Source organism: Lysobacter sp. P5_B12, from assembly GCF_056400425.1.
Window position 1 is genome coordinate 1 of the sequence record NZ_JBFULG010000006.1, and the last position, 110,356, is coordinate 110,356.

At 65.9% G+C, this 110,356-nt stretch carries 114 protein-coding genes (1 of these 114 cut by a window edge); 56 read left to right on the forward strand and 58 right to left on the reverse strand.

All coding sequences use genetic code 11. From position 1 onward, the window contains the following. On the reverse strand, nt 1-246 hold a 246-nt coding region (locus AC1DOM_RS10570), incomplete at its 3' end, for an MCP four helix bundle domain-containing protein (RefSeq protein WP_498963021.1). A gap of 21 nt (nt 247-267) precedes the next feature. Then, nucleotides 268-1,359: an OprO/OprP family phosphate-selective porin gene (locus AC1DOM_RS10575; protein ID WP_498963023.1), complete on the reverse strand. Its 1,092-nt coding sequence runs from the start codon at nt 1,357-1,359 to the stop codon at nt 268-270. 477 nt (nt 1,360-1,836) lie between these two features. Between AC1DOM_RS10575 and AC1DOM_RS10580 the strand changes: the two genes are divergently transcribed. From AC1DOM_RS10580 to AC1DOM_RS10595, 4 genes are all read left to right on the forward strand, one after another. After that, a complete protein-coding gene (locus tag AC1DOM_RS10580; RefSeq protein WP_498963025.1) occupies nt 1,837-2,205 on the forward strand; it encodes a DUF3658 domain-containing protein in 369 nt (122 codons plus the stop codon). Between the two features lie 608 nt (nt 2,206-2,813). Continuing rightward, nucleotides 2,814-3,188 carry a hypothetical protein gene (locus AC1DOM_RS10585; protein ID WP_498963027.1) on the forward strand — a complete coding sequence of 125 codons (375 nt, stop codon included), beginning with the start codon at nt 2,814-2,816 and terminating at the stop codon, nt 3,186-3,188. A 23-nt stretch (nt 3,189-3,211) separates the two neighbouring features. Next, entirely contained in the window at nt 3,212-3,760 is a 549-nt protein-coding gene (locus AC1DOM_RS10590) for a hypothetical protein (RefSeq protein WP_498963029.1), read from the forward strand. Between the two features lie 182 nt (nt 3,761-3,942). Further along, nucleotides 3,943-6,036 (forward strand): tetratricopeptide repeat protein, encoded by a 2,094-nt coding sequence (locus AC1DOM_RS10595; RefSeq protein ID WP_498963031.1) that lies wholly within the window; start codon nt 3,943-3,945, stop codon nt 6,034-6,036. Between the two features lie 10 nt (nt 6,037-6,046). Here AC1DOM_RS10595 and AC1DOM_RS10600 read toward each other — a convergent pair whose 3' ends face one another. From AC1DOM_RS10600 to AC1DOM_RS10625, 6 genes are all read right to left on the reverse strand, one after another. Continuing rightward, nucleotides 6,047-6,514: a hypothetical protein gene (locus AC1DOM_RS10600; protein WP_498963033.1), complete on the reverse strand. Its 468-nt coding sequence runs from the start codon at nt 6,512-6,514 to the stop codon at nt 6,047-6,049. 92 nt (nt 6,515-6,606) lie between these two features. After that, nucleotides 6,607-7,245 (reverse strand): SCO family protein, encoded by a 639-nt coding sequence (locus AC1DOM_RS10605; RefSeq protein WP_498963035.1) that lies wholly within the window; start codon nt 7,243-7,245, stop codon nt 6,607-6,609. Then, the gene (locus AC1DOM_RS10610) at nt 7,242-7,718 is read right to left on the reverse strand and encodes a c-type cytochrome (RefSeq protein ID WP_498963037.1); all 477 of its coding nucleotides are present in this window, start codon (nt 7,716-7,718) and stop codon (nt 7,242-7,244) included. Before AC1DOM_RS10610 ends, AC1DOM_RS10605 begins: the two co-directional genes overlap by 4 nt. Then, nucleotides 7,697-7,906, reverse strand: a complete 210-nt coding sequence (locus AC1DOM_RS10615; protein WP_498963039.1) for a hypothetical protein — start codon at nt 7,904-7,906, stop codon at nt 7,697-7,699. The genes AC1DOM_RS10610 and AC1DOM_RS10615 overlap by 22 nt, the downstream gene beginning before the upstream one ends. Next, entirely contained in the window at nt 7,906-8,562 is a 657-nt protein-coding gene (locus tag AC1DOM_RS10620; protein ID WP_498963041.1) for a cbb3-type cytochrome c oxidase subunit II, read from the reverse strand. Before AC1DOM_RS10620 ends, AC1DOM_RS10615 begins: the two co-directional genes overlap by 1 nt. 1 nt (nt 8,563) lies before the next feature. Next, nucleotides 8,564-10,165, reverse strand: coding sequence for a cbb3-type cytochrome c oxidase subunit I (locus tag AC1DOM_RS10625; protein WP_498963043.1), 1,602 nt, complete (start codon nt 10,163-10,165; stop codon nt 8,564-8,566). 112 nt (nt 10,166-10,277) lie between these two features. Here AC1DOM_RS10625 and AC1DOM_RS10630 point away from each other — a divergent pair, with 112 nt between their 5' ends. Next, nucleotides 10,278-11,702 carry an aminotransferase-like domain-containing protein gene (locus AC1DOM_RS10630; RefSeq protein WP_498963045.1) on the forward strand — a complete coding sequence of 475 codons (1,425 nt, stop codon included), beginning with the start codon at nt 10,278-10,280 and terminating at the stop codon, nt 11,700-11,702. Between the two features lie 89 nt (nt 11,703-11,791). Next, nucleotides 11,792-12,166, forward strand: a complete 375-nt coding sequence (locus tag AC1DOM_RS10635) for a SnoaL-like domain-containing protein (RefSeq protein ID WP_498963047.1) — start codon at nt 11,792-11,794, stop codon at nt 12,164-12,166. A 12-nt stretch (nt 12,167-12,178) separates the two neighbouring features. Here AC1DOM_RS10635 and AC1DOM_RS10640 read toward each other — a convergent pair whose 3' ends face one another. Next, nucleotides 12,179-12,913 carry a hypothetical protein gene (locus tag AC1DOM_RS10640; RefSeq protein ID WP_498963049.1) on the reverse strand — a complete coding sequence of 245 codons (735 nt, stop codon included), beginning with the start codon at nt 12,911-12,913 and terminating at the stop codon, nt 12,179-12,181. A 255-nt stretch (nt 12,914-13,168) separates the two neighbouring features. Here AC1DOM_RS10640 and AC1DOM_RS10645 point away from each other — a divergent pair, with 255 nt between their 5' ends. The 8 genes from AC1DOM_RS10645 (at nt 13,169) to AC1DOM_RS10680 (ending at nt 16,565) form a co-directional block, all read left to right on the forward strand. Then, a complete protein-coding gene (locus AC1DOM_RS10645) occupies nt 13,169-13,555 on the forward strand; it encodes an HvfA family oxazolone/thioamide-modified RiPP metallophore (RefSeq protein ID WP_498963051.1) in 387 nt (128 codons plus the stop codon). Nucleotides 13,556-13,667: 112 nt separating this feature from the next. After that, nucleotides 13,668-13,979 carry a hypothetical protein gene (locus tag AC1DOM_RS10650; protein WP_498963053.1) on the forward strand — a complete coding sequence of 104 codons (312 nt, stop codon included), beginning with the start codon at nt 13,668-13,670 and terminating at the stop codon, nt 13,977-13,979. A 4-nt stretch (nt 13,980-13,983) separates the two neighbouring features. Continuing rightward, complete coding sequence (locus tag AC1DOM_RS10655; RefSeq protein ID WP_498963055.1) at nt 13,984-14,541, forward strand: hypothetical protein; 558 nt, start codon at nt 13,984-13,986, stop codon at nt 14,539-14,541. Nucleotides 14,542-14,554: 13 nt separating this feature from the next. Then, nucleotides 14,555-14,800, forward strand: a complete 246-nt coding sequence (locus AC1DOM_RS10660; protein WP_498963057.1) for a hypothetical protein — start codon at nt 14,555-14,557, stop codon at nt 14,798-14,800. Nucleotides 14,801-14,848: 48 nt separating this feature from the next. Further along, nucleotides 14,849-15,241: a hypothetical protein gene (locus AC1DOM_RS10665; protein WP_498963059.1), complete on the forward strand. Its 393-nt coding sequence runs from the start codon at nt 14,849-14,851 to the stop codon at nt 15,239-15,241. A 125-nt stretch (nt 15,242-15,366) separates the two neighbouring features. Beyond that, complete coding sequence (locus tag AC1DOM_RS10670) at nt 15,367-15,750, forward strand: lysozyme inhibitor LprI family protein (protein WP_498963472.1); 384 nt, start codon at nt 15,367-15,369, stop codon at nt 15,748-15,750. Continuing rightward, on the forward strand, nt 15,750-16,169 hold the full coding sequence (locus AC1DOM_RS10675) for a YfbO family protein (protein ID WP_498963061.1): 420 nt from the start codon (nt 15,750-15,752) through the stop codon (nt 16,167-16,169). Before AC1DOM_RS10670 ends, AC1DOM_RS10675 begins: the two co-directional genes overlap by 1 nt. A 129-nt stretch (nt 16,170-16,298) precedes the next feature. Then, a complete protein-coding gene (locus AC1DOM_RS10680; protein WP_498963063.1) occupies nt 16,299-16,565 on the forward strand; it encodes a hypothetical protein in 267 nt (88 codons plus the stop codon). Between the two features lie 139 nt (nt 16,566-16,704). Here AC1DOM_RS10680 and AC1DOM_RS10685 read toward each other — a convergent pair whose 3' ends face one another. Then, on the reverse strand, nt 16,705-16,950 hold the full coding sequence (locus tag AC1DOM_RS10685; protein ID WP_498963065.1) for a hypothetical protein: 246 nt from the start codon (nt 16,948-16,950) through the stop codon (nt 16,705-16,707). A gap of 75 nt (nt 16,951-17,025) precedes the next feature. Next, the gene (locus AC1DOM_RS10690; RefSeq protein ID WP_498963067.1) at nt 17,026-18,189 is read right to left on the reverse strand and encodes an alpha/beta hydrolase; all 1,164 of its coding nucleotides are present in this window, start codon (nt 18,187-18,189) and stop codon (nt 17,026-17,028) included. Nucleotides 18,190-18,309: 120 nt separating this feature from the next. On the opposite strand from AC1DOM_RS10690, the gene AC1DOM_RS10695 reads away from it, so the two are divergent. The 5 genes from AC1DOM_RS10695 to AC1DOM_RS10715 all read left to right on the forward strand — a co-directional run bounded on the left by AC1DOM_RS10695 (nt 18,310) and on the right by AC1DOM_RS10715 (nt 21,167). Next, nucleotides 18,310-18,648, forward strand: a complete 339-nt coding sequence (locus AC1DOM_RS10695) for a low molecular weight protein tyrosine phosphatase family protein (RefSeq protein WP_498963069.1) — start codon at nt 18,310-18,312, stop codon at nt 18,646-18,648. Between the two features lie 71 nt (nt 18,649-18,719). Continuing rightward, on the forward strand, nt 18,720-19,019 hold the full coding sequence (locus tag AC1DOM_RS10700; protein ID WP_498963071.1) for a hypothetical protein: 300 nt from the start codon (nt 18,720-18,722) through the stop codon (nt 19,017-19,019). Between the two features lie 157 nt (nt 19,020-19,176). After that, on the forward strand, nt 19,177-20,406 hold the full coding sequence (locus AC1DOM_RS10705) for an epoxide hydrolase family protein (RefSeq protein WP_498963073.1): 1,230 nt from the start codon (nt 19,177-19,179) through the stop codon (nt 20,404-20,406). A gap of 25 nt (nt 20,407-20,431) precedes the next feature. Continuing rightward, complete coding sequence (locus AC1DOM_RS10710; protein WP_498963075.1) at nt 20,432-20,635, forward strand: GDCCVxC domain-containing (seleno)protein; 204 nt, start codon at nt 20,432-20,434, stop codon at nt 20,633-20,635. Nucleotides 20,636-20,699: 64 nt separating this feature from the next. Next, nucleotides 20,700-21,167, forward strand: a complete 468-nt coding sequence (locus AC1DOM_RS10715; RefSeq protein ID WP_498963077.1) for a Pycsar system effector family protein — start codon at nt 20,700-20,702, stop codon at nt 21,165-21,167. Nucleotides 21,168-21,174: 7 nt separating this feature from the next. On the opposite strand, the gene AC1DOM_RS10720 is transcribed toward AC1DOM_RS10715, so the two are convergent. Next, nucleotides 21,175-21,786, reverse strand: coding sequence for a cysteine hydrolase family protein (locus tag AC1DOM_RS10720; protein ID WP_498963079.1), 612 nt, complete (start codon nt 21,784-21,786; stop codon nt 21,175-21,177). A 145-nt stretch (nt 21,787-21,931) separates the two neighbouring features. Between AC1DOM_RS10720 and AC1DOM_RS10725 the strand changes: the two genes are divergently transcribed. Next, on the forward strand, nt 21,932-22,474 hold the full coding sequence (locus AC1DOM_RS10725; protein WP_498963081.1) for a DUF4136 domain-containing protein: 543 nt from the start codon (nt 21,932-21,934) through the stop codon (nt 22,472-22,474). Between the two features lie 2 nt (nt 22,475-22,476). Here AC1DOM_RS10725 and AC1DOM_RS10730 read toward each other — a convergent pair whose 3' ends face one another. The 10 genes from AC1DOM_RS10730 to AC1DOM_RS10775 all read right to left on the reverse strand — a co-directional run bounded on the left by AC1DOM_RS10730 (nt 22,477) and on the right by AC1DOM_RS10775 (nt 35,894). Further along, entirely contained in the window at nt 22,477-22,908 is a 432-nt protein-coding gene (locus AC1DOM_RS10730; protein WP_498963083.1) for a hypothetical protein, read from the reverse strand. Beyond that, the gene (locus tag AC1DOM_RS10735; RefSeq protein WP_498963085.1) at nt 22,905-24,095 is read right to left on the reverse strand and encodes a hypothetical protein; all 1,191 of its coding nucleotides are present in this window, start codon (nt 24,093-24,095) and stop codon (nt 22,905-22,907) included. Before AC1DOM_RS10735 ends, AC1DOM_RS10730 begins: the two co-directional genes overlap by 4 nt. A gap of 32 nt (nt 24,096-24,127) precedes the next feature. After that, nucleotides 24,128-25,591 carry a M15 family metallopeptidase gene (locus AC1DOM_RS10740; RefSeq protein WP_498963087.1) on the reverse strand — a complete coding sequence of 488 codons (1,464 nt, stop codon included), beginning with the start codon at nt 25,589-25,591 and terminating at the stop codon, nt 24,128-24,130. A 10-nt stretch (nt 25,592-25,601) separates the two neighbouring features. After that, on the reverse strand, nt 25,602-28,796 hold the full coding sequence (locus AC1DOM_RS10745; protein ID WP_498963089.1) for a hypothetical protein: 3,195 nt from the start codon (nt 28,794-28,796) through the stop codon (nt 25,602-25,604). Nucleotides 28,797-28,964: 168 nt separating this feature from the next. Then, nucleotides 28,965-30,575, reverse strand: coding sequence for an amidohydrolase family protein (locus AC1DOM_RS10750; protein WP_498963091.1), 1,611 nt, complete (start codon nt 30,573-30,575; stop codon nt 28,965-28,967). Nucleotides 30,576-30,579: 4 nt separating this feature from the next. Next, nucleotides 30,580-31,356, reverse strand: a complete 777-nt coding sequence (locus AC1DOM_RS10755; protein ID WP_498963093.1) for a uracil-DNA glycosylase family protein — start codon at nt 31,354-31,356, stop codon at nt 30,580-30,582. A gap of 9 nt (nt 31,357-31,365) precedes the next feature. Beyond that, the gene (locus tag AC1DOM_RS10760) at nt 31,366-34,014 is read right to left on the reverse strand and encodes a S8 family serine peptidase (RefSeq protein ID WP_498963095.1); all 2,649 of its coding nucleotides are present in this window, start codon (nt 34,012-34,014) and stop codon (nt 31,366-31,368) included. Between the two features lie 195 nt (nt 34,015-34,209). Then, nucleotides 34,210-34,488: a hypothetical protein gene (locus AC1DOM_RS10765; protein WP_498963097.1), complete on the reverse strand. Its 279-nt coding sequence runs from the start codon at nt 34,486-34,488 to the stop codon at nt 34,210-34,212. 73 nt (nt 34,489-34,561) lie between these two features. Next, on the reverse strand, nt 34,562-35,377 hold the full coding sequence (locus AC1DOM_RS10770; RefSeq protein WP_498963099.1) for an MEDS domain-containing protein: 816 nt from the start codon (nt 35,375-35,377) through the stop codon (nt 34,562-34,564). A 31-nt stretch (nt 35,378-35,408) separates the two neighbouring features. Then, nucleotides 35,409-35,894 (reverse strand): VOC family protein, encoded by a 486-nt coding sequence (locus AC1DOM_RS10775; protein WP_498963101.1) that lies wholly within the window; start codon nt 35,892-35,894, stop codon nt 35,409-35,411. A 176-nt stretch (nt 35,895-36,070) separates the two neighbouring features. Here AC1DOM_RS10775 and AC1DOM_RS10780 point away from each other — a divergent pair, with 176 nt between their 5' ends. The 4 genes from AC1DOM_RS10780 (at nt 36,071) to AC1DOM_RS10795 (ending at nt 37,875) form a co-directional block, all read left to right on the forward strand. Then, the gene (locus AC1DOM_RS10780; protein WP_498963103.1) at nt 36,071-36,409 is read left to right on the forward strand and encodes an ArsR/SmtB family transcription factor; all 339 of its coding nucleotides are present in this window, start codon (nt 36,071-36,073) and stop codon (nt 36,407-36,409) included. After that, nucleotides 36,406-36,789, forward strand: coding sequence for an arsenate reductase ArsC (locus tag AC1DOM_RS10785; RefSeq protein WP_498963105.1), 384 nt, complete (start codon nt 36,406-36,408; stop codon nt 36,787-36,789). The genes AC1DOM_RS10780 and AC1DOM_RS10785 overlap by 4 nt, the downstream gene beginning before the upstream one ends. Further along, nucleotides 36,786-37,460 carry an aquaporin gene (locus AC1DOM_RS10790; RefSeq protein WP_498963107.1) on the forward strand — a complete coding sequence of 225 codons (675 nt, stop codon included), beginning with the start codon at nt 36,786-36,788 and terminating at the stop codon, nt 37,458-37,460. Before AC1DOM_RS10785 ends, AC1DOM_RS10790 begins: the two co-directional genes overlap by 4 nt. Nucleotides 37,461-37,527: 67 nt before the next feature. Then, nucleotides 37,528-37,875, forward strand: a complete 348-nt coding sequence (locus AC1DOM_RS10795) for a GFA family protein (RefSeq protein ID WP_498963109.1) — start codon at nt 37,528-37,530, stop codon at nt 37,873-37,875. A gap of 3 nt (nt 37,876-37,878) precedes the next feature. Here the strand turns inward: AC1DOM_RS10795 and AC1DOM_RS10800 are convergent, their stop codons facing one another. The 7 genes from AC1DOM_RS10800 to AC1DOM_RS10830 are packed head-to-tail and all read right to left on the reverse strand — an operon-like array spanning nt 37,879 to nt 42,165. Next, nucleotides 37,879-38,130 (reverse strand): FAD assembly factor SdhE, encoded by a 252-nt coding sequence (locus AC1DOM_RS10800; protein WP_498963111.1) that lies wholly within the window; start codon nt 38,128-38,130, stop codon nt 37,879-37,881. Beyond that, nucleotides 38,127-38,546, reverse strand: coding sequence for an MAPEG family protein (locus AC1DOM_RS10805; RefSeq protein WP_498963113.1), 420 nt, complete (start codon nt 38,544-38,546; stop codon nt 38,127-38,129). Before AC1DOM_RS10805 ends, AC1DOM_RS10800 begins: the two co-directional genes overlap by 4 nt. Nucleotides 38,547-38,550: 4 nt before the next feature. Further along, a complete protein-coding gene (locus AC1DOM_RS10810; RefSeq protein WP_498963115.1) occupies nt 38,551-39,333 on the reverse strand; it encodes a succinate dehydrogenase iron-sulfur subunit in 783 nt (260 codons plus the stop codon). 18 nt (nt 39,334-39,351) lie between these two features. Further along, a complete protein-coding gene (gene sdhA / locus AC1DOM_RS10815; protein ID WP_498963118.1) occupies nt 39,352-41,139 on the reverse strand; it encodes a succinate dehydrogenase flavoprotein subunit in 1,788 nt (595 codons plus the stop codon). Between the two features lie 6 nt (nt 41,140-41,145). After that, complete coding sequence (sdhD, locus tag AC1DOM_RS10820) at nt 41,146-41,529, reverse strand: succinate dehydrogenase, hydrophobic membrane anchor protein (RefSeq protein WP_498963120.1); 384 nt, start codon at nt 41,527-41,529, stop codon at nt 41,146-41,148. 3 nt (nt 41,530-41,532) lie between these two features. Then, nucleotides 41,533-41,916, reverse strand: a complete 384-nt coding sequence (gene sdhC, locus AC1DOM_RS10825; protein WP_498963122.1) for a succinate dehydrogenase, cytochrome b556 subunit — start codon at nt 41,914-41,916, stop codon at nt 41,533-41,535. 39 nt (nt 41,917-41,955) lie between these two features. Beyond that, a complete protein-coding gene (locus tag AC1DOM_RS10830) occupies nt 41,956-42,165 on the reverse strand; it encodes a DUF1674 domain-containing protein (protein ID WP_498963124.1) in 210 nt (69 codons plus the stop codon). A gap of 84 nt (nt 42,166-42,249) precedes the next feature. Here AC1DOM_RS10830 and ygfZ point away from each other — a divergent pair, with 84 nt between their 5' ends. Further along, nucleotides 42,250-43,065, forward strand: coding sequence for a CAF17-like 4Fe-4S cluster assembly/insertion protein YgfZ (gene ygfZ, locus AC1DOM_RS10835; RefSeq protein WP_498963126.1), 816 nt, complete (start codon nt 42,250-42,252; stop codon nt 43,063-43,065). Between the two features lie 4 nt (nt 43,066-43,069). On the opposite strand, the gene AC1DOM_RS10840 is transcribed toward ygfZ, so the two are convergent. The 6 genes from AC1DOM_RS10840 to AC1DOM_RS10865 all read right to left on the reverse strand — a co-directional run bounded on the left by AC1DOM_RS10840 (nt 43,070) and on the right by AC1DOM_RS10865 (nt 50,675). After that, nucleotides 43,070-45,340, reverse strand: a complete 2,271-nt coding sequence (locus tag AC1DOM_RS10840; protein WP_498963128.1) for a thiamine pyrophosphate-dependent enzyme — start codon at nt 45,338-45,340, stop codon at nt 43,070-43,072. Further along, a complete protein-coding gene (locus AC1DOM_RS10845) occupies nt 45,337-47,430 on the reverse strand; it encodes a DUF3857 domain-containing protein (RefSeq protein ID WP_498963130.1) in 2,094 nt (697 codons plus the stop codon). The genes AC1DOM_RS10840 and AC1DOM_RS10845 overlap by 4 nt, the downstream gene beginning before the upstream one ends. After that, nucleotides 47,430-48,077, reverse strand: a complete 648-nt coding sequence (locus AC1DOM_RS10850) for a glutathione S-transferase family protein (protein ID WP_498963132.1) — start codon at nt 48,075-48,077, stop codon at nt 47,430-47,432. The genes AC1DOM_RS10845 and AC1DOM_RS10850 overlap by 1 nt, the downstream gene beginning before the upstream one ends. Continuing rightward, a complete protein-coding gene (locus AC1DOM_RS10855; protein ID WP_498963135.1) occupies nt 48,077-48,619 on the reverse strand; it encodes a GNAT family N-acetyltransferase in 543 nt (180 codons plus the stop codon). The genes AC1DOM_RS10850 and AC1DOM_RS10855 overlap by 1 nt, the downstream gene beginning before the upstream one ends. A 5-nt stretch (nt 48,620-48,624) precedes the next feature. Next, entirely contained in the window at nt 48,625-49,788 is a 1,164-nt protein-coding gene (locus AC1DOM_RS10860; protein WP_498963137.1) for an acyl-CoA dehydrogenase family protein, read from the reverse strand. 98 nt (nt 49,789-49,886) lie between these two features. Next, entirely contained in the window at nt 49,887-50,675 is a 789-nt protein-coding gene (locus AC1DOM_RS10865) for a glycine zipper 2TM domain-containing protein (protein WP_498963474.1), read from the reverse strand. A gap of 237 nt (nt 50,676-50,912) precedes the next feature. On the opposite strand from AC1DOM_RS10865, the gene AC1DOM_RS10870 reads away from it, so the two are divergent. After that, entirely contained in the window at nt 50,913-51,128 is a 216-nt protein-coding gene (locus tag AC1DOM_RS10870) for a DUF6116 family protein (protein ID WP_498963139.1), read from the forward strand. Continuing rightward, complete coding sequence (locus AC1DOM_RS10875) at nt 51,128-51,895, forward strand: TatD family hydrolase (protein ID WP_498963141.1); 768 nt, start codon at nt 51,128-51,130, stop codon at nt 51,893-51,895. The genes AC1DOM_RS10870 and AC1DOM_RS10875 overlap by 1 nt, the downstream gene beginning before the upstream one ends. Nucleotides 51,896-51,924: 29 nt before the next feature. On the opposite strand, the gene AC1DOM_RS10880 is transcribed toward AC1DOM_RS10875, so the two are convergent. Continuing rightward, nucleotides 51,925-52,740 carry a tRNA threonylcarbamoyladenosine dehydratase gene (locus tag AC1DOM_RS10880; protein WP_498963143.1) on the reverse strand — a complete coding sequence of 272 codons (816 nt, stop codon included), beginning with the start codon at nt 52,738-52,740 and terminating at the stop codon, nt 51,925-51,927. A gap of 83 nt (nt 52,741-52,823) precedes the next feature. On the opposite strand from AC1DOM_RS10880, the gene AC1DOM_RS10885 reads away from it, so the two are divergent. The 6 genes from AC1DOM_RS10885 (at nt 52,824) to AC1DOM_RS10910 (ending at nt 58,448) form a co-directional block, all read left to right on the forward strand. Further along, entirely contained in the window at nt 52,824-53,240 is a 417-nt protein-coding gene (locus AC1DOM_RS10885; RefSeq protein ID WP_498963145.1) for a hypothetical protein, read from the forward strand. A 156-nt stretch (nt 53,241-53,396) separates the two neighbouring features. Next, on the forward strand, nt 53,397-53,858 hold the full coding sequence (locus AC1DOM_RS10890; RefSeq protein WP_498963147.1) for a glycine zipper 2TM domain-containing protein: 462 nt from the start codon (nt 53,397-53,399) through the stop codon (nt 53,856-53,858). A gap of 208 nt (nt 53,859-54,066) precedes the next feature. Continuing rightward, nucleotides 54,067-55,182, forward strand: a complete 1,116-nt coding sequence (locus AC1DOM_RS10895) for a M35 family metalloendopeptidase (RefSeq protein ID WP_498963149.1) — start codon at nt 54,067-54,069, stop codon at nt 55,180-55,182. 64 nt (nt 55,183-55,246) lie between these two features. Further along, nucleotides 55,247-55,735 (forward strand): DUF456 domain-containing protein, encoded by a 489-nt coding sequence (locus AC1DOM_RS10900; protein WP_498963151.1) that lies wholly within the window; start codon nt 55,247-55,249, stop codon nt 55,733-55,735. Between the two features lie 109 nt (nt 55,736-55,844). Next, nucleotides 55,845-57,110, forward strand: a complete 1,266-nt coding sequence (locus AC1DOM_RS10905; protein ID WP_498963476.1) for a phospholipase D-like domain-containing protein — start codon at nt 55,845-55,847, stop codon at nt 57,108-57,110. Between the two features lie 36 nt (nt 57,111-57,146). After that, on the forward strand, nt 57,147-58,448 hold the full coding sequence (locus AC1DOM_RS10910; protein WP_498963153.1) for a mechanosensitive ion channel domain-containing protein: 1,302 nt from the start codon (nt 57,147-57,149) through the stop codon (nt 58,446-58,448). Between the two features lie 4 nt (nt 58,449-58,452). Here AC1DOM_RS10910 and AC1DOM_RS10915 read toward each other — a convergent pair whose 3' ends face one another. After that, nucleotides 58,453-58,860, reverse strand: a complete 408-nt coding sequence (locus AC1DOM_RS10915; protein WP_498963155.1) for a hypothetical protein — start codon at nt 58,858-58,860, stop codon at nt 58,453-58,455. Continuing rightward, a complete protein-coding gene (locus tag AC1DOM_RS10920; RefSeq protein WP_498963157.1) occupies nt 58,857-60,410 on the reverse strand; it encodes a fumarate hydratase in 1,554 nt (517 codons plus the stop codon). Before AC1DOM_RS10920 ends, AC1DOM_RS10915 begins: the two co-directional genes overlap by 4 nt. Before the next feature lie 111 nt (nt 60,411-60,521). On the opposite strand from AC1DOM_RS10920, the gene AC1DOM_RS10925 reads away from it, so the two are divergent. The 6 genes from AC1DOM_RS10925 to AC1DOM_RS10950 all read left to right on the forward strand — a co-directional run bounded on the left by AC1DOM_RS10925 (nt 60,522) and on the right by AC1DOM_RS10950 (nt 66,164). After that, complete coding sequence (locus tag AC1DOM_RS10925; RefSeq protein ID WP_498963159.1) at nt 60,522-61,133, forward strand: RNA polymerase sigma factor; 612 nt, start codon at nt 60,522-60,524, stop codon at nt 61,131-61,133. Beyond that, nucleotides 61,123-61,656, forward strand: coding sequence for a hypothetical protein (locus AC1DOM_RS10930; protein ID WP_498963161.1), 534 nt, complete (start codon nt 61,123-61,125; stop codon nt 61,654-61,656). The genes AC1DOM_RS10925 and AC1DOM_RS10930 overlap by 11 nt, the downstream gene beginning before the upstream one ends. A gap of 31 nt (nt 61,657-61,687) precedes the next feature. Beyond that, the gene (locus AC1DOM_RS10935; protein ID WP_498963163.1) at nt 61,688-62,593 is read left to right on the forward strand and encodes a DUF4097 family beta strand repeat-containing protein; all 906 of its coding nucleotides are present in this window, start codon (nt 61,688-61,690) and stop codon (nt 62,591-62,593) included. A gap of 120 nt (nt 62,594-62,713) precedes the next feature. Next, on the forward strand, nt 62,714-64,555 hold the full coding sequence (locus tag AC1DOM_RS10940) for an ABC transporter ATP-binding protein (protein ID WP_498963165.1): 1,842 nt from the start codon (nt 62,714-62,716) through the stop codon (nt 64,553-64,555). 29 nt (nt 64,556-64,584) lie between these two features. Next, a complete protein-coding gene (locus AC1DOM_RS10945) occupies nt 64,585-65,742 on the forward strand; it encodes a PQQ-dependent sugar dehydrogenase (protein ID WP_498963167.1) in 1,158 nt (385 codons plus the stop codon). Then, a complete protein-coding gene (locus tag AC1DOM_RS10950) occupies nt 65,739-66,164 on the forward strand; it encodes a GFA family protein (RefSeq protein WP_498963169.1) in 426 nt (141 codons plus the stop codon). Before AC1DOM_RS10945 ends, AC1DOM_RS10950 begins: the two co-directional genes overlap by 4 nt. On the opposite strand, the gene AC1DOM_RS10955 is transcribed toward AC1DOM_RS10950, so the two are convergent. After that, the gene (locus tag AC1DOM_RS10955; protein WP_498963171.1) at nt 66,161-67,216 is read right to left on the reverse strand and encodes a LysR family transcriptional regulator; all 1,056 of its coding nucleotides are present in this window, start codon (nt 67,214-67,216) and stop codon (nt 66,161-66,163) included. The genes AC1DOM_RS10950 and AC1DOM_RS10955 overlap by 4 nt on opposite strands. A gap of 142 nt (nt 67,217-67,358) precedes the next feature. Here AC1DOM_RS10955 and AC1DOM_RS10960 point away from each other — a divergent pair, with 142 nt between their 5' ends. The 7 genes from AC1DOM_RS10960 (at nt 67,359) to AC1DOM_RS10990 (ending at nt 76,082) form a co-directional block, all read left to right on the forward strand. Next, nucleotides 67,359-67,628 carry a hypothetical protein gene (locus AC1DOM_RS10960; RefSeq protein ID WP_498963173.1) on the forward strand — a complete coding sequence of 90 codons (270 nt, stop codon included), beginning with the start codon at nt 67,359-67,361 and terminating at the stop codon, nt 67,626-67,628. Continuing rightward, nucleotides 67,625-68,518: an SDR family NAD(P)-dependent oxidoreductase gene (locus AC1DOM_RS10965; protein WP_498963175.1), complete on the forward strand. Its 894-nt coding sequence runs from the start codon at nt 67,625-67,627 to the stop codon at nt 68,516-68,518. Before AC1DOM_RS10960 ends, AC1DOM_RS10965 begins: the two co-directional genes overlap by 4 nt. Further along, nucleotides 68,496-69,689: an efflux RND transporter periplasmic adaptor subunit gene (locus tag AC1DOM_RS10970; protein ID WP_498963177.1), complete on the forward strand. Its 1,194-nt coding sequence runs from the start codon at nt 68,496-68,498 to the stop codon at nt 69,687-69,689. Before AC1DOM_RS10965 ends, AC1DOM_RS10970 begins: the two co-directional genes overlap by 23 nt. A gap of 121 nt (nt 69,690-69,810) precedes the next feature. Beyond that, nucleotides 69,811-72,972: an efflux RND transporter permease subunit gene (locus tag AC1DOM_RS10975; protein ID WP_498963179.1), complete on the forward strand. Its 3,162-nt coding sequence runs from the start codon at nt 69,811-69,813 to the stop codon at nt 72,970-72,972. A 31-nt stretch (nt 72,973-73,003) separates the two neighbouring features. Beyond that, a complete protein-coding gene (locus AC1DOM_RS10980) occupies nt 73,004-73,756 on the forward strand; it encodes an SDR family oxidoreductase (protein WP_498963180.1) in 753 nt (250 codons plus the stop codon). Continuing rightward, nucleotides 73,750-75,189 carry an efflux transporter outer membrane subunit gene (locus tag AC1DOM_RS10985; RefSeq protein WP_498963182.1) on the forward strand — a complete coding sequence of 480 codons (1,440 nt, stop codon included), beginning with the start codon at nt 73,750-73,752 and terminating at the stop codon, nt 75,187-75,189. Before AC1DOM_RS10980 ends, AC1DOM_RS10985 begins: the two co-directional genes overlap by 7 nt. Nucleotides 75,190-75,488: 299 nt before the next feature. Next, on the forward strand, nt 75,489-76,082 hold the full coding sequence (locus tag AC1DOM_RS10990) for a DUF938 domain-containing protein (protein WP_498963184.1): 594 nt from the start codon (nt 75,489-75,491) through the stop codon (nt 76,080-76,082). A 245-nt stretch (nt 76,083-76,327) separates the two neighbouring features. Here AC1DOM_RS10990 and AC1DOM_RS10995 read toward each other — a convergent pair whose 3' ends face one another. Beyond that, entirely contained in the window at nt 76,328-76,654 is a 327-nt protein-coding gene (locus AC1DOM_RS10995; RefSeq protein ID WP_498963186.1) for a hypothetical protein, read from the reverse strand. 612 nt (nt 76,655-77,266) lie between these two features. On the opposite strand from AC1DOM_RS10995, the gene AC1DOM_RS11000 reads away from it, so the two are divergent. Further along, nucleotides 77,267-79,246: a hypothetical protein gene (locus AC1DOM_RS11000; protein WP_498963188.1), complete on the forward strand. Its 1,980-nt coding sequence runs from the start codon at nt 77,267-77,269 to the stop codon at nt 79,244-79,246. Between the two features lie 779 nt (nt 79,247-80,025). Here the strand turns inward: AC1DOM_RS11000 and AC1DOM_RS11005 are convergent. Beyond that, on the reverse strand, nt 80,026-80,967 hold the full coding sequence (locus tag AC1DOM_RS11005) for an FG-GAP repeat domain-containing protein (RefSeq protein ID WP_498963190.1): 942 nt from the start codon (nt 80,965-80,967) through the stop codon (nt 80,026-80,028). 187 nt (nt 80,968-81,154) lie between these two features. Further along, nucleotides 81,155-81,646 (reverse strand): DUF488 domain-containing protein, encoded by a 492-nt coding sequence (locus tag AC1DOM_RS11010; RefSeq protein ID WP_498963192.1) that lies wholly within the window; start codon nt 81,644-81,646, stop codon nt 81,155-81,157. A 120-nt stretch (nt 81,647-81,766) separates the two neighbouring features. On the opposite strand from AC1DOM_RS11010, the gene AC1DOM_RS11015 reads away from it, so the two are divergent. Next, nucleotides 81,767-83,452 (forward strand): ABC1 kinase family protein, encoded by a 1,686-nt coding sequence (locus tag AC1DOM_RS11015; RefSeq protein WP_498963194.1) that lies wholly within the window; start codon nt 81,767-81,769, stop codon nt 83,450-83,452. 42 nt (nt 83,453-83,494) lie between these two features. Continuing rightward, a complete protein-coding gene (locus tag AC1DOM_RS11020; RefSeq protein ID WP_498963197.1) occupies nt 83,495-84,304 on the forward strand; it encodes a ferredoxin--NADP reductase in 810 nt (269 codons plus the stop codon). Nucleotides 84,305-84,310: 6 nt separating this feature from the next. On the opposite strand, the gene AC1DOM_RS11025 is transcribed toward AC1DOM_RS11020, so the two are convergent. After that, nucleotides 84,311-84,718, reverse strand: coding sequence for a hypothetical protein (locus AC1DOM_RS11025; protein ID WP_498963199.1), 408 nt, complete (start codon nt 84,716-84,718; stop codon nt 84,311-84,313). Then, a complete protein-coding gene (locus AC1DOM_RS11030; RefSeq protein WP_498963201.1) occupies nt 84,715-85,353 on the reverse strand; it encodes a putative toxin in 639 nt (212 codons plus the stop codon). The genes AC1DOM_RS11025 and AC1DOM_RS11030 overlap by 4 nt, the downstream gene beginning before the upstream one ends. 152 nt (nt 85,354-85,505) lie before the next feature. Here AC1DOM_RS11030 and AC1DOM_RS11035 point away from each other — a divergent pair, with 152 nt between their 5' ends. Then, the gene (locus AC1DOM_RS11035) at nt 85,506-86,654 is read left to right on the forward strand and encodes a GGDEF domain-containing protein (RefSeq protein ID WP_498963203.1); all 1,149 of its coding nucleotides are present in this window, start codon (nt 85,506-85,508) and stop codon (nt 86,652-86,654) included. Here AC1DOM_RS11035 and AC1DOM_RS11040 read toward each other — a convergent pair. After that, nucleotides 86,651-87,511: a LytTR family DNA-binding domain-containing protein gene (locus AC1DOM_RS11040; protein WP_498963205.1), complete on the reverse strand. Its 861-nt coding sequence runs from the start codon at nt 87,509-87,511 to the stop codon at nt 86,651-86,653. The two genes, AC1DOM_RS11035 and AC1DOM_RS11040, sit on opposite strands and share 4 nt — an antisense overlap. Nucleotides 87,512-87,685: 174 nt before the next feature. On the opposite strand from AC1DOM_RS11040, the gene AC1DOM_RS11045 reads away from it, so the two are divergent. Beyond that, nucleotides 87,686-88,873 carry an acyltransferase family protein gene (locus AC1DOM_RS11045; RefSeq protein ID WP_498963207.1) on the forward strand — a complete coding sequence of 396 codons (1,188 nt, stop codon included), beginning with the start codon at nt 87,686-87,688 and terminating at the stop codon, nt 88,871-88,873. On the opposite strand, the gene AC1DOM_RS11050 is transcribed toward AC1DOM_RS11045, so the two are convergent. Beyond that, on the reverse strand, nt 88,813-89,295 hold the full coding sequence (locus tag AC1DOM_RS11050; protein ID WP_498963209.1) for a glutathione peroxidase: 483 nt from the start codon (nt 89,293-89,295) through the stop codon (nt 88,813-88,815). The genes AC1DOM_RS11045 and AC1DOM_RS11050 overlap by 61 nt on opposite strands. A 43-nt stretch (nt 89,296-89,338) precedes the next feature. Further along, complete coding sequence (locus AC1DOM_RS11055) at nt 89,339-89,770, reverse strand: CBS domain-containing protein (RefSeq protein WP_498963211.1); 432 nt, start codon at nt 89,768-89,770, stop codon at nt 89,339-89,341. Nucleotides 89,771-89,946: 176 nt separating this feature from the next. Here AC1DOM_RS11055 and AC1DOM_RS11060 point away from each other — a divergent pair, with 176 nt between their 5' ends. After that, entirely contained in the window at nt 89,947-92,181 is a 2,235-nt protein-coding gene (locus AC1DOM_RS11060; RefSeq protein WP_498963213.1) for a M3 family metallopeptidase, read from the forward strand. A 77-nt stretch (nt 92,182-92,258) separates the two neighbouring features. Here the strand turns inward: AC1DOM_RS11060 and AC1DOM_RS11065 are convergent, their stop codons facing one another. Further along, the gene (locus AC1DOM_RS11065; protein ID WP_498963215.1) at nt 92,259-92,537 is read right to left on the reverse strand and encodes a hypothetical protein; all 279 of its coding nucleotides are present in this window, start codon (nt 92,535-92,537) and stop codon (nt 92,259-92,261) included. Nucleotides 92,538-92,707: 170 nt separating this feature from the next. Here AC1DOM_RS11065 and AC1DOM_RS11070 point away from each other — a divergent pair, with 170 nt between their 5' ends. Beyond that, nucleotides 92,708-94,987 carry an FdhF/YdeP family oxidoreductase gene (locus AC1DOM_RS11070; RefSeq protein ID WP_498963217.1) on the forward strand — a complete coding sequence of 760 codons (2,280 nt, stop codon included), beginning with the start codon at nt 92,708-92,710 and terminating at the stop codon, nt 94,985-94,987. A 4-nt stretch (nt 94,988-94,991) separates the two neighbouring features. Here the strand turns inward: AC1DOM_RS11070 and AC1DOM_RS11075 are convergent, their stop codons facing one another. The 3 genes from AC1DOM_RS11075 to AC1DOM_RS11085 form a co-directional block, all read right to left on the reverse strand. Next, complete coding sequence (locus AC1DOM_RS11075) at nt 94,992-99,323, reverse strand: DEAD/DEAH box helicase (RefSeq protein ID WP_498963219.1); 4,332 nt, start codon at nt 99,321-99,323, stop codon at nt 94,992-94,994. Between the two features lie 90 nt (nt 99,324-99,413). Next, a complete protein-coding gene (cfa, locus tag AC1DOM_RS11080) occupies nt 99,414-100,559 on the reverse strand; it encodes a cyclopropane fatty acyl phospholipid synthase (RefSeq protein WP_498963221.1) in 1,146 nt (381 codons plus the stop codon). A 26-nt stretch (nt 100,560-100,585) separates the two neighbouring features. Further along, entirely contained in the window at nt 100,586-101,416 is an 831-nt protein-coding gene (locus tag AC1DOM_RS11085) for a DUF3298 and DUF4163 domain-containing protein (RefSeq protein ID WP_498963223.1), read from the reverse strand. A gap of 137 nt (nt 101,417-101,553) precedes the next feature. Between AC1DOM_RS11085 and AC1DOM_RS11090 the strand changes: the two genes are divergently transcribed. Beyond that, entirely contained in the window at nt 101,554-103,674 is a 2,121-nt protein-coding gene (locus tag AC1DOM_RS11090) for a tetratricopeptide repeat protein (RefSeq protein ID WP_498963224.1), read from the forward strand. Nucleotides 103,675-103,760: 86 nt separating this feature from the next. Here AC1DOM_RS11090 and AC1DOM_RS11095 read toward each other — a convergent pair whose 3' ends face one another. The 6 genes from AC1DOM_RS11095 to AC1DOM_RS11120 all read right to left on the reverse strand — a co-directional run bounded on the left by AC1DOM_RS11095 (nt 103,761) and on the right by AC1DOM_RS11120 (nt 107,339). Next, the gene (locus tag AC1DOM_RS11095; RefSeq protein WP_036164817.1) at nt 103,761-103,970 is read right to left on the reverse strand and encodes a cold-shock protein; all 210 of its coding nucleotides are present in this window, start codon (nt 103,968-103,970) and stop codon (nt 103,761-103,763) included. A 251-nt stretch (nt 103,971-104,221) separates the two neighbouring features. Beyond that, on the reverse strand, nt 104,222-104,938 hold the full coding sequence (locus AC1DOM_RS11100; protein WP_498963227.1) for a pseudouridine synthase: 717 nt from the start codon (nt 104,936-104,938) through the stop codon (nt 104,222-104,224). A 20-nt stretch (nt 104,939-104,958) separates the two neighbouring features. Further along, entirely contained in the window at nt 104,959-105,276 is a 318-nt protein-coding gene (locus tag AC1DOM_RS11105; RefSeq protein WP_498963229.1) for a GNAT family N-acetyltransferase, read from the reverse strand. A gap of 16 nt (nt 105,277-105,292) precedes the next feature. After that, nucleotides 105,293-105,997 (reverse strand): hypothetical protein, encoded by a 705-nt coding sequence (locus AC1DOM_RS11110; RefSeq protein ID WP_498963231.1) that lies wholly within the window; start codon nt 105,995-105,997, stop codon nt 105,293-105,295. Nucleotides 105,998-106,061: 64 nt separating this feature from the next. Next, nucleotides 106,062-106,679 carry a rhomboid family intramembrane serine protease gene (locus tag AC1DOM_RS11115; RefSeq protein WP_498963233.1) on the reverse strand — a complete coding sequence of 206 codons (618 nt, stop codon included), beginning with the start codon at nt 106,677-106,679 and terminating at the stop codon, nt 106,062-106,064. Nucleotides 106,680-106,682: 3 nt separating this feature from the next. Next, a complete protein-coding gene (locus AC1DOM_RS11120) occupies nt 106,683-107,339 on the reverse strand; it encodes a glutathione S-transferase family protein (protein ID WP_498963235.1) in 657 nt (218 codons plus the stop codon). Between the two features lie 83 nt (nt 107,340-107,422). On the opposite strand from AC1DOM_RS11120, the gene AC1DOM_RS11125 reads away from it, so the two are divergent. Both AC1DOM_RS11125 and AC1DOM_RS11130 read left to right on the forward strand, forming a co-directional pair. Next, nucleotides 107,423-109,186, forward strand: a complete 1,764-nt coding sequence (locus AC1DOM_RS11125; protein WP_498963237.1) for a M14 family metallopeptidase — start codon at nt 107,423-107,425, stop codon at nt 109,184-109,186. A gap of 18 nt (nt 109,187-109,204) precedes the next feature. Beyond that, the gene (locus AC1DOM_RS11130; protein WP_498963238.1) at nt 109,205-110,242 is read left to right on the forward strand and encodes a YbaY family lipoprotein; all 1,038 of its coding nucleotides are present in this window, start codon (nt 109,205-109,207) and stop codon (nt 110,240-110,242) included. Between the two features lie 7 nt (nt 110,243-110,249). Here AC1DOM_RS11130 and AC1DOM_RS11135 read toward each other — a convergent pair whose 3' ends face one another. After that, a protein-coding gene (locus AC1DOM_RS11135) for a YdeI/OmpD-associated family protein (RefSeq protein ID WP_498963240.1) crosses the window boundary here: on the reverse strand, nt 110,250-110,356 show its 3' portion. It continues 490 nt past the right edge of the window; 107 of the gene's 597 nt are visible here — the last part of the coding sequence; its start codon lies off the right edge, out of view; the stop codon is at nt 110,250-110,252.

Below are 110,356 nucleotides of genomic sequence, written 5' to 3' on the forward strand. Positions count from 1 at the left end.
GGCCGCCTTCGCGGCGTCTTCGTAACTGGCGACGAGGCCGCGTTCGCTGACGCGATACTCGGCGAGCAGGGTCGCGACCTGGCCGAGGTTGCGGATCGACGGCACGGATTCCTGCGTCACGGCGCGCACCATCTGCTGGGCCGCCCCCATGCGCTGCGCCGCGAACGCGCCCATCACGAGGATCAGCAATGCGAGGGCGCCGAAGCCGAACGCCAGTCGCTTGCCGATGTTGAGATTCTGCAACATGTCGTTTTCCGGAAAGTGGCGTTAGTAGGTGAGCTGCAGGCGCGCGCCGACAACCAGGGGGTCGTCGTGCACACCGCGGCGCGCGGCATCGACGCGAAGCACGTTTGCCATCAGTCGCACGTGCGAATTGAGGGACACGCTGGTTGCGAGCCCGACGCTTTCGGCATGGCCGCCCGCCACGGCGCCGTCGTCCAGATCTATGGCGCTCCAGCGCAGCGCCACTTCCCACGCGGGGCCGTCGTCGGCCGAGGGTGCGTTCGTCACGCCGCGTTTGTAGGTGCGTGCATTGCCGGTCGGCGACCAGGTGAACAACACGCTGCTGGCATTGCCATGGAAATCGGCGAAGCCATCGCGCCGCGCAACGATCTGGGCCGCCTCGCCCTGCAGCGACCATGCGCCGCGCACCCACAGGCCTTCGACGGCGCCACGATCGATGCGATCCACTGCGCGCAGCGAGCCGGTCGATGCGGCCTTCAGCGTGGTGAGGATGGTGCCGGGTGTGGCGCTGAAGGACCCCTTTTCGCTGCGCGGCGAATCGCTCGCGACGCTGAAACCGACATGCGCCGCGCCGGTGCTGTCCTTGTGCAGCAGCCAAGTGCCGCGGGCGCTTGCACCCGGCGAGTCGTTGGTGCCGTCCAGGCGCTGGCCGAACACGGCGACGTTGAAGGTGCCGTGCGCGCCGAAGCGTGCATATTCGGCCCCTTCTCGGCGGCTGATCGCGAAAGCGCCGACGAACGATTGTTCGAGGAAGGCCGCCTGCTTGTCGCTGATGGCGTCTTCCAGCGTGAAGGGCTGCTTGTACTGGCCGATGCGGTAGGCATCGCCCTCGCGTGGCGTGAGTTCCAGGTACGCATCTGCCGGCGTGCGATCGGCGAAGTCGTGTTCGGCGACGAACTGCCAGCGCTTGCCGGGATCCTTGACGCGGAAGCCGAGGCGCGCGCGACGGAAGCCGTCCTCGTTTTCCGTCGTGGCGTGGTCGGAATCCACCTGCGCCCAGTCGTACTGCACGTTCGCGGTGGGGGAAAGGTCGAAGGGCAGCGAGGCCGCGGCAGCGGCGGTCGGCGCGCACGCGCAGGCCACGAGGCATGCGGTGCGAAGCGAGGTGGAAGGCATTCGGAAGTCCGGGGAAGTGGGGAGCATTCGGCCCACCGCGTTTGCGGTGTGCCGCGAGGGCTACATCGACCGGGCGCCGCATTTCTTGAACACCGGCGCACGTTGATCGGTGAATCGTTCAGTCTTGTGGACTCCACCTCCCCTCCGGGGAGGTCAAAAAGAAGGCCGCCGCAAGGCGGGTTTCTTTTTGGGTGGGGTGTGCTGGGAAGGCCCGCTCGAAACCGATTGGCGCGCCGCCCGAACGTGTGAAGTTCCAAATTTTTTTTGGGAAAAAAATTTGAAACTCCCCACGCTGGGGCATCACCTTGCGGGTCGCTTCGATCGGGGGCTTTCGCGCGAGCCGTCATCGGGGGCTGCAAAGCAAGCTTTGCAGGAGCCGATCGTTTTTTCGGGGCAGCGAGCGGCGTCCGGTTTCGACCCAAAGCGGGCTTGGATTCGCGAGTTGCCCGCCTTGTTTCATTCGCCTAGCCTGAGAACATGACAGCCTGGATCTACAGGTCACTGCCCAATGGGCGCATCAGGACTTCGGACTGTATGGAGACTCGTGATCCAGAGTTTGGCGCTGAAGACCGGATAGCGATCTCTGCGCTCACGCCGTTGGATGTAGAAGCGATCGATCAGGCGATCCTGTCCCACTGCGAGGCCCAATGGCGAAAGGTGGCCTATGTCGTCGTCATGGCGATGAACGCACACCCCGACACGTATCTCGACATTCCGGACGCCTACTACGCCACGCGCGTCCGCGAGTTGGTTGCCGAGGGCTTGATTGAGGCCCAGGGAGACCTTCGGAGAATCCGTTTCAGTGAAGTGCGCCTCGGCACGGAGACTCAACGGGACCCGATATGATCGATTTGGGCAGGCGGTGCGTTGATTGCGCCAAGCCACTGACGGTGGAACTCGCAACGCTGGCAACCGGCCCGTCCAAGTCGCGGTGCCAGTTCCCCTGTCATTCTTGCGGTCGTTTGTATTCGGCCCCAACCTCGGTCACGGTCGTAGCGCGGGTCTGTTGGATGGTTCTTGCCCTGTCGTTGCTCGTCGGGTTGGATCTGGATCGATTCGACACATTCTTGCCACTCACGATGGCAGTCGGACTGCTTCTGGCATTTCCAATCACGGCCTTGATTCACTACGGGTACTTCCGTGCCCAAGAATGCGAGTGACCGCTTTCGATCATTGCGCACTGTCGTGGCAAGGTGCGGGAACCATGGAGTGGGCGCAAATGAAATTGGAGCAAGTCAGCGCCGCCCTGAAACGGTTGGAACGCGACGGCGAGGAATGATCGATTCGACCGCCTGGCCGATGCGCGAGGGCTTGCGGCGTCTATGTGAACGATAGTGGCATTGCCTGCTTTCGGCAGCGTGCCCGCTCGCTTGGGAGTCAGTGGTTGTCGTTGAACATCGGTGCGCAATGTTCGGTAACGTAAGCGCAAGTCGCTTCTCGCCTGGAGATCCATGATGATCCGCTCGATGATTCTCGCCACGGCGCTGGCCGTTGTCTTGCCTGTTTCTGCCCAAACCACGACAGGCTTCGATCAAGCCAACACGCGTGCCGAAGCCCAGAAGACCCATCAGTTCGATGCCACGTCGGCGTACGCGGAGGCGTGGGCGAATTTCAACAATGAGCACGGCCTGGACGAGCGCGATGGCTGCTATTTCAAGGCCGAAGGCGAGCTCACCCAAATTCTGGAGATCGATGCCTCGGGCAAGGTGGTCGGCTATTTCGCAGACAAGGACAATGGCCGAGCCCGCTGCTGGGAGCGGACCTACCTGGGCGTTGAATTTCCCAAGCCGCCCTTTGCGCCGTACTGGCACAAGTTGGTCATGCATTGAGGATGGGCACGGTGAGGACCCAAATGCGACTTCTCGCAGGCGCTCTACTCGTTCTTCTCGCATTCCCGGCGGGCGCGGCGATCGAAAAGGTTGCGGCCACGACGGAGTCCGGCATCCGCTTCATGTGGTGGCCGAAGGTCGACCCGCCGAAAGGTTGGCATTTCGACGAGGGGTCCTCGCACCACTTTGCGTTCAACGCCGTTGCGCCGGACGGCTCGACCTTTTCGAAGGCCGAGACCGTCATGTACGCGCGAGCGGACTACAAGCCTCGTACCCCCGAGGCAACGAGTCTTCAGTCGTACGTTTCCAACGACATCGAAGGGTTCAAGCGCTCCGAAGCGGGGTTGACCGTTTCACGAGAGCGCCCGATCCGCACCAAGGGCGCGATCGAATTCCAGGTCGTCGCCTACACGCCCGGTGCAGGCCGCTCCGGAAACTTCGAGCGCGTCGCTTACGGAGAGGATGGCGAGTACTACCTTACGTTCGTCGTCAGCTCTCGCACGAAAGCGGGGCTCGCGGGCGCAATGCCTGCGTTCAATGCGTTCGTCGCGGGCTATCGGACCGGGCCCTAACCCCCAGGCGCCTTGCAGCAAAAAGACCGCTGGGCGGGCCTGTCCATCAAGTCGTCGGTAAAGACCCTCCGCACTCACGGGTGTAACCGCCTGTCACTTACCGGCGAACGTTGAACCACGCACCGCGCCCGCTCCGGTATGGTGGGCCCCGGGCTCAGGGGCTCGCCTAACCGGGCATCGGCATGACAGGGACGCTGTTCGCCGAGTTGAAGCGACGCAAGGTCGTCAAGGTGGGCGCGGCCTACCTGGTCGTGGCGTGGGTGGCGGTACAGGCCGCCAGCATCGGCCTTCCTGCGTTCGATGCGCCGCCATGGGCACTGCGCCTGGTCATTCTCCTGTTCGCGCTCGGCCTTCCGCTCACTCTATTGCTGACGTGGGCGCTCGACGTGACGCCCGACGGCATCAGGCTCGCAACCGGATCGGTCGGCAACAAGCGGATCGTCGGCATCAGCCTCGCGTTGGTCGCGCTTGCCCTGGCGTGGTATTTCCACGGGCAACCCGCGCTACGCAACGGGGACACGGAGCGATCGGTCGCCGTGCTGCCCTTCGTCAACATGGGCGGAGATCCTTCGACCGAGTATTTCTCCGACGGCCTGGCCGAGACCACGCTCGACATGCTCGCGCAGGTGCCGGACCTGAAGGTGATCGCGCGCACCTCGTCGTTCACGTTCAAGGGCAAGCCCACCGACGTGCGCGAAATCGGCCGGCAATTGGGTGCGGCGCATCTGCTCCAGGGCAGCGTGCAACGAGTGGGCAGCAAGGTCCGCATCACGGTGCAATTGATCCGCGCGAAAGACAACGCGCAGATCTGGTCCAGGCGATACAACCGTCAGCTCACCGACGTTTTCCAGATCCAGGATGAGATCGCGGCCTCGGTGGTCGACGCGTTGTCGGTCCAACTGCCGGCATCGACTCAGAAGCGACTGCTACGCAAGCGCACCGACAGTCTGGAAGCCTACGACGCGTACCTCAAAGGCAACGCGCTGCTGCGGCGGCGCGACGTCCCGGAGATGCGGCGCGCCCTGGTGCATTTCGAACACGCGATCGGCGTCGACCCGACGTTTGCGCGCGCTTACGTCGGCGCGCACGACGCCCTGCTCCTGCTCGAGATCTACGGCAGCATTACGGAGGCAGAGTATCGCGCGCGGCAGGCCTATCTCGAGCGCGCGCTGCAACTCGCGCCGGACCTGGGCGAAGCGCACATTGCGCGCGGCGCTGAGCTGGAATCGGATGACGATCTCGAGGGCGCCGAAGCAGCCTATCGGCGCGGCCTTGCGTTGGCGCCGGGCTACGCGACGGGCTGGCAACGGTTCGCCGAGTTGTTGTCGTATCGCATGGGGCGCTACGACGAGGCCATGCAGTACTTCGACCAGGCGCGCGCGCTGGATCCACTCTCCCCGATCATCCGCAGCACGCATGCGTTTGCATTGGCCCAGACCGGGCGCCTGGAAGAAGCACTCGCCGAGATCAACCGAGTGATCGCCGACGATCCGGGGATGGCGCGCAGCTACGGCAATCGCAGCGCCATCCATTCCGCGCGCGGCGATCTGGTTTCGGCATTGCGCGATTTCCAGCGACTGGATCAGGTTGCGCCCGACGCGTTCGGCCTGCGTGTGAGGCGGTGCTTCCTGCTCATGGACTTCGGCGCCCTCGATGCGGCCGCGGCCTGTCTCGAACCATTGGCGGCCCGTGTTCCCGACCACCCGGGGGTGCGGAGCGCGGAGTTGCGGCTTTCGGCCCTTCGCGGGGATTGGGTGAAGGCGCATGCGCTCGTCGCGCGGCTGCCGGACGCCGCCGCGGATGAGGATGCGGCAACGATTGCGATGCGAACCGGGGACCACGCAACGCTCCTCGCGCTTCAGCGCAAGCAGCATCCGCGCTGGTTCGGCACACCACCAAGGGCCGTGTATGCGCCCGACGCCGACGCCGCGCTCGAGGCGGGACATGCGCTCCTCATGGGCGGCGACCGCGCGCGCGGCGAAGCCTTGGTCCGTGCTGCGATGTCGGCGGTCGCCGACCGCCCCTACGCGGCCTTCAACGGGGGGCGCGCATGGATCCAGATGGAAGGCAACGAATATCTGGGCGACCGCGAGGCAGCCTTGCGCGCCCTGCAGCAAGGCGTCGACGCTGGATACTTCCAGGGCCTTGCCGACCTCGACACCGATCCCCTGCTCGCCTCCCTGCGCAAGGATCCGCGTTACGACCGCACGCTCGCGCCTGCGCGGACGAAGGCCATGCAGCAAGTCCGCGCCGCCCATGCCGCTGGATTGCTTTGAGGATGCGGTCTCAGGCGCCTAAGGCGCGGTCGGATTCGCGGAACGCCAGCACGATCCACGCACCAGTGACGAGCACCGCTAGCGCGATCAGCCCCCTGCCCGCCCACGCTTGATCGCCCAGCAAGTATGTGCTGCAAAGTCGCTCCGGCGCCTGCGCGTAAAGCGCGCCCGCGGCCCCGGTCATCCATCCCCAGTTCAAGACGAAGAAGGCCTGGATCGCCGGGCGTGCGTCGCGTAGCGAGAGCTGTGTCAGCCATCCCGCCAGCAACACCGACGCGACTTTGAGCCAGCCAACGACAGGATTCAGCACGGCCGCATCCAGCGACAAGGGCAGCATCCACAGCGCGGAGATCACCATGGCCACGCTCAGTCCGCTCAGGCCGCCCGCATTGATGGAACGCAACCACGATGGTGCTTTACACGTCGACGTTGCAGTCCACCAACCGATCGCGAAGAGCAGCGGCAGTTCGAGCGCCATGTGCGTGACCATCCGCTGTTCCAGCCACGGCCGCGCAAGCGCAAGACCGAAGACTGCGGCACCGGGTGCGATCGCCTTCCAATGCGCGCGCGTCATTGCCTTCGGGCCAATGTCGTGAGGCGATCGAATGCGCGATCGGCGGCGTCCGGATCGAGCGCATCGAACAGGCGTCCGTGACTGTCGACGATGAAGAGCGCGCCGTTGTGTGTGTAACCGCCCGCACCATCGGGCAGGACGACGACGCCGAACGTCTCGAGGAGTTCGTCGAGGTCCGATGGATTCGCGACGGTCGCGATGGTCCATGTTTCGGCGTCGGCCTTGACGCGCCGCGCGTAGTTCGCCAGTTGCTCGGGGGTGTCGCGGGCCGGATCGAAACTGATGGTGAGCAGGCTGACCTGCTTCTGCAGTGCGGCGTCGCGCAGCTTCGATTGCAGATACGACTCGCTCGATGTCGTCAGGAGACACAGGGAGGTGCACTGTGTGTAGACCAGCGAAACGACGGTGTAAGGGCGTTCGCGGGTGAGTTGCCCGAGATCCGTGGATTGCCCGTGACTGTCGATGAGGCGAATTGCCGGGACCGTGCGCGGCGACTCGGCCAACGCGCTCTGCAGGGCTCCGTCACTGGTGACCGCACGGAAGCCATGGGTGATGAAGTACGCACCGATCGTCGTCGCAAGCACGATGGCCGCGAGCGCCAGCCACGTCGGAAGCATGCGTTGCGTGCCGCTCACGGATTGGTCTCTCCACGCGCGCGCACGGCAGCCACGTCCGCCTCGGTGACCGGAGATGCATCGTTTCCCCACGAGCGGCGCAAGTGCGTCAGCAGGTCGGCGATCTCGCGATCGCTCAGGTGCTTGAACCCCGGCATCAGTCCCGCGTAGTGCACGTCGTTGACTTCGATGGGGCCACTGAGGCCATGCAAGGTCACCGCAATGAGGCGATCGCGATCGCCGTTCACCCACGGGGAACCGGCCAGCGGAGGGAACACGGGATGGCGCCCCTGGCCTTCGCTTTGGTGGCAATTCGCGCACGACCACGCGTAGAGCGCCGCGGGCGAGTTGTCCATCTTGGTGGCCGTTCGTTCTGGCGCGCGCAGCTGCGCACGCGCCAGCGCCGCGGAGGGACTGACCTGCGTCCACAGCACGACCGCCCAGGCAATCAACCCAAGCGAAAGACCAACGATCAGGATGCGTTGGGGCGCCATGCGATCGGCTTGTCGGCCATCGGCGCGGTCGAACTCTCCCTTCCCGACGCATGCGTGGCGATGTAGTAAATCGCCCATCCCAGCAACACGGCGATCAGCGCGAACAAGACCTTCGGAACCGGGCGATTGAGTTCATGCGGGTCCGCATGTTCACGGTCGCGGACGGTGGGGATCTGTCTCGGGCTCATCACTGCGCTCCTGCTGCTGCACCACGGTTGCGAATGGCGGTCGCTTCGGCCTTTGCCTGTGCTGCGTCGGCGGGTTCGGCAGCGTCGTATTTGCGGCGCATCGCCTTCAGGTAGGCGACCAGGTCCCTCGCCGCCTGTGTCGGCACGATCTTTTGGCCGGGCGGCGCGACGCCTTCCATGAGGGGCACCGTGTACTCGCCCGGCAGGACCTCGACATCGACCTTCGACTCGAACAGGAACGGGAACGCCGGCATCGTGCTCGCGGGCACATAGGCGCGCGGCTGGTAAAGATGTCCGTAGTGCCAGTCTTCCGATGGGATGCGATCGCCGACATTGAACAGGTCCGGGCCGGTGCGCATCGTGCCGAGCAACGTCGGTCGGTCGTAGAAGTAATCCGCCGCCACCGACGGACGCCCCCAACCGCGCGACGCATCCGCGCGGCCGGCACCCGTCGCACTGGGTTGCTGCGTATGACAGGCGTTGCAACCGTTGGCGATGTACACCCGGCGCCCCCGGAGTTCCTGTGCGGTATACGCCTTGAGCCCGCGTGGAGGCGGCACGTCCTTGAGCTGCAGGAATGGCGCAAGGAGCATCGCGGTCGCGGCGAGCGTGAGTGTCACCACGGCACCGACGACAAGTTTGACTTCGTTTTCCATATCAGGTGGTCACCAAACGACGTGCGGCGACTGCATCGGCGCGGCGTTGCCGATCGGCCGCCTTGAGCGCCAGCCAGAAATGCGTGGCGAACACGATGTGCCCGATCGTCATGAGCGCACCGCCGACGCTGCGGCCGATCAGCCAGGGTTTCGTAACGTTGACCGACTCGATGAAAGGCCTGGCGCCATCCAGGAGCGCCATGCCCTGCAGCACGCCGCCGATGCTGAGCGTGACGATGTAGGTCGCGAACCCCGCGACCACGAGCCAGAAGTGCAGCGAGATCAGCGCGGGCCTGGGCCAATGGATATCGAGGATCCGGGGCACCGCGAAATACATGCCGCCGAACAGCACCATCGACACGAACCCATACATGCCGATGTGCGCGTGCGCGACGGTGAAATGCGTGAAGTGCGTGACGGCGTTGAACGAGCGCAGCGCCTCGAAGGACCCCTGCACCGACGCCAGCGTGTACATCATCGCGCCGAACACGATGAAGCGCAGCGTGTGCGAACGCTTCAGCGTGCCGAAGTGTCCCTTGAGCGTCAGGTGGATGTTGGTGGTGAACGCCAGCACCGGCACGAGCATCATCACGCTCTGCACGATCGACAGCGTGACCAGCCACTCGGGAATCGGCCCGCCGATCAGATGGTGCGCGCCGACCTGGCCGTAGAAGAACGCCAGCGTCCAGAAGCCCAGCAACGACAGGTTGTAGGACTGCACCGGCCGACCGATCACCTTCGGCAGGAAGTAGTAGATGCACGCGATCGACAGCGGCGTGTAGAACAATCCGAGCACGTTGTGCCCGTACCACCAGTTCATCGTCGCCTGCTCGACGCCGAAGTGGATGCCCGGCACGTTGGCCACGATGTACAGGATCGGGAACCAGAACAGCGCGGCGCCCATGTACCAGACCGACACGTACAGGTGATGCACGCGACGCCGGCGCAACATCGCCACCATCGGAAGTCCGATCAGCATCCCGCCGACGGCGAATGCAGTGCCGATGTACCAGGGAATTTCCAGCCACTCCATGCCAGTGCTCAGGCCATTCGCCAGGCCGACCACGCCGGCAACGAGGCCTGCGTTCCAGATGAACGCACCGACGACGATCAGGCGCGGAAACTGCAGCGGCGTGCGCAGCAGGCGCGGCAACAACCAGACCACCAGGCCCAACAGGCCCATGGGCACCCACCCATAGGCGACGAGATTCAGATGCATGGTGCGCAGGCGGCCGAACGTGAGCCACGCCTGGCTCACCAGCAAATCGGGCGCGTGCAACTTGATCGAGCTCAGCAAGCCTGCCGCGGAGGCCACCAACAGCCACACGACCGCGAAGGTGAAGAGCACGAATGCCGGGACCGCCGTTTCGCGATCCGCCTGGGCGCGGTCGTTCAACTCGGCCTGCTGCGCGGCATCGTGCGCCGTGAGGCGCGCGACGTTGTTCGCAGGGTCGTCGAATCGGCCGATTTCTTCCGGCGCGAAGATCACCCGCGCGCCGCTGGACTGTTGCTCGAACAGTCCCTTGCGCAACGACCAGATAAAGGCGAACAGACCCGCCACCGACAGGAGGAAGGTCGCTAACAGAAGCGCGGAGGGGTTCATCGAAAACTGCATTGCACTTTGGGGGCGCGTGCAGGCTACGCTGGGCGTATCAGATCGGTAAGATTCAGATGCCCGTGCAAAAAACCGGATCAGATGGAACGGGGCAGACGGCATGAAGCGCTATGAGCTGCTCGCGGCGGAGATCGCCGCATCGATCGCAAGCGGCACGCTGCAGCCTGGCGACAAGCTGCCTTCGGTCCGCGTCACCAGCAGCGCGCGGGGCGTGAGCCCGGCGACGGTCTTCGAGGCCTATTACCTCCTCGAAGCGCGCGGCCTCATCCGTTCCAAAGCGCGTTCGGGTTACTACGTGGCGCAGGCCGTCGAAATGCTGGCGCCCGAACCCGATCGCACGTCGCGGCCCGTCGAGGAAGCGCGCACGGTCGCGATCAGCGAACTCGTCCTCGGGATCCTGGAATCGGCGATGTCGCGCGACATCGTTCCCTTCGGCTCGGCGTTCCCGAGTCCGTTGCTGTTTCCACTCGAGCGTCTCGGGCGCGCGACGGCACTCTGCGCGCCCAAGCTCGATCCGTGGGAAACCGTGGACGACATGGCACCAGGCAGCGCGGCCTTGCGTCATCAAATCGCCGTGCGTTACCTCATTGATGGCGTGCAAATTCCGCCCGATCGGATCGTCATCACGAACGGCGCGATCGAAGCGCTGCACCTTTGCCTTGGCGCCGTGTGCAAACCAGGCGATGCCGTCCTGGTCGAATCGCCCTGCTTCTATGCATGCCTGCAGGCCCTGGAGCGATTCGGATTGCGTGCAGTGGAAGTCGCCACCGACCCGCGGGAAGGTGTCGACCTGGACGCGCTGGAGGCGGCGATCCTGCGCCACCGTCCCAGTGCGTGCTGGCTGATGACGAACTTCCAGAATCCGCTCGGCAGCAGCATGGGCGAGGACAAGAAGAAGGCGCTCGTGTCGCTCGTCACCCGGCACAGACTTCCCCTCATCGAAGACGACGTCTACGCCGAGCTTTACTTCGACGGACGTCGCCGCGTGCCGCTCAAGGCATTCGACGCCGAAGGCTGGGTGATGCACTGCAGTTCGTTCTCGAAGACGCTCGCGCCGGGTTATCGCGTGGGCTGGACGAGTCCGGGACGATTCCTGCGCGCCGTCACCTACCAGAAGCTGACCTCGTCGATCGCAACCTCATTGCCTGCACAGGCCGGCATCGCGCGGTACCTCGAGCGCGGCAACCACGAAAAACACCTTCGCGAACTGCGGCTCACCCTCAGGAAGCAGCGCGATCTCTACAGCGAGGCGATCGCACGGCACTTTCCCGCCGGCACCAAGATCAGCCGACCCGCCGGCGGCTACTTCCTGTGGGTAGAGATGCCTGAAACCGTCGATGCACTTGCCCTGCACCGTGAGGCGATGGCACTCGGCATCAGCATTGCGCCGGGCCCGATGTTCTCGCCGTCCAAGGACTTCAGGAACTGCGCGCGCATCAACTTCGGACATCCCTATACGCCCCGCGTGGAAGCCGCCCTTCAAAAGGTTGGGCGCGCTGCCATCGAACTGGCGAGTTCGGGTTAAAGCGACGTGACGGATCGATGGGCGAATCCTGTCATCCCGATAGCGACACCCGGTTGAAGCTTGTCGCCCCACCCGCCGTGGAGATCGCGATGAGCACGCAATCCGTCGCCAAGCGCCTGGTCGAGTTGTGCCGCGCCGCGCAATACGAACAAGCGCAGCGAGAGTTGTACGCAGAAGACGCCATCAGCATCGAGCCGCCGTGGGCGCCGGCCGGATCGCTCGGCAATGCCAAGGGCCTGCCGGCCATCTTCGAGAAGAGCCGCAAGTTCGCAGAAGGCGTCGAAGAGGTGCACAGCGCCGGCTGCAGCGATCCGGTGATCGCGGGCGACTGGTTCAGTGTCGCGATGACGCTGGATGCGACCTTCAAGGGCATGGGCCGTTCGCAGATCGACGAGATCTGCGTGTATCGCGTCCGCGACGACAAGATCGTGCACGAGCAGTTCTTCTACGGCATGGAAACGTAAGGAGCCGCTGCCCTACTCCAGCCGGAAGCGACTCAGATCGATCGAGACCATCAGCAGGTCGCGCACCGGCTGCAGATCGGGGCCGCGCACATACACGCGGCGCCGGCTCGGGAACTTGAGTCCCTCCACGTCCAGTATGTCGTGGACGTATTGCACGGCGTCGAAACCACCCGCGACGTCGACGCGGTAATCGTGCCTGCGCAGCAGCAAGTCGGGACCGAAGTAGAAGTCCTGTTGCGCGCTATGGCTGGCGATGTGCTCCGGAAAGCGCGCGCGCAGGCCGCGCCAGGTTTCATCGCCCTCTTGCCAGGGGTCGATGTCCTCCACCTGCACACCCGGCAGCGCCAACGCGAAGGGCGTGGTCAGATAGGTCCACAGTGCGTAGCCACTGAAGTAGGCGCGATGCAACGGATCCCACGGCGTGTTCATGCCGTGGCCTTCGAAGGCCGCGCGCGGGTCCAGGCGTTCGCGCACCACTTGCCCGTCGACGGTTTCGATGGCGACGCGATCGGCGGTGAAGGCGGTGCGCCACTCGGGCTTTCCGAAGGGCGCGACCGATGCGCGTTCTTCATGGAGCGAGATCCGCACGGTGCGCGGCGTCAGATCCTGCTGCAGACCCTTGAGGGCCCAGAAGCCGCCGCCGGTCACGGCCGTGGCGGACAGGGCGTCGTGTTGCTTCCAGCGTGTCAGCCCACCATGGGCATCGAGGACATCGGCCAGCAGCGTGTCGTGGTGTTGGATGTTCATGACGCAACGCTACCTGCGTCGATGGCGCGCCAAAAAGACCGCATGCCGACGGTCAGTCTTCCGCGCCGCGGAAGAATGCAAAATCGCAGGGATCGCGACTTTGTATCGCTGTGTATCCAGCGGCGGCGCCGCAACGCTGGCAGACAAAACACACGAACCCCGGACACCGACGCGATACCGAACCGGTGCGGAATGCGTCGCCAAGGAAAGCGCAAGCCGCGCCTTCCCGACCCTTCCACTACCGGAGCTACAACAATGTCACGCAACAACCGCAACACCACCGCCGCCGCGCTCGGCGTCGCCCTCGCCGGCATGGTCCTCGCCGGTTCCTCGTTCGCCATGCAGCCGCTCGCCAAGGGCTACGCGACGTCCGCCACCAAGGTCGCCGCCGAAGGCAAGTGCGGCGAAGGCAAGTGCGGCGACGAAAAGTTCGCCTCCATTGACACCGACCACGACGCCCGCGTCTCGCGCGCCGAGTTCCTCAAGGTCGCACCGGGCCAGAACGCCCTGTTCGGCACCAAGGACACCGACCACGACGGCTACATCTCGGAGCTGGAGTCGTACAAGTCGATCAAGGGCATCTACGAGGCCAATGGCCGCAGCGTTCCTGCCGGGCTCTTTGCGAAGCACCCGGGCAAGTAAGGTTGTCGCGCCATACCGAGGCCCCAGCGCCCTTGGCGGTGGGGCCTCGTTTCGAGTGAGTGACAATCTCGACTAATCTGCCAACCTGTTGGGCACAGACTTGGCGAATTCCATGAATCAAGTCGACGCGAGCACCGTGGCTTGGATTTTTCTTGCCATCGACTTTACCGACCTTGAAGGCGCCAGGCGGACTGACATCCTGCATGCCGCAGACGCGATCAATCACGCCGTGCCCCTTGAGAGCGAGATTCAAACGTCCATCCGGTTCCTGACGCGCCACGGCACGCTCCTCAAGCAGAGCAAGTCCTACCGCATCACCGAACGCGGCCGGACCATGCTTGCTTCTGCGCACGCCGGAGCCGCGAATATCTTCGAGGCCTGGCGTGCGCTTGAGGCGCGGGTCGCTGGTGTCGGCGAGACCTGACAAGGTGTCGCTGGTCGGGGTGAACAATAGTGGCCCTGAGCGCTTTCAGGAGCGCGTTGTTTGCGGCATCACTGCAGAAGGCGCGGCCACTGCCCGTTGCGGTAGTCTGGAAACCGGGGTGGCAGCAAGGGGGGCTGTCTTGGATATTTCGACCATCGAGTTCAACGCAAACCAGAAAGTCGAGGCGGCGGCGAGGGACGCAATAAGTGGCCTCAGAAAGTTGCTTCTTGGCTACCCTGCGTTCTTCGCGGCGACGTCCATGTTGATCCACGAAAATCGGCATTACTGGCAGACGGCAGAGCATCTGCCTGCATTCGTCAACTGGGGCTGGGCGCTGCTGATCGTCAGCGCCATTCTTCTCATGTACGGCTCGTATCAGGTTGCCTCCGCCCTGGATTGGGAGGGCTACATCTCGGCCGCCATGCTGTTCTTCAATGTGCTGCCATACCTGAATTTGACGGCCGCCATCCTGTTGTTCGTGTGCGGCCTCAATCTGGTGAAAAGGGCCAACTTCAAATTCACATTCGTGGGCGCTCCGCGGAAGCGCTCCCTCGGCGCCTGACACTCCCGCGCACATGACCCTTGGGCTGGCCGGACTGTTGCTGACGGCGATCGGCGCCGCACTTGCTGCGGTTGGGTATTTCTACTTCGCAATTTCGTTTTGGTTGATCGTCCCGGGCGCTCTTTTGGCGCTCGTCGGGTTGTCGTTGCTTGATGGTGCGAAAGAACAGCTCTTGTCTCGATTCCGGCATCGCATTGCCGACAGCTATGACCATGGCGTTGTCCGCGAAGATCGCCCGGAGGACAAGCCGAAATGCTGAAGGCAAGCCTGCCTGTGCGTCGCAAATAGCTGGACCGGGAGCGGTTCGATGAGCGAGCTTTTTGGCGGGATGTTGCAGTGGGCGTTCTCGATTGCCGGTCTATGTCATTTGGTCGGAATCGGTGTCCTCGCCGGCGCCGCCGTTTGGCTCGGGCCCAGCCGTGCCGTTGGTCGTTTCTGTCTTGTTGCCCTGGGGCTTTGGATTGTTGCCTCCGTCCTCGGAGCGCTCAATTCGTCCACTTCGAGGGGCGCTTGGGCGGGAGCCGCCTGGGCGCTGAGCGTCGTCGTGTTCTATGCGCTGTTTCTCGGCCTGCTGGTTGCCAAAGGCAAGGGGCCACGCACCGTGATTCTCACGTCCACGATATTGCTTGTACTGCAGTTGCCGTTCTCGCTGCTCTCCGGTCTCTTTATCGCCTGTTACATCGGCCATGATTGCCTTTGATCGGCAATCTGGTCGCCGCCTCAAGCTAAGCTCCACGCAACGGTCCACCAAGGAAGCCCATGCCCAGGAGACAGACGCTGCTACGCATGTTCGTTGTCTTGTCCCTGTTTGCATCTTTCGGGGCCATGGCAGCCGAATGGCCTGCCGATCCAAACGCCAATCCGTGTGGCGCTGGAAGCGCGCGAGGGCAAGCAGAGTGCGCCAAGCGGAAACTGGAGCGGAACACGAACGACATGCTTGCGGTCTTCGACAAGCTCATGGCGTCTTTGCCGCCAGACCACGACGAATACCAGGCACGGAGTCGCTTGGCGCAGTCGCAGGCTGACTGGATGCGCTATCGGGATGCGACCTGCGCATTCGAGGGCGGCCTTTCGGGAGGAGCGACGATCTGGCAATCCGCTCGCGCGGTCCAGTGCGACGCGTCGGCAACCGTGGAGCGTGCCGCAAAATTGCGGGCTTACCTGGCGTGCGCAAAGGACGAGGTCGACGCATGCGAAGCGTTCCTTTGATGACACCGCTTCAGCGCATCACCGAACGAGTCAGCCGCCTGGGCCACCCCGACGCCCCGGAGACGCCGCGACCGCTCGTGACTGTCGACGAATTCTTCGACGGCAACTCGGAGATCGGCAGCATCGGGTGCAACCTCGCATCCACGCCTTCGCCCGAGCGGTTCCATGCGCTGTTCCGATCCATCGCGCAGCGACCCGAGGTCAAGGACATTCGCGTCCAGGTCACCGCCTTCGACGTTCCGGAGTGGCCGTTCTCGGACACCGTCTACATCATGACGTCGGCCTCGCCCGAGGAAGTGGCCTCCTGGTTTCCGGAGGAGCTCAAGCCCGATGAAACCTGGTCGGGTTTCGCGGATCAGGCGTATGAGCCTTACGTTGTTCCGGCCGGCAGCGAGCCGGTGGCTTGCTGGTGGGACTAACGGCAGCGGCTCCTCATCGCGAGCGCTCCCAGGCTGAATGGGGATTCCCCACGGGCCCCCGGAATGGTTCATTCGCTGTTGCTATAGTTTCGCTTCGGCAACGCTGCGTACCCGCAAAAGTGGACGACCATGGATCCGATTTCGCTCGAAGAACTCGCCTTGCTCGAGGTGTTGAAAAGGGTCTCCCAGCACGCGGAGTTGACCGATGAAGACTCCGTCGTTCGCGACCGGATGATCGAGAGCGGCCTGGTGGCCGAGGGCGACGATGGACTGACGCTGACAACGGCCGGCATCGAGATGTGCAAGTCGTTGCAGCACCGGGTCGCCGCCGATGCGCAGGTGGCCAAGATCCTGCAGCAACGCGAGAACGGCGACGTCGAAACCCAGGCCGGTTAGGCTCCCGCGTTCGATCGCCCCTACCCCGACGGCATCAACCAAGCCAACGCCGAGGCTTCATCCTCGAAGCTCCGCACGCGCATGTTGCGCACCACGCCCGCGAGTTCGGCGGCGCGCGCGTGCTCCGGCGGCGATCCGATCAGCCGACGTCGGCTTCCTTCAGCGTCGCGGCGGTGATGGCCTTCGACATGTAGTCCTGCCGGCCGGCGCTGTCGCCCGCGTCGCCGAAGGTCGCCTGAGTGTAATCGGCCAGAATGCGGCGGATGCCGCTCTCGCCGACCAGGGTGGCGACAGCGTCCAGTGCGGCCATGCGCGCGGCGTAATCCACCACGCCGGTGTAGCGCAGTTCGATCCAGCCCTCGCGCATCGTGACGATATGGGTCACGGCCCTACCCCTCGTGCGTGTCCCCACACGCATCAGGCGATCATGCCTCCTGGCGGGAGGGCTTGGTAGCCCCTGCTACTGCGGTCGGGTCGAATGCCCGGTCACCGTCGACGGGGCAGGCACGCTCGTCACGGGCGCCGGCGGCGCGCTGGAGAAATCGCGCTTGAGCTGCTCGGTCACGCCGTCCATGGCTTGTTTCGCTTTCGCCACGACGGTCCCCATGCCGAAGAACTCGTGCGTCACGCCGTCGAATCGACGGACGTCGACCGGCACGCCGGCGGCTTCCAGGGTCTTCGCCAAGGCTTCGCCCTCCGAACGCAAGGGATCGATTTGCGCGAGCACGATCGTCGTCGGCGCAACGCCGGCGAGATCCGTGCGCTTGGCAAGCGCGATGCGCGAATCGGCCGCGTCCGCGGGGGATGCGAAGGTTTGCTTCACGAACCACTCCATCATCGGCTTGTTGAGCGGCTTGGCGTTCGCGTTCTCGATGTACGACGGCGAGTTCGTGTCGTTGTTCGCCACCGGATAGACGAGCACCTGCCGCACGGGCGCCTGCAACTTTTCGTCGCGTGCGGCGATGGCGACGTTCGCCGCCATGTTGCCGCCCGCGCTTTCGCCGACCAGCGCGATGCGCTTGGCATCCCCCTTGAACTTGCCGGCATTCGCCAGGACCCATTTGTAAGCCGCGATCGTGTCTTCATGCGCGGCGGGCGCCTGGCGGTAGTGGGTGGAGAACACCACGGCGTTCGTGCCGCTGGCCAGGCCGCGCGGGCTGGCGTCGTAAGTATCCAGATCGGCGATCACCCACCCTCCGCCATGGATGTAGAGGATCACCGGGAACGGGCCTGCGCCCTTCGGCTGATAGACACGCATCTTCACCGGACCGCCCGCACCGGGGAAGGTGCGATCGGTGACGATGAGCGTGTCCTTCGGCGCCGGGATACCCTTGTCTTTCATGACCGCAGCGACCGCATCCGCGGGGGAAGGCTGCTTGCGCGCTTCGACCGGCGACAGGCTCTCGACCGGCTTGCCGCCAAGGCTCGCGAGCTTGTCGAGCACGGCCTGCATGTCGGCGTCGGCGGGTGCCTGTGTCTTTGCTTCCGGCGCTGCGGCAACGGTGGATGCAGCGACTGCGGTGGTCGCCGGAGCGGTGGTGGTCTGTGCAGGCGTCTCTTCTCGCTTACAGCCGGTGGCGAGCACGAACAGCGACACGGCGAGGGTAAGCGGGATGGTGCGCATGAGGCTGCGTTCCTTGCGGGGATACGCCGACCCTAGGCGCGGGTGAGTCGCTGCATGGTGAACCGACTCGGTTGAGTTCTTGAAGCAGTCATGTTCCATTTGGGTCTCGTTAGAGGTTGCATGTCCAAGAACGTTCTTTTCATCTGTACGCAAAACCGCCTTCGCAGCCCGACGGCCGAGCAGGTCTTTTCCGACTGGCCCGGCATCGAGACGCAATCGGCCGGCCTTGGAAACGACGCCGGCAATCCGGTCACGCCCGAGCTTCTTGCGTGGTCGGACATGATCTTCGTGATGGAGAAGGCGCACCGCAACAAGCTTTCCAGGAAGTTCCGGCCGCACCTGGGGGGAAAGAAAGTCATCTGCCTGGATATCCCGGACGAGTACGACTACATGGATCCCGTTCTTGTCCAGGTGCTTCGAAACAAGGTGACGCGGTTCCTGCCGACCCACCAGGGATAGGCTCCCTTGTTCGCCGCAATTGCCTTGCAATCGAAAATGACGACGACGCTCATCCTACGCAGAGGCGGCGAATGAAATACCACGATGGTTCGGAAGTACGCCTCGGCGACATCGTGACTGTCCCGACGTCGCGAGGGGACGAGCGAGCCAGGGTCGTCATGCTCGGTGACACGCACGAACACCTCGAGATCGACCCTGAGTTTGTCCAGTGGGTCGTCAGCGACAACATACTGGCCGCCACGTCGATTTTCGTGGAATGGATAGGTTCCAATCCGTTCGCGCATTCCGATCCGAAGTACGCGCCGGTTGGCAACCACATGTCCACTGTCGTCGACGAGCACGTTCGGCTTGAGTGCCGAGCAACGGTTTAGTTCCTGCGAATCCGCACGTTAGCCATGGCCGCTTGCGCATGCTGTCGGTTGTGCCCCCGACAGGTGATGGTTGCCGCGCGGCACGAAGTGGATCGTTGCGGTTTGACGTCCCTTCGCCCCATTGGTCGTGGTCGTCTTCTCACACAGGAGAGCGGCCATGCAGCAACAAGCCAACCCCACCGGGGCCGACAACACCATTCGTCCGTTTCGTTACCAGGCGTCGGACACTGAACTCGCGGACCTGAAGCGGCGCATCAATGCGACACGGTGGCCGGAGAACGAAACCGTCGCCGACACGTCGCAAGGCGTGCCGCTCGCACCGCTGCAGGAACTCGCGCGCTATTGGGCAAGCAGCTACGACTGGCGCAAGTGCGAGGCCAAGCTCAACGCGCTGCCGCAGTTCATGACGCAGATCGACGGGCTCGACATCCACTTCATCCATGTGCGGTCGAAGCACAAGGGTGCCCTGCCCGTCATCATTTCACATGGCTGGCCCGGCTCGATCCTGGAACAGATCAAACTCATCGGGCCGCTGACCGATCCCACGGCCTACGGCGGTAACGCGGAGGACGCCTTCGACGTCGTGATTCCCTCGATCCCCGGTTACGGCTTCTCGGGCAAACCGTCGACGACCGGCTGGGACCATGCGCGCATGGCGCGCGCGTGGATCGAGTTGATGCGGCGGCTGGGTTACACGCGCTTCGTGGCGCAGGGCGGCGACGTGGGCGGTCAGATCACCGACGCCATGGCGGTCGAAGCGCCCAAGGAACTCGTGGGCATCCACACCAACTTCCTGTTCGCACTTCCGGAGAACGTGTCGAACACGATCCAGGCTGGCGCAGCGCCGCCGTCCGATATCACCGACCAGGAGCGGGCGGCACTCGCCAAGCTGCAGGGCTTCTTCGTCAAAAACGCTGCTTACGCGATCGAAATGGCCACGCGCCCGCAAACGCTCTATGGAAACGCGGATTCGCCCGTCTCCCTCGCCGCCTGGCTGATCGACCATGGCGACGGCGACGACCAACCGGCCGCCACGGTCCTCGCCGCAATGCGCACACCGACCGAAGGACAGCCGGCGGAACGACTGACGCGCGATGACGTGCTCGACAACATCACCCTCTACTGGCTGACGAACACCGGCGTTTCCTCCGCCCGCAGTTACTGGGACAACAAGCCCCCGTATTTCGGCCCGAAGAATTTCACCATCCCGACCGGTTTCACCGTCTTTCCCGGCGAGATCTACCAACCCTCGCGGCGCTGGGCGGAAGGTGGCTATCCGAACCTGACCTACTTCAACGAGGCGAAGAAGGGCGGGCACTTCGCAGCGTGGGAGGAGCCGCTGGTCTTCGCTTCGGAGATGCGGGCGGCGTTCAAGACCTTGCATTAGCCGCGGACGCGGTGACAATGCCGGCGTGATCCTCGAATCCCGCATCACCTGCCCGCACTGCGGCCACGCGCAAGTGGACACCATGCCGACCGACGCCTGCCAGTGGTTCTACGACTGCGCAGGCTGCGGGAAGCTGCTCGAGCCGCGCGCGGGTGATTGCTGCGTCTATTGCTCCTACGGCACGGTCAAGTGCCCGCCGATGCAACAGGGCCAAGCCTGCTGCAAGTAGCCTCCCTGCCCGTCTGGCGCACGGAAGCGGCCGGAGTACACTCCGCAAAAACCGGGGCCGGGGCATGGACAAGGAACGCGTCGACGAGCGCCTTGGAAAGGCGGTCAACCAGTATTTGAACCACTACGTGTTGGTCATCGACACGAAGGCGGCCGCGATCACCGCGGCGTCGCTGGTGATCGTCGGCTTCGTTACCTCGCCGGCCGCAAGCAATCTGGACACGCCCTGGAATCTGGTCGGTGGTGCGCTCGCCGTCGTTGCGGCCATCGTCGCGGGGAGCGTGCTGTATCCGCGCACGCCGCGCTTCAGCAACGGCCATCTGTTCTGGTTCGACATTCGCAACTTCGCTTCACCGACGGAGTATTGGAAGTCGCTTGCGGCACTGGACGACGATGCCGTCGGTCTCGAATACGCGCGGCAGAACTTCAACTTGAGCGGTGTGCTTGTCGACAAGACGCGACGCGTGCAGGTGGCGCTGTGGTTGGTTTCGTTTGCGTGCCTGGTGCTGGCCGTCGCGTATCTGGCGGAGTGATTGCGATCTAAAGGCTTGCGATCAACTCGTCAGCCGTCAAGATCGCATGCGCGAACGTCGGCCCATTGAGTTCATGCGCCGCATGCATCATCTCCGGCTGCATCGCCGCCGTCGCATCGCGCACCAGGGTCACGTGATAGCCCAGCTCCGTCGCGTATCGCGCCGTCGCCTCGATGCAGGTGTTGGCCAGCAACCCGACGATGATGACGTGCGAGATGTCCTTCTGTTTCAGGCGCAGGTCGAGGTCGGTATTCGCGAATCCGCTCGAACCCCAGTGTTCCTGCGCGATGATGTCGCCGGGTTTGGGCGCGAAGTCCGGATGCCATTCGCCGCCCCACTCGCCGCGTGCGAAGTTGTGGCGGGCCATGATCCGGCGCTGGGTCGGGCTCGGGAATTGCCAGTCCTCGTAATCGCCCGGTTCCCATCGGCGATGCGGGACGATGAACACCTGGATGCCGCGTTGACGGATGGCGCGATCGAGTTTGCGGAGGTTGTCGAGCAGGCCAACGTCCGCGGCGATCGTCTCGATGAAGGGATAGACCTTGCCGCCTTCGGACAGGAAGTCGTTGTAAGGATCGACGAGCAGGTAGGCGGTGCGATCGAGGGGGTAAGTCGCCATCGCGTTTCTCCCGTAACCGGCGACGGCAATGTACCGCAGGGCGGGTTCCGTTCCCGCCGCTGAACCGCATAGCCCAAGGGCCAATGGAATCCCCCCAACGCAAGTGCTGAGATTCCCCTGCCGAGCGTCACCGGAGGATTTGGCCATGAACCGCAGGCTCCCCGCGTACACCAGCGCAGCACTCTCACTCCTGCTTCTTGCCGCCTGCGCCAGCAGTGCGCCCGTGGTGCAGACGGACAAGGCCGCCGGCGTCGACTTCGCGCGCTATCGCACCTACACCTGGGTCGAGGAGCCGCAGACGCAATCGCCGCTCGTGCGCGACAAGCTCGTGCGCGCGATCGATGCGCAACTCGCGGCAAAGGGATGGCAGCGCACCGCCGATGGTGACGTGGCGTTGTTGGGCAAGTGGGACGCGCGCGAGGAAGTCAGCTACAGCAACACGTCCTTCGGCTTCGGGCTCGGCAGTTGGGGCGGCAACAGCGGTGGAGGGATCGGCACCAGCACCGGTACTTCGCGGCCGAATTCCAAGATGGTCGGCGCGTTGGCCATCGACATGTTCGATGCGAAGACGAAGCAGGCGATCTGGCGCGCGACTGCATCGGGCGATGTGCCGACGTCTCCGGAAGGCATCGATGCGGCGATCGCGACGGTCATTCCGCAGATGTTCGCGAAGTTCCCGCCGCCTTGAGGTCAAGCGATGCCCCACAGGATCCGTTCAATAAGTACGCAAGCAAGAAGGTTTTGGCCAACCACCGCCCAATAGATCAGCGGGACAATTTGGTGTTGCTGATGATACTCGGGCTGCATGAAATTGAGTTTGTCCAGACGAGCTCGCAACGAGCGGGAGACTGACGACAACCGATGAAATGTCAGGCACAGGAACACTGCCGCGAGGAAAATCAAGCCGATTGCGACCCAGCGATCATGGTCATGCTTGGCAAAGTAGTTTTGGGCGTTTGATGAGCTGAGAAGCCAGCCAAGGATGACCAGCAGCGCCGTGGAGGTCTTGAATCCGTTCTCCAGGAATCTCTCGTATGCGCGCGCATACGAGCCATAGAGCTCCTGGAACCTCTCTTTGTTGATCGCGAAGTCGTCTGGATGACCGTCATCGATTGTCGTCATGGCTTCGGCTCGCTCTTCTTCCGCTCTCCCGGCGGCGTTCCCGCACCGCGGAGGTTGATGAACTTGCTCAGCGTGTCGAACCAGAAAGGCGCGCCCAAGGAGACGGCGAAGATCGAGATCAGCAGTCCGATCCCCTTGAGGACCCAATTCCAACCACCCTTCGGCAGTTTGTCCCAGCCCAGCGGCAGGTCGAGCTGATTGAGCACTTTCTCCTGCGCGTTGGTGTCGAAGGTGGCCGACTTACTCACGTCCTGCGCCTCGGCAACCACGTGTTCGCGCAGTGCCCGGTCGTGCATCAGGCGATTCGCGAGCGCGATCGTGTCGATGTTGGCGGGGAGTACCACGGCCACTGCAATGACGATCAAGATCTGCTGGGTCCACCGCTTGTACCAGCCACCCACACGCTCCATCGCATCGTCGAACCACGCTTCGATGTTCTCCTGGAGCTTCTGGATCTGTTGCTGGATCGTTGCGCCGCCGAGCTCGCGCTTCGTCTCCGCAAGGAGCACGTAAAGCGATTCCTTGGTGTGGCCGTCCGGAAGCAAGTCGACAGCGCGCGCGATGCTGGCAAGTGGATCGGGGTGCTCGGCGAAGAGCGCACGCGACGCGGCCAGTGCAGTGCGAAGTTTGGCGGCGGCTTCGGACCGATTGACGGTGTCTCCCACGCCTTTCACGTTTCCCGCGGCGGTGACGGCCTCGATATGCAGCTTCGCCACGGCGCCCGACTTGGCCTGCGCGTCCTTTGCCCTTTCCAGCGAGGCCTCGGCGTCGCGGAGCGCCTGCAGTTGTTCCGGCGTCGGGCTCGCGATCGCGCGAGCACTTTCCAGCTCTTGCTCACGCTTGGTCACGATGTCGTCCCAGCTGGCCTTCAATCCCTGCGAGCCGACGATATCCATCAGCGCCAATGCGAAGGTTTTGGACGACATGTAGGACGGAAGGCGGTTGGGTTTCGAAGCTCGCCGCGCGGGCTTCGAGATCCCGTCCACCAATCCATGGCTGTAAACCTGCTGCGCAAGACCCGTGAATCGGGGATCGTTGAGCAGGTTCTTGATGCCGCCGAACAGGGTCCATCCGCGCTTGTTGAGCGACGCAGAGATTCCTTCGTTGATGCCGGTGCAGATGAAGCTCAGCACCAGGTAGATGAAGATGATGCCGATGGCCGTATCCAGACTGCTGGAACCGAACATGTCCGTTCCTCCTGCGTATGGGATGCCCGGTCTCACCCGGGAAACGCGATCTCCCCGAGTTCCCACGCACTCCTGAAGCGATCCATGCCGTGCGACCCGCCGTTGACCAATCGACGGGCCTTTCGCAGGTCACCCGCCGCCACCGCGGCTCTCACACGCGCTTCCTTGTTCTTGAGGAACTGCGCGAGGATGCGCCCGGCGAGCGGGCCGTCGTTCGCCCGCTCCGGATCACGCAGCAGGTCTACGCCCACTTGGCGCCCGATCTCGCCGTAGTTCTCGCGCCCGGTGAGTTGTACGAAGCCACGACCCTTGAAGCGCGCACCATCGCCGGGTTGGGTATTGCCGACGCCGTCGCCGGCGGTCGTGCCTGGTTCGTAGAGATCGAACGGATGTTGGCGTGTATTGAACCCGCTGATGCCTTCTGAAATCGGGCGGAAGCCTTCGGATTCGGCGCGGATGGTGGACAAGGCCATCAGCACCATCTGCCGATCTCCGAGTCCGCAGTCGCGCAGACCCGCGAGGACCGACGGCAGGTGCATCTCGATGTTCGCCTTGCGTGTCTGCGGGAACATCGTCGCGACGCGATCGGGTGTCACGCTGCCCGTGATATCACCCACCGCGTGTGCGATCTCGACGCCCCGCTCCGCCATTCCCCCGGCAATGGGCGATACGGCACCTACAGGCCGCAGGAACGCAGCGCTCATGAATCCATCGGCCAAGCTGTCGCCGAGGAAATCGACCAGGGCCCAACCGTCCTGGCGCGCCAGCACATTCACTTGCGTGCCGGGCGGCACGACGCGAATGACATCACTGTCCGCCGAGGGGCCGCTGCGCAAGCGCAGGCCGCTGCGCGCGATCACTTCCTGGCGGTCGAGGATCGCCGGCTGCGCCGGCGCTACGCTCGGCGGCGCTTCGAATGCGGGCAGATGCAAGCTGGCGAGATACTCGGCCAGGCCCACCACCGAATCCGGATCCAGGCCGACCGCCAGTTCTTCCGGCGAGACATCCATCTCGAAGTGCATGCAATCCTTGCGATCGCTCCAGCTACCGCCCCATTCGAAGACCGCCACGCCCTCGCGCGTACGGATCCTGCGGACGTCGTCGATCATCGCCTTCGTCATGTCGGTGTCGGCCACGCCGGCGCGCACATCGAGCGCGCGCAGCGCCTGCGTTTCCTTGTTGGAGTAGCGCACTTGCCGCGTGCCGGCGTGGTTGTTGTAGGGATTGGTCTCCCAGTTCACGTCGAGCGCGATGCCGTAGCTGTGCAGGCTCTTGCCCGTGCCGCCGGTGATCGCGCGGCAGTTGTAGCTGTCGGTGTCCTGCGTGCGCACCTTGTAACCGTGGTGATGGAGCACGGCGGCGAGCGCTTCGAAGGCCTGCGTCGTCGGTGGGGCCACGCGGATCCTGTCGGGGCCGAAGGGAATCAGCACCATTTCGTCTTCTTCGCATTCGAAGGCTTTCCAGGCGCGACGCAGTTGCACGGTGTTCTTCGGCATCTTCGTTTTCCTAGGTGAAGGAGTTGATCGAACGCACGATGCCCAGCAGCCAGCGCCAGACATCCGGCATCACCAGCGGCACGAGCACGATGCCCATCGCGAGGAACTTGGGCCAAAGGGCACGCAGGCTGCCGCCGAAAGTCAGCTGGTCGCCGGTGCGCGTGAACATGGGGCCGAGCATCATGTCCTGTTCCATGCGCAGCACCAGGTACACGCCGTAACCGAAGCTGGCGACCAGCTGCACGATCGCGATCATCGTCATGCGCGGTTCCAGCAGCGGCGGGTAGGTCGACATCGCCATCAGCACGGCGATGGGCGCCAACATCGCGCACCACACGCAAGTCCGCATGGCGACGACATAGAGCTTGAGTTCGGCCACCAGTTGCGCCTGCCATTCTTCGAAGCGCCCTGAGGGAAGCGCTTCGTGGAGGGCCATCGTTTTCGCGCCGCGGTCCACGAGTTCGCACGTCAGTGCCGCCCATGCATCGGGCGTGGCGAAGGACAGCGCATCGATGTCGCTCACCCGATTGAGGCTGAGGTTGAACGGCGTCTGCGGGGCTTGGTGGATGACCTGCGGCGCCGGCCAATCCTTCTCGCGCAGATACGCGCGGATGCCCGGCGTCGCCCCCGAAATGAACAAGGTGATCCGGCAGATCAGGCGCAGCAAGCGCGCGGCGTTGACGAGGAAAGCGATGCCGAAGGCGAGCACCAGGAGTGCGACCAGCCAGGGCAGGCCCGAATCGACGCTCAGTGGCAGGCCGCTCGAATTGAGTTCGAACAAGAGGAAGACGTTCTGCCGGAAGACGACCAGCAGCGCGATGATGGCGACGATGACGGGCAGCAACCACGCGAGCGTGGGATGCCGATAAGGGTCGGGGCGCGAGATGGCCTTCACGAACTGCGCGACGTACTTTCCGAGGCGATGGTCGGCGACCTTCAGCCGCGCGAATCCCAGGATGCACACGCAGATGTAGATCAACCAGATGGCCACCAGTGCATGGAAGTCGCGTCCATGCGCGAGCGCCACGTCGCCGTCGACCACCTGGATCAAGCGCTTGAGCGACACGCTGAGCGCCGTGTTCGAGATCAGCCACAGCAGCAGCATCAGGACGGTTACGCGGTGCGGAGACAGGAACTCGTTCGGCGGGCCGTGCGGCAATTGCGCGCCCGCCGATGCGTGCTGCACCGGCGCCGTGAATTTCTCGCGTGCGTGTGCGCGAAGCCGGTCCCAGGCCCCTTTGATCCATCGGCCATCGAAGACCACGTAACGCATCGCGGAGAGGAACACCCTGCCCCGGCCTTGGTCGACGATGACCCAGACCGAAACCACCATGAAGTACGCCGACAACAAGGCCAGTGCGACGAAGGCGGGCATTTGCGCAGCCAGGCGGGTCTCTGCTGCGGCCATCGCGCTCCGCGGTTTTCCACCATCGGGAGTGGCGTTGCGGCAAAGCGGCGTCCATCCTGCCAATCCCGGGAAGTCCAGTTCCTGGAAGCCGGCGAGCGTCGCGACGTACAGGCAGGGAGACGCGCGCGACGACGCGTACAGCTCTGCGCCGAAAAAGGCATTGAACGAGGTTCGGCTCACCGCCCTGTGCTCGTGCCAACGCAGCAGCAGGGAGGTCGCGCGGAAGACATTGGCGGCGAAGTCCGTTGCGAACGAATACGTCCGTGGCCAACCCTTTTTGTCCTTGCTCGGCGCGCACGCAAGCGGATTGTTCCTTTCGTCCGTACAGACGACCGCGTCGCCCGCCGGAACGACGACCGCACCGCGGCTGCCCTTGCGGTAGTCCGGGTGGATCGCGAGGAAGTCCAGTTCCATCATCACCGGCAGGGCGTCGGGCAAGTGCTGCCGCACCTGGCTGAGGAGGAACAGGCGATCGCGCACGTCCGTCGCGATGATCACCACGACATCGGGCTTCACGTACTTGTGCAGCGAGTCGAATGTCCGGTACAGCATCAGTTCGTCCGAGCGCGAGGTCAGGTCCGGCTCGTAGACCGTCGGACGATCCATGCCTTCGCGCGCCGACGTCATGTCCAGTTCGAGCAGGCGGCCGCGCGCCTTCGCCAGTCCCGGGATCTGCGCCTCCTCGGCGCTCCGTTCGATCGAATGCTCCGCACGGATCGAAGCGATGTTCGGCGGAAACCAGCGAACATCGACCTGGAGCGTCGTCTCATCGCTCTTGTTCTCGCACATGAACTCGGGACGGGTGTCGAACGCGGTGAGCTGTTGGGCATCTCGGCCGAACGACGACTCCTCCGCGAAGATGATCACCTTCCGCCCGCTGGCTTTGGAGGGCAACGTGCACAGGTAACTGCGCAGCGCCCTGTATTGCGCGATGAGCGGCCAGGCGAGCGGGATGTAGGAGGTCCCACCGCGGGCATGCGGCCGAGTCGCGTCGACTGTCAGGAATTTTTCGATGTCCCGGTTCGTATTGACCGTGGCGGATGCACTCAACAAGAGCGCATCGATGCGCGCGAACCTGGTGTCGTTGCGAAGCGCCTGGATCGCGAGGGCGAGCGATTGCATCGAACCTGAGAACGACGGACCGAGGACGTCGAGCCGTGCGTCGCGCGTGTCGGCCAACCGCGTATCGCAACGTCGGTCGACGCGCAGAAGCGCGACATCGGTGGGACCGAGCCTGTCCAGGTGCATGGCGCAACGCGCAGCCACGTCGAACGCGTCGCGCTGCACGCCGTAGCTTGGCGACTCTCCGACCAGGAAGACGAGCGCGTAGTCGGGTGGCCTGCCGAATTTCGAACCGCGCCATGCGTCGCGCCGGAACAGCAACACGCCGGGCGCCCTGCGGTATGTGCGCTCGTCTTCCGGTTCGCTTTTCTCCCGCTCGCCCGGCTTGACCGGCGCCGGAGGCGTCCATGGAAACGCATAGCCGTTGAGCACGTAGTTCTGCGACTGGAACCCGCTGATGGTCGCGGCCAGCGCCATGTCGAACGACCGCCCCAGGTGCGTCTCCACCGGGTCGGGAATCGTGGCCACCATGGCCCGCACGCGGACGCGCTTGCTGGACAGGTTCGCAAGGGGTCGCAACGGATCGGCCAGTTGCGGCGTCGTCGCGAAATAGTCTTTGCCCGTGATGTCCGGCAGTCGGCTCACCGAGGCCGCGACAGCGGGGACGGCGTAGACGGGCGCCGGCACTTTCTCCGCACCGCGCCCCACGCCGCACAACCCCAGCAACGCCAACACGCTGCACACCACAACTGAGCAGTGACACCACCGGCGCATGACGCGAACGCTTCCTCTGCATTGCGCACCTGCTGGCAAACGACGCGTCCGGATGCGGCCAGCGGCCACGGAATTGGACCAACGGTAGTGACGCGCGGTCTCTCCAGAGACGCGTGGTATCGGCACGCCTCAGCGCGCGAATGCCTTCGCCAGGCGCTTGCGGATCGCCACCGGCACGTTCGGATGGCTGGAGATACGTTTCACGAAGGCCTTGTCGTCGACCGCAGTCAGCTTGTCGAGTGTCATCGATTCCAACAGTTCGGAGAGCACGACGTTCCCCAGCGCTTCCATGCCCAGGGCACGCTTGGGCATCGCAACGCCCTGCCCTTCGTCGAAGAAACGGGGACGCAGCGAGGTTCCCGCGGGCTCCTCTTCTTCGAGCTCGAGGGTCCACTCGGGTTGCACCTGCGCCAGTGCGCGCACCGATCGTGGATGTTCGAGTTGTTCGGCGAGCTTTACCAAATCGCGCAACCCGGTTTGCAATGTCTTCGTCGCGGCCTTCAGCGATACCGGCTTCAAAGGCGCGGTCGTGACGCCGGACAAATCCAGCAGCCGCGGACTGCCCCCCACCTTGCACGTTTCCCCTTTCGCCGCGCTGCCCATCAGACGACGCAGGCCGTAACGACGCACGCCATCGATGAGGACCAGCACGATGTCGCTTTCATTGGCTTCCAGCAGTTGCAGATAGGGCGCCTTGTCGCGACCGCGCACGACGATCAGATCGGCGCGCTTGCCGGCTTCCAGGCTGCCCACGCGCGTGTCCCAGGCGATGATGCCGGCGGCGTTGCTGGTCGCCATCGCGACGATGTCGGCATCGGAAAACACGTTGCCGGCGTGTCTGGCGACCTGGTAGGCCACTTTCATTTCGCCAAGGAGGTTCTTGCTGCCGCTGGGCGCCCAGTCCGCACCCAGGCCCATGCGAACACCCGCCTTCTTCGCGGCCACGATGTCGGCGGTTTGTCCGTAGAGCAACAGGTTGCTCAGCGGCGACCACACCATGGACGCGCCCTTCGCTTTCATCCGCCGGAAGTCCGTGGCCTTGAGCGCGACGCAATGGATGCCCGCGAGCGACTTCGCCAGCGCGGGTTCGACGCCCTTGGGACACAGCGATTCGAAATGCGCGCGGGCGCGCGCGTCCGTGCCCTCGCTCAGGTGCAGCAGGACCGAAGTCGAATGCTTCAGGAGCGTCAGGAAGGTTTCGCGATCGTGCGCCGCGACATCGGCGATGCGCGCATGCGCCGCAGGAAATCCCTCCCCTTCGGAGACTTCCGGATTGCGCAGGAATCCCTTGTAGAACGTGCTCATGCCGCTGTTGCTCGCGAGCTTGATGCCTTGCGACGTGGTCACGCCGCCCAGCAGGCATTTGCATTCGGTGTAACGCGCGATGGCTTCCGGGTAACCCTTCGTGCGGCCCAGCACGTTCAACGGCCCGCTGATCAGGCGCCGGTAGTCGGGGTGGTCGCCCCATTGATCGCGGTTGGTGTACAGCTTCGGCACCTCCCACAAGGTGAGGATGTTGTAGGCCAGGTGGTTGTGGAGATCGATCAGCCCGGGGTACACGGTGCCGTTCGTTTTTTGTGGCGTCACCTTCGCGAAGTCGTCCGGTGGTGGCGCGCTCGCCGGCGCGACGGCAGCGATGGAATCGCCGCGCACGTAGACCACGCCATCGGCCAGGATCGTACGCTTGCGGTCCATCGTGACGATGCGGCCGCGCAATGCATGGCGCTTGATCGCGGCCATGATGTCAGGCGCCCGTCGGCGCGATCCAGATCAGCGTGTGCCGGTCGTCCGGATTCGGGCGCGACACGCTGGAGCGATGCGCGGGCGTGGTCATGCGGCCGGCGGCATCGTCGCCGAGGAATGCGGGCACGCCATAGGGCAAGTCGCGACGCGGAATCGGCGTGTAGTCGCTCTCGACCAGGGCCGCACCGTAATTGGCGACGCCCGTTTCGCCATCGTCGTCGGGTGTCACGATGCCGCGCAGGTCGATCACCGCCTGCCGCCATTGCGTCGCCAGCTTGGTCTCGTCGTGACTGCTGGGATGCGGTAGTTCGAACACCGGCGTGGTGCCCTTCCCTGTCCACAGAGCGACCGCACGCTGCGCCTGCTCGCCGAAGGCGATGATCGCCTGGGTCTTCGGCGTGTGCGCCGCGGTGAAGACGCGATTGCGCCACTTCTTGTGCACCGGATCGTCGAGCAGCGCATCGCCGTCGCTCGCGTGCGAGGGAATCAACGCATAGGAATACGCGTTGAGGCACAGATAGGAACGCGTCAACCCCAACTTGCGCAGGAAACCCTGCACGCGCTGCCCGGCATCGCCGACCAGCGTGCGCGCCGCGATGCGCTCGGTGGCGCCCGGGTCGGAGGCGATGCACAGCACGCGCGCCGAGCCATCCAGGCGACCGCGGTAGAACACCGGCCCCCAGTCGTACCAGAAGTGCGGCTTCAACGCGCCGTAATCGGGACATGCCGCGAACAGTTTCGCGAAGCGTTGCGTCGGACCCTTGTCGAACTCGATCATGCGGCGGCCTCAGGTGCTTGCGAGCATCTTCACCAGGTTCGGAATGCCCTTGCCCTGCGCGTAGGCGTCGCGCCCAAGGTCGGTGCACTGTTCCATCAGGATCTGCTTCACGCGATCCGGATAGCCGATGAACTCCCGGCGCTGCGACAGGAACGCGGCGAGCACGCCCGACACATGCGGCGCGGCCATGCTGGTGCCCGACTCGGCGACATAGAGTTGTTCGGCGGTCAGCTTCTTGAGCTGTGCCGGCGTGAGATTGCCGGCCGTCATGCCCTTCGGCAGCAAGTCCTTGAAGTCCGCACGTGCCGACAGGATCTTCTCGCCGGGCGCCACGACGTCGGGCTTGAGCCGTCCATCGGCCGTCGGCCCGCGCGAGGAAAAATAACTCACGCCATACGTGTGCGGATTGGTGCGATGCACCGAACCCACCGCGATGGATTCTTCGAGGTTGGCCGGATCGCCGATCGACAGATCCAGGTTGGCTTGCCACGGTCCGTCGTTCAAGGTCTGCAGCACGGTGAAGCCTTCATTGCCGGCGGCCAACACGATCAACACGCCCTGTCGCCACAAACGCCGCAGTTCCATGCACAAAGGTGTGTGCCCGCATCCGAAGACGCTCGGGTCGAAGTTGCCGCCCAGGCTCAGGTTGATGCCATGGATTCGGAGTTCCTGCGACTGCTCGTTGATCTGCGCGATCTTGTCCAGCGCGATCAGGATCCACGCATCCTCGCCCTCGCCGCTGTTGTTCAAGACCTTGAACGAATGCAGCTTCGCGCGCGGCGCCATGCCGGAGAACGGAAGCATTTCCTTCTCGTCTTCCAACGGATGCGGGAATTCGCCGGCGATGATGCCGGCCACGTGCGTGCCGTGGCCGAAGGTATCGATGAAGCCATCCGCACCTGCCGGCAGGGTCGGCTTTCCTTTGTCGTAGGTGACGAAACCACCGATGGGTTGGTTCACGCCGTTGCCCGTTCGCTTGCTGTCCGTGCAATCCCACAGGCTCGCGAGGTTCTCGTGCATCGCGAAGTGCGGATGCAGGTGGTTGATGCCGGTGTCGAGCAAGGCCCATTCGATGCCGTGGCCATGCGCGGAATACGCCTGGTGCGCCGGCGCGGCCTGCACCATTTGCGCTGAGCGGCAGATCAGCGCCTTCTTTTGCGCGTTCTGCCAGACGCGGTTGATCTGCAGCCCGTTGAACTCCGTGCGCAGGACTTCGATCTCCGACCGGTTCAACTTGGCCGACAAAAAGCGCATGTGATGCTGGATCTGCAGCAGGTCGATGTTGGTCTTGCTGCGCTTGGCGAAGGCCCGCAGGCGCGCGTCGATCGCAAGGCGGCCGGCTTCGATGGTGCTTTCGCCTTTGTCCTTGAGGTCCATCACCTCGATCATGACCGGGTGGCGGTACGCCTCGTCCTTGGTTTCGATGCGCTCGACCAGGTCGGACATGATCCGCTGGTTCGCCATGCTGCTGGCGAAGTCGCGGCCGACGGCCGCATACACGGTTTGCCGCACGATGGGCGTGGACAGATAGCCCATCGCCGAATGCGCGTTGCCGGTGAACAGCGGATTGGCGTCGCGCTCGGCACGGGTGATCTGGTGATTCTCGAACGACGCACCGGCCGGCACGGGCCCGATGTCGTCGGTCAGGTTCGGGTCGAACGCGACCACATCCCCGGTGTTCGCAACGTTGACCCACTTGGTGACGCAGGGCGGGAACGGCAACTTCTTCTGCTTCGTCCATTTCTCGAAGACCGTCCGCACGGGCGGCAACCCGAGCGGCGAGCCGATCGTCACGAACAGGCGCACGTCCGCCTGGGCCTTGCTGAGTTGGCGCAGCACGTCGTACGCGATCATCGTTCCCTGGCTGTGCGCGACGACGATGAAGGGCGCGCCACCGCTCGCAAGGCGCTGCAGGAAGATGTCTTCCATCTGCTTGCGGTGATCCCATTCGAACAGGAAGTCCTGCACGTCCGGCAGCGCCATGCCGGTAATCAGGTCGGTCAACTTGCGCAGGAGCGCATCGCCGAAGCCCTTGGTTTGCAGGCCGTATACGCCTTTGCTTCCGCCCACCGCTTCGAAGGTCAGCGCATTGCCCCTGGATTGCGAGGCCGCCTCTTCCTCGGCGCGGTCCAGCATCTGCGAACCGATCTGTCGCAGGAATTCCTGCTGCGCGGGATCGGACGTGATCGCCTTCACCGCTTCATCGAGTTCGTGCTGCGGATCGGGCGTCCCGACGGCGAGCACCTTCTTCGTGCGGAAGGCTTCCTCCGGATCGTGGCAGGCGCACTTGGGGTCGATGCAGTCGCAACTCGATGGCTGCGGATACCGCGCGCGATTGACCCAATAGGCCATGCGCGTGCGATCGCCCATGTCCTTCCCGAACAGCGCACGATCCCATCGGATGACGAGCACCTGTTCTTCGGGATGATTTCCGATGCCGTGGATGTAGACCGCGGTGCGCGCCTTGGTCGGATCGGCGCCGACTTCCTTGACGGCCTTGCTCGCCCTTCCCGCATCGAACAGCGGTTCGAAGGCAATGACGTTCGGTGGGCCGAAGTCCGGAAGCGGCATCGCTTTCGCGCGTTGCGTTTTCTTCGCGGGCCGTGGTGTGCGCGCCTGCTTGCGTGCCGGCTTCTTCGCCTGCTTCTTCGTTGCCATCGTGATCCTCGCTTCTCCGCGCGGTGGCGCGGCTCGTGCTTGGTTCACTCAGGCCGAACGCGTAACACCGGCGAACGCCGGCCATGCTTGCGCGACCGTTGGGCGGATGAATGCCGGGGGATACCGGCATCGCATGCGTGACCGGAATTCAACAGTGCGTGCAACAACGCACGCGCGGCACGCGTTGCGCGAGGATCAAGCCTGCGCCGCGCCTTCCTCGGGCGCCGGCGTCAATTGCACGGCCAGCTCTTCCAGGTCGGTGATCGCGGCTTCGACCGAATCGTAGAACTGGCCCTGCCGCGTCATCAGGTCTTCGAAACGCGACGCACGCTTGAGCTTGGACAGCTCGCCATCGAACAACAGCCACTGCGTCGTCAGCATCTCGACGTTGTTCTTGGCGTAGTGCCGCATCTCCTTGAGCTGCAGCACCGTGTCGTGCACGTGGTCCAGCGCGGTCTTGGTGTCCGACGTCATGGCGGCCTCCTTTCGCGGAATCAACCCGAAGGAGGGTAACGACGCGGGGCGCGTCGCGCGGTGAACACCGCTGTCAGGCCCTTGCGAGCGCAGCGAAGACCGTTTCGATCCGCTCGGCGTCGCGCGACTTGTCGTGTACCCATTCGCCGCGTTTGACGAAGAAGTTGCCGTGGTTGTGAATCAGCTCCCTGCACGCGCACAGGGACGCAGACCCGGCCGGATACGTGCAGACCGCCATGATCTTGGCGTCCTGGATCGCGACGTTCACGCGCGTTTCGTAGGCCATGAATCGCGACATGCTCGCGGCATCGTTCACCCAGGCCACGCTGCCCGACGCGCGCAACCCTTCGAAGCCGTCGGCCTTGGCGGCCGCACCCAGCGCGGCGAACTGGTAGCTCAACTGTTCGGGCGCCTTCACCGTGCCGTTGGGATCGGTATAGAACTCGGCGTAATGCACGATCTGCATCTGCCCCTTGGCCATGCGGTCGGCAAGATCGGGCACGGCGGCGGCGAGCGCATTGCGCGCTTCATCGACCGTCAGATCGCCGACCAGCCAGGCGCAGGCTTCGTTTCGTTCCAGCCCCTGCTTGAAGTACGGCACCAGCATGTCGAGCTGGTCCTGCTTGGTCTCGTAGAACTGGCAGACGTGCGAGCCCCAAGGCAGGTCGAGCAGCGCCTTGTCGCTTTCCTTCGGAAGCGAAACCACGCCCTTGGAGATCAGATACAGCAGCAGCTCCGCCGTCATGTCGGCGGACAGGCCCTTCAACAGCGGCGCGTCGAGCTCCGAGAGCCGCGTCAACAGCGACTCCAGGGATTGCTCCGATTCGGGAATGCCCGCGACCAGCAGCTTCTTGCGGAGGGTCGCGTTCGGGTATTGGGCGATTTTCATCGGCCCAGTGTAGGCCCGATTCGGTCCGGGATCAGGCTTTGACACCCTCAACCGCACGATCCAGGGCGGCGATGTCGATCTTCCGCATGGTCATCATCGCTTCGAAGGCACGCTTGGCCGTTTCGCCGCCTTCGCTCATCAAGTCGGTGAGGCGCCGCGGCGTGATCTGCCAGGACAGGCCGAAGCGATCCTTGCACCAACCGCATTCGCTCTCCTGCCCGCCGTTGCCGACGATGGCGTTCCAGTAGCGATCGGTTTCGGCCTGGTCGTCGGTGGCCACCTGGAAGCTCACCGCTTCGTCGAATTTGAACTGCGGCCCGCCGTTCAACAGCATGAAAGGCATCTTGAAGATGGTCATGTTGATGACCAGGGCGTCGCCTTCCTTGCCGGAGGGATAGTCGCCCGGCGCGCGCGCGATGTTGTCGATCCTGGTGTCGGGGAAGGTGTCGGCATAAAAGCGCGCGGCTTCTTCGCCATTCTTGTCGAACCACAGGCAGGGCTGGATCTTCGGAGTCATGGCTTGCCTCTCGGGGGAGTGGACGAAACGCCGAACGTACTGTGAAGGCGATAAGGAAACGGTTAAAGGTCCGCATTCGGCGGAGTGCGCTTCGGGAGTAGGAGCCAACGCGCACCGCGCCAATCGGTCCGGTGGTTGACGCGCGTCATTACTTCCATAATATTGGAATTATGGAAATGCCCTCCTCCCTCGCCTGCCTGGCCGCGCTGGGCCACGAATCCCGACTGCGCGCCTTTCGACGGCTCGTCGAGGCCGGTCCGGACGGTTTGCCGGTGGGAGAACTGCGCGAACACCTCGATCTGCCGCCGGCGACGCTGACCGCGCACCTCAACGTCCTGCGCTCGGCCGGCCTCGTGCTCGATCAACGCGAAGGCCGCGTCATCCGCCTGCGCGCGAACTACGAGCGCATGGATGCGCTCATCGCTTATCTCACCGAGAACTGCTGCGCCGGATCGGGCGCATGCGATCCGGTGCCTTCCGTCTGCAAGCCACGCAAGAGCACGCGCAAATCATGAAACGCATTTTGTTCGTCTGCGTCGAGAATTCCAATCGCAGCCAGATGGCGGAGGCGTTCGCACACATGCTCGGCGGCGGCGACGTCGATGCGCAGAGCGCAGGTTCGCGTCCTTCCGGCATCGTGAATCCGAAAGCGGTGCGTTTCATGTCGGAAGTGGGCTACGACCTCTCCGCGCATCGTTCGAAATCCCTGGATGACATCGAAGGCGCATTCGATGCGGTCGTGACCATGGGCTGCGGCGACGAATGCCCGTGGGTGCCCGCGAAGCGGCGCGAAGATTGGGCGCTGTCCGATCCCAGGCACATGGACGACGTCGAGTACCGCGTGGTGCGCGACGACATCGCCGCGCGCGTGCGCGCATTGCTGGCGTCGCTGTGAACCGCTTGCCGCGTGCGTTGCTGGCCGAAGCTCTCGGCACTGCCGCGTTGCTGGCGACGGTCGTCGGCTCCGGCATCATGGGTGTTGCCTTGTCGCAGGGAAACGATGGCATCGCGTTGCTCGCCAACGCCAGCGCCACGGCGGCGATCCTCTACGTCCTCATCGTGATCCTCGGCCCGATCTCCGGCGCGCATTTCAATCCGGCGGTGACGCTCGCGATGCGCCTGCGCGGTGCGATCGACACGCGAACCACGCTCGCCTACATCGCCGTGCAAGGCATCGCAGCCATCCTCGGTGTCGTGCTCGCGCATGCGATGTTCGACCAGGCCTTGCTGCAACCCGGGACGCATGTGCGCACCGGCACCGGGCAATGGTTGAGCGAGGGCGTCGCGACGTTCGGTCTGTTGCTCACGATCCTGCTCGGCATGGCGCATCGGCCTGCGGCCGTGCCCGCGCTGGTCGGCGCTTACATCTTCGCGGCGTATTGGTTCACGGGCAGTACGTCGTTCGCCAATCCTGCGGTGACGGTGGCGCGTGGGTTGACGCAATCGTTCGCGGGGATCCGGATGGTGGATGTGCCGGGGTTCGTGGTGGCGCAGGTGATCGGGATGGGGGCGGCGGTCGGGGTCGCGGCGGGGTTTATCCCCCTCAATCGCGCTGCGCGCGATTGATCCCCCTTGGGAAGGGGGATAAGGGCGGGTGGTAGCATCGCCGAATTCCCCCAGGAGCGCGCGCGCCATGAACTACACCGGTAGCTGTCAATGCGGCAAGGTGGCCTTCGATGTCGAGGGTCAGATCGACAGCGCTCTGGCCTGCAATTGTTCGATGTGCGCCAAGCGTGCGTCGCTGTTGTGGTTCGTGCCGCGCGAGAAGCTCGTGTTGCGCACGCCGGAATCGGACATGGCGACGTACACCTTCAACAAGCACCACATCCAGCATCGCTTCTGCGACACCTGCGGCATCCACGTGTTCGGCGAAGCGAACGATCCGAAGGGCAATCCCGTCGCAGCGGTCAACCTGCGCGTGCTCGACGACGTGGATCTGTCGGCGATTCCCGTGCACAACTACGACGGGCGCGCGCTCTGACGGCTAAGCGTGCGGCAGGTTGCGGATGCGCTCGATGAGCGCCTGCAATTCACCATCGGGCGCGGTTTCATGCCCGAGGAACCATTTCCACAAGCGGTCGTCTTCGCTATCGAGCACGCGCAGGAAGGTCTCGCGATCGGCATCGTTGGATTGGCGCCAGGACGTATCGAGCCAACGCTCGAGCAGTTGGTCGAGTTCGCGCATTCCGCGGCGGCAGCGCCACTTGAGCTTGCGGATTTCGGCGTCGTCGTTCACCACGCCTGCCCCGCCGCCAGGTAGACCCACCACGTGAAGAGCACCAACGCGCCCGCGACGTACAGCAAGAAACGGTGCATGACGCGGTTGTAGGTGCAGTGCACGGCGCTGTGCGCGATGCGCAGGGCGACGAAGATCCACGCCAGCGCGATCGAGATCGGCGTGACCAGGTGCGTGGACATCGCCACGAACACCGCGGCGTAGAACAACACGGGGAGTTCGAACAGGTTGCGGAAGTTGTCGGACGCGCGCGTGTCGGTCAGCAGGCGCGCCATTTCCGACGAGGTCGCGACTGCTTGCGCATCGATGCGCCCGCGCGCGATCTCGGACAGGCGCAACCAGTACATGCGAACGAAGACGACGGCCGTCAGGCCGACCAGGGCGAACGCGGGCTTGAGGATCTCCGCGTCGGCCACGGGATCAGCCGCGCCTTGCCAGCATCAACTTCTTGATCTCGCCGATCGCCTTCGCCGGATTCAAACCCTTCGGGCAGGTCCGTGCGCAGTTCATGATCGTGTGGCAGCGGTAGAGCTTGAACGGATCTTCGAGGTCGTCCAGGCGCGCGCCGGTGTCTTCGTCGCGCGAGTCGACGATCCAGCGATAGGCCTGCAGGAGGATCGCCGGGCCCAGGTAACGGTCGCCGTTCCACCAGTAGCTCGGGCAGCTGGTCGAGCAGCACGCACACAGGATGCATTCGTACAGGCCGTCGAGCAGCGCGCGGTCTTCCTTCGACTGCAGGCGTTCGCGATCCGGCGCCGGGGTCTGCGTGCGGATCCACGGCTTGATCGATGCGTACTGCGCGTAGAAGTGCGTCATGTCCGGCACGAGATCCTTCACCACCGCCATGTGCGGCAGCGGGTAGATCGGCACCTCGGCCTTCGTGCAATCGGAGATCGCGCGCGTGCACGCCAGCGTGTTCGTGCCGTCGATGTTCATCGCGCACGAACCGCAGATGCCTTCGCGGCAGGAGCGGCGGAAGGTCAGCGTCGGGTCGATCTCGTTCTTGATCTTGATCAGCGCGTCGAGAACCATCGGGCCACAAGTCGCAAGATCGACGTCGTAGGTGTCGACGCTCGGGTTCTTGCCGTCGTCCGGGTTCCAGCGATAGACCTTGAAGGTGCGCACCTTCTTCGCACCGGCGGGTGCGGGGAAGTGCCGGCCCTTGCCGATCTTCGAGTTCTTCGGGAGCGTGAATTCAGCCATGGTTTCTCGATCCCTGCGTCAGTAGACGCGCGGCTTGGGCGGCACGACTTCGACGTCGCTGCTGAGCGTGTACATGTGTACCGGGCGGTAGTCGATGCGCGTGTTGCCCGCATCGTCGACCCAGCACACGCTGTGCTTGTGCCAGTTCTGGTCGTCGCGTTCCGGGAAGTCCTCGCGCGCATGCGCGCCGCGCGACTCGGTGCGGTTCTCGGCCGAAACGATCGTCGTGAGCGCCTGGCCCAGCAGGTTCTGCAGTTCCATCGTTTCGATCAGGTCGGAGTTCCAGACCAGCGAGCGATCGCTGACGCGCACGTCGCTGAAGGACGCATGGATCTCGCGGATCTTCGCCACGCCCTCGGCCAGCGTTTCGCCGGTGCGGAACACCGCGGCGTCGGCCTGCATCGCGCGCTGCATGTTGTTGCGAATCTCCGCCGTGGGCAGCGAGCCCTTGGCGTTGCGCAGGCGGTCGAAGTTGGCGAGCGACTGGTCGCACGCGGTGGTCTTCAGATCCTTGTGCGGCATGCCGGGCTTGATGGTCTCGGCGCAGCGGTTGGCGACCGCGCGGCCGAACACCACCAGGTCGAGCAGCGAGTTGGAGCCCAGGCGGTTCGCGCCGTGCACCGACACGCACGCCGCTTCGCCGATCGCGTACAGGCCCTGCACCACCGCATCGGGATTGCCGTTGCGCAGTTGCACGACTTCGCCGTGATAGTTGGTGGGGATGCCGCCCATGTTGTAGTGGACGGTCGGGAGCACGGGGATCGGTTCCTTCTCCACGTCCACGCCCGCGAAGATCTTCGCGCTCTCGGCGATGCCGGGAAGCTTTTCGTGGATGTCCTTCGGGTCCAGGTGCGTCAGGTCGAGGTTGATGTGGTCCTTCAGCGGGCCCACGCCGCGGCCTTCGCGGATCTCGATGGTCATCGAACGCGAGACCACGTCGCGCGAAGCGAGGTCCTTTGCATTCGGCGCATAGCGCTCCATGAAGCGCTCGCCGTTGCTGTTGCGCAGGATGCCGCCTTCACCGCGCACGCCTTCGGTGATCAGGCAGCCCGCGCCGTAGATGCCGGTGGGATGGAATTGCACGAACTCCATGTCCTGCAGGCCCAGGCCGGCGCGCAGCGCCATGCCACCGCCGTCGCCGGTGCAGGTGTGCGCGGAGGTCGCCGAGAAATACGCGCGGCCGTAGCCGCCGGTGGCGAGCACCACGCCGTGCGAACGGAACAGGTGCAGCGTGCCTTCGGCCATGTCGAGTGCGAGCACGCCGCGGCAGGCGCCCTCCTCGTCCATGATCAGGTCGAGCGCGAAGTATTCGATGAAGAACTGCGCTTTATGCGCGAGCGACTGCTGGTACAGCGTGTGCAGGATCGCGTGGCCGGTGCGGTCGGCGGCCGCGCACGTGCGCTGCGCGATGCCCTTGCCGTAATGCGTGGTCATGCCGCCGAAGGGGCGCTGGTAGATGCGGCCGTCTTCGGTGCGCGAGAACGGCACGCCCTGGTGTTCGAGTTCGATGATCGCGGGGATGGCCTCGCGGCACATGTACTCGATCGCGTCCTGGTCGCCCAGCCAGTCCGACCCCTTGATGGTGTCGTAGAAGTGGAAGCGCCAGTCGTCCTCGCCCATGTTGCCGAGCGCGGCGGAAATACCGCCCTGCGCGGCGACAGTGTGCGAACGCGTCGGGAAGACCTTCGTCAGGCACGCAGTCTTCAGGCCCTTCTGGGCCAGGCCGAAGGTGGCGCGCAGGCCGGCGCCACCGGCGCCGACGACGATCATGTCGTACTTGTGTTCCTGGATCTTGTAGGCGGTCATTTGGGCTCAGGCCAGCAGCGCGATGCGGACGATCGCGAACAACGACGCGATCGCGCCGAGGGTGCACAGGAACAGGTTCAGCAGTTGGAGCGTGACTTCCCAGGCGCGCGTGTGGACGTAGTCTTCGATGACCACCTGGATGCCGAGCTTGGCGTGCCAGAACATCGCGACGAGCAAGGCGCCCATCAGGATCGCGTTCCAGGGACGGTGCAGCACGTCGATGGCGTGCTGGTAATCGCCGCCCACCATCGAGAGCAGCACCCACACCAGCCAGGGCACGAGCAGGGCGAGCGCGACGGCGGTGACGCGCTGCACCCAGAAGTGGCCGGTGCCGGTCTTGCCGGAGCCCAGGCCGCGGGCGCGTGCGAGCGGAGTACGCAGGTCGGTCATGGCTCAGGCGACTCCCAGTGCGAAGAACCACAGCGCGGCGGTGACGACCACCGTGAGCGCGAAAACAGTCCAGCCGGTCTTGTAGACGGACGGGATGTCGTAGCCGTGGCCGGTATCCCACAGCAGGTGCCGCAGGCCGTTGAACAGGTGGTAGACCAGGCACAGCGAGAAGGCGAAGGTGAACAACAATCCGATCGGCGATCCCACGCAGGCCATCGCGCGCGCGCCGGACTCGGGGCCCATCGAGAGCATCACGAGGAACCATGCCAACGCGAATGCGCCGACGGTCAGGCCGATGCCGGTGGCGCGATGCAGGATCGACATCGTCATCGTGATCTGCCAGCGATACACCTGCAGATGCGGTGACAGGGGGCGTTGCGTCGCCATCGGGTCGTCTTCCTTACGTGATGTCAATCGGGTGCGGCGTCAGAAATCGATGCAGCGGCCGTTCTTCTCCCAGTCGCCGTAGCGAACCGGGTCCAATCCCTTGCGCCCGCCGATCTCGACCGGCGGCGAAACGGGGTCAACGTCGTCGGCCGGGACAACCTGCGTGCCTTCGCGCGGCGTGACTGCACCATCGGGCAGCGCTCCGGCGTCGGTGTCGGGTTCGGATTGACCTATGATTCGCGGCGTCACAACCCCCGAAGTTTAAGTCCGCACCGGATGTCCCACAACCTAGCGCCCCCGCCCGCCCCGGCTTTCGCCCTTCCCGGCCACCGCGTGATCGCGCTCGAAGGGCGCGACGCCATCGCCTTCGCGCAAGCGCAGTGCATGAACGACGTCGAGTCCGCGCGCGTCGGGCGATGGCAATGGAACGGGTGGCTGACCCCGAAAGGCCGCGTCATCGCGCTCTTCGCCCTGGCCCGCGTGGCCCAGGACGCGGCGTGGCTCATCGTGCCCGACGTCGATGCGCACGCCCTTGCCGCACAACTGCAGCGCTTCGTGCTGCGCCGCCAGTTGCAGGTGGTGGTGCGCGATGATCTTCACGCGAGCGGCACTTTCGACGCCCCGTCGAAGGCCGCGGGCGCCAGTTTCGCGGGAACGCCGGAGGACGGGATCGAATTCGACTTCGGTGGATTCGGGCTCAAGCGCACGCTGCGCATCGCGCCGGGTGGGCCCTCGCCGCACGATGCCGAGTCCGAAACGCGCTGGCGCGCAGCCGATTTGCGCCTGGGCTTTCCGCGCCTGCCGGCCTCGCAAGCCGAGCAATGGACGCCGCAAATGCTTTCGCTCGACCGCCTGCACGCCTTCAGCGTGAAGAAGGGCTGCTATCCCGGGCAGGAGATCGTCGCGCGCACGCACTTCCTCGGCCAGGTCAAGCGCGGGCTGACGCTGTTCGAATGCCAGAGCGAGCCCGAAGCCGGCGCGAACGTCGACGTGGGCGCCGCGACGCTGGGCCAGGTCGTCAGCACCGCGCGCAATGGCGAAGGCTGGGTGGCGCTCGCGGTGTTGCCCGTCGAGCGCCCCGATGTGCCGGTGACGAGCAACGGCGTGATCTTGCGCGAACGCGCGTTGCTCGCCGGGCTCGCCCGCTAGCGGATCACGCCTTTGCGGCGAGCCGGTCGGCCGCCGCGACGATGTCCTCGTCCGACGGAATCACCAGGAAGGCTGCACCCGCGAGCGGCGTGAACGTATCGGCACCGACCACGCGCTGGAACGGACGCGCGCCGAAACCGCCTTCGACGATCGCGGTCACCACGCCCTCGCCCACGCCCGCGCTCTTGCGGCCTTCGTCGACGATCAGGATGCGCCTGGCGCTCTTCGCCTGTTCGCGGATGAAGGTTTCGTTGAGCGGCACCAGCCAGCGCAGGTCGACCACGCGCGTCTTCCAGCCGTGCTTGCCTTCGATCTGCTTCGCCGCGCGCAACGACATCGGGACGCCGTTGCCGAAGGTGAAGATCACCAGGTCGTCGCCGGCGCCATAGACGCGGCCTTCGCCGAGTTCCATCGCTTCGTTCGGCGCCGGATATTCCGTGAGCCATCCGCCGTCGCCGGGCTCGTGCAAATCCTTCGTCATGTACAGCGCGATCGGTTCGAGCAACGCGCACACGCGCCCGTCGACCTGCGCGAGCGCGGCCAGCGTGCGCAGCATCGTCGCCGCATCGTCGCCACGCGAAGGGCAGCCGACCACGAGGCCCGGGATATCGCGCAGCGCAGTGATCGAATTGTCGTTGTGGAAGTGCCCGCCGAACCCGCGTTGATACCCGAGCGAGGCGATGCGCATCACCATCGGATTGCGGTACTGGCCGTTGCTGAAGAACTGCAGGCTCGCCGCTTCGCCGCGGATCTGGTCGCAGGCGTTGTGGAAATACGCCAGGTACTGGATTTCGGGGAACGGCAGCATCCCCATGTTCGCGTAACCCTGCGCAAGCCCGAGGATGATCGTCTCGTCGAGCAGCGTGTTGAACACGCGCTTGCCGGAGAAGGCCTTCTGCAGGCCCTTGGTCACCGTGTACACGCCGCCCTTCAGCGCGACGTCTTCGCCGAACAGCAAGGCCTGCGGATACTTCGCGAACAGATCGTGCAACGCGTTGTTGATCTGGATCGCGAGATGGCGCGGCGCCTGTTTCTCCGGCAGCTTCGCTTCGCCGCCGAAGGCCTGCTCGCGGCGCGCGGCGTCCGGCACGCGCGCGGCTTCCTTGCGCACGGCCTCGGGCGTGTACGGCGCGAGCGGCTTCATCACGTCGGCCAGGTCGGTCAGGCGCGGACGGCTGTCGGCGTCGTGGGCCGCGGCGAAACACTTCTTTCGCGTGTCTTCGTACAGCGCGAGGATTTCTTCCTTCGACATCAGGCCCGATTCGAGCGCGATCGCGGCCGAACGCAACAACGGATCGGTCGCTTCCACCGCGCACAGTTCTTCGATCGAACGCCATTCGATTTCGAAGTCGGTGCCCGCGTGGCCCATGATCCGCGTGGTGCGCAGGTGCAGGAAGGTCGGGCGGCGCGTGCGCCGGCAATGTTCGACCGCGGCCTGCACCTGGCCGTAGCCTTCGGCGAGGTCGAGGCCGTCGGCATAGAAGTAATCCAGGTCCGGGCGCTGCTGGAAGTTGCGCGCGACCCAGCCGCTCGGCGTCTTCACCGAAATGCCGATGCCGTTGTCTTCGCACACGAACAGCACGGGCGCGGGGAGCTTCTGGTACGCGGTCCACGCCGCGGCGTTGAACGCGGTCTGCGCGGTCGCGTGGTTGCTCGAGGCATCGCCGAAGGAACAGATCGCGATGCTGTCGTTCGGGATCGGCAATTCGTGGCCGATGCGCGGGCCCTGTTCGATCGCCAGCGCGGTGCCCAGCGCCTTCGGCAGGTGCGAGGCGATCGTCGAAGTCTGCGGCAACACCCACAAGGGCTTGCTGCCCCACACCTTGTGGCGGCCGCCGCTCGCCGGATCGTCCTTGCTGGCCGCGAAGGACAGCGCCGAATCCATGATCGGATCCATGCCCGGCAGCTTGCGGAAACGCTCGGCCATGAAGCCGCCCGAACGGTAATGCAGGAACGCAGGATCGGTGTGGCGCGTCAGGCGCGCGACCATCGCGTTGCCTTCGTGGCCGCTGGAACCGATCGTGTAGAAGACCTTGTTCTGCACGCGCAACACGCGCGCCATCAGATCCAGATGGCGCGAGATCAACTGCGATTCGAAGATCTCGCGGAAGCCCTGCGCATCCAGCGCGCTGCCTTCGAGGATCGCTTCGTGCGGCGCGGGCGCGACATCGCGGTGCCCGTTCCAATCGCGCACGAACTCCTGGAAGTTGACGTCGCAGATCTCGGCGCGGTTGAGGCCCTTCATGCGGGCGGGGATCGGCTTGGCGGCGTTCATGGGGCGGCGTCTCTCGAACGATTCTGGGGGGCGGTCCACGACGAGCGCAGACGACGCAATTGGGATTCCTGTTTGAACGCGAGCCCTGCGAAGAACAGCGCAAGGCCGGCGAGCACGGCGGCGATCATGCGCCACTCGTTCACCGAGGCGTTCTGCGCCTTGGCGGCGGTGTCGTCGGCGTCATCGCCGATCGCCACGCTGTATTCCATGAGTTCGCGCACGCGGCGAACGTCGGCGCGGACCTTCGCGTAGTCGCGCGCGGGCACCTGGTCGGCGAGGCGGCGCCATTCGCCGACGATCTCCAGCTTGTCGCCGACCACGCGCACGACGCGACGGAAACGGAAGTAGGCATTGGCGACCGTGGTCTCGTCGGGCGCGATGTCCCATCCGCCCGCCAGGTGCGTGCGGACGGTCTGCCGCGCATAGGCCGGACCGTCCAGCGCCATCGGCGTGCTGCGCTTGTCGAGGTCGAAGGCCGGCATCCAGTCGAGCAACTGGAACAGCACGATGTCGAAGCCGTTGCCGTCCTTCGCGGGCCAACGCATCACGTAGCGTTCGATGGCGCGCGCGGCGCCTTGGCCGCGGTCGTGCAGGCTCGGCGTGCGCGTGCTCTGCAAGTCGTCGTAGTACTTGCGCATGTAGCTGACGTATTGCTCGCCCAACTCGTCTTCGCCATCGGCGAAGGTGTCGCGGATGCCGTCGGCCTTTTCGTTGCGGTAGTCGGTGACGATGGTGAAATCGGCGCGGAAACCGTCGCGTGTCGTCGCAAGGTCGACGCGCTGGCCGACGTCCACCAGCGGCGTGCGCGGCGCGGGCTGCGGGATGTCGACGAGGCGATCGCAGGTGTCGCAGATCGGCAAGCCGAGGCGGAAGGGCAGCGGCGAGCGATCTTCGAGCGCGCCGGTTTCGGTGTCGCGCGTGGGGTCGATCCAGACCGGCTTGCCGTCCAGGTGCGCGCGCACGACCACGTGGTCGAAGGCAACCGCGCTGGGCTGGCGGCTGGCGAGCGATTCGCGGCCCTCGGTGTCGACGAGCACGGGCTCGGCGACGATGCCGGCTTCGTGCAACAGCGCCGAGAGCAGCACGGCCTTGTCCTTGCAGTCGCCGAAGCGGCGCTCGACGACGGTTTCGGGCAGGTTCGGCTCGTGCGAATTCTTGCCCATGTCCAGCGCGGTGTAGCGGATCTCGCCTTCGACGAAGGCGATCGCGCGCAGCATCGCCGCGCGCTTGTCGGCGTCGTGCAGTTGCAGGCGTTGCACGAGATCGGCGGCGAGCGCGCGATCGCGCAGGCGCGGGTTGTACATCGGCAGGGCCCATCGCACGACGTCGGACCAGCTGGATGCGGTGGAGAGCTCGATGTCGCCGTAGGGATCGAAGCTGGACGGCGTGTCCGGCTCGGTGCGCGTGCGCGGCAGGCGGCGCGCGGAGAATTCGACGAAACGCGCATCGCCGATCGCGCCGTCCTGTCGCAGGAAATCCGCCGGCGCACGCACGTGCAACGGACGCGCGGCGGGATACAGCGCGCGCACCCGTCGCCAGGCAAGCGCCGAATCGAAGCGCGCGGTGTAACTGCCGTGGTAATCGCCGCCGAACACCGGGTTGTCGCCCACGACGCTGTAGCTGTAGTCGACGATGTCGCCCACGCGCAGGTCGGGCAAGGTGATGCTCAGCGTGTGCTCGCCGTCGTACATGGCCTGGTCGAGGTCCTCCTCGCGGCGCAGCACTTCGATGCGGGCGGAATTGCGGCGATCGGTGACCTGGCCACCGCGACGCACTTCGATCGCATGGATCTCGACGCGCTGGTATTCGGGCTGGTACCAGATTTCGATCTGGCCGCCGTCGGACAGCGCGCGGGCGTTGTCCATGCGCGTGGCGATGCGGCGATAGGCGACGCGCTGCGGGCCGCGCACGTCGACCTGATCGTCGAGCAGCAGGTAACGCGTGCCGTCGCCGGTGGGTTGCGCGTCGCCGGCATCGGGCAATGCGGCGTCCTTCACCCAGGCCGGCGCGGGCGCGAAGCGGTAATCGGCGGCCAACGCGGGGAGCGCCAGGCAACACAGCAAGAATGCGAGCAGGAGGCGGCGCAGCATCACGTCATCGCCGCCAGGCGTTCGCGCACGTCCGCGTCGTTCTCGGGCAGCGCCACGAAGTGTTCGGTGGCGCGCACGCGATCGAGCCAGCCGCGCAGCAATGGATACTTGTCGAGCGCGACACCGCCCTCGCCCGCCACGGCCGTGTACGCGAACAACGCGATGTCCGCCACGCCGTACCGCGCGCCGGTGAACCAGGGATGTTCGGCCAGATGGCGTTCCATCACGCGCAGCGCATCGTGCGCGCGCTCGCGCAAACGCGGCAGGTCCGCGCGACGCGGGGAATCCAGCGGCGTCCATCCGCAGATGAAGCGCGCGACCGCGACGTAGGGCTCGTGGCTGTATTGCTCGAAGAACATCCAGCGCAGCGCCTGCGCACGCTCCCACGCATCGGCCGGCAGGAACGGCGTGCCTTCGGCGAGCCAGCAGAGCATCGCGTTGGATTCGGTCAGCACCGCGCCGTCTTCGCGCACGAGCACGGGGACCTTGGCGTTGGGATTGAGCGCGAGGAATTCGGGGGTGCGCGTCGCGCCCTGGTCGCTGCGCGTTTCCACCCAGCGATACGGGCGGCCGAGTTGTTCGAGCAGCAACCGCACCTTGTGGCAGTTGCCCGAAGGCGAGAAGCCGTGGACGGTGAGGATGGCCATCAGCGGTTGCGCGCGCGCCACTGCTCGCGCGACTGGCCCCAGATATCGATCACGACATCCTCGAACGGCGCCGGCAATTGCCCGCGCCCGAGATTGCGCGAACCCAGGCGCTTGGCGAGCTCCTGCGAACCGACGTTGTCCAGGTCGATCGAATGGATCACGTCGGTCCAACCCAGTTCGTCGAAGGCCCAGTCGATCGCGGCGACCGCCGCTTCGTACGCATAGCCCTTGCCCCACGCGGCGCGGCGCAACGCCCAGCCCACTTCGGTGCCGGGCCAGCCTTCGGGATGCCATGGGCCGATGTTGCCGATCCATTGGTTCGAAGCTTTCTCGATCACGGCGAACATGCCGAAGCCCTGCACCGCCCATGCGCCGGGCATCTGCAGGAACTTGCGCCATGCGGCCGCGCGCGGCGCGGTGCCGCCGATGTAGCGGCACGCTTCTTCGTCCTGCTGCAACTCCGCGAAGAACTCGAAGTCTTCCGCGCGTTGCACGCGCAGCACCAGGCGCTGCGTCTCGATGCGGGTGTCCAGGCGCGACACGGGCGTCAGAACGCGCTGATGCCCGTGAGTTCGCGGCCGATCACCAGCTGGTGCACGGTTTCCGTGCCTTCGTAGGTGATCACCGACTCGAGGTTGAGGGCATGGCGGATCGCGCCGTGCTCGGTGGTGATGCCGGCGCCGCCGAGCAGGTCGCGGCATTCGCGCGCGATGTCGATGGCCATGCGGCAGTTGTTCCACTTCGCCAGCGAAACCTGCGAGGGCTGCATCTTGCCGGCGTCCTTCAGGCGACCCAGCTGCAGCACGAGCATCTGCGCCAGCGTGATGCGGCGGGCCATTTCGGCCATCTTGATCTGCGCGCTCTGCGTGGCCGCGACGGGGCGGCCGAAGAGCATGCGTTCCTTGGTGTAGTGCAGCACTTCGTCCAGGCACGCGATGGCCGCGCCGATCGGACCCCAGGTGATGCCGTAGCGCGCCTGCGTCAGGCAGCCCAGCGGACCCTTCAGGCCCTTCACGTTCGGCAGGCGGTTGGCTTCGGGCACGCGCACGTTGTCGAAGAACAGCGCGCTGGTCACCGAGGCGCGCAGCGACATCTTGTGCTTGATCTCCTGCGCGGCGAAGCCGGCCATGCCCTTCTCGACGACGAAGCCCTGGATGCCGTCGTCGGTTTGCGCCCACACGATCGCGATGTCGGCGAGGTTGCCGTTGGTGATCCACATCTTCGAACCATTGAGGACCCAGTCGTCGCCGTCGCGGCGCGCGTTGGTCTTCATGTTGGCCGGGTCCGAGCCGCCCTGCGGTTCGGTCAGGCCGAAGCAGCCGATCACCTTGCCCGCGGCCATGTCGGGGAGCCAGCGCGTGCGCTGCTCTTCGGTGCCGTAGGCGAAGATCGGATACATGCACAGCGAGGACTGCACGCTGACGAAGCTGCGGATGCCGCTGTCGCCGCGTTCGAGTTCCTGGCAGATCAGGCCGTAGCTGACGGCGTTGAGGCCGGCGCAGCCATACTTTTCGGGCAGCGAGGAACCGAGCAGGCCGAGTTCGGCGATTTCGCCCACCAGCTCGCGCGGGAAGCGGGCCTGGTCGAAGGCATCGCCGATGATCGGGATGACGCGTTCGTCGGTAAAGCGCGCGACCGTGTCCTGGACGGCGCGCTCCTCTTCGCTGAGCAGGGAGCGGACGTCGAACAGATCGTAGGGATGCAGGGCCATGGGGGGCTTGGATGCGGACGGAAGCCCGACATTGTAGGTAAAAAAATGGGGCCGGATCGCTCCGGCCCCATCTGGTAACGGTTTCCGCTTGTCCGGCCTTAGCCGTTGTCGTCGCTGCCCGCGGCCGAGGCGACCTGCGTCATGACCTGCCCGTCGACCACCGGCAGGCGCTGGCCGGGCTTCTCGTCCATGCGGACGGTGTGTTCCTGGCCTTCATAGCGGTAGGTCACGTCGTAACCGACGGTCCGGGACTCGCTGCCCAGCGAGATGCGGCTGCCCGGCTTGTCGCCGGTCCGCATGGTGCCGGTGGTGCCGTCCGGGTTGCGGTAGGTCACGTTCCACGCGACGGTCCGCGAGGACTGCGAGGTCGAGGTCTCGGTGTGGCACTGGCGCTCGGTCTTGTCGACCACCTTGCCGCCCACGTGGCGCTTGTCGATCTCGCGACCGGCGAAGCCACCGGCCACCGCACCGGCGACGGTCGCGGCCTTCTTGCCGTTGCCGCTGCCGACCTGGTTGCCGAGCAGGCCGCCGACCACCGCGCCGACGACCGTACCGCCGACGTTGCCGTCGCGTTCCGGGGCGCGTTCCTGCACGACGACGTCCTGGCAGACCTCGTGCGGCGAGGAGGTGGTGCTGGTTTCCTTGATCGGCTCGGTGCCGATGACCTGCGCGTAGAGCTTTTCGGACTTCTTGATCGGCTGCACGCCGATCACGTCGGCGTATTCGACCTTCGGGGTGGCCTGCACGCCGGTGTCGTCCAGCGGCTGGTCGGCCGCCGCGTCCGCCGGGTTGGCGGCCAGCGACGCCGAGGGCTGCACGTCGGCGGCGACGTCGGCCTTGCCACGGTTGTTCATGAAGGCTGCGGTGGCCACRCCGCCCACGAGCAGCGCAGCGAGGGCAATGGCGAGTGTGTTGTTCTTCAACATGGCGGTAGGCCTCCTTCGGCCTTTTTCGTACTTGCTTCGGCGGCACGAGCGCCGGCGTCGGGAAAGATTCCAACACTTCCTTCCTGAACGGCCACCCCGCAATTTGACAAGTTCTTAACCGAATCGTGAAGCACGGCACGATCGCTGCAGGCTGCGTGCTAGCGTTGGATGAACGCAGCATTCAGGAGCGCCCCGTCCATGCCCAACCCCATCACCAACCGGGTGCTCGGGTTTCTGTCGAAATTGAGTTTCCCCCGCTTGTTCCTCATCACCGCGGCCTTGTTCGTACTCGATACCGCGATCCCCGATTTCATTCCCTTCGCCGACGAAATCCTCCTCGGCCTGGGCACCCTGCTGCTCGCGGGCCTTCGCAAGCGCAAGGCACCGGACGTCATCGAAACACCCCGACGCTGATGCACGCGCTGGTCGATACGCACTGTCATCTCGACGTTGCGGAATTCGACGCCGATCGCGACGCCGTCGTCGCACGCGCGCGCGAAGTCGGCGTCACCCGGCAGATCGTTCCGGCCATCGAAGCGAACACCTGGCCGAAATTACGCGACGCATGCGCCCGCGACGAAGGCCTGTTCCCCGCCTACGGCCTGCATCCGATGATGATCGCCGCCCATCGGGAACACCATTTGCGCGAACTGCGCGACTGGATCGAACGCGAACGTCCGGTCGCCATCGGCGAATGCGGCCTGGATTACTGGATCGAAGATCTCGACCGCGACGTGCAAGCCACCTACTTCGACGGACAACTGTCTTTGGCGCGCGAATACGACCTGCCAGTCATCGTGCACGCACGACGCGCCGTGGATGCCGTGATGGCGGCGATCAAACGCATCGGCAATCTGCGCGGCGTCATCCACAGCTACGCCGGCAGTGAAGAACAGGCGCGGCAACTCGCCGACCTGGGCTTCCTCATCGGCATTGGCGGGCCGGTGACATACGCGCGTGCGAACCGTGTACGGCGCGTGGCGGCGACGGTGCCCCTCGAAACGCTGCTGCTGGAAACCGACGCACCGGATCAACCTGATTGCGCACACCGCGGGCAGCGGAACGAACCTGCGCGCATGGTGCGGGTGCTGGAGACGATCGCGGAGTTGCGCGGGGAAGATCCTGCGGTTATCGCGAAGGCGACCACGGGGAACGCAGAGAGATTGTTCGGGTTGGTTTGACGCATCCACCAGAACGGCGCAGCGGGGCGTCAGGCCGAGGCGATCACGCCTTTCTCGGCCTTGACCTTCAACAACACCTCCATCGCCTTCCCCACCGCGGCAAACGCAAACGCCCCGGTGACATGCGTCGCCGCCCCCAACCCCGCGCCGCAATCCAACTTCAACGCCGCATCGGCATCCATCTGCGGCCGCACCCCGCACACGCTGCCATCGGCTTGCGGATACTTCACGTTCTCCAGCGAATAAACCGCCGAAATCCCGAAATACCGATCCTTGCTGCGCGGAAAATTGAACTCGCCGCGCAACTTCTTCCGGATCAGCGAGAGCATCGCATCGTGTTCGGTGCGCGAGAGGTCGCGTACGCGGACTTGCGTGGGATCGGTGCGGCCGCCGGCCGAGCCGACGGTGATCATCGGTAGCTTGCGACGCCGACACCATGCGATCGAAGTCACCTTCGTCCGGAAACTGTCGCAGGCATCCAGCACGAGGTCGAAGTTGCGATCGAGCAAGGTGTCGAGGTTGCTGGCCGTCAGGAAGTGCTGCACCGGATCGACATCGATCTGCGGATGGATCGCACGCACCCGCTCGGCCATGACCTGCGCTTTGTTGCGCCCGTAATTCCCGGTCATCGCAGGCAACTGGCGATTGGTGTTCGACACGCACAGATCATCCGCATCGACCAGCGTGAGATGTCCGACCCCCGAACGCGCCAACGCCTCGGCCGCCCACGCGCCCACGCCGCCCAGGCCGATGACGGCCACGCGCCGCGTGTCGAGGCGCTCCACCGCGCCACGCCCATAGAGCCGGTCGATGCCGGCGAATCGATCCCGCAAGTCCTGTCGCATACCGCGCATTCTAGCGAAGCCGCGCCCGCGGCCCCGCCCCTCTGCTACCCTCGCCGCCACACCATCCACGCAGGAGCACGGACATGGCAGGCACCGGGGCGCGTTACTTCTTCCTCTTCCTTGTCGGCCTGGTGGTGGGCGCGATCCTCACCGTGATGGCGGTGCGCACGTGGCAGGCGCGGCAGGATCCCTTCCCCGATGCGTTGATGCACGTCCAGCAATGGCATGCGGTGCAACTGAAGAACAACCTCGAAGCCAACCGCTGCAACGCGACCGACACGCTGCCGCACTTCAATGCGCTGCGCCTGACCGCAGACGATATCGAAGCTGCCTTCCCCGACCTGCGCGACGACGCGCGATTCACCAAGGCCGCCGGTGGCTTCCGCGCAGCATTGGATGCAGCGCGCGCGAATCCGCCGCTCACCTGCCCCGCCCTGGCGAAGACGATGGAATCCATCGGCAACGCGTGCAAGGCGTGCCACCAGGATTTCCGCGGTTGATATTGCAAGCCCGATTGCATCGCTGATTTGCATTGCTGAAGATCTGGCAACTGAACACGCGCTGATGCGCGCGCGGCAAAAGCCGCGCGCTTGATGCCCTGTTCACCGCGCGACTCACAGCATCGGTGTCCGGACAAACACCGACAGGAGAGTCGCATGAAGATGCACATGCTTGCTGCAGCCGCCGTCGCCACCCTCGCGCTCGCGGGCTGCGCATCGACGTCGCCGTCCTACAACGGCACGTCTGGTTACAACACCCCGCCGCCGGCGCAGAGCTGCTACGACTGCGGCACCGTCACGCGCATCGACGCGGTGGGTTCGCAGCAGACCAGCGGCACCACGGGCGCGGTCCTGGGTGGCGTGGTCGGCGCGGTCGCGGGCCATGAGCTCGCGAAGAACACGAGCAACGGCAAGCAGAATGCCGCCACGGTCGCCGGTGCGGTCGGCGGCGCGGTCGCCGGCTCGGCGATCCAGAAGAACATGAACAAGGCGCAGAGCTACAACGTCTACGTGCGCATGGACAACGGCAACACGGTCACGCTCAACCAGACCGATGTCGGCGGAATCCGCGAAGGCGCGTATGTGCGCGTCTACAACGGCCGCGCCTGGGCGAACTGATCAGCGATCCAGCCCCAAGTTCGTCCTTGTTCGAGGCCGCCTCCGGGCGGCCTCTTTTTTGCATCCCCTTCACGCGCGCTTCGCGCATATGCGGCGGGCAGCGACTGCTGCAGCGCAGAATGCGGGCGCCTTCGCCCGGGCCTATGGTCGGCCGGTCCGCCGCAGAGCGGGCATCGCGCTTCCAACCACTTCCGGGGGTTCCGCTCGCATGAAACTGTCCGTCAGCCAGACCGTCGTCGCATCCGCCCTCCTCGCCGGTTCGATCGCCGCGGTCTCGACCGCCGCACCGCCCACCGCGCGCAACAATCCGCTGCAGGTCAGCATGGTCGCCGCCACCGGCAAGGCCAGCGACTTCCTCGGCGCCGTCGAAGTGCGCATCACCAATACCAGTCGCAACACGGTGCGCGTGCCGAAGTGGCAGCTCCCGTCGGATTTCCTCGAAGCCCGCCTGTTCCAGGTGAGCCGCGACGGCAAGCCCGTGCAATACGAAGGCCCGCTGGTGAAGCGCGGCCTGCCGACCGCCGCGGACTTCGCGATCATTCGCCCCGGTCAAACCTATATCGCGAAAGTGGATCTCTCCGCTGCCTACGATCTGGCGCAAACCGGGCAGTACACGGTGACCTTCGCCTCGCCGCTGCAACACGCCTCGCTGTCGGGTGGCGCGATGCTGCGCCAAGCCTCCGGCGCGCCGATGATCGCGCGCTCGGCGCCGCTGCGCCTGTGGGTCGACGGCCGCGACCAGTTGCTCGGCAAGGCCGGCGGTAATGGTGCGAAGAAGCCGCCCACCGGCGGTGGCGGCACCGTCGTCAACGGCGTGAGCTACGTCGGTTGCACGACCTCGCAGATCAGCACCGCGGGCAGCGCGGTGAACAGCGCGCGCACCTACACCGAAAACGCGAAGGGCTATCTCAACGCCGGCACGGCGGGCCCGCGTTACACGACGTGGTTCGGCAGCTACACCTCGGCGCGCTATAACACCGCGAAGTCGCACTTCACTTCGATCGACGCGGCGATGGACCAGAGCGCCGGTGAGGTGAAGATCAACTGCGGCTGCAACCAGAGCTACTACGCCTACGTGTATCCGACCCGCCCGTACGAAATCTTCGTCTGCCGCGCGTTCTGGAGTGCGCCGCTGACGGGCACCGACTCGAAGGCCGGCACGCTCATCCACGAGATGAGCCACTTCAACGTCACCGCCGGCACCGACGACCACGTCTACGGCCAGGCGGGCGCGAAGAACCTGGCGATCACCGACCCGGCCGCGGCGCTGGACAACGCCGACAGCCACGAATACTTCGCGGAGAACACCCCGTTCCAGAACTGAGGCAAGATGCGGGAAACCGAACCCGGCCGAAAGGCCGGGTTTTTCGTGCAAACAGAGAACCCAGATGACCCAGCAAGCGTTGCTCTACGCCATCGCCGCCCTGCTCGTCCTCGTCGGCCTGGCCGGCGTGATCCTGCCCGCGCTGCCGGGGCTGCCCCTGGTCTTCGCGGGCATGTTGCTCGCCGCGTGGGCCGGCAATTTCCAGGAAATCGGATGGGTCACGCTCGTCGTGCTCGGCCTGATGACGGCGGTGTCGTTCGTGATCGATTTCTGGGCCACGGCGCATGGCGCCAAGCGCGTCGGCGCGAGCAAGCAGGCGATCTGGGGCGCGATCCTGGGCACCTTCGCGGGCCTGTTCGTGATGCCGCCGCTGGGGTTGTTCGTCGGCCCGTTCGTGGGCGCGCTCATCGGCGAGTTGATCCACGGACGGGAAATCCGGCAGGCCGCGAAGGTCGGCTTCGGCACGTGGCTGGGCATCGTGCTGGGCATCGTTCTCAAGCTGGGGCTGGCTTTCGCGATGCTCGGGGTGTTCGCGTTCGCCTGGTTTTTCTAGCGCGGCCCTTCCAGCGCGCCGCCCAATTCACGCGTCGGCTGCGGCCGCTTCTTTAACGTCGGTCGCTCCCATGGACCCGGGGCGCGCGATGCGCTGGAGCAAGACCCGCATGCTGACCGTCGTCATCGTCACCATCCTCGTGACCGGTTTGGTCGTCGTTCTCGGCCTGAACTTCGTCAAGCCGGAAAAACAGATCGAACGCAAGGTCGAACACCGTTACGCGGTGGCCGACCCGCAGTTCCGTCGCGAGATGGGCGTACTCCTCGGCCCCGCGATCCTCTCGCACAACGTGATCCAGGACCTGCAGAACGGCGACGAGATCTTCCCCGCGATGCTCGAAGGCATCCGCAGCGCGAAGAAGACGATCAGCTTCGAAACCTACATCTACTGGGAAGGCCAGATCGGCCGCGACTTCGCCGCCGCGCTGTGCGAGCGCGCGAAAGCCGGCGTGCAGGTCCACGTCACCATCGACTGGGCCGGCAGCTACAACATGGAAGAGTCCTTGCTCGACCAGATGAAACAGGCCGGCGTGCACGTGGTGCGTTATCGCCCGCTGCATTGGTACAACCTGGCGCGCATGAACAATCGCACCCATCGCAAGCTGCTGATCATCGACGGGCGCGTGGGCTTCACCGGCGGCGTGGGCATCGGCGATCCGTGGAAGGGCCATGGCCAGGACAAGGATCACTGGCGCGACATGCATTTCCGCGTCGAAGGCCCGGTGGTCGCGCAGTTCCAGGCGGCGTTCAACGACAACTGGATCAAGACCACGGGCGAAGTGCTCAACGGCCCCGACAACTTCCCGCCGCTGGAAAGCGCCGACGGCATGGACGCGCACCTGTTCCTCAGCTCGCCCAGCGGCGGCAGCGAGAGCATGCACCTGATGTACCTGATGGCGATCGCCGCGGCCACGCACACCATCGACCTGGAAGCGGCGTACTTCATTCCCGACAAATTGATCACCAATGCGCTGCTCGCGGCACGCAAGCGCGGCGTGCGCATCCGCGTGATCGTGCCGGGCAAGAACACCGATTCGGACGCCGCGCGCCACGCCTCGCGCATGGATTGGGGCCCGTTGTTGAAAGCGGGCATCGCGATCAGCGAATACGAACCGACCATGTTCCACAACAAGATGCTGATCGTGGACAAGGAGATGACGTCGGTGGGTTCGACCAACTTCGACCTGCGCAGCTTCCAGCTCAACGACGAGGCGAGCCTCAACGTCTACGACACGCAGTTCGCCGATCGCATGACGAAGATCTTCGAGCAGGACCTGGCGAAGTCGAAGGGCTATACCTACGAAATGTGGGAGAAGCGACCGCTCAAGGAGAAGTTCATCGAGCGCGTGATCCTGCCGATCCGCTCGCAGTTGTAGACTGGCGGGGCCTTTCCGACGCCACGACGGTTGCGAATGACCCGATCGCTCGCCGCGCGCCTTGCGCCCCTGCTGTTCCTGTTGTCCTTCGGCGCCCATGCCGGCGCGCCGGCCGCCACGCTGCCATCGGCCGCCACGTCGGTCGCCGGCGCCGTCGATGCGACCGACCGCGCGCTCGGCAAGCGCGTGGAAGCGCGCCTGGCCTCGCAACCGCAGTTGAGCGACGTGGACGTCAGCGTGATCAATCGCGTCGCGATGCTGCACGGCGAAGCGGTGACCAAGGCGGACATCGAGATGGCCGGCGCCATCGCCGCGCAGACCGCCGGCGTGACGGGCGTGGAGAACCGCGTCGAGCTCAGCACCAAGCTGTCCGATCGCTTCCAGGTGGCGGTGCGGGCGGTCGGCGACAAACTCGTGCGCCTGGTGGCGGCCACGCCCTTGCTGGTCATCGCGATGGCGATCGTGTTGCTGGCCGCGTGGATCGGCCGCAGCCTCTCGCGCCGCATGCGCTGGATGGCGCGCGTGCACAGCAACAACCCCTACATGGAGGCCCTGCTCCGCCGCCTGGTGCAGGGTGCGATCACGCTGGTCGGCATCCTGGTCGCGCTGGATCTGCTGGGCGCTTCTTCGCTCGTCGGCGCGGTGCTCGGCTCGGCGGGCGTCATCGGCCTGGTACTCGGTTTCGCGTTCAAGGACATCGCGGAGAACTACATCGCCGGCATCCTGCTCAGCCTGCGCCGGCCCTTCGCGCCGGGCGACCACGTGGTCGTGGATCGCGTGCACGAAGGCAAGGTGGTTGCGTTGACCTCGCGCACCACCCTGCTGATGACGCTCGACGGCAACCAGGTCGCGCTGCCCAACGCGCTGGTGTTTCGCTCCGTCGTCCTCAACTACACGGAAAACCCGAAGCGCCGCTTCGACTTCATCGTGCCGCTGGATCCGAACGCGTCGGTGGGCGATGCACTCCGGCTCGGCCTGGAACGCTTGCGCGGGATCAAGGGCGTGCTCGAGGATCCCAAGCCCAACGCGCTGATCGTCGAATACCTGCACGATCAATTGAAGGCGCAGTTCCTGGGCTGGGTCGACCAGCGCGAAAACAGCGTGCCGCGCGTGCGCAGCGAAGCGATGCGTGCGGTCAAGTCCGCGCTCGACAAGGGCGGCGTGCGCCGCGCCGGCACGCCGGCGCCCGCGGTCGAACCATCAATGCCCACGGTGGAACACGCGATGCACGTCGACACCTCGAAGGACAAGGAAATCGACGCGCAACTCGCCGAAGCGCAGCGCAAGTCCGAGGACGTGAACCTGCTCGACGACAAGAACCCCTCGACGCCGGAGTGAGGCGCTACTCCCCGTACATTAGCCAGTGGCGCGCGACGAATTCGTCGTTGGTCACGTAGACCTGCACGCCGCGTTCGCTGGCGAGGATCGAACCGTGTTCGCTGCCCTGCAGGTCGTCCTGCAGTTCGACGAAGGCGGTGCGGATCGCGCCGAAGCCGGCGTCGGCCATCGCGGCGATGACGGTGTCGACCTGTTCGAGCGGCACCGTGCCGTCGAGGTCTTCGACCACCAGCAGCCGCGTGGCGCCGTGCGCGCGGCAATACGTGCCGAGCATTTGCCACATGGCGATGGAGACTTCCAGGCTGTCGCGGCCTTCGTGCACGTAGGCGCGCACGTAGCCGTGGTGCTGTTCGAATCGCACCTTGAAGGGCTGGCCGTCGGCGTCGTGTTCGACGAGTGTCGGGGCGATCAAGCGACCACCACCGGGATGTTCCCGATGCGCGCTTGCCATTCCCGCGGGCCGGTCTCGTGCACCGACGTGCCCTTCGCATCGACCGCCACCGTGACCGGCATGTCCTGCACGGTGAATTCGTAGATCGCTTCCATGCCGAGGTCTTCGAACGCGACGACCTTCGAGGCCTTGATCGCCTTGGAGACCAGGTAGGCCGCGCCGCCGACCGCCATGAGGTAGGCCGAGCCGTGCTTGCGGATCGCCTCGATCGCGACCGGTCCGCGTTCGGCTTTGCCGACCATGCCGAGCAGGCCGGTCTGCGCGAGCACCTGTTCGGTGAACTTGTCCATGCGCGTGGCGGTGGTCGGGCCGGCGGGGCCGACGACTTCGTCGCGCACCGGATCGACCGGGCCGACGTAGTAGATGAAACGGCCGCGCAGGTCGACGGGCAAGGATTCGCCGCGGTTCAACATTTCGACGATGCGCTTGTGCGCGGCATCGCGACCGGTGAGCAGCTTGCCGTTGAGCAGCAGGACTTCGCCCGGTTGCCAGGTCGCGAGGTCTTCCTTCGTGAGCGTGTCCAGGTCGACGCGCCGGCCCTTGGACGCGTCGTAGGTGAGCTTCGGCCAATCTTCCAGCGACGGCGGATCCAGCATCACCGGCCCGCTGCCGTCGAGCACGAAATGCGCGTGGCGCGTGGCGGCGCAGTTGGGGATCAGCGCGATCGGCAGGTTCGCCGCGTGGGTCGGGTAATCCTTGACCTTGATGTCGAGCACCGTGGTCAGGCCGCCCAGGCCCTGCGCGCCGATGCCCAGCGCGTTGACCTTCTCGTAGAGCTCCAGGCGCAATTCCTCGGCGCGGTTGGACGCGCCGCGCGCCTGCAGCTCGACGATGTCGATCGGCTCCATCAGCGCTTCCTTCGCCAACAGCATCGCCTTCTCGGCGGTGCCGCCGATGCCGATGCCGAGCATGCCCGGCGGGCACCAGCCGGCGCCCATGGTCGGGACGGTCTTCAGCACCCAGTCGACGATGGAATCGGACGGGTTGAGCATCGCGAACTTCGACTTGGCTTCCGACCCGCCGCCCTTGGCCGCGACGATGACCTCGACCATGTTGCCCGGCACGACGCGGACGTTCACCACGCCCGGCGTGTTGTCCTTCGTGTTGGTGCGCTTGCCCGCAGGATCGGCGAGCACGCTGGCGCGCAGCTTGTTGTCGGGATGGTTGTAGGCGCGGCGCACGCCTTCGTGGACCATCTCCTCCACGCCCATCGTGGCGTCGTCCCAGCGGATGTCCATGCCGATGGTGAGGAAGACCGTGACGATGCCGGTGTCCTGGCAGATCGGGCGGTGGCCTTCGGCGCACATGCGCGAATTGATCAGGATCTGGGCGATCGCGTCCTTCGCGGCCACGCTCTGCTCGCGCTCGTAGGCGGCTGCGAGGTTCTTGATGTAGTCGACGGGGTGGTAGTAGGAGATGTACTGCAGGGCGTCGGCGACCGACTGGATCAGGTCTTCCTGGCGGATGGAGACGGGGCCTGCGGGGCGGGACGAAGGAGCAGCGTGGGTCACGGGACAACCGGGGGCGTGCGAAAGGCGCGATTCTAGCAAGTGCGCCCTGGCCCGGCCCGGCCCCCACGAGCCGCTCTAAACCCTGCCGGCTGCCCGTGCATCGGAGTGAGTATGCTGACCTCCGCCGTGACCGCATGGACACCACAAGCCACAGCAGCACTCCCGTCCGCCGAGCCCGGCGAGGACGTCGATGGCGCGTTGGTGCGTGCGGCGGGGCGTGGCGACGCGAGCGCTTTCGAGGCGATCTACCGGCGCCATAACGCGCGGGTCCACGGCGTGATCATGCGCCTGGTCGGCGGCCACGCCGGCCGCGCGGAAGACCTCACGCAGGAAGCCTTCGTGCGGTGCTGGCAGGCCCTGCCGGGCTATCGCTTCGAAAGCGCGTTCACCACCTGGCTGCACCGCCTGGCCGTGAACACCGCCCTGATGGAATTGCGCGCGCGCCGCAGCCGGCCGCAGGCCAGCGACGACGAGGACGCGCTCGACCAACTCGGCACGCCCGATTCGGCCGGCCACGGCACGGCGCTGACGATGGACCTGGAGCGCGCCGTGGCCACCCTTCCCCCGCGGGCGCGCGCAGTGCTGGTGTTGCATGACGTGGAAGGTTGGAAGCATGAAGAGATCGCCACCGAACTCGGCATGGCGGTCGGCAGTTCGAAGGCCCAGTTGCATCGCGCGCGCGGATTGCTGCGCACGCGCCTCGGAGGTTCCCATGACGCATGACATCGACAAACAAGACAGTCACCTCCCCGACGCGCTGCGATGGGAACTGCGCGCCCTGCGCACAGATCTCGCGCCCGCCGCCGACCTGTGGCCCGCGATCGCCTCGCGCATCGCCGCGACGCCGCAAGTCGCGTCCGCGCCGGTTCGCAAGTCCTGGCGCCCGCTCATTCCACTGGCCACCGCGGCCTCGCTCGCGCTGGCGCTCGGCATCGCCTGGCAGGTACGCCCCGTGACACCCGATGTCCCGGCGCCCGCCCCCGGCGTGCACGGCCGCATCATCGCCGTCGAAGCCGAAGCGATGACGCGCGAATACCAGGCGGCGCTGAAGGAGATCGATGCCTACACGCCGCCGCCGGCCAAGGGCGACGCGCAACTCAAGGTACTCGACCGCAGCGCCGCGCAGATCCGCACCGCGCTGGCGCGCGACCCGGACGCGCGCTTCCTGCTCGGCCGCCTGCAACGCACTTACACGCGGCGCCTGGAACTGACCCAGCGTTTGGCCCGCACTTCGCTCGCCAGCTGACCGCTCGCACCATTTTTTCGGAGACACCTCGATGACCCGCTCCCTGATCGCACTCACCCTCCTGGCCTGCGTGGCCGCACCCTCGGCGTGGGCCGCCACGCCGATCAACGAAACCCGTCCGCTCGACGCGCGTGGCCACATCGAGATCGAAAACCTCAAGGGCCGCATCCAGGTGCGCGTGTGGGACAAGAAGGAAGTCCACATCGGCGGCAGCCTCGGCAAGGGCGTCGAGAAGCTGGTGATCGACGGTGACGAGAACGACCTGGTCGTGCGCGTGGAATATCCGCGCGGCCGCAGCGGTTGGCGCAGCAACGACAACACCGAGCCGACCGACCTGATCCTCAACGTGCCGGTGCTGGCCGAACTGGAGATCGATTCGGTCTCGGCGACGGTCGATGTCGTCGGCACCGCGGGCGCCTCGCTGCAGATCGACAGCGTGAGCGGCGATGTCGTCGTCGCCGGCGCGCCGCGCGAGGCGGACATCGAAAGCGTCAGCGGCGATCTCACGCTCACCTTGAACACGCGCGACGTCAAAGCCTCGTCGGTCAGCGGCGACCTCAACCTGCGCGGCAAGCTCGACGGCGAGATGTCGGTGGAAACCGTCTCGGGCAACATCGAAGCCGACACCAACGGCAAGGCGCTGCGCCACATCTCGGTTTCGACGGTCTCCGGCGACGCCAAGGTGCGCGCCGGCCTGCAGAACGGCGGCGAGTTCAAGTCCGAATCGGTCAGCGGCGACCTGCACCTGATCCTGCCGAAGAACACCTCGGCGCAGGCCTCGGGCGAGACCTTCAGCGGCGATCTCACCGCGCCCGACGCGAAGATCGAACGCCCGAAGTACGGCCCGGGCGCGAGCTTCGAACACCGCTACGGCTCGGGCAACGGCCTGATCCGCATCGAAACCTTCTCCGGCGACGCGGAACTTGTCTTCGAGTAAGCGGTCCTAACCATTACGCAGCCGGGTCTCCCCTCCCCGGTTCCGTCCCTCGGGGGCGCGGTGCAGGCCGCGCCCCTTTCTTTTTTCCTCCATCACCCGCCGACCGCGACACTGGCGGGAATGGCCGACAACCCCACGCTCCGCGAACGCGTCGGCGCCCTGCGCAACCTGCCGCCGTTCCTGCGCGAGATCTGGGCGACCTCCCGCCCCCTGACGCTCACCAGCCTCGGCCTGCGCCTGGTCCGCGCGTTGCTGCCGATCGCAACGCTCTACGTCGGCAAGCTGATCATCGACGAAGCGGTGCGCCTGGTCGGCCAGGGCCTGGCCTTCGAATCGCTCCCCGCCGCATGGCACGGCGGCGCGATCGATCACCTGCTGACGCTGCTGCTGCTCGAATTCGGCCTGGCCATCGCCTCCGACCTGCTCGCCCGCCTGGTGAGCTACGCCGATTCGGTGCTGTCGGAGATGTTCACCAACGCCACCAGCGTGCGCCTGATGGAACACGCGGCGACGCTCGACCTGGAAGATTTCGAAGATCCCGAATTGCAGGATCGCCTCGACCGCGCGCGTCGCCAGACGATGGGGCGCATGAACCTGCTGAGCCAGTTGTTCGGGCAGGTGCAGGATGCGGTGACGGTGGTCAGTTTCATCGCGGGCCTGGTCGTGTACGCGCCGTGGCTGATCGTGCTGCTGGGCGTGGCGCTGATTCCGGCCTTCGTCGGCGAGTCGCACTTCAACGCGCTCAATTACCAACTCAACTTCCAGTGGACGCCCGAGCGCAGGCAGCTCGAATACCTCCGCCAGATGGGCGCGAGCGTCGAGACCGCGAAGGAAGTGAAGATCTTCAACCTGCACCGTTATTTCATCGCGCGGTATCGCGCGTTGTCGGCGCAGTTCCTGATCGCGAATCGCAGCCTCGCGCGACGACGCGCGCTGTGGGGTACCTTGTTGGCGGCCTTCGGCACGCTGGGTTATTACCTCGCGTACGGGTACATCGCCTGGCGCACGGTGAAGGGCGATTTCAGCATCGGCGACCTGACGTTCCTCGCCGGCAGCTTCCGCCGATTGCGTCAATTACTCGAAGGCCTGCTGGTCGGCTTCTCGCAGGTGGCGGGGCAAGCCTTGTATCTCGACGATCTGTATTCGTTCTTCGAGATCCAACCGGAAATCCGTTCCAAGCCCGGCGCCATCGCGATCCCGCGGCCCATCGCGCGCGGCTTCGCGTTCGAAGGCGTCGGCTTCCGCTATCCCGATGCCGAGCGCTGGGCCCTGCGCGAGTTGCACTTCGAATTGCGCGCCGGCGAAGTGCTCGCGCTGGTGGGCGAAAACGGCGCGGGCAAGACCACGCTCGTCAAACTGCTCGCGCGCCTGTACGACCCCGACGAAGGCCGCATCCTGCTCGACGGCCGCGATCTGCGCGACTACGACCTCGAAGACCTGCGCGCGAACATCGGCGTGATCTTCCAGGATTTCGTGCGCTATCACCTCACCGCCGCGGAGAACATCGGTGTCGGCCAGATCGACGCGATGGACGACCGCGCGCGCATCGAAGCCGCAGCGCGGCGCGCCTACGCCGACCAGGTCGTCGCCGGATTGCCGAATGGCTACGACCAGGTGATCGGCCGCCGCTTCCGCACCGGCGTGGATCTCTCCGGCGGCCAATGGCAGAAGGTCGCCATCGCGCGCGCCTACATGCGCGATGCGCAGGTCATGATCCTCGATGAACCCACCGCGGCGCTGGATGCGCGCAGCGAGTTCGAAGTCTTCCAGCGCTTCAAGGAACTCTCGCACGGGCGCACCGCGGTGCTGATCTCGCATCGCTTCTCCAGCGTGCGCATGGCCGACCGCATCCTCGTGCTCGACGAAGGGCGGCTGGAGGCCAGCGGGACGCACACCGAACTGCTCGCGCAGGGCGGGCGGTATGCGGAACTGTTCGAATTGCAGGCGGCGGGGTACCGTTGAGGCCGGGACCGAGCGGCGAGGAAGCGGGCATGATTCGGATGAGCTTGGCGATCGCGGCGTTGGTTTGCGCCACGGCGTGCAGTGCGCAGCAATCCTCGGCGAGCGGCGGAACCGCGAGCACGCCGGCGACGACCGCCTCCAACGGCATGCGCGTGGAAACGATCGCGCATGGCCTCGAACATCCCTGGTCGGTCGCGTTGTTGCCCGACGGCAACTTCCTGGTCACCGAACGCCCGGGCCGCCTGCGCCGCGTGGCGCCCGACGGTACGTTGGGCGAGCCGATCGCGAACGTGCCGGCGGTGTACGCACAAGGCCAGGGCGGATTGCTGGATGTCGCGCTCGCGCCGGATTTCGCGACGTCCAAGAAACTGTATCTGAGCTTCGCCGAACCGGGCGAAGACGACACGGCCGGCACCGCCGTGGCCCTCGCGACGCTGGTCGACACCGCGCTGCACGACGTGCGCGTGATCTATCGCCAGCAACCCAAACTCACCGGCACCAACCATTTCGGTTCGCGCATCGCCTTCGACGGCCACGGCCATGTCTTCATCACCCAGGGCGAGCGGCAGGACCGCATGAAGGCGCAGCAACTGGACATGTTGCAGGGCAAGCTCGTGCGCCTGAACCTGGACGGCAGCGTGCCCCAGGACAATCCTTTCGTCGGCCGCAAGGACGCGCGCCCGGAAATCTGGAGCTACGGCCATCGCAACATGCAGGGCCTGGCGATCGATCCACGCACCGGCACCCTGTGGGAAAGCGAGCACGGCCCGCGCGGCGGCGATGAAATCAACCTGCCGCAGCCCGGGAAGAATTACGGTTGGCCGATCATCACCTACGGCATCGATTACCCGGGCTACAAGATCGCCGAATCCATCGGCACCTCGGCGCCCAACATGGAACAACCGCACCACTACTGGGCGAAATCGCCGGGCCTGAGCGGAATGGCGTTCTACACCGGGCGCCCCGGCAGTGCATGGAACGACAGCCTGTTCCTCGGCTCGCTCGCCGAATCCAACCTGATTCGCCTGTCGCTGAAGGGCAACAAGATCGTCGGCGAAGAACGCCTGCTGCAGGACCTGGGCGCGCGCATCCGCGATGTGCGCGTGGGCAACGACGGCAAGGTGTACGTGTTGACCGACGAGCAGGACGGCAAGTTGTTGCGCCTCACGCCGCCGACGCGCCCATGATCGAAGGCGGCTGCCACTGCGGCAACATCCGTCTGTCGCTGGAATGGCCGGCCGATGCCCCGCGCATTCCCGCGCGTGCCTGTAGCTGCACGTTCTGCCGCAAGCATGGCGCGACGTGGACGTCGCATCCGCAAGCGGCGTTGGTCCTGCGCATCGCCGATGCAGCGCGCGTCGAACGTTACGCCTTCGGCACGCGCACGGCGGACTTCCACGTGTGCGCGCAATGTGGCGTGGTCGTCGCATCGACGTGCCGCATCGACGGCCGCGATTACGCGGTGGTGAACATCAACACCTTCGAAGGCGTGGATCCCGCACGATTCGACCGCAGCGACAGCGACGTCGAAGGCGAAACCGTCGACGCCAGGCTCGCGCGCCGGCGATCGCGCTGGATCGCCGACGTGCGGATCGCAGCCGGGCGCTAGGCCTCGACGCCCTCTTCCGCGTCTGCGGTCTGCGCCGCAGGCGCTTCGTCCGCCACCTTGCGCAGCGCAAGCCGATACGCATTGGCGATCGTCGCCGGCTTCTTGCCCACTTCGGTGCAGCTCGATCCGGGGCAGACGCCCTGCATCATGCCGGCGTCGAAATCCAGGCGCTCGACGAGGAAGTCGACGAACGCGCGCACCTTGGGCGACTGCACGCGGCCGCGCGGGAACACCGCGTTCATTTCGTACTCCGGCCCGTTCCACGCCGGCAGCACGCGCCGCACGTAACCGGCTTCGACGTAGGGCCGCATCATGATGTCGGTTCCGAGCATCAAGCCTTCGCCGGTGATCAGCGCGCCGCGCAGGCCGGCCGGATCGTTGGCGACGAACACCGGATCGACGCGGAACTCGGTGCTCTTGGTGCCGTCGTGGAGCGGCCAGCTGAAGCCCGCGCCGTTCTTGCGCTGCTTGTTCATCGCCAGCGTGCGGTGGTGCTGCAGGTCGTCGGGATGCAGCGGCTCGCCGTGTTTTTCGAGGTAGCGCTGGCTCGCATACACCTGCGTGCGCAGCGTCGCCAGGCGGCGCGCGACGAGGTTGGAATCGGGCAGGTTGCCCACGCGCAGCGCGACGTCGATTTCCTTGTCGATGATGTCGAGCGGCTCGTTGTTGAGTACCAATTCCACGCGGACTTCGGGATTGCGCTGGTGGAACTCGCCGAGCAGCGGCGCGATCCACTCGATGCCCATCGAATAGGGCGTGGTGATGCGCAACCAACCGCGCGGACCGCCCTGCAACTGGCCCACCGCGCTTTCGGCTTCGTCCAGTTCGCGCGCGATGCGCTGGCAATGTTCGTAATACACGTTGCCCGCTTCGGTCAGCCCGAGCTTGCGCGTCGTGCGGTGGAGCAACTGCGCGCCCAGGCGCGTTTCCAGGTCCTGCACCTTGCGGCTGACCGTGGTCTTGGGAAGCCGCAACGCGCGCGCCGCGGAAATGAAACTGCCGTGCTCGACCACCTTGACGAAGATCAGGGTGTCGTTGAGATCGCGGGCCATGCGTGGCTCCTCTGGGCCGCGGTCACGTAGGGGGGAGGAACATTGGACCGGGGCCGGGACAATTATTCCCCGTTTTGCCAGCTAATCAAGTGCCGATCCGGGGCGTACCTTTCACGCCATTCCCGCCGAACCCCCTACGGCCATGTCGACCCAGCAACGCACCCGTCTCGCTCTCCTGCCGCTCCTGCCGATCGGACTGATCGCGCTGGTGGCCTTGGGAATCCTTGCGATCGGTGAAGCGACGGCACATGGCGCCGGTCCGGCCTGGCTGATGGTCGTGGTGGTCGCCTTCCTCGTCGGCATGCCGCTGCTCGTCCTTGGCCTCGCCGTGGCCGGCGCGATGCAGCGCCACGACCTGATCCGCGCTTTCGTCCCACATTCGGGAGAAACTATCCCGGGAGCGGGGCAATGAAGTCCACGTCCCGTCACAATCCGGTCGGCCCCTCGGCCGCCCTCCTGGTCCTCGGCGCGACCGGCGCCATCGGGCGCGGCGTGGTCCGCGCTGCGCTCGACGCCGGTCGGCCCGTCATCGCCGTCTCCCCCGACACCGACGGGTTGCGCGCATTGCAAGGACTGCATGCGCACGCCGACCTTTCCATCGTTCCCGCCATGCTCGGCAGCGAACGCGATGCCGCGGCCCTCGAACGCACGCTGCGCAAGCTCGACCGTCCGCTCCACGGCGTCGTCGTGGCCCTGTGCAGCGATCGCGAACGCGGCCGCCTGCTCGATGCCTCGGCCGGTGAACTGCGCGAATCGATCGACCAGAACGTCGTCGCGCATCTGTCGCTCGCGCGGCATCTGTTGCCGCTGCTCGCACAGGGCGGCCGCGCCGGTGGGTGGGTGATCGTCGACGGCCCCGGCGGCGAAAACCCCTGGGCCGGTTACGGGCATCGTTCGGTCGGCGCCGCCGCGTTGCGCATGCTCGCGCGCGTGATGCATGAAGAAGCCCGCCCGCGCGGCGTCCGCGTGCAGTTGCTTTCGCTCGATTGGCCGGTGAAGACCGAAGCGAACGCGAAGCACGCCTGCGACCAATGGCCCGATGCCGTGGGCGTCGGCCATCGCGCACTCGCCTTGCTCGATCGCAACGACGGCACGGCCATCGACCCGATCGTCCATTGCAAGGGTCCCTGCAAATCGCAAACGCAAACATCGGATGGCGACGACGCTGCACTCGCCGCACGCTGCCATGCCGATGCGCGCCGCCTGCTCGGCGCGCTCTCTCCATCGAACAACAACAACAACGATCTCCCCTCTCCCCTCCCCTCCAAGGAAGACGCTCATGACCCGCCAACCCGCCGATAACCGATTGCCGATCGTCAACCGCGTGGTGCTCGGAACGCTGGCGCTCGCCGCGCTGTTGCCGATCGCGATGTCCGCTTGCACGAGCGAAGCCGCGCCCGCGGCCCCGCCGCCGCCGGAAGTCAGCGTCGCCACCGTGGTGAGCAAGGACGTCGCGGAGTGGGACGAATTCACCGGCCGCGTGCAGGCGGTGGAAACCGTCGACCTGCGTCCGCGCGTGAGCGGCTACGTGCAGGACGTCGCGTACCACGAAGGGCAGGACGTCAAGAAAGGCGACCTGTTGTTCGTGATCGACCCGCGTCCCTACCAGGCCGCGCTCGACCAGGCGCTGGCCAACCTGGAGAAGGCACGCGCCGAACAATCGCTCGCGCAGATGCAGGACAAGCGCGCGCAGACCCTGATCGACGCCAAGGCGATCTCGCGCGAAGAGTTCGAGATCCGCAAGGCCGCCTCCTCGCAGGGCAACGCCGGCGTCCGCGCCGCCGAAGCCGCCGTGGCCGCCGCGCGCCTGGACCTGCAGTTCACGCAAGTGCGTTCGCCGATCGACGGCCGCGCCGGCCGCGCGCTGGTGACCGTCGGCAACCTGGCGCAGACCGATTCGACGCTGCTGACCACGCTGGTCTCGCAAGACCCGATGTACATCTACTTCGAAAGCGACGAGCAGGCGTTCCTGCGTTACGCGGCGCTCGCGCGCAAGGGCGAACGCGACGGCGTGCGCAACCCGGTCCGCATCGGTCTGGCCGATGAAGACGGCTATCCGCACGACGGCACGGTGGACTTCATCGACAACCAGGTCGATGCGAAGACCGGCACGATCCGTGCGCGCGCCGTGGTCGCCAATCCCGACCGCGTGTTCACGCCCGGCCTGTTCGCCCGCGTGCAGTTGAAGGGCACGGGCAAGTTCAAGGCGATGCTCGTCGACGACAAGGCCGTGCTCACCGACCAGGACCGCAAGTACGTCTACGTGCTCGGTCCGCACAACACCGCCGCGCGCAAGGACATCGTGCCCGGCCCGATGATCGATGGCCTGCGCGTGGTGCGTTCGGGCCTGGCGCCGACCGACCAGGTCATCGTGCATGGCGTGCAGAAGGTCTTCATGCCGGGCATGCCGGTGTCGCCGAAGGCGATTGCGATGGGTGCGCAGCCGGCTGGTGAGAAGGTTGCGATGAAGTAGTCGCGGGTTCTCCGAAGCAACCCCCTCCCAACCTCCCCCTGCCTTCGCAGGGGGAGGAGAACTCCCGGCCTCCCCCTTCGCAGGGGGAGGAGCGGAGCCCTTTTTGCCTGAGGAACCCCTCATGGACTTTTCAAAATTCTTCATCGACCGGCCGATCTTCGCCGCGGTGCTGTCGATCGTGATCTTCGCAGCGGGCCTGATCGCCATCCCGCTGCTGCCCATCAGCGAATACCCCGAAGTGGTGCCGCCGTCGGTGATCGTGCGCACCGTGTATCCGGGCGCGAACCCGAAGGTGATCTCCGAAACCGTGGCCACGCCGCTGGAGGAAGCGATCAACGGCGTGGAGGACATGATGTATTTCAAGTCCGTCGCCGGTTCCGACGGCGTGCTGCAGATGACCATCACCTTCAAGCCGGGCACCGATGCCGACGATGCGGCGGTGAAGGTGCAGAACCGCGTGGCGCAAGCGCTCGCGCGCCTGCCGGAAGATGTGCGGCGCCAGGGCGTGACGACGCAGAAGCAGTCGCCGACCTTCCTGATGGTCGTGCACCTGGTCTCCACCGACGGCAAGTACGACACGCTGTACCTGCGCAACTACATGCGCCTGCACGTCAAGGATGAACTCTCGAAGATCCCGGGCGTGGGCGAAGCGCACCAGTTCGGCGGCGGCGATTACGCGATGCGCCTGTGGCTGGACCCGGACAAGATCGCCGCGCGCGGCATGACCGCCGGCGACGTGCTGCGCGCCGTGCGCGAGCAGAACATCCAGGTGTCCGCGGGCCAGCTCGGCGCCGAGCCGATGCCCAACGGCAGCGACTTCCTCACGCCGATCAATGCGCAGGGGCGCCTGCGTTCGGTCGAAGAGTTCAAGGACGTGGTGCTGAAGTCGGGCGCGGACGGTGAAGTCGTGCGCCTGGGCGATGTCGCGCGCGTCGAACTCGCCGCCGGCGACTACACGCTGCGCGCGCGCCTGGACGGCCAGAACGCGGCCGCCATCGGCGTGTTCCAGGCGCCGGGCGCGAATGCGCTGGCGATCCGCGACCAGGTGGTCGCGAAGATGGACCAACTGCAGTCGCGTTTCCCGCCGGGCGTGGAATACCGCACCGTCTACGACACCACGATCTTCGTGCGCGATTCGATCAAGGCCGTCGTCAGCACGCTGCTGGAAGCCACCCTGCTCGTGGTGTTGGTGGTGATCCTGTTCCTGCAGACCTGGCGCGCGTCGATCATTCCCCTGATCGCGGTGCCGGTGTCGGTGGTGGGTACCTTCGCTGCGCTGCACCTGCTCGGGTTCTCGATCAACACGCTCACCCTGTTTGGATTGGTCCTCGCGATCGGCATCGTGGTCGATGACGCCATCGTCGTCGTGGAAAACGTCGAACGCCACATCGAAGAAGGCGCAACGCCCTTGCAGGCCGCGCACCTGGCGATGAAGGAAGTCTCCGGCCCGATCATTGCGATCGCGTTGGTGTTGTGCGCGGTGTTCGTGCCGATGGCCTTCCTGTCGGGCGTGACCGGCCAGTTCTACAAGCAGTTCGCCGTCACCATCGCCATCTCCACGGTAATCTCGGCGGTCAATTCGCTGACGCTTTCGCCCGCGCTCGCCGCCAAGCTGCTGCGCCCGCACGGCGCGAAGCAGGACCTGCTCTCGCGCTTGATCGAGCGTGGCTTCGGCTGGATCTTCCGTCCGTTCAACCGCTTCTTCAACAAGAACTCCTCGCGCTACCAGACCGGCGTGGGCCGCATGCTCGGCCATCGTGGCCGCGTGTTCGGCGTCTATGCCGTGCTGCTCATCGCCGCGGGCTTCGTGTTCCAGTGGGTGCCGGCGGGCTTCATTCCGACGCAGGACAAGCTGTACCTGATCGCCGGCGTGAAGATGCCGGAAGGTTCGTCGATCGAACGCACGGATGCGGCGCTGAAGAAGATCGCAGCAGCGGCGAAGACCATCGACGGCGTCGGTCACGAAGTCGCCTTCCCGGGCCTGAACCCGTTGCAGTTCACCAACACGCCGAACAGCGGCGTCGTGTTCTTCCCGCTCAAGCCGTTCAACGAACGTCATCTGTCGGCGAAGGAAATCAACGACCAGCTCAACGCGAAGATCGCCGGCATCCAGGAAGGCTTCGCCTTCTCGCTGATGCCGCCGCCGATCCTCGGCCTGGGCAACGGCCAGGGCTATTCGCTGTTCGTCGAAGACCGCAGCAACCTCGGCTACGGCGCGCTGCAGAGCGCGGTGCAGGCTGTCCAGGGCACCGCCGCGCAGACGCCGGGCATGGGCTATCCGATCACCAGCTACCAGGCCAACGTGCCGCAGCTGGATGCGGAAGTCGACCGCGTGAAGGCCAAGGCGCAGGGCGTGCCGCTGACGGAGTTGTTCGACACGCTGCAGACCTACCTGGGTTCGGCCTACGTCAACGACTTCAACATGTTCGGCCGCACCTGGCAGGTCGTCGCGCAAGCCGACGGTCAATTCCGCGACAACGTGGAAGACATCGCCAAGCTGCGCACGCGCAACGTCGACGGCCAGATGGTGCCGATCGGTTCGATGGTCACGATCAAGCAGTCCTACGGCCCCGACCCGGTGCTGCGCTTCAACGGTTATCCGGCGGCCGACCTGCTCGGCGGCTACGACCCGAAGCAGATGTCCTCGGGCGAAGCGATGGAGAAGGTCACGGAGATCGCCGGCCAGGTGTTGCCGAACGGCATGGGCTTCGACTGGAGCGACCTGAGCTACCAGCAGGCCACGCAGGGCAAGGCCGCGCTGGTGGTGTTCCCGCTGGCCGTGCTGCTCGCCTTCCTCGTGCTGGCCGCGTTGTATGAAAGCTGGACGCTGCCGCTGGCCGTGATCCTGATCGTGCCGATGACGCTGCTCTCCGCGCTGGTCGGCGTGAAGCTCACCGGCGGCGACAACAACGTGTTCGTGCAGGTGGGCCTGGTCGTGCTGATGGGCCTGGCGTGCAAGAACGCGATCCTGATCGTCGAGTTCGCCCGCGAGCTGGAACTCCAGGGCAAGGGCATCGTCGAAGCGGCGCTGGAAGCCTGCCGCCTGCGACTGCGCCCGATCGTCATGACCTCGATCGCGTTCATCGCCGGCACGGTGCCGCTGGTGCTTTCGCACGGCGCGGGCGCGGAAGTGCGCTCGGTCACCGGCATCACGGTGTTCTCCGGGATGCTCGGCGTCACGCTGTTCGGCCTGTTCCTCACCCCGGTCTTCTACGTCGCGCTGCGCAAGCTCGTGACGCGCAAGGCCGATCCCGCCGCCGCACTCGCGACGACGCAAGCCTGATTTTCGATTCCTCCCCTACGGAGATATGCACATGACCGCCATTGCCCCCACCACCCGCAACAGCGACAAGGTCGCGCTCGTCACCGGCGCCACGCGTGGCATCGGCCTGGAAACCGTCCGGCAGCTCGCCAACGCCGGCATCCACGTGTTGCTCGGCGGCCGCGATCGCGAAAAGGCCGTCGCCGCGGCGTTGACGCTGCAGGCCGAAGGCCTGCAGGTCGAAGCGATCGCGATCGACGTCGCCAACGACGACAGCATCGCGCAGGCCGCGCAGGAAGTGACGCGCCGCCACGGACGCCTCGACATCCTGGTGAACAACGCCGGCGTGCTGCGCGACGATTGGCAGCGCAAGCCCTCGGAACAGTCGCTGGCCACGTGGCGCGAGACCTTCGATACGAACGTGTTCGGCGTGGTCGCCACCACGCAGGCCTTCCTGCCGTTGCTGAAGCAGGCGCCGGCCGCGCGCATCGTCAATGTCTCCAGCCTCCTGGGCTCGGTCGGTGCGAACAACGACCCCGCCTCGCCGATCTACGACATCAAGATTCCCGCCTACAACGTGTCCAAGAGCGCGGTGAATGCGTGGACCGTGCAACTCGCGCACGAGTTGAAGGACACGGGGATCAAGGTCAACGCGGTGCATCCGGGTTCGGTGAAGACCGACATGAATTCGGCGGGCGATCTCGACGTCGCCGACGGGGCGCGCACCAGCGTGCGGATGGCCCTGCTCGACGCCGATGGCCCGACCGGCGGGTTCGTGCATTTCGAGGAGACGCTCCCATGGTGAGACTCCGTCTCGCGATGACCGTGCTGGCGACGGCGGTCCTCGCGGCCTGTGCGGTCGGCCCCGATTACGTGCGGCCGACCGCGGTGGAACCGGCGACGTTCGCGCGCGCGGAGTCGACTGCCGTCGCCGCGCCCGCCGACGACGCTTTCTGGGAACGCTTCGACGATGCGCAACTCACCGCGCTCGTCGAGGAAGCCCTCTCCGCCAACCACGACCTGCGCATCGCGTTGTCGCGTTACGACCAGGCCAATGCCTTGTTGCGCAACGCGAAGTTCGACCAGATCCCGACCATCACCGCGCAGGCCAACGCCAGCCGTTCGCGGCTCAGCGCGGACCAGGCGCCGGGCGTGTCGCGCGAAGGCCGCGACGACGTGGATTCCTACGATGTCGGCGTCGTCGCTGGCTGGGAACTCGACCTGTGGGGCCGCGTGCGCCGCAATGTCGAAGCCAGTCGCGCGGGGGCGGAAGCCGGTGCGAATGATCTGGCGGCGATGCAGGTCGCGATCGTGGGCGACGTGGCGCGCAGTTATTTCGAACTGCGCGGTCTGCAGGAACGCCTGCGCGTCGCGCGCGAGAACGCGGAGAACCAGCAAGGCACGCTGCGCATCGTGCAGGCGCGCATGGATGCCGGCCGCGGGACCGAGTTCGATACGTCGCGTGCGCGTTCGCAATTGGAAAGCACGCTTGCCATCGTTCCGCAACTTGAAGCACAGGTCGCGTTCGCCGAGCATCGCATCGCGGTGCTCACCGGGCGGGTGCCTGAGGCGTTGATCGCGCAACTCGATCAGCCGGCGCCGCTACCCGCTTTGCCGGAGCAGATCGATGCGGGGACGCCGGGTGACATCGTGCGTCGTCGTCCCGATGTGGCCGCTGCGGAAGAGCGGCTGCATGCGTCGACGGCGCGTATCGGTGTGGCGACTGCGGATCTGTTTCCGCGCTTCACGCTTGGCGGGTTGATCGGCAGTCAGTCGATCGATGCGGGGAATCTGTTCGAACGCGACAGTGAAACGCGGGTCGTCGCGCTCGGGATCGATTGGTCGTTCCTCGATGTCGGTCGTGTGCGTTCGCGCATCGCGGCGGCGGATGCGAATGCCGAGGGCGAGTTGGCGCGGTATCGGCAGACGGTGTTGCTGGCGTTGGAGGACACGGAGAATGCGTTGATTCGCCAGAATCGGGCGCGCGTCGAAGACGGGCATCGTGAGCAGGCGGCGCTCGATAGTGCGAATGCGGCGCGGTTGGCTCGGGTGCGTTATGAGGCGGGTGCGGTCGATTTGTTCGAGGTGCTCGATGCCGAGCGGGTGCAGTTGCAGGCGCAGGATGCGTTCGCCGATGCGCGCACGCGGAGTGCAGTGAGTGTGGTGGCGTTGTATCGGGCGCTGGCCGGTGGGTGGCCTGGGCGGATGCCGATGCGGGAGAAGATTGCTCGGGAGTGACGAGTGCGTGCCCCTCTCCCCGCCGGTTGGGGAGAGGGTCCGGCGGAGCTGCTTCGGTCAAGCCCGCTCGAAACCGATTGGCGCGCCGCCCGAACGTGTGAAGTTCCAAATTTTTTTGGGAAAAAAATTTGAAACTCCCCACGCTGGGGCATCACCTTTCGGGTCGCTTCGATCAGTGGGCTTTCGCTCGAGCGGTCGTTGGGGGCTGCAAAGCAAGCTTTGCAGGTCGCCGATCGTTTTCGCGAAAGCGAAAAGCGGCCGCGCGAGCGGGCGCCGACTGGATGCGGCATGCTGTCGACATGGATGCCAAGCCTTTCGCGCCCGCCTGCGAGCGAAATCGTGATCCGATCCTCGCGGTGCTGCGGACGCAGTTCGCCGATCGCCGCAGCGTGCTCGAAGTGGGCAGTGGGACCGGGCAGCACGCCGTGTATTTCGCCGCCGCGCTGCCATGGTTGACCTGGCAGTGCGCGGATCTGGCGTCTCAATTGCCAGGGATCCAGATGTGGCTGGATGAAGCCGGGCTGCCCAACACGCCGCCGCCGCTCGCGCTCGATGTGTGCGGGTCGTGGCCGACGGGCCCATACGACGCGGTGTTCAGCGCGAACATCCTGCACATCGTCGGCTGGCCCGGGGTCGAGGGGTTTTTCGCGGGGGTCGGGCGGGTGCTCGGCGCTGGCGGGGTGCTCGTCGTGTACGGGCCGTTCAACGCGGGCGGCACGTACACCAGCGAGAGCAACCGCGAGTTCGATGGATGGCTGAAAGCGCGCGATCCTCGCTCCGGGATCCGCGATGTCGAGGCGGTGCAAGCTCTCGCCGCGCAGGCCGGGCTGCATGCCGTCGAGGACGTGGCGATGCCGGCGAACAATCGCTGCCTTGTGTGGCGACGGGGTTGACGGCCTCGGAGGTGAAGCCCGCTCGGAACCGATCGGCGCGCCGTCCGAAACGGAGTTGGCCATGGCCTGGAGACATCGGCTCAACCTTTTAGGTGTAGTGGCTGCGGACAAGAAGATCGATCAACTCTCGCAAGCACAACTCACCCACTGCACCGTCGATGGGCTGCCCGAGTGGGCCAAGGTCGATAAAGCGTAGTGAATACAGGTCGATGCAGAGATCTGCTTTGGGCAATCAGACAACGCGCCTAGCTACGACGATGTCTACGGTTTCCAATTCGATCCACAGCCAGACCAAAGCAGTAAAAGAAGACAAAGGTCCATGCGAACTGGGCCGCAATAGCAATGGCCCATTTGATCGGCGTAGGATCAGAGAAAATCGATAGAGCTTTCGCCACAAAATACAAGGGCCAGAGCACAGCAAGCCCCAGCAAGAAAAAGTACCCACCCAACAATCCGTGAGGGTTGGCAATTACGAATACGGCAACACAAAAAGGGGCGCCGATTAGTATCGTCCTCTTGAGCGCCGAAGTAGCCTGAATTTTGCTGGCTGGCACCATCCCTAGTTTGAGCATGCACACTCCTCACCACGTAATGTCTTAGCGATGAGCGAGACGGTTTCATGGAGTGCGTGCGGGGTCAAGGCATCCAGCTCCTGAGACAGGCGCGCCAGTTTGTGCGATCCGTAACAAGGGAGCGCTACGTCGACGAAGCAATTCGCGACGTTCCGGATTGGCGACATGTAGACCCCGAGGAAGGTGAGCTCGCGCCTAGGCGGAAGTCGCTGTCCGCTTCTGGCCGAAAGCGGACACTGGTGAACGTCGTTGGGCGTCGCCTTGCTGAGTGACCGCTTTCGACCCAAAGCGGACATTTCGACATTTCACGGTTCAGCCGTTCCCGAATGCGACGGCAGCCGCGAGCGCCATGCACGACACCGCAAAACACACGATCGCAGCGCGCACCATTGCGGTCGGGGTTGAGGACGTCCGCGTGGGTGGTCAGCATGCCGTGCGGGAAGCCGGGGGATGACTTCAGCGCGCCCTTCGCGAGCAGGTCGACCGCGCGCGGCACGCGCGCGCGATTGGTTGGATCGCTTAGGACTCAGGAACCCGAACGGGTGTCTGCAAATATGGCCGCTTGCCGAGTATCGGCGCGTTCGCAATCAGCAACCGCCCCGGGAAAAGGCCATGTCGCACAGGACAACGGGCTGGACAATTGCGGCGGTATTTGCGTCTTCGGCGCTAGGCGCAGCAGCGCCCGGTCAAGCGTGGGCGCAGAGCATCAGCATTCCGGGCGGCGATGTCGAGCGCTTGTATGAGGTCGTCGGCAATCCGGCGAATACGAACAAGACCATCGTGCTCTCACCGGGCACGTATGTGCTCACCCCCACAGGACCGTCGGGCGCACGGCCCCGCGGAGGCAGCCTCATGCTCCAACCAGGAATGAAGCTTGTCGGATCGAACAGTTACGCCGACAGCGATCATGATGGCGTCTGGGACGCCACGTTCGATGACGATCCGGTGATCTCGGGCAAGACCGTGATTGATGGAACGCAGGTCGCGCCGAACGAACCCGTGTCGCCAACCGGCCAGTTAGAGCTCGACTGCATGGGATTGGGTTACGTCAATGCGCCCGTTCTCTCGACCGTCGTCCTCTATCGCGATCGCACCACGATCTCGCGCGTCACCATCCTCGCAGGGCAGTCCCAGTTCGCGGCGGGTCCTGCGCATTCGGCCTACCTTCCGAGCGGCGGATACGTCGCCGAAATCAACAACTCGATGCTTGACGGTGGCTACGTCGCGTGGGGCGGCGCCGCGTTCCACGACATGGGATGTCGCATGCGCGATGCGGCATCGAGTTTCGTGTTCCGCAACAATATTTCCCGCGGCAGCTTGCTGGGCCTCGCGCTCGTCAACGGGCTCACCGATCAGAGGGACAAACTCCGGGGTCCCAGCTTGCGTGCGACGGTGACCGCAAACCACTTCATCGGCAATCTCATGGGCGTGCACTCCCGCAATTCGTTGGGGACGGACGGCGGTTCCATCGACCTGCGTTCGAGCGGAAATCTCTTCGAATACAATAACTGGGGGATCGAATCCACCGCGGGCACCAACAATGCCGCGTTCTCCGGCAGCATCGGCAATCAGCTCGCCCTCGACTCCTCGCGGGACACGTTTCGCGGTAACGAAACCGGTGTGATCGGCGTTGGCGCATGGCGTGAGAATCCGGACAGCACGCTGCCGCCGGTGGCCCGCAACGAGTTGCGCGTGACGCTGTCCTCGGACCATTTCGAAGGTGGCGACGCGATGCATGCCTGGTCCCTGTTCGCCGATGCGCGCGCGGGAACGGATGCAGGCAATCGCGCGAGTGTGTCCGTGCGCAATTCCACATATGGCGGGCCTGCTCCTGCGTTTCGTTTCATCGATCCGGTGCCGGGCGACACCAATAAGGTACAGATCGTTGGCAGCAACGCGGCGTTTCAGCTCTCCAACGGTGTTCCGCCCACCTATCAGCAGTTGCTTGTTCCGCTGAATCCGTTCGACCTGACGGGTTCTGCGAGCACGTTGCGATTTACACCGGCGTCCGCGGGCTATCAGGTCGCCGCGGGCGCTGGAGCAATGGATCCGGATGTCGGTGCACGCCTGGATTTCTCCGGTGGTCCGCCGGTGCCGTTCCCCGAAGACGACGACACGGTCGAAATCACTTTGCCATTCGGCTTCGTGTTTGAAGGGCAGGCGTATTCCTCCGTTTGGGTCAACACCGACGGCAACCTGACGTTCGGAGCGGGCGATCCCGACAGCGGTGCGCGTGACGTGGCACGTCTTGTTTCCGGGCCCCCCAGAGTTGCAGCGCTCTTGGTCGACCTGGGGCCGAACATAGCCGGCGGGGTGTACGCGCGCGTAGCGGCTGATCGGCTCGTCGTTACCTGGCTCGATGTGCCGACTTGGGAAACGGGCCTGAGTGACCAGAACACGTTCCAAATCGTGCTACATGCGGATGGCGCCGTCGAAATAGTGTACGCAGGCGTTGGTACGCCGAACAACGTGGTCGGCATCGCACCGGGCGGAAATTCCGAGGCGATCCCCGCAGCCGTGGACCTGAGTGCGGGCGCAGCATCCGCACCAACGCTTTACGAATCGTTCGTTGGTTCGATCATGGGGCCTTGACCCCGGAACGGGAAGTGGTAGTTCCAATGTCCGCTTTTGGCCGATAGCGGACATCGGCCCGCTAAACTCTGGCGAGTTACGCTCGGACACCAGCCTCCATGCCCGAAACCCTGCGAACACCTTGAAACCATTTACGCGCGGGCGCTCGCGTTAGGTTGCTTCGTCAGTGAGAAGACCGAAGGATGGTCGAAATGCCAGGTCGGTCTAAGCTTCCTGCACTCGACTTGACCCCGTGTCCGCTGCCGATAGCAGTCCACAATGACCGCTTTCGACCCAAAGCGGACATTCCTGTTGCCGTGACACACTCAGCTCAGCAGAAGAGGCGCAGGAGGAATCAGATGGCGAGCAAGTCTCTGTTGGCAATCGGTGTGGTTGGCCCATTGCTGTTGACGGGAATCGCCTGCAGCAGCAGTCAAGGCCAGGACAAGCGCCGTTCCGAAGTTGATTCCTGCATCGAGCTGGTAGCGGGATACGTAACGAAAACCCGGGGATGGGCGCGAGACAGCTACACGATCAGAGCGGAGAGCGCCGACGATGGCGGACGAGGGTTCGCAGTCTTGCATGAGTCCGACAACGTTCGAAGGCGACCTCCTGGTGGGGGCGGGAAATCGTTCCACGTTGACGTAGATGCTGCTTGCCGTCGTGTAACCCTTGAACTCGCCTATCAGTAGAAATGAATGTCCGCTTCTGGCCGATAGCGGTCACTGGGTGACCGCTTGTCACGGGATGGCGGGACCAGGCGATGGAATGACTGGGACCCGCCTTCCCAACATCGTCGGTCAGAACGGATTGAGCTCGAAGTCACCGATCGCGGCAACCACCCATCGCTGGTCCGCAACCGTCGCAAGATTCTTCGGCGCAGCGCCATTCCCCGACGGCCATTCCACGTTGCGGCCCGTGGCGCTGTCGCGCCACAGCACATCCGACTTTCCGTCGCCCTCGAAATCGCCGATGCCGGCGACCTTCCAGCTCACCGCCATCGCCGGCAACGCGATCGCGGCCTGCGAACGGCCGGCGGGCCAGATCACGTTGAGACCCGTCGACGTGTTGCGCCAGAGAATGTCGTCGCTCCCGTTGGCGTCGAAATCGCCCACGCCCGCGACCTGCCAGGTGAGCAAGGGCATGGCAGACACCACCAGCGGCGTTGCGGAATTCGCACGCTTCCAGATCGTGTTGCCGCCGGTCCGCGAGTTGCGCCACAGCACGTCGTCGTAGCCGTCGCCGTCGAAATCGCCGACACCCGCGACCTTCCATTCGGGATTCGACGTGGCGAGCGGCGAATAGCGATTGACGCCATGCCGCCAGATCACGTTCTGACCGGTGGCCGAATCGCGCCACAGCACATCGAACAAACCGGTGTTGGTATCGAAGCGACCGGTACCCGCGAGCACCCAGGTGGTCTTCTCGAGCGTGGGCAGGTTGTAGGACGCGTCGTTCTGCGCCGACCCCCAACCGACGTTTCGGCCATCCTTGACGTTGCGCCAGAGCACGCTGTTGACGGCGTTGAAGCGCGACACGCCGACGCCGACGATCTGCCAATCGAAGCTGGTCACGGCCGCGACGGCCTTGGTCTGCGTGTTGATGCCGCCTTTCCAGATGATGCTGCCGCCAGTGGTGGTGTGGCGCCACAGGATGTCGGAGGTCGGGCGCTGCTGCGCCTGGGCCCCCAACGATACGCAGCCCAGCGCCAACGCGATCCAGCACGCACGATTGATCTTCACGACGATCGTCTCCGTTCGATTCCCGAGGGGTGACTGCCGCGTGAACGCGGCAGGCTCCGGGCAATTCTGCCAATTGCCGCGACCCGGGAGATCGGCGGTCCGATGGCCGTTGCCATCGATTCAGAGAGCGTGGCGACCCTCGGAGCGGCGCGCCAATCGGTTTCGAGCGGGCTTCCCCACCGCAACCTCAAAACAACGCGCCATTCGAAGGCTCGGCATAACGCAACCGACCATCGACGATCAACGCCGCCCCCGTATACGGATGCTCCTCGCTGCGCCCAGGCGACACCAGGTGCACCACTTCCCACCCATCCGCCTTGAAGTCATCCGAAATCAACCCACGATGGCACTGCCACCACATCGCCTCCGCACACATCACCGCAGTCGGTGACGCGCTCGCCAGCCTGGCCAACGCAACACGCGCATCCCGATACCCCAACGTGTCCATGTAATCGGCATACCCGCGGAAACTCGCATTCCGCCACCGCGTATTCGGCGAATCCGGCGCCGGCGCGCGCCGCCCGCCGAGATCGACCATCGGTACGTAAGCGATCCCCGCCTCCGGCAGCGACCTGACCATCGCCTGCCCCGAAAACTGCGGATTCCGCCGAGACCCCGCGAACCGCCGCACATCGACCAACGTGCGAACGCCCGCCGCATCGAGCATCCCGACGAACACCGCCCACTCGCGAGTCGAATGCCCGAGGTCCACAAGGTGCGCATCCCCCGAATGCTAGCGGTTCGCCCGCCCCACGCACGGTGAAACGCCGTTGACGCCCCCGCGACTAGGCTGGTCCACATGAATGGACATACCCCCGTGAGCCTGGCCCGCAGCGCGCAGATCATCGCCTTCCTGCTGAAATACCGCGGCGCAGGCGTCTTCACCGGCATCGACCTCGACAGCGCGGCGGCCAGCATGGACACGCTGGAACCAGGCGCAGGCAACGCCGAACAATTCGTCGACGACCTCGAAGCCCTCGGCCCGACCTTCATCAAGATCGGCCAGGCCCTCTCGACGCGGCCGGACATGGTGCCGCCCGCCTACATCACCGCGCTGCAACGCATGCAGGACGAAGTCTCGCCCGTGCCCTTCGAAATCGTGCGCGCGGTGTTCGAGAGCGAGATCGGCGTGCGCATGAACAAGGTGTTCGCATCGGTCGACGAAACGCCGATCGGCAGCGCGTCGCTCGCGCAGGTGCATCGCGCGGTGTTGCGCGACGGGCGCGAGGTCGCGGTGAAGATCCAGCGGCCCTTCGTCGCCGAACAGGTGCGCATGGACCTGGACACCATCGCCTCCTTCGCCGACAAGGCCGACCGCATCACCGACATCGGCCGGCGCCTGCGCTTCGCCGACTGGGTGCACGAGTTCCGCAAGGCCTTGTTCGCAGAACTGGATTACCGCGTCGAAGCCGACAACCTCGAACGCTTCTCCGAGCACTTCGAGGGCTATCCGGAACTGTTCGTGCCGCAGCCCGTGCGCGACCTGTGCTCGGTGCGCGTGCTGACGATGGACCTGGTGCGCGGCGTCAAGGTGACCGCGATTTCCGGCGTGCGGCGCACCGAACAGGACATGGGCCTGCTGGGCAAGGCGCTCATGCAGGGTTACCTCGACCAGATGTTCGTGCACGGCGAGATCCACGCCGATCCGCACGCGGGCAACATGCTGGTGACCGAAGACGGGCGCCTGGGCCTGTTCGACCTGGGCATGATCGCGCACGTGCCGCCCAGGCAACGCGAGCGATTGCTCAAGCTGTTGTTCGGCGCGGTCGACGGGCGCGGCGAGGAAGTCGCGAGCGAAGCCATCGCGATGGGCACGCGGCTGGAGGACTTCGAACACGAACGCTTCCAGCGCGAGATCGGCCAACTCGTCGCGCGCTACGCGGCGCATGCCGGTTCGCAATCGATGTCCGAAGGCCGGCTGGTGATCGAACTGGTGCGCATATCGACGGCCTGCAACCTCCGCACACCGCCGGAGCTGAGCCTGCTGGGCAAGACGCTGCTGAACCTGGAACAGGTGGCCTTCGCGCTGCAACCGAACCTGGACGTGAAGCGGATCACCGAGGACCACATTCAGCACGTGATGCGCGAGCGGATGCGGCAGTCGTTCTCGCCGGCCAACATCGCCGGCGAAGTGCTGGAAGTGCAATCGCTGTTGCGCGAATCGCCGCGCAAGATCTCCGACATCCTGTCACTGATTTCGGAGAACCGGCTGATCGTGCACCTGGGCGGGCTGGATGATTCGCAACTGATGGAAAACCTGCAGAAGATCGCCAACCGCATCACCGCCGGCGTGATCACCGCCGCGCTGATCCTGGCCTCGGCGATGCTGATGCGGGTGGACACGGCGGGGGCGCGCCTGTTCGGTTACCCCGCGTTGGCGCTGGTGTTGTTCCTGCTGGGTACGGTGCTCGGGCTGCTGCTGGTGTGGAGCTCGTTCCGGCGCGACCACAAGGCACGGCCGAAGGAGGAGCGCGGAACGCGGTGAGGCACTAGAATTCGAACCCCCACGCTCCACCCTCCCCCGCAAATGTCCTCCCCCTTCGGCACCGAAACCGTGCTCGATGTCCGTCACTGGACGGACGCCTATTTCAGTTTCACCACCACGCGCGACGACGGCTTCCGGTTCGAGAACGGCCAGTTCGTCATGATCGGCTTGCCGGTGGAACAACCGGATGGATCCACCCGCCCGCTGCTGCGCGCGTACTCGGTCGCCAGCGCGAACTGGGAAGAGCAGCTCGAGTTCTTCAGCATCAAGGTGGCCGATGGCCCACTGACCTCGCGCCTGCAGCACATCCGCCCCGGCGACACGGTGCTGATCGGCCGCAAGCCCACGGGCACGCTGCTGATCCACGACCTGCACCCGGGCCGCAACCTGTATCTGCTCGGCACCGGCACCGGCTTCGCGCCGTGGCTGGCGGTGATCAAGGACCCGGCGACGTACGAACGCTTCGAACGCGTGGTCCTCTGCCATGGCGTGCGCAACGCAGCCGACCTCGCGTATCGCGACTACATCGTCAACGAATTGCCGCAGCACGAATTCCTGGGCGAACAGGTGCGCGCGCAATTGCTGTATTACCCGGCGGTGTCGCGCGAGGCCTTCGCCGTCGACGGGAAGGATCAACGCGGGCGCCTGACCGAGCTGATGGACAGCGGCCGGATGATGGAGCACCTCGGCCTTGCACCGCTGGACCCCGCGCACGACCGCGCGATGGTGTGCGGCAGCCCGCAGATGCTGGCCGACTTCCGCGCGCTGTTCGATGGCCGCGGATTCACCGCCGCCCCGCGCATCGGCGTGCCGGGCGAGTACGTGTTCGAGCGGGCCTTCGTCGAGAAGTAGCATCCCTCACCGCCGCGGGAAGCCGATCGACGTGCCTTCGAGCACGAAGGCGGTGCCATAGAGCGTCGGCGTGGCCTTGCGCGCGCGATACGGAATGAACAAGTCCATGCATCGACCGCCGACGTGCGAGAGGTGCAAGCGGATCGCGGTGTCCATGCCGTCGCGTGGCACGTGCAGGTGGATGTCGAACACGAGGGCATGCGCCACCGCGGCAGGGTCGATCTCGGCGACTTGATTCGCCAATGCGTGTTGGCACGGCGGGTCCATGCGCGTTGCAGGACCGAATCCGACGTGCACCAGGCGATCGGGCGCCACGAGGTAACCGCCGAAGGGCTGGAACTCGCCGAAGCGGTCGAGCATCGTGCGCGCGAAGGCCAGCAGTTCATCGCGCAGCAGGTCGCATTCGGGCGTCATGGTTGCGGCCCCAGGTCGTCGCGCCGGATGACGGTGCTCGCGTCTTCGACGGTCGCGGTGACATGCGTGCGTGTGCCGGTGACCACGACATGCGCGCGACCGGTGGCTTGTGCATGCTCCAGTTGCGCGCGCAGTTGCGCCGACATCGCCACGCGCTTGGCATCCTTGATTTCGCCCACCTGCGTGGCGTTCTCGAAATCGGGAATCGTGCGGCCGTGTTGCGTGATCACCGGGCGCGTGTTCTTCGTCTCGCCCAGCGCGGCAAGGATGCGGGCCTCGGCGCGGATGCCACGGATGAGGTTGGCCGGGCTGGCGGCGAAGGCGCCGGGGCCGTCCTGGAATTGCGAGACGAACAGGTTGGCCAGCAGGCGCAAGCCGCCGAACTGGCCCTCGCGATGCGCGCGCGCCATCGCCGCGGCAGAGTGGCCTTGCGGCGGTTCCGGACCATGCGCGGCCACCCATGCAATGGATTGACGTCCGTCCGGATCCACGCGCGAGGCAGGGTCACCATCGGCGTAGGCGTAACGCGATCCGGTGGCGGGCACCGGATCGACCGACACGAAGCGCGCCGATGCCGGCGACGCGACGCAGCACAACAACAGACACACCAACCAGGCGAAGACGCGCCGTTCCATGGTCGCTCCGTGCATTCGAGGAGCGTCCATCTCGCGCGTTCGCGCCGTGGTGCGACAAGGCGAAACGCCGCACGTGCCCGCAGAAGGTCGGCTACGACGCGTTCACTTGTTCTTGACCGCAAGCAATCGCCGGTGGGTTACCGTTTTCGTGGATGGCCACGACGCGGAAAGCCGCTCCCCAACCCCTTCCCGACGTGCTCCATGCGCCGCCGCTTTCGATCGCCCGCTTTTTCACGCGCCGCTCGCTGCGCGCGCTGACGCAAGCCGAGCGCGACAAGGTCATCGAAGCGCAGGTGCAATCCACGCGCCCGATCGTCAGTGGCGTGGTCGCCAGCGGCGCGACGATCCTGGCGCTCACCGGCATGTTCGAATTCGCCGGCATCACGCCGGACATCGGCTGGCCCTGGTGGGCGGTGGAACTGGTCGCGCTCACGGCCGCGGCCTGCGCGATCGCGATCTGGCATCTCAACGATTGGCGCCCGCGCCTGCTGCTCACGGTGCTGAGCGTGTTGCTGGTCGGGATCTTCCTGTCCGTGCCGATGCCCGGTGTCGGCACCCTCCTGTCCGGCCGCACGGGCCTGTTCCAGTTGATGCCGATCGCGTTGCTCGCGCTGATGGCGCGGCGCGTTTCGATCCTGGCCATTTCCGCGGCCATGCTCGCGATCGCCGCGTTGCGCGTGGGCCTGCACGGCAATCCGCCTGCCGGCGCGGCGCTGTATTGGCTGACGCTGGCCGTGTCGATCGGCTTCGGCATCATGCTCGGCGGCTATCGCACCGATTTCGCCGTCGGCGCCTACCGCATCCGCCAGAAGTTGCGCGAACAGGCCACCACCGACGAACTTACCGGCCTGCGCAATCGCGCCGGCTGGAACCGCGAAGCCGGCGATGCCTACGACGATGCGATCAAGCGCGGGCGCCGCGCGAGCGTGGTGTTCCTCGACATCGATCATTTCAAACGCGTCAACGACACCTTCGGCCACGCCACCGGCGACCGCGTCATCCAACAACTCGGCCAGATCCTGCGCGAGCGCGCGGGCGAGCGTTGCCTGTGTGCGCGCCTGGGCGGCGAGGAGTTCGTCGTGCTGCTGATCGACCAGGCGCCCGAATCGGTCGAAGGCTTCGTGCAACGCGTGCGTCGCGAATTCCAGGAAGCGGCGCACGACACGGGCGTCACCGTCAGTGCGGGCGTCGCGCACCGCATCCCGGCCGAAAGCATGGGCCAGCACATGCGCCGCGCGGACCTCGCGCTCTACGAAGCGAAGGCCGCGGGCCGCGACCGCATGCAGGTGTCCGAAGCCTAGGCGTTCGCCGGGCGCAGGGCGTCGCGATAACGGCGGCTGCACGGCACGATCGTGCCGTCGCGCAGGACGACGCGCGCATCGCCCGTCTCCAGCGGCTCGATCTGCGCGATGCAATCCAGGTTCACCATGTGGCTGCGGTGCACGCGCACGAAGCGGGCCGGGTCGAGTTGTTGTTCGATCGTCGCCATCGTGCTGCGCAACGGATATTCGTGGCCGCGCACGCGCAGGTTCACGTAGTTGCCGGAGGCCTGCAGTGCTTCGACATCGTTGGCGGCGATCAGGAATTCCTTGCCGAGCTTGCGGACGAGGAAGCGTTCCGGGCGTTCGGCGAGCACGGGCGCCGGCGCGTCGTCGGGCTGCGACAACACGCTCGCCTCGCCCTGCCAGCGGCGCAGGAACCAGCGCCACGCCTCCATCGTCACCACCAGGGACGCGTAGCTACGCACGTCCTTCAGATATTCGTAGCCCCATTCGCGCAGGACCGGGCCGAAGTCGTAGTGCTCGCCCTGCCCGGCGTAGACCAGCTTGCGGATGGCGACCATCCCCGCGACGTGGGCGATCGACCAGGCCACGCTCCCGAGAAGGTGCAGCGGCAGCGCGCGGCGCCAGGTGTCGAAGCGCACGGGATTGATGCGCGTGAACCAGGCCACGGCCGGCACGAGGGCCAGGCACACGACCGCGCTCGACCATTCCCACACCGCCGGTTCCCAGGCATGGAAGCCCAGGTGCGCCCGCTGGATGTCGAGCCAGGTCACCGCGCTGTTGGCGGCCGCGTTGAGGCAATACATCACGACCCAGAAGCCGACCTCGAAGGTGCGGCGCCAAGGGCGGAAGCGGTCCCACGCGGTGGGGCTCATCGGGATGGACGCATCGACATGCCGCGCATTGTGGCGGAGGGACGCGCGTGGGCGGAACCGGTTCGTCCCTGCCTTCCGCGATTCGTCCCCGGGATCGGCGAATCAATCACTTGGCGCTGTCTTTCGCACCACGGCGCATCGAGGGTGGGCCATCCCAACCACCGGACCATCGCCATGTCCACCACGCGACGCCACGACATCGACGCCCTGCGCGCCATCGCATTCGGCATGCTCATCCTCTACCACTGGGCGATGCTCTACGTGGGTGGCGACTGGGGCTGGCACATCAAGTCGACCTACACCACCGAAGCGATCCAGTTGCCGATGCTCGCGGTCAACCGCTGGCGCATGGACCTGATCTTCCTGATCTCGGGGCTGTCGGTGCATTTCCTCCTGCGCGACACGCGCATCGGCCGCTTCGTCGCGCTGAGGACCTGGCGCCTGTTGCTGCCGCTGGTCTTCGGCATGTGGGTCGTGGTGCCGATCCAACCCTACGTCGAAGGCGTGTCGAACGGGCTCGTGGCACCGGGCTTCCTGGACTTCCTAGTGCGCTATTACGGCCACACGACCTGGCCCGAAGGCGCGTTCGCAGGCTGGGAGCATGGCTTCACCTGGAACCACCTGTGGTACCTCGCGTACCTGTGGACCTACACGCTGGTCTTCGCGCTGCTGCTGCCCCTGCTGCGCCGCCTGCCCAATCCGCTCACGAAGTTGCGGGGGATCTGGCTGCTGATCGTTCCGGCGCTGCCGATCGCGTTGTTCACCCTGCTGCTGCAACCGCATTTCGAAGACACCGGCGACCTCGTGCACGACTGGTACCGCCACAGCGTGTACTTCACGATGTTCCTCTACGGATGGTGGCTGGGCACGAACGAGGCGGTGTGGGCCGAGCTCGCGCGCCTGCGCCGCCGTGCACTGATCAGCGCGGTCGCCTTGTTCGGCTTCTATGCCGCGTGCGTCTACGTGCTGCCCGAACAAGTGTCCGACACGCTGCAGGCGGCGATCTGGATCCTGCGCAGCCTCTACATCTGGTGGATGCTCTGCGCGATCCTCGGTTACGGCCGCACCTACCTCGACCGTCCCTTCGCGTGGCTGCCTTGGGCGAACGAAGCGGTCTACCCGTGGTACGTGCTGCACCAGAGCCTGATCGTCGGCATCGCCTTCGTGCTCGTGCCGATGCACCTTGGCCCGATCGTCGAACCGGCGCTCGTGTTGATCGGCACCGTCGCCGGTTGTGCGCTGTTGTTCGCGGTAATCCGTCGCGTGCCGGTGCTGCGCCCGCTGTTCGGGATCAAGCGCCGTCAGGCCAGGGCGGCTTCGATGTCCTTGGCCAGCGACTCGGGCGTATCGGTCGGTGCGTAACGCTTGCGCACCTTGCCGTCGCGGCCGACCAAAAACTTCGTGAAGTTCCACTTGATGGCGTCGATGCCCAGGAACCCGCCCTTCTCTTCCTTCAACCACTTGTAGAGGGGATGGGCCTGGGCACCGTTGACGTCGATCTTCGCGAACAGGGGGAAGTCGACGTCGTAGGTCAGCGAGCAGAAATTCTTGATTTCCGATTCATCGCCGGGTTCCTGGTGGCCGAACTGGTCGCACGGGAAGCCGAGCACCACCAGCCCGCGGTCGGCGTAGTCCTTCCACAGTTTTTCCAGGCCCGTGTACTGCGGCGTGAACCCGCACTTGGACGCGACGTTGACGATCAGCAGCACCTTGCCGCGCCAGTCGGCGAGCGATTTGTCCTGGCCGTCGATGTCCTGCGCGGTGAAGTCGAATGCAGTGGTCATGTTGCCATCCGGGGCGACGGGGAGAGTCGCCCCGGAATATAGCTCAGTGCTTGCCGGAGGGTTCGGAGACTTCCTTGACGACCTTGGCGGTCTGGCCATCCTTGCCGGCCAGCGCGATGTCGGCCAGCGACACGATGCCGGTGAGCTTGCCCTTGGCATCGACCACCGGCACGCGGCGGATCTGCGAGGACTCCATCAGCGCGGTCGCGTCCTTGAGGGTGCTGTCTTCGCGCACGCTCTTGACCGGGGCGCTCATCGCATCGGAGGCGGTCGCGCCCATGGTGTCGCGGCCTTCGGCCACGATGCGCACGGCGATGTCGCGGTCGGTGACCACGCCCACCAGCGCGCCCTGGGTGTCGACGACGGGGATCTGGCCGCAGTCGTTCTCGATCATCAGGCGCGCCACGTCGCGCAGGGGCGTCTCGGGGCTGGCGGACGCGGGATTGGCGGTCATCACCGTGGTGACGTTGCTCATGGGGGCGCTCCGTTGGAAAGGGGAATTCGGATTGTTGCGACGCGGCGGTCGGGCGCATGTGAACCGGCGCCGGGCCGGGCGGAAACGGCCGCATTCACCGAACATGGCTTTCGTCATGCGTAGCCTGCACCGGGCTCGGGTAAATTCGGCAGTTCCGTCCGCCGAGAACCCTCCCAATGAAGCACCCGCTCGCCTGCGCCCTGGCGCTCGCCCTCGCCGCAGGCACGCCTGCTTTGACGTATGCGCCCGCCGCGGCCGCGCAGACCCAAGGATCCGCCGTGCAGAACCCCGCCTCCAATCCGTTCTTCGCCGACAGCACGCTGCCCCTGCACTACCCCGACTTCGCGAAGATCAAGGACACCGACTTCGCCCCGGCCTTCGACCAGGGCATGAAGGAAGAGCTCGCCGAAATCGAGCGCATCGCCAACGACAAGGCCGAGCCGACCTTCGACAACACCATCCTGGCGATGGAAAAGAACGGCCGCACGCTCACGCGCGCCGCCACCGTCTTCTACAACCTGCTGGGCGCCGACAAGAACGACGCGCGCGAGCAGATCGACGAGAAGTATTCGCCCATCTTCGCCGCGCACCGCGACACCATCCGCCTGAACCCCAAGCTGTTCGCGCGCATCCAGTCGCTCTACGACCGTCGCGCCTCGCTGGGCCTTGACGCGCAGCAGACGCGCCTGGTCGAGCGTTACTACACCGACTTCGTCCGCGCCGGCGCCAAGCTGAGCGAAGCGGACAAGACCAAGCTCAAGGACATCAACGGCGAGCTCGCCACGCTGGGCACGCAGTTCGACCAGAAGCTGATCGCCGGCCGCAACGCCGCCGCGGTCGTGGTCGACACGCGCGCCGAACTCGACGGCCTGTCCGATGCGCAGATCGACGCGGCGGCCGACGTGGCCAAGGCGCGCAAGCTCGATGGCAAGTACGTCCTGACCATCCTCAACACCACCGGCCAGCCCCCGGCCGCGCAGCTGACCAATCGCGCGTTGCGCGAGAAGCTGTATCGCGCCTCGATGGCGCGCGGCGACGGCGGCGAGTTCGACACCACCGCGATCATTTCGAAGGTCGTCAAGCTGCGCGCGCAGAAGGCGCAGTTGCTCGGCTATCCGAACTGGGCCGCGTTCGTGCTCGAAGACGAAACCGCGAAGACGCCGCAGGCCGTCAACGACATGCTCGCCAAGCTCGCCCCGCCGGCAGTGGCCAACGCCAAGCGCGAAGCCGCCGACCTGCAGGCGATGATCGACAAGGAACAGAAGGCCAAGGGCCAGCCGACCTTCAAGCTGGAACCATGGGATTGGTCCTTCTATTCGGAGAAGGTGCGCAAGGAGAAGTTCGCGTTCGACGAGAACGAACTCAAGCCGTACCTGGAACTCGACAACGTGCAGCAGAACGGCGTCTTCTACGCCGCGCACGAGGAATACGGCCTGACGTTCAAGGAACGCAAGGACCTGCCGGTGTACGAGCCGGACGTGCGCGTGTTCGACGTGTTCGACAAGGACGGCAAGCAGCTGGCCATCTTCATCTCCGACATGTACGCCCGCGATTCCAAGCAGGGCGGCGCGTGGATGAATTCCTACGTCGACCAGTCCGCGCTCACCGGTTTCCTCCCGGTCGTCGCCAACCACCTCAACATCACCAAGCCGCCGGCGGGCCAGCCCACGCTGCTGACGTGGGATGAAGTGACCACGATGTTCCATGAGTTCGGCCATGCGCTGCACGGCATGTTCTCGAACGTGAAGTACCCCTACTTCACCGGCACCAGCGTGCCGCGCGACTTCGTCGAATACCCCTCGCAGGTCAACGAGATGTGGGCCGACTGGCCGACGGTGCTGCCGAACTACGCCAAGCATTACCAGACCGGCAAGCCGATGCCGAAGGAACTGCTCGACAAGGTGCTGGCCGCGGGCAAGTTCAACCAGGGCTTCACCACCACCGAGTACCTGGGCGCCGCGCTGCTCGACCAGAAGTGGCACCAGATCACCCCCGACCAGGTGCCGCCCGCTTCGGGCGTGATGGCCTTCGAAGCCGCCGCGCTGAAGAAGGACGGCGTGGACTTCGCCGCGGTGCCGCCGCGTTACAAGACGCCGTACTTCAGCCACATCATGGGCGGCTACTCGGCCGGCTATTACGCCTACATCTGGTCGGAAGTGCTCGATGCCGACTCGGTGGAATGGTTCAAGCAGCACGGTGGCCTGACGCGCGCCAACGGCGATCACTTCCGCGACACGCTGCTCTCGCGCGGCGGCAGCAAGGATGCGCTGGTGTTGTTCAAGGACTTCGCCGGCCATGGTCCGGAGATCGGTCCGCTGCTGAAGCGTCGCGGCCTGGACGGTGCGGCGGATGATTCGAAGAAGCCGGAAGGCGAAGCCAAGCCGACGGAGAAGACCGCCGCGGGCGGTTGATCCTTTCGACGCGATCGGTCAGCAAGCGAAAGGGCCGCAATGCGGCCCTTTCCTTTTGCATCCGTGTGGCGCGGCGATCAGGCCGCCGACTGCACCCGCACCGGCTTGTCGTCGCAGCAGCACACATCCTTGCTCAGCTTCGCGACTTGCCAGGCCGAATGCGCTTCTTCGCGCACTTCGTTCCAGCCCAGTTGCGAATCACCGCGCACGCGCGACCAGTCGCTCGCCATCTGCGGTTCGACCTTCTGCCAGGTCATGTCGGGATAGAACCCCGTCGCCAATTCGCCCAGGGCTCGGGCGCGCGCGGAGGTGACTTCGTCGATGTCGCACGGGGCGGCATGGAGGTGGATGACCATGGGGGGCGGACCTGGGTTACGCGGGGGATGGCGCGCAATGTGCGCACTGCTGTGTAACAACCAAGTGAAAGACCGTTCACGAAAGCGCATTCACCTTTCAGCGAATGCAATACCGCCGCTTACGGGGCATCCGCTTGCAGGAATGGCTCTGCAGGCGGTAAACCGTCGCCATGACCTCCAGAAAACCTTCTCCCGCGGGCGGCCGCGGCGCCCTGCGCGCCACCGTGCGCGCCTGGTCGCGCCAGGGCATCGCGCTGAAACTCGTCGGTTCCTTCCTCAGCGCCAACAAGGTGGGCGGCTTCGACTGCCCGGGCTGCGCCTTCCCCGACACCGTGGGCCATCCGCTCGTCGACAGTTGCGAGCAGGGCCAGAAGGCGATCGCGTGGGAGATGACGCGCAAGGCGGTGGGCGCGGCGTTCTTCGACGGCAAGACGCCCGCGCAGCTGCGGGCGCTGGGCGATTTCGACCTGGAGTTCCAGGGCCGGCTCACCACGCCGGTGCTGTACGACGCGAGCGTGGGCACCTTCCGCGCGATCGATTGGGAACAGGCCTACGCCATCGCCGCGCGTGAGCTGCGGGCCTTGCCGCCGCAATCGGTGGCCTTCTACGCGTCGGGGCGCAGCAGCAACGAGGCGGCGTTCTTGTGGCAACTCGCCGCGCGCGGTTACGGCAGCCCCAACCTTCCCGATTCGTCGAACTTCTGCCACGAACCCTCGGGCCATGCGCTGAAGCAGAGCATCGGGACCGGCAAGGGGACCTGCACGCTGGAGGATTTCGAACACGCCGAGTTGTTCATCGTCATGGGCCAGAATCCGGCCAGCAACCATCCGCGCATGATGGCCGCGCTGTACGAAGCGAAGAAGCGCGGCGCCACGATCCTCGCCGTCAATCCCCTGCGCGAACGCGGGTTCACGCATTTCTCCGATCCGAAGAACCTGGGCGAGCTCGCGCGCGACAAGGGCATCGCGGTGGCCGATGCGATCTACCAAGTCACCATCGGCGGCGACTTCGCGGCGCTCAAGGGCGTGATGAAGGCGCTGCTGGAATCCGAACGCGCGGCGCCGGGCACGGTGTTCGACGCTGCTTTCATCGCACGACACACCGAAGGCTTCGACGCACTGATCGCGGACCTCGACGCCTGCGACTGGCCGACGCTCGTCGCGCGTTCGGGACTGCCCGAAGCGCAGATGCGCGAGATCGCGGCGCATTACGCACGCGCGAACTCCACGATGATCACCTGGTGCATGGGGCTGACCCATCATCCCGATGCGGTCGCGACGATCCAGCAGGTCGTCAACCTGCTGTTGTTGCGCGGGAACATCGGGCGACCGGGCGCCGGTGCGATGCCGGTCCGCGGGCATTCCAACGTGCAGGGCGACCGCACGATGGGGGCGACCTCGCAGGTCACCGACGCGTGGCTCGACAACATCGAACACACCTTCCCCGGCGTGACGCTGTGCCGCGATGCCGGACGCGATGCGGCCGGCGTGATCGACGGCTTGTTCGACGGTAGCGTGCGCGGCGTACTCTCGCTCGGCGGCAACTTCGGCGTCGCCGCGCCCGATGCACCGCGCGTGCTTGCTGCACTGGAACGTTGCCGCTTCACGCTGCACATCGCGACCAAGCTCAATCGCACGCACTGCCATCCCGGGGAAATCGGCCTGTTGCTGCCGACGCTCGGCCGCACCGACCGCGACCTGCGCCCCGGCGGCGAGCAGTGCATTTCCACCGAGGATTCGGCGAGCACCGTGCGCGCCTCGCGCGGCGTGCAGGCGCCGATCAGCGAACTGCAGCGCAGCGAACCGGCGATCGTCGCGCAACTGGCGCAGGCGATCGGCTGTGCGCCGAACGTCCCCTGGCACGAATTCGCCGACGACTATGCCGCGATCCGCGATCGCATCGAACGCTGCCAGCACGGCGTGACCGACGGCTTCGAACGCTACAACGATCGCTTGCTGCAGGATGGGCGCTTCATGCTGCCCAACGCTGCCGCGCATCGGCAATGGAATACGGCCAATGGCAAGGCACGCTTCATGGCGCATGCGTTGCGCGACGACACACCTGTCCAACAGGCGCGCCTGGCCCACGGCGACGCGGCGCTGACGCTGATGACAATGCGCGCGCACGATCAATTCAACACCACCGTGTACAGCAGCGACGACCGATATCGCGGCATCGAAGGCGACCGGCGCGTCGTGTTCCTCAACGCCGACGACCTCGCCCGCCGCGGGCTGCGCGACGGCGATCGCGTCGACATCGAATGCCTGGTCGACGACGGACACGAACGACGCGTCGAAGGGTTCACCGCGCGGGCGTGGGAGATTCCGCCCGGATGTTGCGCGGCCTATTACCCCGAAGCGAGCGGCCTGATCGCCGCGAGCGTGTCTTCGGCCGAAACCCGCACGCCGCTGTACAAGGAGATGCCGGTCCGCGTCACCGCGGCCGCGTGATGCGTCAGGCCGGATGGAACACCGGTTCGGGCTCGCGCAGCAGCGCGCGACGCCAGGCGCGTTGTTCGTCGAGCGTGGTCTCGACGTGGAAGGCCAGCTTGCCGGCGATCCAGGTCGCGACCGCGATGCCGTCTCGATACAACACGCGCGCACCGAGCTGGCGCGGCACCTTGTCGCCGACCAGCACCGTGCCGACGAGATTGAGCGGATCGAGCGCGGACAGGCTCACCAGCGCCCCATCGTGCGGACGCTTGCGCACCGCGCGCAGTGCGCCGATCGCGTCGGGCAATGCGAACTGTTCGCCCGACAGACCGGCGATGAAGCGCCCGCCGCGGATTTCGCCGCGGGCTTCCAGGCGGTGGTACACGCGCAGCAACTCGCGCCAGGGCGGTAGCCACGCCGCTTCGCGTTCGAGCAGGCGCCAGCACGCCACGCCATAACGGCGCAGCAGCGTGCGCGCGATGTGTTCGACCGATTCGGGTTCGACGGCCAGTGCTTGCGATGGCTTGCGGGTCAGCGTCCAGCGGCCGGCGTCTTCGATCCCGAACATCGCCGCACGCCGCCCACGACGTGCGCCGAAGGCATGCGGGCGTTTGGCCTGCGGAACCAGTAGTGCGCGCAGGCCCGCGAAGCTGTCGCAGTGCACGCGGCCGCGCGCGACGAGTTCGGCGAGGGCATCTTCGAGCTCCGTTCGCAGCAGGTGCGCGCCGGTGGTGAGCTCGTCGAAGAAGGAAGCGCCGTTCTCGCGCAGGTAACCGGCGACCTTCTCCGCGCGCGAGGACAACGCAGGCTCTTCGTCGTTGCGTTGTGCGGCGACCTGCGTCCACGTTGCGAGTTGCCTGCGCGGCAGCAGCACGATGGGCGTGGCGCGAACGGGCGCGGTGCGGCCGCCCTGCGCGTCGGAAGGCGCGTTGCGCAAGCGCGCCCAGGTCGTGCGGCCGGCGGTACACAGATCGTCGAGCCAGGCGATCGAATAATCGTTGACGCGCGCGGGCAGCAGGTCGGATTCCCACGCGGCCGCAGGCGCTTCGAAGCCTTCCAGTTGCGCGACGACGCCCGCGAGCGCTTCGGGCCCGCTGACGCGCGCCGACGGACAGACGCGTTGCCAGTCGAACAGGAAGCGCATGTAGTCGCGCGGCTCGACCGGTTCGATCTCGCGACGCAGGCGGCCGATGGTGTAGCGATGGATGCGCGCGAGCAGGTGACGTTCGCACCATTCGTCTTCCTGCGTCGCCTGTTCGCCGGAACTGAAACGGCCGCGCATCGCGAAGCCTTCGGATTCGAGCGCGGCCAGGGCGAGGTCGACGTCGTTGCGCGGCACTACGAGTGTCGCGGCGAGTGCGGCCGCGGTGATCGGCCCGACGCCGGTCAGGCGCGCGCGCACCAGCGCGAGGACGGCTTCTTCGCGCGGCCACTCGCGCAGATAGACTTCCGGCGTGGCGATGTCCGGGGCGCGCGCCGCGCCCGGATGCAAAGCCTGGAGTTGCGGCAAGCGTTCGGCCGCCCACCATTGCCCCTCGCCCACCGCCGCGCGTGTTGCGCGACTGTCCTTCGCCAGCGACTCCAGCAAGGGCAGCCATCCGTTCGCGTCTGCGTCGGCCTGCGTGACGGTGCCGATGCCCATGAGCGCTTCGTGCATTTCGTCGGCATTGCGCGCATCTGGCCAGGCCTGCGCGCGCACCGCGTCGATCGCGTCGGGATCCAGTCGCGCGAGATCGCCCGGCGCATCGTCCTCGGCGTAACGACGCGCCATGACGGCCTGCGTGCGGCGTTCCTCCAGGGGCGCATCGTCGAGGAAGGCATACGGCCGCGCGTTGAGCGCTTCGGCCGCGAAGGGCGATGGCGCGGTCAGGTCGCGCGCGACGACTTCGATGTCGCCGGAAACCATGCCGCGCAACACCGACAGCCAACCTTCTGCATCCATCGCATCGTGCAGGCAGTCCTCGAGGGTCTGCGCGACGAGCGGATGGTCGGGCACTTCGCGTTCGCCGACCAGGTTTTCCGCGCAGGCGACCTGGTCGGGGAACACGGTCGCGAGCAGATCCTCGGATTTCATGCGCTGCAACTGCGGCGCGACCTTCTTGCCGCCGACGAAGCGCGGTAGCGCGAGCCCCGTGGTCGCATTCCAGCGCCAGCGCACGCCGAACAGCGGCGCATCGAGCAAGGCCTGCACGAGGATATCGAGCGCCGAATTCGGATGCAGGTAGGAGGCCACTTCGATCAGCGGGAAGCTGTGGCTGGTCGAGAGCGAGAGCACGATCGCGTCTTCGGTCGCCGCCGCCTGCAGTTCGAAGTTGAACTTGCGGCAGAAGCGCTTGCGCAAGGCCAGGCCCCAGGCGCGATTCACGCGCGAGCCGAAGGGCGAATGCACGATCAGTTGCGTGCCGCCGGATTCGTCGAAGAAGCGCTCCAGCACGATGCGCTGTTGCGTCGGCATCGTGCCCAACGCCGTCACCTGCCGCGCGAAGTAATCGGCGAGCTGGCGCGCGGCGGCTTCGTCCAGCCCGATGTCCTGCGTGAGCAATTCCAGCGGATCTTCCGATGCTTCGACGCGCTCGGACAACGCCGTGCGCAGGCGCGAGACGCCGGCAGAGAGTTCATCGGTGCGCCCCGGCGCTTCGCCCAGCCAGAACGGGATGCTCGGCGGCATCCCCTGCGCATCTTCCACGCGCAGGCGGCCGGCCTCGACGCGCAGGATGCGGTAGCTCGTGTTGCCCAGCTGGAAGATGTCGCCGGCCAGGCTTTCGATGGCGAAGTCTTCGTTGACGGTACCGATGTTGGTCGACTGCGGTTCGAGCAGCACGGCGTAATCGCCGGTGTCGGGGATCGTGCCGCCCGACATCACCGCAATCTGCTTTCCGCCCGCGCGCCCGCGCAGGCGCTTGTGGACGGCATCGCGATGCAGGTAACTCGCGCGGTGGCCGCGGCGCGTGGTGAAGCCTTCGACCAGCATCTGCACGATGTCGTCGAAGCCCTTGCGCTCGAGCTGCGCATACGGCCAGGCATTGCGCACGAGCGCGAACAACCCGTCCTCGTCCCATTCCTGCGCGCAGACTTCGGCGACCAATTGTTGCGCGAGGACATCCAGCGGCGCACGCGGCATGCGCAGCGCATCGAGTTCGCCGCGACGCACGCAGTCGAGCAAGGCCGCGCATTCGGCCAGGTCGTCGCGCGATTGCGGGAACAGACGGCCCTTCGGCACGCCGCCCACGAAGTGGCCCGAACGTCCCACGCGTTGCAGGAAAGCCGCGATCGCGCGCGGCGAGCCGAGCTGCACGACCAGATCGACATCGCCGATGTCGATGCCCAGCTCCAGCGATGCGGTCGCGACGAGCACTTGCAACTGGCCGGTCTTCAGGCGTTGTTCGGCGGCCAGGCGCAGTTCCTTGGCGAGCGAACCGTGGTGCGCGGCGACGTGCTCCTTGCCGAGCAGATCGCCGAGATGGCGCGCAGCGCGCTCGGCCATGCGCCGCGTGTTGACGAAGACCAGTGTCGTCTTGTGTTGCCGGACCAGTTCGGCGATGCGCGCGTAGACCTGCTCCCACTGTTCGTTCGACATCACCGCCTGCAGCGGCGTGGGCGGCACTTCGAGTGCGAGGTCGCGTTCGCGCGCATAGCCGATGTCGACGATGTCGCAATCGGCCACGCCCGAATCGACGTGGCCTGCGCCGACGAGGAAACGGGCGACTTCTTCGATGGGCTTCTGCGTCGCGGACAAACCCACGCGCGTGAGGCGGCGGCCGCAAAGCGCGTCGAGGCGTTCGAGCGAGAGTGCAAGATGGCTCCCGCGCTTGCTCGCGGCGACGGCGTGGATTTCGTCGACGATCACCGTGCGCGCCGTGCCCAGCATCGCGCGGCCCGAATCCGAACCGAGCAACACGAACAAGGATTCGGGCGTGGTGACCAGGATGTGCGGCGGCGTCTTGCGCATGCGCGCGCGCTCGCCCTGCGTCGTGTCCCCGGTACGCACCGCGGTGCGGATGGCGACGTCGGGCAGGCCCATGCGCGCAAGTTCCGCGCGGATGCCTTCCAGCGGCGCTTCGAGGTTGAGGTGGATGTCGTTGGACAGGGCCTTGAGCGGCGAGACGTAGACGACCTGCGTCGCTTCGGGCAGGCCTTCGGGCGACAGGCCCTGGCGCACGAGCGCATCGATCGCGGCCATGAACGCGGTCAGCGTCTTGCCAGAACCGGTGGGCGCGGCGACCAGCGTGTGGCGCCCGCCTTCGATCGACGGCCAGGCCTGGATCTGCGCTTGCGTGGGGCCCGGGAACGCGCGCGCGAACCACGCCGCGACGGCCGGATGGAAGAGTTCGAGGACGGGGGAACGCGCCGACATTGCCGGCGGATTATCCGCCTGGGGCGCGAGGGCGGGCTGAACGGGCATGCGGCGAACTCTCCTCCCTGCCCGTCTCAATCCGTGCGACGGCTAGCGCGGGGCGATATAGCCGCCGGGCACGCCCTCCGGCGACAGCACCAGTTGCCAGAGGTGTATGTGCCGGCAGCGGAACCCCGCCATCGACCCGGCGAGGTAGAACCGCCACATGCGGCGGAACCGCTCGTCGTATCGCGCCGGCAGGCGATCCCACGCCGCCTCGATGTTCGCCCGCCACGCCTGCAGCGTGCGGTCGTAATCGGCGCCGAAGTTGTGCCAGTCCTCGCACACGAACCGGCCTTCGATCGCTTCGGAGATCTGTTTGGCCGAGGGCAGCATCGAATTGGGGAAGATGTAGCGCTCGATCCACGGATCGGTGTGGTCGACCGATCGCGCGCTGCCGATCGTATGCAGCAGGAACAGCCCGCCATCCGGCGCCTGCGTGGAGAGGCAGCGCCGCGCGACGTCGAAATACGTCGCATAGTTGCGCACGCCAACGTGTTCGAACATGCCCAGCGAAAAGATGCGATCGAAACCTTCGTCGAGTTCGCGGTAATCCTGCAGGCGGATGTCGATGGGCAGGCCTGCGCAAAGTTCGCGCGCGTAGTCGGCCTGCTCGCGCGACACCGTCACGCCGACGCCCTGGATCCCGTATCGCTCCGCGGCGAATTTGAGGGCTTCGCCCCAGCCGCACCCGATGTCGAGCACGCGCATGCCCGGGCGCAGGCCGAGCTTGCGGCACACCAGGTCGAGTTTGGCTTCCTGCGCGGCATCGAGGTCGGTGGCCTGGCGCCAATAACCGCAGCTGTAGACCATGCGCTTGCCGAGCATCGCGCGGTACAGGTCGTTGCCCAGGTCGTAATGCCGTTGCCCGACTTCGAAACTGCGCGCTGCGCTCTGCGTGTTCATCACGCGCGCGCGCAAGCCATCCCAGATCTCGCCGACGCCGAGCACGCGTTTGTCGAGATCCCTGGACAACAGGCGGAAGAGCATCCCGTCGAGATCGGCGACGTCCCACCAACCGTCCATGTAGGCCTCGCCCAGCCCGAGCGAGCCTTGCGCGAGCACGCGGCGGAAGAAGCGCTGGTCGTGGACGCGCGGATCCCACGGCGCACTGCCGCCCGCGCGCGAGTCGTCGAAGCACAGGCCCGCATCCTGGAACAAGCCCGCGACACGCGCCCGGAACGGATGCGGCGACATGGCGGCTGCCTGCGTGCGCCGTGGCCTCAGCCGCCGCGGAACAAGGCGCGATACGCCGGCGCCACGTGCGGCAACAGGACTTCGGCGGGGACGTCGACGGTCTGCGTGCCGTCGGCGTACGGCCCCACCTGGTAGGGCGGAAACACGAAACGCAACGCGGCGATGCGGCCATCGGCGCCGACGCGCGGTTCGAATTCGGAGAAGGCATCGGCCTTGGGCTGCGTGCCGTCGTCGATCATCTCGCCGGCGTTCTTCAACATGTCGGCGCGTTCTTCGGCGGGCACGTCGTCGGCATCGATGCGTTGCGACAGCGCGGTGTGCAGTTGTTCGCGCACGAAATCGGAAATCGCCTGCCAGCCCTTCGCGTCGGTCACGAGCTTGTCGGCGCTCAGCATCGCGTTGCGCTTGGGCAACCAGACGAAGCGCGCGATCAGCGGCGAACCGTGCGCACCACCGGTGTACAGGCTGCCGTCGGCGGCGATCGCGACCAGGTCCGGCGAATTCACCAGCGTGGTGTAGGACAGGCTCAACTCGTAGGGCGCGGTCGGCGTGTCGTTGCCGAGCGCATCGACGGCGCCGATCAGGTCCTTGCGCGAATCGGCGGCATACGCCATCAACGCCGAGACCAGGCCCGGGTATGGCGCGGCTTCCTTCGGATACGTGATGCCGATGACATAGCGCGGCGTGGTCTCCACGACGTCCTTCAGCGGCACCACCGCGGTGGAGGCGGCGGCGGGCCTGGTCGCGGTGGTGGCAGGCGCCGCGCCGGGCGCGGCCGCGGGCGCCGGCGACTCACGGCGGCAGGCAGCAAGCGTGGCAACGGCGAGGAAGAGAACGAACAGCGCACGGCGCGTCATTGAGGCAATCCATTGGCTCGAGGGTCGCACGCAAATTATCGCCAGCGACGTGACGCCTGAATACACCCGCGTGCCTGCTTCCGACGCGCGGCCATGACCGACCCGTCGTGCGGCCCGCGTTTACCCTGCGATGGAGCGTGCCTGACGATGAAGACGTAGGAACCGCGCCGGTGTCCTTCCTCGCCGAACTCAAGCAGCGCCGCGTCGTTCGCGTGGCCATGGTGTATCTGGTCGTCGCGTGGATCACGATCCAGGCCGCCTCCATCGCCCTGCCCGCCTTCGAAGCGCCGGCGTGGGCATTGCGCGTGACCATCCTGCTGTTCGCGCTGGGATTTCCCCTTGCCCTGCTGCTGGCGTGGGCGCTCGACCTGACGCCCGAGGGCGTGAAGGTCGTGCCGGCCACCATCGGCAACAAACGGATGGCCGTGATCGCACTGGGCCTGGTCGCGCTCGCGCTGGCCTGGTACTTCTACGGCCAGCCCGCCTTTCGCCGGAGCGAAACGCCGGAACGTTCGATCGCGGTGCTGCCCTTCGTGAACATGAGCGGCAACCCGTCGAACGATTACTTCTCCGACGGCCTGGCCGAAACCACGCTCGACATGCTCGCGCAGGTGCCCGATCTCAAGGTCATCGCGCGCACGTCCTCCTTCCAGTTCCGCGGCAAGACCTCCGACATGCGGCAGATCGGCCGCACGCTCGGCGCCGCGCATTTGCTCGAAGGCAGCGTGCAACAGGCCGGCGACACCCTGCGCATCACCGTGCAATTGATCCGCGCCGAGGACGGCTCGCACCTGTGGTCGCGGCGCTACGACCGCAAGCTCAAGGATCTGTTCTCCATCCAGGACGAGATCGCCACCTCGGTCGTCGATGCGCTCGCGCTGAAGTTGCCGGACTCCACGCAGCGCCGCCTGGTGCAGAAGCGCACGGACAACGTCGCCGCGTACGACGCCTACCTCAAGGGCATGGCCCTGCTGCCGCGGCGCGATGTGGCGCAGATGGAGCAAGCCTTGCGGCACTTCGAGCATGCGATCGAGCTCGATCCGCAGTACGCCCGCGCCTACGTGGGCGCGCACGATGCGATCCATCTGCTGAATCTGTACGGCAGCGTCGATCAGGCGACGAAGCAGCGCGCCGACCAGTACCTCGCACGCGCCCTGGCCCTGGCACCGACGTCGGGCGAGGCGCACATCGCGCGCGCGGTCGCGCTGGAGAACGCCGGCAAGCAGGATGAAGCGATGGCCGAATACCGGCGCGGCGTGCAGCTCGCACCGGGCTACGCCACCGGCTGGCAGTGGATGGGCGAGTTGGAGGGCGCGGGCTTTGGTCGCTTCGACACAGGCCTGGCGATGCTGGCCAAGGCGCGCGAACTCGATCCGCTCTCGACGGTCATCCGTAGCACGTGGCTCTTCCACCTCGGCCAAGCCGACCACGTCGATCAAGCGCTCGCCGGAATGGACGCGCTGATCGCCGAGCATCCGGAGGTGGCGCGCAGTTACGACGACCGCGCTGCGATTCACCAAGTGAACGGCGACCTCGTTTCGGCCTTGCAGGACTTCGCCGAACAGGGTCGGCGCGATCCGAAGGCCTACGGCTTCCGTGCGCATCGCTGCGCCGCGTTGATGGACTTCGGCGCGCTCGACGCCGCACAAGCGTGTTTGCGCCCGCTCGCCGCGCAAGCGCCGGATGCGACGATGTTGCGCGCGACGCAGGCACGGTTGGCATGGCTGCAGGGCGACACTGACTCGGCCTGGCACTTCCTGCCCGACGACACGCACTCCAGCCTGGGCTATTACCGCGCGGCGGCGATGGTGCGGCGAAACGATTCGGCCGGCGCGTTGGCGCTGTTGCGCGCGATGAAGCCGCAATTGATCGACGGCAAGCGACCGCCCGCGCCGGGCGAGGCGTTCGAGTCGGTGAATGCCGGTATCGCGTTGCTGCGAACGGGGCAAACCGCGCGCGGTCGCGTGCTGATCGAACAAGCGCTGGCCGCGGTGAAAGTGCGCCCGTATGCGGCGGTGTTGGCGGGCCGCGGATGGATCGAGGTGCTGGGCCTGTCCGCGCTCGGGCGGAAGGACGCGGCGCTGGCCGCGCTCAAGGCCGGCGTGGATGCAGGCTACGACCAGCAGATCGACGATCTCCAGGTCGATCCGTTGCTCGCCGGCTTGCGCACCGATCCGCGCTTTGCCGCGATCCTCGCGCCGGCGCGCGCGAGCGCTGCGGCGAAAGTGGACGCCGCGCGACGCGCGGGTTTGCTTTAGGCAAAAGAAAACCCGGCGCAAGCGCCGGGTTTTCGAAGGTGCGACCGGTGCGTTTCCGCATCGGCCTTACCGCGATGTCGTGGACCTTAGACGGCCTGGACTTCGTCGGCCTGCAGGCCCTTCTGGCCCTGCACGACCTTGAACGACACGCGCTGGCCTTCCTGCAGCGACTTGAAGCCGGTGCCCTGGATGGAACGGAAGTGCACGAAGAGGTCCGGGCCGGATTCCGGCGTGATGAAGCCGAAGCCCTTGGCGTCGTTGAACCACTTGACGGTACCGGTCTGACGATCGGACATAAACTACTCCTTGAAAAACAGATGGTTGGTGCACGATGCGCACTTTGCGCACCGAGACTGTCCAGCAAGGGGTAATGAGCGAACGATGTAGCGGACCGCGGGCTGACGCCTTGATCTACCGCATCGGGCCACGATGTACCGTGATCCCGCTTGAAACAGTGGGCGCACCTTACCCTACTTTCACGCCAAAGTGTGAATGCGGGAGCACGAAGTTCATTTTCCCGACGAACGTCCCACCACGAGGCTGGGCCTCACCACTCGGTACGGTGCGGCAGGAGGGCCTGTAGCTCGGCCTGCGTCAGATTGCGCCACTGGCCCACCTTGAGGTGGCCCAACTTCACCGAGCCGATCCTCACACGCATCAGCTGCTTCACGCGGTGGCCGAAATGCGCCGCCATCAGCCGGATCTGCCGGTTGAGCCCCTGCACCAGCACGATGCGGAAACCGAAACGGCCGAGCTTGCCGGTCTTGCACGGCAGCGTGGTCTCCCCGTGCAGCGGCACCCCGCGGGCCATGCCGCGCAGGAATTCGTCGGTGACCGGGTGGTTGATCGCGACCAGGTATTCCTTCTCCAGCTTGTTCTCGGCGCGCAGGATCTCGTTGACGATGTCGCCGTTGGAGGTCAGCAGGATCAGGCCCTCGGACTCCTTGTCCAGGCGCCCGATCGGGAAGATGCGCTCCTGGTGCCCGATGAAATCGATGATGTTGTCGTTGACGCCCGTTTCGGTCGTGCAGGTGATGCCGACCGGCTTGTTGAGCGCGATGTAGACGTGCCGCCGCTTCCCGGGCGCCGCCGCGGCGCGGACGCGCAGCGGCTGGCCGTCGACTAGGATGGTGTCCTCCTCGCCCACTTCGGCGCCCACGCGGGCGCGGATGCCGTTGACCTGGACGCGGCCCTCGGCGATGAGGCGGTCGGCTTCGCGGCGCGAGCAGGCGCCGGTGTCGCTGATGAACTTGTTGAGGCGCATCCGCCCAGTTTACGTGCTTGTCAGACGGTGAGCGCCGCGTACTCCGGATGCTTGGCCACCCAGGCCTTCGAATAGCTGCACGCCAGGTGCACTTTCATGCCTTGCGCCTTCACCCAGTCCAGCGTGGTGCGCACCAGCTCGGCGGCGACGCCGCGCCCGCCGATCGCCGGCGGCACGCCGGTGTGGAGGATGGTGATCTGCGCCGCGTCGTCGCGGCGGTAGACGAGTTCGGCCTGCACGCCGTCGACTTCGACGGTGAAGCGGCCTTCGGAACCGGGTCCCGCATCCGCTTCGTGGCGGATGCGGGCGGCGATGTCGCGCGATGCGTCGGTGCTCATGGGGTCGATGGTGCCATCACCCGCGGGAATCGCGCTTGCCCTGGCTGTGGCGGTCGGTGGCCGCGGCGCTGCCGGCGATGCCCTCCGAGCGGGTTTCTTCCTGCCCACGGCCGACCGCGCGATCGCGGGCTTCGTCGGACTGGAAGCCGTCGTGCGCGGGCTGCGCACCGCCCTCGTGACCGATCGTCTGCCATGCGGGCGTCTCGCGGTCGTGCTCGTGCTTCTCGGCGAGCAGGCGGCGGGTGTTTTCCAGCGCCTGTTCGGGCGTGATGGTCGAGGCGAAGGTCAGCGTCGACTTGCGCGGGGCCTTGCGGGCGGTGGTCTTCTTCGACGCGATCTTCTTCGATGCGGTCTTTTTCGAAGCGGTCTTCTTCGTCGCGACCTTCGTGGGCACGGCCTTCTTCGACGCGGACTTCCTGGTCGCGACCTTCTTCGAAGCGGCTTTCTTCGTCGCGACCTTCTTCGCGACCGGCTTCTTCGCTGCCGCCTTCTTCACCGCGGTTTTTCTCGCGGCGCCCTTCTTCACCGCCGTCTTCTTCGACGCAACGGTGCGCGTCCCGGTCTTCTTCGCGGCGGCCTTCTTCGCCGCCTTCTTTACGGCCTTCTTCGTCGCCTTCTTCGCGCCGGCCTTTTTCACGGCCTTCTTCGCGCCCGCCTTCCGGGCGGCCTTCTTCGCACTTTTCTTCGCCGCCGACTTCTTCGCAGGTTTCCGGGTCGCCATGGCGCTTCCTCGTCAGGTCCAGAGCGCCCGGATACCACGCCGGAGATTCAGCCGGGGTGATCGCTCACTGCAGCGGCGCGAGCAGCCGCTGCGTGAACACCTCGATCAGCTGCGGTTCGACCACCAGCGCGGCGGCGATGCCGAAGGCCGCGCCCCAGAAGTGCGCGCTGTGGTTGATGTTGCCGTGCCCGCCACGCGCATCGGCCCAGGCCGAGTACGCCAGGTAGAGCACGCCGAACACGATCGCCGGGCACGGAATGCCGAAGAACAGGTAGATGCGCCCCCACGGATCGAACAGGACGTAGGTGAACATCACCGCCGCCACGGCACCCGAGGCCCCCAGGCTGCGATACGCCGCATCGTGCCGATGGCGCATGTAGGTCGGCAGGATAGCGACCACGATCGCCGCGAGGTAGAACACCGGAAAGGCCAGCGGCCCGATCGCCTGCGCGTAGAACCGCTCGGCCAGCGGCCCGAAGAAGTACAGCGTGAACATGTTGAAGAACAGGTGCATCCAGTCGGCGTGCACGAACCCGTGCGTCACCAACCGGTCGTACTCGTGCTTGCGGTCGATCGCCGGCGGCCACAGGGTCAGGCGATCGAGCAGGCGCGTGCGCGAGAACGACAGCCACGACACCACCACGGTGATCGCGATCAGGATCAGGGTCTGCGGGGAACCCATGCGTCAGACCGCCGCCGTCGCGGGCGCAAGGCTCCATTCGGACAGGCCTTCGCGCGCATACAGCGTGGCGAAGGACGGCCGCGCGCGCATGCGATTGGCGAAGTCGCGCAGGTGCGGCCAATCGGTCGCCGGGCGCGGCATGTTGCGCGACCAGCGCATCAGCATCGTGAGATAGAAATCCGCGGCGGTCAGCCGGTCGCCCAGCAGGTACGGGCCGTGTTCGGCGATGCGTGCATCCAGCCGATCCCACGCGGCGGCGATGCGCGGCGCGATGGACGTGCGCACCGCATCGGCGTTCGCATCGCCGGCGGGCTCGTGCGGATACCACCACTGGCGGAACAGGGGCTGCACCGCGTTGGCCAGGTGGAACATCCACTGGTTGTAGTCGGCGCGCAGCGGGTCGTCGTGCGCGGGCGCGAAGCGATGCTGCGGATCGCGATCGGCGAGCGTCATCAGCAGCGCGGCGGCTTCGAAACGCGGCACGCCATCGAGCACGAGCGTGGGCACCACGCCGTTGGGATTGAGCTTGAGGTAGTCGGGCGAACGCTGGGCGCCGGTGGACGTGTCGATCAGGTGGAGCGCGTGCGGCGCGTCGAGTTCGATCAACAACCAATGCACGACCAGGCTGGCGGCACCGGGCGAGTAGTACAGGACATCCATGGGCGCGTTCCGTCTGGCAGAGGCGCACATCATATCGGTCGTCTAAGATCGGCCGCTCGCCCCTCCCCGACCGACCCTCGCCCATGACGCCGATTCGCACGCTGCTCGCCTCCGCCGTTGCCCTGGCCTGCCTGGGCCCCGCCTTCGCGGCCACGCCGCGCGCGGACCTGGTGACCGAATCGGAGCGCTCCGGCTTCGTGCGCACCGGGCGCTTCGAAGAAACCATCGCGCTGTGCCATGCCTTCGCAAAGGCGTATCCGGACGCGGTGCGCTGCACGCAATTCGGCACCACGCCCGAAGGCCGCCCGATGCTCGCGCTCATCGCCACGCGCACCGGCGCGCTGACGCCCGAGGCCGCGCGCGCCAAGGGCCTGCCCGTGCTGCTCGTGCAGGGCGGCATCCACGCCGGCGAGATCGACGGCAAGGACGCGGGCTTCCAGGCGCTGCGCCAGGTGCTGGGTGGCGAACAGGACAAGGACGTCCTCGACAAGCAGGTGCTCGTCTTCGTCCCGGTGTTCAACATCGACGGCCACGAGCGCTTCGGCGCATGGAACCGCCCGAACCAGCGCGGCCCCGAACAGATGGGCTGGCGCACCACCGCGCAGAACTACAACCTCAACCGCGATTACGTGAAGGCCGACACGCCGGAAATGCAGGCGATGCTGCGCCTGGTCGACGCGTGGGACCCGATCGCCTACATCGACCTGCATGTCACCGACGGCGCGAAGTTCGAACAGGACGTGGCCGTGCAGGTCGAACCGGTACACGCCGGCGACGCCGCGCTGCAGGCCGCGGGCCGTGCCTTCCGCGACGGCGTGATCGCCGACGTGGAGAAGCAGGGCGCGCTGCCGGTCGCCTTCTATCCCTCCTTCGCGCAGTCCGACGATCCGACGTCCGGCTTCGTGGACGGCGTGTCGCCGCCGCGCTTCTCCACCGGCTACTTCCAGTTGCGCAATCGCTTCGGGATGCTGGTGGAAACGCACTCGTGGCGCCCCTACGCGCATCGCGTCAAGACCACGCACGACATCGTGCTTTCGGTGATGCAGCACGTCGCGAATGATGGCGCCGCCTGGATGCGCATCGCCAAGGCCGCCGATGCCGCCGACCTCGCGGGCAAGCCGGTGCCGCTGGACTACACGGCCAGCGAGAAGGTGCGCACGATCGATTTCCGCGGCTATGCGTACACGCGCACGCAATCGGAAGTGTCGGGCGCACTGATGACGCGTTACGACGAAACCAAACCGCAGGTCTGGAAGGTGCCGCTGCGCGACGAGATCATCCCGGGCCGCGTCGTCGACGCCCCGCGCGCGGGTTACATCGTGCCGGCGGCGCATGCGGCGTGGGTCGGTGAAAAATTGAAGCTGCACGGCGTGCAGTTCCATCCGATCCAGGCGCACGACAAGCTCGCCGTGCAGACCTTCCGCGCGACGAGCACGAAGTTCGGCGGCAATTCGGTCGAAGGCCACCAGCGCCTGACGCTCGAAGGCGCGTGGAAGCCGGAGACGCGCGATGTCGGCAACGGCGCCTTGTTCGTGCCGATCGCACAGCCCAAGGCGCGCCTGGTGATGGCCCTGCTCGAACCGCAGGCGCCCGATGCGCTGGCCGCGTGGGGCGAGTTCAACAACGCCTTCGAGCAGAAGGAATACATGGAAGCGTACGTGGCCGAGGAAGTCGCCGAGACGATGCTGAAGGATCCGAAGGTGCGCGCGCAGTTCGACGCCGCGCTGAAGGACGAAGCCTTCGCCAAGGATCCCGACGCGCGCCTGGCGTTCTTCGCCAAGCGGCATGCCTCGTGGGACGAGCGCTTCAACCTCTACCCGGTGTTGCGCGTCGACACCGCGCCCTGATCCGAGAAGGAGCCTGCGATGACCATGATCCGTTGCCTATTGGCCGCCTGCCTGGCGGCGGTGCTTGCAGGCTGTCCGGACACCACGCCCGCGCCGGCCGCGCAGGCGCCGATCCCGACCGAATCCAACTTCATCCATGGCCGCGCCACGTACCTGGAGCGCATCAAGATTCAGCCAGGTGCGGCGTTCACGGTGCAGTTGATCGACAACCAGCTCGCCGATACACCCGCTGCGGTGATCGCGACCACGACGCTCGAGGATGTCGCCGGCCCGCCCTACGACTTCGCCTTGCAATACGACCCCGCGAAGCTGCGCCCGAATGGCCAGTACGGCCTGAGTGCCACGCTGCGCGGCGCCGACGGTGGTCTGCTGTTCAACACACCGACGCGCATCCCGGTCACGCCGGGCGATCAGAAGACCATCGAATTCCGCATGACGCGCGTGAGCAGCGGCGATGCACCGCAGCCGCCCGCGCAGACGACGCGTTCGATGTGGACCTGCGACGACATGACCTTCGAAGCCGTGTTCGACATTCCCGGCGAACGCGTGGATCTCGCGCTGCCGAGCGGCGCGGTGTCGCTCCCGCTGGCGCAGTCCGCGTCGGGCGCGCGCTACGCCGATCATCTCGGCAACGAGTTCTGGACGAAGGGGTCGGAAGGCACGCTCACGCGCCAGGGCGGCGCGAAGGTCGAGTGCGTGCAGCAGGATGCGCCGCCGCAGGCCGGATCGCCGTGGGACCAGGCGAAGCGTCGCGGCATCGCGTTCCGCGCGATCGGCAACGAGCCAGGCTGGTTGCTCGAAGTCGGCCCCGGCGAGGCGCCGCAGTTGCACGCCGAGTTCGATTACGGCGCGCGCAAGCTCGACATCGCGCAGGCGCAATCGCTCTCCGGCCTGATGGGCTACGCCGGTAAGGCCGCCGATGGGACGAAGGTGCGCGTCGTGCTCGAACGCAAGCCCTGCAACGACGGCATGAGCGATGCGACCTACCCGGTCGACGCGATGGTCGATGTCGGCGGCACGGCGTATCGGGGTTGCGGGCGCTTCCTGTCGGAGTGAGGCCGCTTCAACAGGTCTCGTACTTCCAGTTCCGCCGCTTGCCTTCGGCCATCCATTCGATGGCCTGCGCAAGGCGCGATGCGCGCGTTGCTTCGCGCTTGGCTTCCACGATCC

Bases quoted from the DNA above. Each gene is read 5' to 3' on its own strand.
- AC1DOM_RS10575 (WP_498963023.1), bottom strand. From the start codon at position 1,359: ATGCCTTCCACCTCGCTTCGCACCGCATGCCTCGTGGCCTGCGCGTGC.
- AC1DOM_RS10580 (WP_498963025.1), top strand. From the start codon at position 1,837: ATGACAGCCTGGATCTACAGGTCACTGCCCAATGGGCGCATCAGGACT.
- AC1DOM_RS10585 (WP_498963027.1), top strand. From the start codon at position 2,814: ATGATCCGCTCGATGATTCTCGCCACGGCGCTGGCCGTTGTCTTGCCT.
- AC1DOM_RS10590 (WP_498963029.1), top strand. From the start codon at position 3,212: ATGCGACTTCTCGCAGGCGCTCTACTCGTTCTTCTCGCATTCCCGGCG.
- AC1DOM_RS10595 (WP_498963031.1), top strand. From the start codon at position 3,943: ATGACAGGGACGCTGTTCGCCGAGTTGAAGCGACGCAAGGTCGTCAAG.
- AC1DOM_RS10600 (WP_498963033.1), bottom strand. From the start codon at position 6,514: ATGGCGCTCGAACTGCCGCTGCTCTTCGCGATCGGTTGGTGGACTGCA.
- AC1DOM_RS10610 (WP_498963037.1), bottom strand. From the start codon at position 7,718: ATGGCGCCCCAACGCATCCTGATCGTTGGTCTTTCGCTTGGGTTGATT.
- AC1DOM_RS10615 (WP_498963039.1), bottom strand. From the start codon at position 7,906: ATGAGCCCGAGACAGATCCCCACCGTCCGCGACCGTGAACATGCGGAC.
- AC1DOM_RS10620 (WP_498963041.1), bottom strand. From the start codon at position 8,562: ATGGAAAACGAAGTCAAACTTGTCGTCGGTGCCGTGGTGACACTCACG.
- AC1DOM_RS10625 (WP_498963043.1), bottom strand. From the start codon at position 10,165: ATGAACCCCTCCGCGCTTCTGTTAGCGACCTTCCTCCTGTCGGTGGCG.
- AC1DOM_RS10630 (WP_498963045.1), top strand. From the start codon at position 10,278: ATGAAGCGCTATGAGCTGCTCGCGGCGGAGATCGCCGCATCGATCGCA.
- AC1DOM_RS10635 (WP_498963047.1), top strand. From the start codon at position 11,792: ATGAGCACGCAATCCGTCGCCAAGCGCCTGGTCGAGTTGTGCCGCGCC.
- AC1DOM_RS10640 (WP_498963049.1), bottom strand. From the start codon at position 12,913: ATGAACATCCAACACCACGACACGCTGCTGGCCGATGTCCTCGATGCC.
- AC1DOM_RS10645 (WP_498963051.1), top strand. From the start codon at position 13,169: ATGTCACGCAACAACCGCAACACCACCGCCGCCGCGCTCGGCGTCGCC.
- AC1DOM_RS10650 (WP_498963053.1), top strand. From the start codon at position 13,668: ATGAATCAAGTCGACGCGAGCACCGTGGCTTGGATTTTTCTTGCCATC.
- AC1DOM_RS10660 (WP_498963057.1), top strand. From the start codon at position 14,555: ATGACCCTTGGGCTGGCCGGACTGTTGCTGACGGCGATCGGCGCCGCA.
- AC1DOM_RS10665 (WP_498963059.1), top strand. From the start codon at position 14,849: ATGAGCGAGCTTTTTGGCGGGATGTTGCAGTGGGCGTTCTCGATTGCC.
- AC1DOM_RS10670 (WP_498963472.1), top strand. From the start codon at position 15,367: ATGGCAGCCGAATGGCCTGCCGATCCAAACGCCAATCCGTGTGGCGCT.
- AC1DOM_RS10675 (WP_498963061.1), top strand. From the start codon at position 15,750: ATGACACCGCTTCAGCGCATCACCGAACGAGTCAGCCGCCTGGGCCAC.
- AC1DOM_RS10680 (WP_498963063.1), top strand. From the start codon at position 16,299: ATGGATCCGATTTCGCTCGAAGAACTCGCCTTGCTCGAGGTGTTGAAA.
- AC1DOM_RS10690 (WP_498963067.1), bottom strand. From the start codon at position 18,189: ATGCGCACCATCCCGCTTACCCTCGCCGTGTCGCTGTTCGTGCTCGCC.
- AC1DOM_RS10695 (WP_498963069.1), top strand. From the start codon at position 18,310: ATGTCCAAGAACGTTCTTTTCATCTGTACGCAAAACCGCCTTCGCAGC.
- AC1DOM_RS10700 (WP_498963071.1), top strand. From the start codon at position 18,720: ATGAAATACCACGATGGTTCGGAAGTACGCCTCGGCGACATCGTGACT.
- AC1DOM_RS10705 (WP_498963073.1), top strand. From the start codon at position 19,177: ATGCAGCAACAAGCCAACCCCACCGGGGCCGACAACACCATTCGTCCG.
- AC1DOM_RS10715 (WP_498963077.1), top strand. From the start codon at position 20,700: ATGGACAAGGAACGCGTCGACGAGCGCCTTGGAAAGGCGGTCAACCAG.
- AC1DOM_RS10720 (WP_498963079.1), bottom strand. From the start codon at position 21,786: ATGGCGACTTACCCCCTCGATCGCACCGCCTACCTGCTCGTCGATCCT.
- AC1DOM_RS10725 (WP_498963081.1), top strand. From the start codon at position 21,932: ATGAACCGCAGGCTCCCCGCGTACACCAGCGCAGCACTCTCACTCCTG.
- AC1DOM_RS10730 (WP_498963083.1), bottom strand. From the start codon at position 22,908: ATGACGACAATCGATGACGGTCATCCAGACGACTTCGCGATCAACAAA.
- AC1DOM_RS10735 (WP_498963085.1), bottom strand. From the start codon at position 24,095: ATGTTCGGTTCCAGCAGTCTGGATACGGCCATCGGCATCATCTTCATC.
- AC1DOM_RS10740 (WP_498963087.1), bottom strand. From the start codon at position 25,591: ATGCCGAAGAACACCGTGCAACTGCGTCGCGCCTGGAAAGCCTTCGAA.
- AC1DOM_RS10750 (WP_498963091.1), bottom strand. From the start codon at position 30,575: ATGGCCGCGATCAAGCGCCATGCATTGCGCGGCCGCATCGTCACGATG.
- AC1DOM_RS10755 (WP_498963093.1), bottom strand. From the start codon at position 31,356: ATGATCGAGTTCGACAAGGGTCCGACGCAACGCTTCGCGAAACTGTTC.
- AC1DOM_RS10760 (WP_498963095.1), bottom strand. From the start codon at position 34,014: ATGGCAACGAAGAAGCAGGCGAAGAAGCCGGCACGCAAGCAGGCGCGC.
- AC1DOM_RS10765 (WP_498963097.1), bottom strand. From the start codon at position 34,488: ATGACGTCGGACACCAAGACCGCGCTGGACCACGTGCACGACACGGTG.
- AC1DOM_RS10770 (WP_498963099.1), bottom strand. From the start codon at position 35,377: ATGAAAATCGCCCAATACCCGAACGCGACCCTCCGCAAGAAGCTGCTG.
- AC1DOM_RS10775 (WP_498963101.1), bottom strand. From the start codon at position 35,894: ATGACTCCGAAGATCCAGCCCTGCCTGTGGTTCGACAAGAATGGCGAA.
- AC1DOM_RS10780 (WP_498963103.1), top strand. From the start codon at position 36,071: ATGCCCTCCTCCCTCGCCTGCCTGGCCGCGCTGGGCCACGAATCCCGA.
- AC1DOM_RS10785 (WP_498963105.1), top strand. From the start codon at position 36,406: ATGAAACGCATTTTGTTCGTCTGCGTCGAGAATTCCAATCGCAGCCAG.
- AC1DOM_RS10795 (WP_498963109.1), top strand. From the start codon at position 37,528: ATGAACTACACCGGTAGCTGTCAATGCGGCAAGGTGGCCTTCGATGTC.
- AC1DOM_RS10810 (WP_498963115.1), bottom strand. From the start codon at position 39,333: ATGGCTGAATTCACGCTCCCGAAGAACTCGAAGATCGGCAAGGGCCGG.
- sdhA (WP_498963118.1), bottom strand. From the start codon at position 41,139: ATGACCGCCTACAAGATCCAGGAACACAAGTACGACATGATCGTCGTC.
- sdhD (WP_498963120.1), bottom strand. From the start codon at position 41,529: ATGACCGACCTGCGTACTCCGCTCGCACGCGCCCGCGGCCTGGGCTCC.
- sdhC (WP_498963122.1), bottom strand. From the start codon at position 41,916: ATGGCGACGCAACGCCCCCTGTCACCGCATCTGCAGGTGTATCGCTGG.
- AC1DOM_RS10840 (WP_498963128.1), bottom strand. From the start codon at position 45,340: ATGAACGCCGCCAAGCCGATCCCCGCCCGCATGAAGGGCCTCAACCGC.
- AC1DOM_RS10845 (WP_498963130.1), bottom strand. From the start codon at position 47,430: ATGCTGCGCCGCCTCCTGCTCGCATTCTTGCTGTGTTGCCTGGCGCTC.
- AC1DOM_RS10850 (WP_498963132.1), bottom strand. From the start codon at position 48,077: ATGGCCATCCTCACCGTCCACGGCTTCTCGCCTTCGGGCAACTGCCAC.
- AC1DOM_RS10860 (WP_498963137.1), bottom strand. From the start codon at position 49,788: ATGGCCCTGCATCCCTACGATCTGTTCGACGTCCGCTCCCTGCTCAGC.
- AC1DOM_RS10870 (WP_498963139.1), top strand. From the start codon at position 50,913: ATGCCCAACCCCATCACCAACCGGGTGCTCGGGTTTCTGTCGAAATTG.
- AC1DOM_RS10875 (WP_498963141.1), top strand. From the start codon at position 51,128: ATGCACGCGCTGGTCGATACGCACTGTCATCTCGACGTTGCGGAATTC.
- AC1DOM_RS10880 (WP_498963143.1), bottom strand. From the start codon at position 52,740: ATGCGACAGGACTTGCGGGATCGATTCGCCGGCATCGACCGGCTCTAT.
- AC1DOM_RS10885 (WP_498963145.1), top strand. From the start codon at position 52,824: ATGGCAGGCACCGGGGCGCGTTACTTCTTCCTCTTCCTTGTCGGCCTG.
- AC1DOM_RS10890 (WP_498963147.1), top strand. From the start codon at position 53,397: ATGAAGATGCACATGCTTGCTGCAGCCGCCGTCGCCACCCTCGCGCTC.
- AC1DOM_RS10895 (WP_498963149.1), top strand. From the start codon at position 54,067: ATGAAACTGTCCGTCAGCCAGACCGTCGTCGCATCCGCCCTCCTCGCC.
- AC1DOM_RS10900 (WP_498963151.1), top strand. From the start codon at position 55,247: ATGACCCAGCAAGCGTTGCTCTACGCCATCGCCGCCCTGCTCGTCCTC.
- AC1DOM_RS10905 (WP_498963476.1), top strand. From the start codon at position 55,845: ATGCTGACCGTCGTCATCGTCACCATCCTCGTGACCGGTTTGGTCGTC.
- AC1DOM_RS10910 (WP_498963153.1), top strand. From the start codon at position 57,147: ATGACCCGATCGCTCGCCGCGCGCCTTGCGCCCCTGCTGTTCCTGTTG.
- AC1DOM_RS10925 (WP_498963159.1), top strand. From the start codon at position 60,522: ATGCTGACCTCCGCCGTGACCGCATGGACACCACAAGCCACAGCAGCA.
- AC1DOM_RS10930 (WP_498963161.1), top strand. From the start codon at position 61,123: ATGACGCATGACATCGACAAACAAGACAGTCACCTCCCCGACGCGCTG.
- AC1DOM_RS10935 (WP_498963163.1), top strand. From the start codon at position 61,688: ATGACCCGCTCCCTGATCGCACTCACCCTCCTGGCCTGCGTGGCCGCA.
- AC1DOM_RS10940 (WP_498963165.1), top strand. From the start codon at position 62,714: ATGGCCGACAACCCCACGCTCCGCGAACGCGTCGGCGCCCTGCGCAAC.
- AC1DOM_RS10945 (WP_498963167.1), top strand. From the start codon at position 64,585: ATGATTCGGATGAGCTTGGCGATCGCGGCGTTGGTTTGCGCCACGGCG.
- AC1DOM_RS10950 (WP_498963169.1), top strand. From the start codon at position 65,739: ATGATCGAAGGCGGCTGCCACTGCGGCAACATCCGTCTGTCGCTGGAA.
- AC1DOM_RS10955 (WP_498963171.1), bottom strand. From the start codon at position 67,216: ATGGCCCGCGATCTCAACGACACCCTGATCTTCGTCAAGGTGGTCGAG.
- AC1DOM_RS10960 (WP_498963173.1), top strand. From the start codon at position 67,359: ATGTCGACCCAGCAACGCACCCGTCTCGCTCTCCTGCCGCTCCTGCCG.
- AC1DOM_RS10965 (WP_498963175.1), top strand. From the start codon at position 67,625: ATGAAGTCCACGTCCCGTCACAATCCGGTCGGCCCCTCGGCCGCCCTC.
- AC1DOM_RS10970 (WP_498963177.1), top strand. From the start codon at position 68,496: ATGACCCGCCAACCCGCCGATAACCGATTGCCGATCGTCAACCGCGTG.
- AC1DOM_RS10975 (WP_498963179.1), top strand. From the start codon at position 69,811: ATGGACTTTTCAAAATTCTTCATCGACCGGCCGATCTTCGCCGCGGTG.
- AC1DOM_RS10980 (WP_498963180.1), top strand. From the start codon at position 73,004: ATGACCGCCATTGCCCCCACCACCCGCAACAGCGACAAGGTCGCGCTC.
- AC1DOM_RS10985 (WP_498963182.1), top strand. From the start codon at position 73,750: ATGGTGAGACTCCGTCTCGCGATGACCGTGCTGGCGACGGCGGTCCTC.
- AC1DOM_RS10990 (WP_498963184.1), top strand. From the start codon at position 75,489: ATGGATGCCAAGCCTTTCGCGCCCGCCTGCGAGCGAAATCGTGATCCG.
- AC1DOM_RS10995 (WP_498963186.1), bottom strand. From the start codon at position 76,654: ATGCTCAAACTAGGGATGGTGCCAGCCAGCAAAATTCAGGCTACTTCG.
- AC1DOM_RS11000 (WP_498963188.1), top strand. From the start codon at position 77,267: ATGTCGCACAGGACAACGGGCTGGACAATTGCGGCGGTATTTGCGTCT.
- AC1DOM_RS11015 (WP_498963194.1), top strand. From the start codon at position 81,767: ATGAATGGACATACCCCCGTGAGCCTGGCCCGCAGCGCGCAGATCATC.
- AC1DOM_RS11020 (WP_498963197.1), top strand. From the start codon at position 83,495: ATGTCCTCCCCCTTCGGCACCGAAACCGTGCTCGATGTCCGTCACTGG.
- AC1DOM_RS11025 (WP_498963199.1), bottom strand. From the start codon at position 84,718: ATGACGCCCGAATGCGACCTGCTGCGCGATGAACTGCTGGCCTTCGCG.
- AC1DOM_RS11030 (WP_498963201.1), bottom strand. From the start codon at position 85,353: ATGGAACGGCGCGTCTTCGCCTGGTTGGTGTGTCTGTTGTTGTGCTGC.
- AC1DOM_RS11035 (WP_498963203.1), top strand. From the start codon at position 85,506: ATGGCCACGACGCGGAAAGCCGCTCCCCAACCCCTTCCCGACGTGCTC.
- AC1DOM_RS11040 (WP_498963205.1), bottom strand. From the start codon at position 87,511: ATGAGCCCCACCGCGTGGGACCGCTTCCGCCCTTGGCGCCGCACCTTC.
- AC1DOM_RS11045 (WP_498963207.1), top strand. From the start codon at position 87,686: ATGTCCACCACGCGACGCCACGACATCGACGCCCTGCGCGCCATCGCA.
- AC1DOM_RS11050 (WP_498963209.1), bottom strand. From the start codon at position 89,295: ATGACCACTGCATTCGACTTCACCGCGCAGGACATCGACGGCCAGGAC.
- AC1DOM_RS11055 (WP_498963211.1), bottom strand. From the start codon at position 89,770: ATGAGCAACGTCACCACGGTGATGACCGCCAATCCCGCGTCCGCCAGC.
- AC1DOM_RS11060 (WP_498963213.1), top strand. From the start codon at position 89,947: ATGAAGCACCCGCTCGCCTGCGCCCTGGCGCTCGCCCTCGCCGCAGGC.
- AC1DOM_RS11065 (WP_498963215.1), bottom strand. From the start codon at position 92,537: ATGGTCATCCACCTCCATGCCGCCCCGTGCGACATCGACGAAGTCACC.
- AC1DOM_RS11070 (WP_498963217.1), top strand. From the start codon at position 92,708: ATGACCTCCAGAAAACCTTCTCCCGCGGGCGGCCGCGGCGCCCTGCGC.
- AC1DOM_RS11075 (WP_498963219.1), bottom strand. From the start codon at position 99,323: ATGTCGGCGCGTTCCCCCGTCCTCGAACTCTTCCATCCGGCCGTCGCG.
- cfa (WP_498963221.1), bottom strand. From the start codon at position 100,559: ATGTCGCCGCATCCGTTCCGGGCGCGTGTCGCGGGCTTGTTCCAGGAT.
- AC1DOM_RS11085 (WP_498963223.1), bottom strand. From the start codon at position 101,416: ATGACGCGCCGTGCGCTGTTCGTTCTCTTCCTCGCCGTTGCCACGCTT.
- AC1DOM_RS11095 (WP_036164817.1), bottom strand. From the start codon at position 103,970: ATGTCCGATCGTCAGACCGGTACCGTCAAGTGGTTCAACGACGCCAAG.
- AC1DOM_RS11100 (WP_498963227.1), bottom strand. From the start codon at position 104,938: ATGCGCCTCAACAAGTTCATCAGCGACACCGGCGCCTGCTCGCGCCGC.
- AC1DOM_RS11105 (WP_498963229.1), bottom strand. From the start codon at position 105,276: ATGAGCACCGACGCATCGCGCGACATCGCCGCCCGCATCCGCCACGAA.
- AC1DOM_RS11110 (WP_498963231.1), bottom strand. From the start codon at position 105,997: ATGGCGACCCGGAAACCTGCGAAGAAGTCGGCGGCGAAGAAAAGTGCG.
- AC1DOM_RS11115 (WP_498963233.1), bottom strand. From the start codon at position 106,679: ATGGGTTCCCCGCAGACCCTGATCCTGATCGCGATCACCGTGGTGGTG.
- AC1DOM_RS11120 (WP_498963235.1), bottom strand. From the start codon at position 107,339: ATGGATGTCCTGTACTACTCGCCCGGTGCCGCCAGCCTGGTCGTGCAT.
- AC1DOM_RS11125 (WP_498963237.1), top strand. From the start codon at position 107,423: ATGACGCCGATTCGCACGCTGCTCGCCTCCGCCGTTGCCCTGGCCTGC.
- AC1DOM_RS11130 (WP_498963238.1), top strand. From the start codon at position 109,205: ATGACCATGATCCGTTGCCTATTGGCCGCCTGCCTGGCGGCGGTGCTT.